The organism is Cupriavidus sp. SK-4 (assembly GCF_000611125.1).
GTDB classification, from domain to species: Bacteria; Pseudomonadota; Gammaproteobacteria; order Burkholderiales; family Burkholderiaceae; genus Cupriavidus; species Cupriavidus necator.
In genome coordinates, this window is sequence record NZ_JFJW01000055.1 from 1 (window position 1) to 96,996 (window position 96,996).

Genomic DNA, 96,996 nt, shown 5'->3' on the forward strand with positions numbered 1-96,996 from the left:
TAACCGACTGAACTACCACTCCTTAGTCGGCTGCCGTTTCAAGCTAATGCTTGAAACGACATGCTGGACGTCTGGTTACGTCCTGCTGTTATGGCGTCCCCTAGGGGATTCGAACCCCTGTACTCACCGTGAAAGGGTGATGTCCTAGGCCTCTAGACGAAGGGGACAGAACTTGTCTTCCAACACGTTCCGTCTGGCGCCACCCAAGACAACCTGGATGACACCTAAATCTTGGTGGAGCTAAGCGGGATCGAACCGCTGACCTCTTGCATGCCATGCAAGCGCTCTCCCAGCTGAGCTATAGCCCCATGGTACTGCCATTTACTGCAACTTGCTGCGTTTTCGCCTGATTTAACTACCGTTTCAAGCGAAGCCAAGATTATATATCAACTGCCAATCTTTGCAAGCTCCCGTTTCAGCTTTTTTCGTTTTCCCGTCACTTCAAAATCCAGTTCGGAGATCGCGAAGATCCTTGCGGATCCGCCAGCCCGCTTGGTCAGGGACCGCGCTGCAGGGAGAAAGAAATTATGCGCAAGTCCGGCCCGGAGCGCAAGCCCCCGGCGCGGACTTTTTCACGACTTTTTATGCAGCCGCCGCCAGGCGGCGCAGTACCGTGTCGCGGCCGAACAGTTCCAGCACCGCGTCGATGCCCGGCGTCTGCAGCTGGCCGGCCACCAGCAGGCGCACCGGCATGGCCAGCTTGGGCATCTTCAGGCCGAACTCGGCCAGCACTGCCTTGAAGGTGGCGCTGATGGCTTCGCGCTTCCATTCCGGCAGCGCGGCCAGCTGGGTGGCCAGCGCTGCCAGCGCGGGCTGGATCTCCGGGGTCAGGTGCTCGGCCTTGAGCGCGGCATCCGCCTGCGGCTCGCCACGATAGAACAGCAGCGCCGCCTGCGCGACCTCCTTCAACGTATTGGCGCGGTCCTTCACCAGCGCCACCACGCCGGCCAGGTCCGCCCCTTCCACCTTGCCGCCGAGTGCCTCGATGAACGGCTGCGTCAGCGTGGCCAGGCGCTGGTTGTCACCGACCTTGATGTAGTGGTTGTTCAGCCAGGCCAGCTTCTCGGGGTTGTACTGGGCGGGCGACTTGCCCAGGTGCTCCAGGTCGAACCATTCAACGAACTGCTCGCGCGAAAAGATCTCGGCGTCGCCGTGGGCCCAGCCCAGGCGCGCCAGGTAGTTCAGCACGGCTTCGGGCAGGTAGCCCTCGTCGCGGTAGCCGGTCACGGCCATGGCACCATGGCGCTTGCTCATCTTCTCGCCCTGCTCGTTGAGCACGGTCGGCAGGTGGGCGTAGACCGGCGGCGTGCCGCCCAGCGCGCGGATGATGTTGATCTGGCGCGGGGTGTTGTTGACGTGGTCGTCGCCGCGGATCACGTGCGTGATCTTCATGTCGAGGTCGTCCACCACCACGCAGAAGTTATAGGTGGGGGTGCCGTCCGGGCGCGCGATCACCAGGTCGTCGAGCTCGTCGTTGGAGATCTCGATGCGGCCCTTGACCGCGTCATCCCACACCACGCTGCTGCCGATCGGGTTCTTGAAGCGGATCACCGGATCGACGCCGGCCGGCGGCTCGGGCAGGACCTTGCCCGGCTCGGGACGCCAGAAGCCGTTGTAGCGCGGCTTCTCGCCGCGCTCGCGCTGGGCTTCGCGCAGGGCGTCCAGCTCTTCGGTGCTCATGTAGCAGCGGTAGGCCAGGCCGGACTCGACCATCTGCGCCACCACCTCGCGATAGCGGTCCATGCGCTGCATCTGGTAGAACGGGCCTTCGTCGATATCCATCTCCAGCCAGGCCATGCTTTCCAGGATCACGTCGACCGCTTCCTGCGACGAACGCTCGACGTCGGTGTCTTCGATGCGCAGGATGAAGTCGCCCTGCATGCGGCGGGCGAAGGCCCAGGGATAGAGCGCGGAGCGGATATTGCCGAGATGGATGAAACCGGTCGGGCTCGGCGCAAAGCGGGTGCGGACGCGTTGGGTCATGGTCAGGGGCAGAAACAAGAAAGCCCGCGCGCAGCGGCGCGCAGGCTGGTGTATGTGCAGGCCTTGCATTATACCAACGCGCATCCCTCGCCCCGCCCGGCGTGCCGGCGCCGCGCGGAATCATTTATGCTTGCGCCGGTCTGAGGTGATGCCGGTGATTCAGGCAATGCGATGCCAGCTCCCGTGGAGGAGCGCCCGCATCACATCCCTGTATCCGCCGGTCCCACCTGGTTACTGATCCGCTTCATGCAACGACGTCATTTCCTTGGCATCTCCGCGGCCGCCCTGCTGGCGGGCTGCTCGTTCGGCCCGCGTCCCGCGCCGCCGGTCGCAACCACCCCGCCCGCGCCGCGGCCCGTCAAGATCGGCCTGGCGCTGGGCGGCGGCGCGGCGCGCGGCTTTGCCCATATCGGCGTGATCAAGGCGCTCGAAGCGCAAGGCATCCATGCCGACCTGGTCACCGGCACCAGCGCCGGCGCGGTCGTGGCGGCGCTTTACGCCAGCGGACTGAACGGTTTCCAGCTGAACAAGCTGGCGCTGACCATGGACGAGGCTGCCATCGCCGACTGGGCCCTGCCCTTCGGCACCCGCTTCGGCGGCTGGCTCAAGGGCGAGGCGCTGCAGAACTATATCAACCGGCTGGTGCAGAACCGGACGATCGAGGCCATGAAGCTGCCGCTGGGCATCGTCGCCACCGACCTCAAGAGCGGCGAGAAAATCCTGTTCCGCCGCGGCAACACAGGCCAGGCCGTGCGCGCGTCGAGCAGCGTGCCCGGCGTGTTCCAGCCGGTGTCGATCCAGGGCCACGACTATGTCGACGGCGGCCTGGTCGAGCCGGTGCCGGTGGATTCCGCGCGCGGCATGGGCGCGGACTTTGTCATCGCGGTCAATATCTCGGCCGACCCGTCGGCGCAGAAGAACGCGGGCCAGAGCGGCGTGCTGCTGCAGACCACCGCGATCATGGGCCAGTCGATCAACAAGATGGCACTGGCGCGCGCCGACGTGGTGATCCGCCCCGAGCTGCCCGATATGGGCGGCAGCGACTTCAACGCCCGCAACCGGGCCATACTGGCCGGCGAACAGGCCACCATGGCGGTGATGGCAATGCTGCGGCAGCGGCTGGAACAGGCCCGCCTGGCACCGGCCGGAACGGTCGCAGCGCAATAGCCCGGGAGACCACGCCTCGCCAAAGCAAAAAGGACTGCCGCAGCAGTCCTTTTTGCTTGAAGCGTGCCGGAACCTCAGCCGCCGTACATCGATGCGCGGACGACCTTGGGGTCGTAGCGCTTGAGCGTCTCGACCATGTCGCCGAGGCCATCGGCGCCCCCGTCCTTGCCATCCTCGATGCGGCGGGCGCCGTTGTAGCGGGTCACCCAGTAAGACGCACGCATGTCGTCGACACGGATCTTGCTGCCCGTGGACGGGGCATGCACGAACTTGTTGTCGCCGATATAGATGCCGACGTGCGAGAAGGTCTGGCGCATGGTGTTGAAGAACACCAGGTCGCCCGGACGCAGGTCGCTGGCTGCCACGGTGGTGCCGACACGGCTGATTTCGACAGAGCGGCGCGGCAACATGAAGCCGAAGGTGTCCTGGAACACGTAGCGGACGAAGCCGCTGCAGTCCAGGCCGGATTCGGGGCTGTTGCCGCCGAAGCGGTAACGCACGCCAATCAGGCCCAGCGCATTCATGACCAGGTCGCCAGCCTTGCTGGCAACGTTGCTGGTGGAATTCACCACCGACGACAGCAAGCCGCGCTTGCCTTCCGCATGCGAGTCCGCGGCCTGGGCCGTGGCATCGATACGGGCGTCGGCATCCTTGAATACCGTATCCGCCAGCACTCCATTCGACACAGTCGCACCGCAGGCAATGGCAATTCCGACGGCGGCACGCGCCAGGGAATGAAGTACCGATCGCTGCATTGGTTCTCCCGTTGATCGTTCCAAAGCAAGCCCCGGCACAAGTCCGGGGCGGGCTGGGTATTTGTGAAATTCGCGTGAACTTCGCGAGAAATTCTTGTGAACCTGCGGGGTGAACCCTATGCAACATCCGCACCAGGCTTACCGGGCCTGTCTTGCACCGCAAACGTGCGGTGCACGATCCAATGCGTCGGACGGACCACCCCCGAAACTAGTTCTGGCGGGATGGTAAAGGGTTGTCATTCACATGTCAAAGTTCGTTACAAATTCGCCGGATTTGACTGGCGAATCAATGATATAGGCGGGATTTCGCATCTTGTTTATCGGATTAATCCGATCCACCGGATGCTAGCCAGGCGGGGCTGCGGCGTTGCTGCGCCGCACACTTTGGGTCAGGCAGCGCCGACCTGTGCCGCCGCCATCAGCTTGCGCGTATAGGGGTGCTGGGGTGCGCCCAGCACCGCTTCGGTGTCGCCGGCCTCGACCACCTCCCCCGCCTTCATCACGAAAACCCGATGCGCCATGGCGCGGATCACCGCCAGGTCATGGCTGATGAACAGGTAGGTGAGGTTGTACTTGTGCTGCAGCTGGGACAGCAGCGCCAGCACCTGCTGCTGGATCGACACGTCCAGCGCCGAGGTAGGCTCGTCCAGCACCAGGATCTGCGGCTTGAGGATCAGCACCCGGGCAATGGCGATGCGCTGCCGCTGGCCGCCCGAGAATTCATGCGGATAGCGGCCCAGCGCGGTGCGGTCCAGGCCGACCTCGCGCAGGGCTTCGATCACGCGCTGGCGCGTGCCCTCGTGCGACAACCCGGGCTGGTGCAGCGCCAGGCCTTCGCCAACGATCTGCTCGATGGTCATCCGCGGCGCCAGCGAGCCGAACGGGTCCTGGAACACCACCTGCATGCGCGCGCGCAACTGGCGGCGATCGTCGCGCGTCGCGGTGTCGAAGCTGCGGCCCAGGAAATGGATGGTGCCGCCGCTCTTGCGCTGCAGCGCCAGCACGGTATGCGCCAGCGTGGTCTTGCCCGAACCGGACTCGCCGACGATGCCGACGGTCTCGCCCTCGCGCAGCTGGAAGTCCACGTCCTTGACCGCCGCGAACTGGTCCTTGCCGAACCAGCCGGCCAGCCCGCGGCGCTTGCGCGCGTAGTTGACGCTCAGCTTGCGCGCTTCCAGCAGCACCGGCGCCAGCGGCACCAGCGGCAGCACCTCGCGCCTGGGGCGGCTGTCGATCAGCTTGCGGGTGTAGGGGTGCTGGGGGGCGGCAAACACCTGCGCGGTCTCGCCGGTCTCGACCAGCACGCCCTTCTCCATCACGCCCACGCGCTGGGCAAAGGAACGCACCAGGTTGAGGTCATGGGTGATCAGCATCACCGCCATGCCGAACTCGGCCTGCAGGTCGCGCAGCAGGTCCATGATCTGGGCGCGGATGGTCACGTCCAGCGCCGTGGTCGGCTCGTCGGCGAGCAGCAGCTTGGGGCGGCAGGCCAGCGCCATGGCAATCATGGCGCGCTGGCGCTGGCCGCCCGAGAGCTGGTGCGGAAAGCTGTCGAAGCGGTGCGCGGCGTCGCTGATGCCGGTGCGCTCCAGCAGCGCGATGGCGCGCTCGCGCGCGGCGCGGCGGTCCAGGCCCTCGTGCAGCGCCAGTGTCTCGACGATCTGGTTGCCGATGGTGTACAGCGGGTTGAGCGCCGTCATCGGCTCCTGGAAGATCATCGCGATCTCGGCGCCGCGGATGCCGCGCATCTCGCGGTCCGACACCTCCAGCAGGTTCTTGCCCTCGAAGCGGATCGCGCCGTCGTAGTAGGCGTCTTCCACCAGCCGCAGCATCGCCAGCGCGGTCACGGTCTTGCCCGAGCCCGACTCGCCCACCAGCGCGTAGCGCTCGCCCGCGCGCAGGTCGAAGCTGACTTCGCGCACGGCACGGGTGGCATGCTCGCCGTGGCCGAAGGTAACGGAAAGCTTGTCGACGCACATCAGCGTGGAACCGGGCGCCGGCACCGCGGCCGGCGCCACGGCCGGCTGGATCATGGGAGACACCGCGGTCATGGCGTGGCCTCCGGGGCTGCCCCGGTCGGCGCGCCGGCCGGGATCTTGGGCTCGACCCGGCCGCGCAGCGCCGCCAGGCCCAGGCGGGTATCGAAGGCATCGCGCAGCGCGTCGCCCATGAAGGTCAGCAGCAGCAGCGTGATCACCAGCACCGCGAAGGTCGACAGCGAAATCCACCACGCATCCAGGTTGGCCTTGCCCTGCGCCAGCAGTTCGCCCAGGCTGGGCGTGGTCGGCGGCACGCCCATGCCGAGGAAGTCCAGGCTGGTCAGCGCCAGGATGGCGGCGCTCATGCGGAACGGCAGGAAGGTGATCACCGGGGTCAGGCTGTTGGGCAGGATATGGCGCCACATGATCTGCACGTTGGACAGGCCCAGCGCGCGCGCGGCCTTGACGTAGTCGAGCGAGCGGTTGCGGTAGAACTCGGCGCGCACGTAGTCGGACAGGCCCATCCAGCCGAACAGCGACAGCAGGATGATCAGCAGCGCCAGGCTGGGCTCGAAGATCGAGGCAAAGATGATCAGCAGGTACAGCTCCGGCATCGAGCTCCAGATCTCGATGGCGCGCTGCGAGAACAGGTCGAAGCGCCCGCCGAAGAAGCCCATCAGCGCCCCGCTCAGCGTGCCCACCAGCACCCCGATCACGGTCAGCGCCATGCTGAACAGCACCGACACGCGGAAGCCGTACAGCAGCCGGGCCAGGATGTCGCGGCCGCGGTCGTCGGTGCCCAGCCAGTTCTCCGCCGACGGCGGCGCCGGGTTGGGCTCCTTGGCAAAGTAGTTGAGCGAGTCGTACGAATAATGGTTCAGCGGGAACACCGCGAAGTTGCCGTTGGTGGTGATGCGGTCGCGGATATACGGATCGAGGTAGTCCGCGGGCGTGGCGAAATCGCCGTCGAAGGTGGTTTCCGGGTAGACCTTGACGATGGGGAAATACCATTCGCCCTTGTAGTGCACCACCAGCGGCCGGTTGCTGGACAGCAGCTCGGCGCCCAGGCTCAGCACGAAGATGACCACGAAGATCACCAGGCTCCAGTAGCCGCGCCGGTTGCGGCGAAAGCGCTGCCAGGCGCGCTGGCGCGGCGAGGGCGAATGCGGCAGCCCGTTGGGGGCCGCGTGCGTGAACAGTTTCATCGGTGCAAGCCCTCGAAATGGATGCGCGGGTCCACCAGCACGTAGCAGACATCGGAGATCAGGCGCGTGACCAGCCCGATCAGCGTGAACAGGTAGAGCGTGCCCAGCACCACCGGATAGTCGCGCCGCAGCACCGCCTCATAGGACAGCAGGCCCAGCCCGTCGAGCGAGAACAGCGTCTCGATCAGCAGCGAGCCGGTGAAGAAGGCGCCGATGAACGCGGCCGGGAAACCCGTCACCAGCGGGATCAGCGCGTTGCGGAACACGTGCTTCCACAGCACGCGGCGCTCGCCCAGGCCCTTGGCCCGTGCGGTCAGCACGTATTGCTTGCGGATTTCCTCGAGGAAGGCATTCTTGGTCAGCATGGTGACCACCGCGAAGCTGCCCACCACCGATGCCGTGATCGGCAGCACCAGGTGCCACAGGTAGTCCATCACCTTGCCCATCAGCGAGAGCTGCTCCCAGTTGTCGGAGGTCAGCCCGCGCAGCGGGAACCACTGCACGAAGGTGCCGCCGCCGAACAGCACCAGCAGCAGCACGCCCAGCACGAAGCCGGGGATGGCATAGCCCACCAGCACGATGATGCTGGTCACCACGTCAAAGCGGCTGCCCGCGCGGATGGCCTTGGAGATGCCCAGCGGCACCGATATCAGGTAGGTCAGGAAGAAGGTCCACAAACCCAGGCTGACCGACACCGGCAGCTTGGACTTGACCAGCTCCCACACGCTGCGGTGCTGGAAATAGCTCTGGCCCAGGTCGAATTGCGCAAAGCGCTTGAGCATCAGGAAGTAGCGTTCCAGCGGCGGCTTGTCGAAGCCGTACAGGGCCTGGATCTCCTTGATCTTCTCGGGGTCGACGCCGCGCCGCCCGCGGTATTCGGCGCCGCCGCCGCTGGCTTCGCCGGCGCCGCCCCGCCCTTTCAGTTCCATCATCATCTGCTCGACCGGGCCACCCGGCACGAACTGGATCACCACGAAGGTCAGCGTGATGACCCCGATCAGCGTCGGGATCATCAGCAGGATGCGCTTGAGCAGGTAGGCAAGCATCGGCCGGTCCTCTTCCTTGTCTTGGTCGCGGCGGGCGCGTCAGCGCGCCTGCGGCTGCAGGTCCGTGCGCCACCAGTGGCTCAGGATCCAGCCTTCGGCCGTGTAGTAATAGGGAAGGCGCTCCGGGTAGGCCAGCGTCTTGCGGTATGACACGCGGTGCGATGCGCTGTACCAGTTAGGCACAATGTAGTAGCCATGCATCAGCACCCGGTCCAGCGCGCGCCCGGCGGTGACCAGCTCCTGCCGGGTATGGGCGTGCAGCACGTTGTCCACCAGCTTGTCGACCACGGGCGACTTCAGCCCGAACAGGTTGTCCGAGCCCGGCGTGCCGGCCGCCTCGCTGGAAAAGCGGTCGCGCAGCTCGTTGCCGGGGCTTTGCGAGTCCGGGAAGCGGATCGACACCATGTCGAAGTCGAAATCCTCCAGCCGTTTCTGGTACAGCGCAAAGTCCGTGGTGCGCTGGTTCACCTGGATGCCGAGCTTCTCCAGGTTGCGCACATAGGTGGTGATGACGCGGCTCATGGCGCCGCCGTCGTCGAGGAACTCGAACACCAGCGTGTCGCCCTTGGCGTTGCGCAGCGCGCCATCCGTGTAGGTCCAGCCGGCCTGGGCCAGCAGGCGCCGTGCCTCGCGCAGGTTGTCGCGCAGCGAACGCGGCGCCGCAGTGCTGGGCTGGACCACGTCCGGGCCGAACACCTCTGGCGGCAATTCCGCGCGCAGCGGCTCAAGCAGCGCCAGCTCGCCCGGGCCGGGCCGGCCGTCGAAGGTGGCGCTGGCGGCCAGCTCGCTGTTGGAAAACCAGCTGTCCAGGCGCTTGTAGGCGCCATAGAACAACTGCCGGTTCAGCCATTCGAAGTCCAGCGCAAGGATCAGGGCCTGGCGCACGCGCACGTCCTGGAACACCGGCTTGCGCATATTCATCACGAAGCCCTGCATGCCGGCACCGTTGCGGTGCGGGAACTCGGTCTTCAGCAGCTCGCCGTTGCGAAAGCGGGTGCCCTGGTAGCTCTTGGCCCAGTTCTTGGCCTTGTATTCGATGATGGCGTCGAACTCCCCTGCCTTGAAGGCCTCGAGCTTGGCGGTCTCGTCCTTGTACAGGCGGTAGGCCACGCGCGCGAAATTGAAGGTGCCGCGGCGCACCGCGAGGTCCTTGCCCCAGTACTTCGGGTCGCGCTGAAAGATGATGCCGCGGCCGGCGTCATAGCGCTCGATCAGGTAGGGGCCGCTGGTGACCGGCGGCTCGAAGGTCAGCTTCTCGAACGGGACCTTGGCCGTCCATTTCTTCGAGAACACCGGCAGCGAGCCGACGATCAGCGGCAGCTCGCGGTTGCGCTGCTTGAATTCGAAGCGCACCGTGCGCTCGCCGGCGACGATCACGGCCTTCACATCGGTACACATGCTGCGGTAGCCCGGGCTCGAGGCCTTGCTCATCAGCATGTCATAAGAATATTTGACATCCGACGCCAGCACCGGGTCGCCATTGGAGAAGCGCGCCTGAGGCCGGATGGTGAACGTGACCGACAGCTCGTCCGGCGCCACCGTGACGTCCTCGGCGAGCAAGCCATAGGCGCTGGCGCTCTCGTCGGCGCTGCTGATCAGCAGCGACTCGAACATCAGCGCGTTCAGGCCGGGCGCAGACGTGCCCTTCAGCGTGAACGGATTGAACTTGTCGAAACTGGTGCGCCGGTCCGGATTGGCGAGTGTCAGCGTGCCGCCGGCGGGTGCATTGGGATTGGCATAGTCGAATTGCCGGAAATCCGCCTGGTACTTCAGGTCCCCGTGCAGCGCGAAGCCATGCGCCGCCAGCGCCGGACTGGAAAAGAGAGAGACCCCCGCCGCCAGCGCCATCGCCAGCCCGCTTGCGACCCAACCGCGCAGTACCGCATCCCGCCGGAAGCACTGCCATGCCGCCTGAAGCGGCCAACGTGCTTGAATAGGCATCCCGTTGGATTCCTCCACTATGACCTGTGGGGCCCGGCATTCTGCGGCCGGGCCAAGTATGAGACAATTTTACATGCGTCGGGGGTGGCGCCAGCCATCCGGACATTCCCTCTGCGCGGCGCAATAAAAACGGCCGCAAGACAGCAAAGGCACGCGCACGTCCGCACGGCGGACGCACGAAGCGTGCCTGATACACCACCTTGGAGAACTTATGGGATTTCTGGCAGGTAAGCGGATCCTGATCACCGGCTTGCTCTCTAACCGGTCGATCGCCTATGGCATCGCATCGGCGTGCAAACGCGAAGGCGCCGAACTGGCCTTCACCTATGTCGGCGAACGGTTCAAGGACCGGATCAGCGACTTTGCCAAGGAATTCGGCACCGACCTGGTGTTCGAGTGCGACGTCGGCAGCGACGAGCAGATCGCCGCCACCTTCGCCGCGCTGGGCCAGCGCTGGGACAAGTTCGACGGCCTGGTGCACTCGATCGGCTTCGCGCCACGCGACGCCATCGCCGGCGACTTCCTGGAAGGCCTGTCGCGCGAAGGTTTCCGCATCGCCCATGACATCTCCGCCTACAGCTTCCCGGCGCTGGCCAAGGCCGCGCTGCCGCTGCTGTCGGACAAGGCCTCGCTGCTGACGCTGACCTACCTGGGCGCCGAGCGCGTGGTCCCCAACTACAACACCATGGGCCTGGCCAAGGCCTCGCTGGAAGCCAGCGTGCGCTACCTGGCCTCGTCGGTCGGCCCGCGCGGCATCCGCGCCAACGGCATCTCCGCCGGCCCGATCAAGACCCTGGCTGCTTCGGGCATCAAGGGCTTCGGCAAGCTGCTCGGCCACTTCGAAGACGTCGCGCCGCTGCGCCGCAACGTCACCATCGAAGAAGTCGGCAACGTGGCCGCCTTCCTGCTGTCCGACCTGGCCAGCGGCGTGACCGGTGAGATCACCTATGTCGACGGCGGCTTCAACGTGGTCGGCGCAAGCGTCGCGGACGCAGAGTAAGGCCGGCCCGCCAGCGGGCCGCAGATGAAAAAGGGGTGCCCGATGAGGCACCCCTTTTTTTGCTCTTGCGGGACCTATGCGCGCACCGGTCCGCCTGCGCCATGCCTACGCTGCTGCGGGCGCGCCCTGCCGGCCCATGCTCAGCATCGACCACGCATAGACCACCAGGCCGCCCAGCGCCAGCAGCAAGCCCACCCAGCCGGTGGACTCCCAGCCGTAGCCGGCGGCAATGGTCACCCCGCCCAGCCACGCGCCGAGCGCGTTGGCCATGTTGAAGGCCGAGTGGTTGAGGGCCGCGGCCAGCGTCTGCGCGTCGCCGGCGACATCCATCAGCCGGATCTGCAATGCCGGGCCCAGTGCCACGGTGGTGCCCACCAGCAGCACATTGATGGCAGCCAGCCAGGGATGCGACGCGGTAAAGGTGAAGGCGCCCAGCACCAGCGCCGCCCACACCAGCACGCCGCCGATGGTCGGCATCAATGCCTTGTCGGCCAGCTTCGCGCCGGCAAGGTTGCCCGCCACCGTGCCGATGCCGAACAAGGCCAGCACCACCGGGATGCCCGCCGCCGGCATATGCGCCAGTTCCAGCATGGTCGGCTTGATATAGCTGAACACCGAGAACATGCCGCCAAAGCCGATCGCGCCGATGCCCAGCGTCAGCCACACCTGCTTGTGCTTGAGTGCCGTCAGTTCGCGCAGCGGGCTGGCACGCCGGTCGGCCGGCACGAATGGCACCCAGCGCCATACCAGCAGCGCCGTCAGCGCGCCGAGGGCGCCGACGATCAGGAAGGCCGAGCGCCAGCCCAGCCAGGTGCCGACGGTGGCGGCGATCGGCACGCCCACCAGCGTGGCAGTGGTCAGGCCCAGCATCACCAGCCCCACCGCCTGCGCGCGCCGTTCGCGCGCGACCAGGCTGGCGGCCACCAGCGCCGCCACGCCGAAGTAGGTGCCATGCGGAAAGCCCGTAAGCAGGCGCGCCACCATCATCGACAGATACGAAGGTGCCAGCGCGCTGGCGATATTGCCGGCGGCAAACACCGCCATCAGCGCGATCAGCAGGTTGCGCCGCGGCCAGCGCGCGCCCAGCACCGCCAGCAGCGGCGCGCCGATGACCACGCCCAGCGCATAGGCGCTGATCAGGTGGCCGGCTTGCGGGATGGAGATGGCAAGGTCGCCGGCGGCATCGGGCAGCAAACCCATGATGACGAATTCGCCGGTGCCGATGCCGAAGCTGCCGACCCCGAGCGCCAGCAGCGGCAGGCGGCCGGATGGATTGCTATCGCGGGAAGAATGGGAAATGTCTGCGCCGCGGACAGGATCCGCGGCGGAATGTGCATGTGGGGCGGCCATGTACAGGATTGCAGGATGTTCAAGAAATGCCGCCCGCTGACGGGCGAGGTCAGTGCCCTCGCCTCTGGTCGATCCAGCGTGCTCCTGTGCGGCGCGCAGGCTGTATTGTGCGGCAAAACCGCAAATCTTGCCCGCACCGGCCTGACTGGCCGGCGTTGCGTTGGCTTACCTGGTCACGTGGACCAGCCGGTGCCACCAGTACCGAAGCGAATGCTTCGCCATGCCGAACACCGGCTTGTGGTGGATGCCCACCCGGATGATGTAGCCGTAGACCCCGACCAACACTGCCAGGAACACAAGGGACCAGATGATCCCTGCGCTGTCGGTCTCAGTCATTTCTTCTTCTTGGCGGCCTCATCGTGCCCGCGAACCTGGACCGTGCTGAAGGGTGAGGCCGGCACGGATGGCTTCTTCGGTTGCTTGGGTTTCTTGGCTTCGCGGCTGCTGCGTAGTTGACTCTTGGCCATGATGGGCTCCTGAATGGCTTGCCTGGAGATAATGGCAATCCCAGCATACGCGCTAAATCGCCGGCGAAAGAAATATCTTTCGCGAAGAACGCGGCCATGCGCTCCAGCAGGCCGCGGGGACACATGCCCAGCTTGCGGGAAACAGGCGCATACTAGGGGCGGCAGCACCGGCTGGCGCCAGCAAGCCCAACACGCACGGCGTACCGTGACCGGACAGGAGTCTGCAATGGCACTGAACTTTCCCAATCCCAGCCGCAGCTACGATGCGGCGCGGCACTGCGTTTGCTTCTGGGGCTACGATAACGCGCGCGAAGTGGCCTTCCAGGTCACTGACGAAATCCTTCTGCGCCTGAGCCACCAGGGTGCCGCGGAAGAATCCGCCCTTCTCGCCACCTTCGACGATCATCGGGACCAGATCCTGCAACTGGCCAGGGACCTCTACAACCCCGGGGAACGTACCACCTACACGATTTCCTGACCGGAAAAACGCAGCGCGGCGGGCCAGCTTTCGCAGAGATCGGAATGCATCGATTGCCCGACCCCGCCCGCGATTCTGCATCCGATATTAGAACCGTCCCAGTCCCGGCCCGGGCTGCGGCCGACGCCCCCATCCCTATGGCCCTTGGTCCCGCCGCAGCCTGGCCAGGTTGTGCTTGATCACGTCCAGCACCGCCGCGGTCATCACCGAAGTGGAGACGCCGAACATCAAGATGCCGTTGGCCGCCTCGAGCGGCCCCAGCAAGCGCCGGGCTTCGGACATGACGATATCGCCGTAGCCCAGCGTGGCGAAGTTCACGCCCGAGTGATAGAGCGCGGTAGCGAAATCGCCGAACTCGCCCAGCAGCATGAACAAGACGGCCCAGATCGCCATCTGCACGAAATTGCCGAGCAACGTCAGCATCATCACAACCGACAACAGCAGGACGTCCTGCCACAGCGATTCGCGGCCTTGCCGGGCGTGCTTGAAGCGCACGTAGTAGCGCAGGCAGATGGCCACGAAGAGCGCCTGCAGCAGCAGGCACAGCAGCATTACGGGAAGGCCGATCAGCAGGTTGCTCAGCACGACCGGCCTCTTCAGCGGGCGCGCCGTCGTGCGCCGCGCGGCTGGTCGAGCAGCTCGATCATCAGCCAGGCATACAGCGTGACGCCGACAAACAGGCCCATGCGCACGGCGAAGGCGGTATAGACATCCTTCCCGGCCGCGCTGTCCTGCACGGACTGGCCCAGCAGGATGATCAGCGTCACGAGGGTGTTCACCCAGAAGCCTGGCGGGTACCGCGACGGGCTGAGGCCATACAGCTTGCGCGCCACCAGCAGGCCGAACAGCAGCATCCACAGGAAGTACATCCACAAATGCACGAACAGGCTGAGTGCGCACCAGAACAGGATGGCCAGCACGCCACCGAACAAGGTCGAGCCAAGCAGTTCGCGCCCGGCGCCGCGTGCCGTGGTGGTGCAGCTTTGCCGGCCGAGGCTGACCGCTTTCATGATGATCGGGATGTACGCGGCCGGATCGTTCAGCGCCAGCAGGAAGGCCGGCATCACCACCAGCGCCGCGCGCAGCGCAATCCAGGCGGCCTGGTCATCCGGCAAGGCCTTGGCCGCAGGCGGCGCCTGCGCGCCGGCCGGTTCCGGAAACAGCCAGTGGCCAAGTGCCAGCACCACGACCGCGACGAGCAGTCCCTTCGCCAGGGCATCGATGACCATGACCGCCAGCCCGAAATCGATGGTGCCCGCCGCCGAGATCATGGTCAGGCCGACCACCAGGAAGGTGGAGACCAGGTTGTTGCCGCCGCGCAATCCATAGCGAAAGGCCAGGAACAGGCACAGGCCGATCATCAGCACGCCGCTGACGGGGTAGTGGCGCAGCAAGGGGATCAGCAGCAGGCCGGTGCCGGTGGTCAGCATCACGACCAGCACCAGGCCAAGCCCGGCCTTGGGCGACATGGGCTGGTTGACGCTGGCCAGCAGGAACACGCCGAGCACCGGCGCGAGCATGGGAATCGGCAGGCTCAGGCCGAAGCTGGCCGCCAGGCACAGCGCGGTGCCGCTGGCCAGGCGCAGCGAACGCTGGGCGCGTGGATCGCGTACGGGCAACGGCAGCGCCGGGCTGTCAGTAGACATAGGAAAGCCAGCTCATCAGGTACAGGAATACGCGGCCGAGCGGATTGAGCGGGTTGCCCTGGGTGGGAAACGCCATGACTTCGGCCTGCCCGCCCACGCGAATGCCGCGCATCGAGGCGAGTTCGCCCTGGGCAAACTCGACCACCACCGGGAAGCGTTGTGCCGGACGCAGCCAGTCCCGGCTGTTCTGCACCGTCGGCAAGCTGCCCGGCGGCGTGCTCGGGCCGACGTTGACGCCATAGCCGACGCTGCGCACACGGCCTTCGAAGATCCTGCCCGGCAGCGCATCCAGCACGATGGCAACCGGCGTGCCGGGCTCGACACGGCCCAGGTTGTTCTCGGTCATCTCCGCGCTGATCCACAGATCGTGGATCGCGATCAGCGTCATGACCGGGTTGCCGGCCGCGGCAAACTGGCCGGCATCGGTGCGCAGGTCGGTGACCAGCCCGGCGGCGCGCGCCCGCACCTGCGTATTGGCAAGATCCAGTTCGGCCTTTTCCAGGGCGGTGGCGGCGCTGCGCAGCTTGGCGTTCTCTTCCTCGCTGCCCCCCTGCTGTTCGCGCGCGCGCTGGACCTCGGCCTTGGCGGCGGCGACCTGGCTGACAGCCTGCTCGAGGCTGGCCCGCGCCACCTCCAGGCGGCGCAGGGAAATGGTGCCGGGGTCATCGCTGTACAGGCGCTCCAGGCGGTTGCTGTCCTGGCGCGCCTTGAGCTCGTTGGCGCGTGCTGCGCGCAGCGATGCCTGCGCCGATTCGATGCCCGCGGTGCTGGCGCCGATCTGCCGGCGCGTCGACTCCAGATCGGCGCGGGCGCGGTCCACGGCAATCTTGTAGTGCTGGGGATCCACCTCGAACAGGACAGTGCCTGCCGCGACGTCCTGGTTGTTGCGCACATGCACCTTGGTCACGCGCCCGGACACTTCCGCCGCGACCGGCACCACGAAAGCCTGTACCCGCGCCTGCTGCGTGTACGGGGTCAGCCGGTCGGCAAACAGGTACCAGGTCAGGCTGATGACGATCAGCAAGAGCACCCAGCGCACGCCCTTCCTTGCCGGGTCGGCAGCGGGCGGCGGTGCGCTGGGCGCTGGGGCTGCGGGGGGTTGCGGGGCGTCGCTCATCGGCACTCGTTCAGGGATATCTACCTCTGCCGCACAGGGAGGCTGGCACCGGCGGACGGCGGGACGGGTTCATCCAGCAGGTTTCCCCAGTCGGTGCGTTGCTGCATCTGCTGACGGGTGGCCGGGTCCACCAGTGGCTGCTCGCTGTGCCAGCCGCCGCCAAGCGCCTTGTACAAGGCGATCAGGTTGCTGACGGCATTGCTGCGGTTGACCAGATAGGTGTCCTGCTGGGTGGCCAGCGCACGCTGGGAATCCAGTACGCGCTGGAAGTCCGAGTAGCCTTCGCGGTAGAGCGCGTTGGCCAGCGTCAGCGAACGCCTGGCAGCCAGCGCCGTGTCACGCAGGATCTGCTCGCGCTCAAGCGACTTGATCAGCGCACTGGCGGCATCGTCGGCCTCGCGCGCCGCCTGGCGCACGGCATCCTGGTAGGCGACGATCAGCTGCTGCAGGCGGGCGTCCTGCACGCGCACGGTGTTCTTGATGCGGCCGTAGTCGAACACGTTCCAGCGCAGGCTGGGGCCCCCGATCAGGGCCAGACTGTTGGGCGTGCCGGCCAGCGTGCTGGCGGACCAGACAATGCTGCCCAGCAGCGTCAGCGACGGATAGAGATCGGCTTCGGCCACGCCGATCAGCGCCGATTGCGCGGCAATCTGCAGCTCGGCGGCGCGGATATCCGGACGGCGCAACAGCAGGCTGGCGGGCACATCCTGCAGTACCGCGCGATCGATCAGTGGAATCACCCCTTCCTTGCCCACCAGTTCCGGCAGCTCCGGCAACGGGCCTGGCGGGCGGCCCAGCAGCACCGCCAGGGCATTGCGGGTGCGCATGATCTGGCTTTCAAATTCAGGGATACTGCTCAGGGTGCCCAGGTACTGCGTCTTCGCTTGCTGCAGGTCGAGCTCGTCGGTCTCGCCGCTCTTGAACAGCCGCTCAGTGATTTCAAGGCTGCGCTTTTGCAGCGCTGCATTGTCGCGGGCGATGCGCAGCCGTGCCTCGGCCGTGCGCAGCGCAAAGTAGGTCTCAGCCACCTGGGCACGCAACAGCACCAGCACATCGTCGCGGTTGGCTCGGGCGGCAAAATAGACAGCATCGGCAGATTCGATGGCGCGGCTGAAGCGGCCCCAGAAATCGAGCTCCCAGCCGATGTCGAAGCCCGCGCTGTATTGCCAGAAGCGGCTATTCTGCGGGTTGAGGCCACCGGCCTGCCTGCGATCCGTGTACAGGACATCGGCACTGGCCTGCTGCAGTTGCGGGAAGCGCCCGCTCTGGGCAATGCCCAGTTGCGCGCGCGCTTCCATCACGCGCAGGCCGGCAATCCGCAGGCTGGCATTGTGCGCGTCGGCTTCGGCGATCAGGCGTTCGAGCGTCGGGTCGGCAAAGACCTGCCACCACTCGCGGATGTCGGGCTGGGCCCGCTGCTCGGTCGCCTGCTCAAGTGCCGGGCTGTGCCACTGCTGCGTCCAGGGCTCATGCTGCGGCTGGAAATCCGGCCCCAGGCGCGCGCAGCCGCCAAGGCAGCAGGCGCAGGCCAGCAATGCGGGCAACGGATGATTCGAGCGCGACATGCGCGACCCCGGACCACTTCAGGTCTGTTGCTGGTTGCCGGGATCCGCCTGCGGCGGCGGGTCTTCCACCCATTGCCAGAACAGCTGATACCCGACCGCAAGCACCACCGGACCGATGAACAAGCCGATCACGCCGCCGGTCACCATGCCGCCCAGGGCACCGATCAACACCACCGGCATCGGCACATCGACGCCACGCCCGAGCAGCAGTGGCTTGAGCACGTTGTCGGCCAGTCCCGCCACGAAGACATAGATGGCGAAGACGATAGTGGCAACGCTGGCACCTTCCGTGGCAAAGACATAGATGATCACTGGCACGGTGATCAGCGTGGCCGGCAACTGCGCGATGCCCAGCAGCAGCACGGCCATGGCCAGCACGCCCGCGGCAGGAACCCCCTTGAGCACAAAGCCTATGCCGATCAGCAGCATCTGGATGAAGGCGATGCCGACCACGCCCTGCGCCACCGCGCGGATGGTCGCCGTGCATAGCGTGGCGATGCGCTGGCCCCGCTCCAGGCCGAAAATGCGCGAGGCAATCTGCACGGCGCTACGGTTGCCGGCCTCGCCATAGGCCATGAAGATGCCCCCGATAATCAGCGCGAAGACGAAGATCAGCAGCCCCTTGCCGATGCCGGCGGCTGCGGCCAGCACGGCCAGGCTGATTTCCTTGATCTGAGGCGCCAGCGTCTGCACCACGCTGGCCAGGTCCGAGGCGGCTTGCAGCCAGAAGTCATACAGGCGCTGGCCAACCAGCGGCCAGCTGGCGACCGACTCGTGCGGTGGCGGAATATGAATGCCTTCGCTCTTGACGATGGCGATCGCATTCTCCATCGAGTCGACCATGGCGGCGCCCAGCAGGTAGGCTGGCAGCGCAATGATGGCAATGGCGGCCAGCACGATCAGGGTGGCGGCGCGGCCGTCCTTGTTGCCCAGCCTGCGCCTGAGCCTGACCTGCAGCGGGTAGATGGTCACCGCCAGGATCACGGACCAGACAATGAGATCGAGGAAGGGGCGGAATATCCGGAAGCAGAAGATTGCCAGCACCGCGATCAGCCCGGCACGGATCAGCACATCGAGTAGTCCGCGGGACAGCGCTCTCTCTGAAGTGGGCGTGGGCAACATCGCTGGTCTCCCTGCAGATCACCGCAAAGGTATCGGATCGGCAGCCTCACCGCCGCGCATTCGCCAAGCCAGGTTAAGTACCGGTCTCTTGGACAGGTGAAATCCAGTCTAGACGAGCGGCCGGGCCGGGACAACCTCAAAACGTATGCCAATCGCTACATTGGCCGTCTAGTATTGGGGGAGTTGCAGCACGCCGACCCGCCCGGTCCGGTTCGTCCTGCAGTCGCCGCGGAGGACCTATGGCCAGATCGCCGACCTCAGCCTTGGCCGTCATTTCGATGGTGCTTCTGCTTGCCGCCTGCGCCTCCCGGCCAGTCAATCCGCCGATCGCGCACGCGGACCAGGGTACCGGCTATCGGTTCTTCACGCGCCCCCAGTATGCGGCGGACAACGAAAACCTGGTCATCCTCGCCTTCTCAGGGGGCGGTACGCGCGCGGCGGCATTCTCGTATGGCGTGCTTGAGTTCCTGCGCGACACCGAAGTGGTCGGACCCAAGGGCAACCGGTCACGCCTGCTCGACCATGTCGGCGTCATCACCGGCGTGTCAGGTGGCAGCTTTACTGCCCTCGCCTACGGCCTGTATGGCGACAGGCTCTTTGATCACTACGAACAGAGCTTCCTCAAGCGCGACGTGCAGGGCGAGATCACATTCCGGACGCTGAATCCGGCGTATTGGCCGTCGTTGTGGTCGAGCGGCTGGGGCCGCTCTGAACTGGCCGCCGACCTGTATGACGAGATTCTTTTCCATGGCGCAACCTTTGGCGACCTCCATCGGGGCAAGGGTCCGTTCATCATTGCCTCGGCCACGGACATCTCGACGGGCGCACGCCTTCCGTTCACGCAGACCACCTTCGACGTACTCTGCTCAGACCTCAACGCGCTGCGCCTTTCCCGTGCGGCCGCGGCATCGTCGGCAGTTCCCGTGGTCCTGACGCCCATCACGCTCAATAACTACGGCGGCAATTGCGGCTACGTGCCCCCCGACTGGATCAAGCCGTTTATCGATGCCAGCGACCCGCCCCGTCCGGCAGCGCGCGCAACCCGGCACCTGAAGGAAGAAGCGGAATACGGGGACAGCATCAACCGGCCCTATATCCACGTCGTGGACGGCGGCGTCTCCGACAACCTGGGCATGCGCAGCGTGCTGGATTCCCTCGAGGTCCTGGAGGCCCTGCACCTGAACGGCCAGCCCTCGCCCCTGGACCATACCCGCAGGATCGTGGTCTTCGTCGTCAATTCGCTGTCCACGCCCCGGACGGCATGGGACAAGTCGGAGTCTGCGCCGGGTACGCTGGAGATTCTGGTGAAAGCCACCGGCGTGCCAATCGACCACTATTCCTATGAGGCGACCGAACTGTTGAAGGACAGCCAGTCCCGGTGGCAAGCCATGCGCCGGCTGCGGGAGTCCCGCGCCTTTGCCGCGAACAAGGATGCTGCCGTCACTGCGGCGTTGCGCACGCCGGACGCGACCATCTATGCCATCGATGTGTCGTTCGCCCGGCTGACGGACAAGGCGGAACTGGATTACCTGAACGAGCTGGCGACATCGTTCTCGCTGCCGGCCGAAGCCGTCGACCGCCTGCGCGCCGCCGCGGGAAAGATCATCCTGGAGTCGCCCGACTTCCAGCGCTTGCTGAAGGACGTCGGTGCCAGGATCGTGACAGACCAGGCGGCTGGGAAGCGCCCGGCGGGGACGAATCAGTAACCTGAATCGATGGGATGGCCCCGAGAGGCTGGCGCGTCCTAGAGGACTCGAACCTCTGACCGCTCGCTTAGAAGGCGAGTGCTCTATCCAACTGAGCTAAGGACGCGAAGGCGAGCATTCTACCGCAGCACCGCAGCGCAGTGACAAGCGGAGCAGGTCAGGACGCGGCACGCGGCTGTCCGCGCGTGATGTAGGGGCCATCGACAGCGCCGCCATCGGTGCCCGCCTCGCTGCCAGCCGGATGCAGGGACACGCAGTTGCGCCCTTTCAGCTTGGCGTCGTATAGCGCGCGGTCGGCGCGGCGCATCAGCGCATCGGCGCCTTCGCCCGGCTGCCGCGCCGCCAGGCCGATGCTGACGGTATAGGCAATTGGATCAGGCTCGGACGGGCATGGCGTGGTGCGCACCGCCGTGGCCAGCCGCAGGCAGGCCAGCCGGCCCTGCTCCAGCGCCGTATCCGGCATCAGGATGGCAAATTCCTCGCCGCCCAGGCGCCCCGCCACCTCGAGTTGGCCAAAATTCTTGCGCAGCTGCCCGGCGAAATGCCGCAGCACGCTGTCGCCCGCCAGGTGGCCGTAGACATCGTTGATTGCCTTGAAGTGATCGAGGTCGACAAAGGCTACCGTCAGGGGCTTGCGCTGCCGCTCGGCACGCAGGCAGGCTGCCTCCAGCTCCTCCCAGAACGCGCCGCGCAGCAGCACATCGGTCAGGTCGTCATGGCGCGCGCGCCGCTCCAGCATGCGGCGCAGCCGGTCGTGCGCCATCAGCGCAAAACTGACCGACACCCCCACCAGTGCAAAGATGTTGAGCATGGCGAGCTCGCCGTCCCACGGCATCGGCCGCGGCCAGGCGCCGCCCTGCATGACTTCGGCCAGCGGCAGCGCCACGGTCCATGCGTTGATGGCCGCCGCGGCGATGACGATCAATACCAGCGACAACGCCGCCAGCCGGCCGGTGCCGCGCGTGGCCGGCACCGACGGCAAGGCGCTGCGGGCCAGGTCCAGCAGCATTGCGATATGGCACATCGTCAGCAGCGGTGCCATCTCCGGCATCAGCGCCGGCACGGCAAGATACTGCGGTGCCAGGTCGTGCCAGGCCACCGCCGCTGCGGCCGCCAGGTTCAGCGCCAGCAACGGCGCGGCGCGGCCGGGCCGGCCCGCGAAATGCCGCGCGCCCACGGCCATGACCGAGAGCGCCGCCAGCAGCGCCAGGTCGCTCGATTCCAGCACCAGCCACAGCGGGCGCAGTTCCTGCACCGCCGCCAGGGCCGCTGCCATCGCGGCCAGCACGCTCCCCAGCGCCCACGACGTCAGGCCGCTGCGATCCATGCCCGCAGAGCGGCGCAACACCACGCAAACCACCGCCATCTGCAGGGCGAACAACCCCGCGATCAGCACAACTATGTGCGACTGAAACATCTTCATTCCCGTCCAAGGCGACAAGCGGTGCTCCGCATGGCGCCCGCTGTTACCTGCTCTTTACCGGTCCTGTGTCGGACCGTTGTTATCAATGCCGCATACCCGGTTTCAGGACGACTGCCGCGGCCAGCCGGCAGACGCAAGCACGCCGAGGCGCCCGCCGCGGGCGGGAGCGCCGTTCTTGTTGTGGTGATCAGGTCAGTCCGGAAGGAATAGGCAAACCGGGCGTTCCCAAAAGCACGCCGGTCGGACTGGTGCGGTGTGCGGATTATCCCAGCGCGCAAACCCAAGTCAAGCCAAAGCGTCCCCGCCAGAAGGGGGAGCAGGCCGGCAAGGTTGAGTGCGCCAGAGCGGGCATCATCACATTAGATTGACCGCAAGCCCTGAGCCCGGCTACAATCGCCGGCTTCGGAGCGTAGCGCAGCCTGGTAGCGCATCTGATTTGGGATCAGAGGGTCGTAGGTTCGAATCCTATCGCTCCGACCAGAAATATGTAATGGAAACAACGGCTTGGATCGAAAGATCCAGGCCGTTTTTCTTTTCTGCCAAGCGGCCTCCAAGGGCGGGACAGGATCTGTTCTCACCACCGCAGCAAGTCCGGCCAGATCAGCGCCCCCGCGAACAGCATCAGCATCACCGCGACGATGACCAGCCCCCGGCCTGGGCCAGCATGGCTGGTCTCAACCTTTGGCATCCATGACTGGCCGGCGTCGGCCGGGACCGCAGGAGACGGCGGCGGCGCCGGTGGCGCTGGCACGCTGATCGCAATACGCGGCACGAAGTCGGACTCGGCCAGCAGGAAGCCCATGGGCGTGGCCTGGTCGGCTGCACCCATGTGCTGGAACAGCAGCTTGGACAGCGCCAGGCAATCATCCAGCGCAACCTGCGGACGGGGCCGGAAGATGCGCAGGTGCTCGCACAGCGTATCGAGCTTGTGGTTAGGGGCGTGGAAGTACTGGGACCAGCGGACCTGGCGCACCGAGCAGCGCCAGCGCTTGTGCTGGATGTCGGGAAGCACTTTTCCCAGCATCCGCGCGTTGAATTCGGCGCCGTGGGCGACCAGCACATCCGCGTCGTCAACGATGGCGCGGATGGCATCAACGTCAAAGCGCCGCCCGCGCAGCATCTCCGCGGTCAACCCGTGCGTGCCGGTGGCAGCTTCGCTGATCGGCACGGTGGGCTCCTGCGAACCGTAATAGTCAGTGATCTCCCGCAACAGCGTGCCAGCCCGCGGCGCCACCTCGACAAGCAGCAGGCCGATGCTGACGGGCTCGTCCGCTGGCGTGAGCCCAGTGGTTTCGGTACTGACGATTGCGACCCGCATGGGCTCGGTACTCCGGTGTAGCTGTCCGCGGGCATGGTTGGCGGCGGCCGCTCTTTGCCTCTAGGTTAGTGCGAGCGCGTTAGACGTCATATCAACCAGATGGGCTAACCGAAAGCGCCAGCCGGGAGGAGGCCCCCTCCCTCATCCCCATCTCCTGGTTCAGGCAGGCTGCTGTTCCGCCCCGCCGCGCCGTCGCTCGAGATTGCAGTAGACGTCGGCCGCCACCAGCCCGAAGAGCGCGTGGGCGAACAGGCTTTCCCAGCCGCGGGCCTCGTCGAACCAGTTGAAGTAGGTCCCCAGCAGGTAGAAATTGACCAGGTAAACCACCACACCAAACACGATCCCGACCACCGAGGCCAGCCACAGGCTGGAATCGAAGCGGAATGACGACAGGATTATCGCCAGCACCGCCGCCAGGATGATCGACAGCGCGAAGTGCCCCGCCCCCGCCGAAAGCACGACTGTCCAGTTGAAGGCATCGGCAGACAGGGCTTCACGCCCGAGGATGATGGCCGCGACCATCTTCACCGTGCCCCAGGCGCCCTGGTACAGCAGAAAGCGCGCCGTCAGCAGTTCCAGCACCATGTAGACCGCGCCGGCAATCAGCCCCGCCACCACTGCGGCCCGCCAGTCCGGCCGGCAGCGAACGTAGCGGTGCGATTCCAGATGGAGTTCCATGGCAGTCTCCTTGCGAGATCCGGCCCGGCAAGGCCGTACGAGTTAGTTCTAGCTCATATGGGGCAAATACCAAGCCGGCCAGACCGCAAGGCGCGCTTTTTAAGGCACATGAATGCCGACTTTGGCGGCACGGTGCAACCGTCGCGGCCGGCCATCTGCCGCTACGTGCCGGCCATGCTGCAACTGCGTACGTGATACAATGTCAAAGTAGCCCCCGGGGTGTCCGTGCATCCCTGTAACCGGGCGTTCTCACCAGCGCGCTCTTCACGAGCGAACAGCAGCCGCCGGCGCGGGCCTCCCGCGACGACACCAAACTGGCGAACCACCGGGTACAACCTGCCCGCCTGCTCCGCAAAGCACACGGCCTCCCCGGCCGTCAGCGGCCAGGCCGTCGCCCAAGCCATCCGCACCGCTGACAGGACCGAGCATCAGGCGCCGCGCGCCGCAGTCCGCGTGAGCTTGCCCCGAACAACCCAAGGCGCGCTTCGCCGCAATCGGCGAAACATGCCGCGGTTCCGCGCCGTGCCGGGCGAACCGAACAGGATTTTTGAAATCGCAACCACGCAGCCTTCACGGGCTGCCGAAAAGGAAGACAGATTGGCTAAGGAAGAACTCATTGAATTTGGCGGCGTGGTGTCGGAAGCCCTGCCTGACAACCGCTATCGTGTCACGCTGGAAAACGGCGTCGAAATCTGGGCATACGCTTCGGGCAAGATGCAGAAGCACCGCATCCGCATCCTGGCCGGCGACCGTGTCACCCTGGAAATGTCGCCCTATGACCTGACCAAGGGACGCATCAACTTCCGCCACAAGTCCTGAGTTTCTGCACGGCCCCGGCGATACCGCATGCGCGGCTGTCGCCCGCGCCGCGGCCGTTGTGCGCCGACGCGCTGTCACGCCGCTGACACCGCGCCCGGACACACTTGCGGGCTGCCCGACAGGCAGCCTGCTTCCGTTTACGCGCCGCGTGCAGCCTGGCCTGCGCCACCGGCGCGGGCCAGCTGGCGCTTGCACCGGTCGGGCCGCTTCACCATACTCGAAGCACGCTCATTGCCCTGTCCGACATGAACCTGATCCTGTGGCGCCACGCCGAAGCCGAAGACCTCCCCGACGCGCTCAGCCTGAGCCGCCATGCCGACCTGCAGCGCCCGCTGACGCGCCGCGGCCACAAGCAGGCGGAGGTATCCGCCAAATGGCTGCGCGCGCATCTGCCGGCCGACACCCGCGTGCTGTGCAGCCCCGCGCTGCGCACCCGTGAAACGGCGGCCGCGCTGACTGCCGAGGCGGAAATGGTTGACGCCCTTGTGCCCGGCGCCGACGTCAGCGCGGTGCTTGCCGCCGTCGAGTGGCCGGAACGCCCCGAGCACGTGGTGGTGGTCGGGCACCAGCCATGGATCGGCCGCGTCGCCAGCCTGCTGCTGGCCGGCTCGGAAATGAACTGGAGCGTGCGCAAGAGCGGCATCTGGTGGCTGACCGGCCGCACCCGCGAAAGCGAGGCGCAGACCGTGCTGCGCGCCGTCATCAACCCCGAATTCCTCTGAGCCCCGCTTCCGGCATGCCAGGTGCCGCCTGACGGCACCTGGCCCCATTTTGTCCCGTCAAAATCAGAAATTGCTGATGGCGGGCGGAATCTCTCGTTATTAGAGTGGCCTTGGCGCCTCTTCTGGTGCCGATAGCAGGTGTCACGGAGATTCCCCATGAATGGCCCGGCCGATCGCCAAATTGCTGGCGAGGATCGCAACCCACACCCTGACCCGTCGCCCGAAAGCGCCCAACCGTCCGCCCTGGCAGGGGACGTCACGGAACCGTCATCCCCGGGTCACGGCACTGTCACCCGCCCTCACTACATTGCATCGCAACAGTTTCGTCACCAAAAGGACATACTGATGCGAGATCTGCCGACGCCCACCCAGCCGCTTTTCGACTCTCTGCCCAATGGCCTTGGTGGCCAGACGGCGCGGAGCCGTCTTCATCGCCAATCAGATACACCGGCACATGAATCGCCTGTTCTCAGCGTGGCGTGGGCGCGCCACCAGGACGAAGTAGTCGAAGCCCAGCGCCTGCGCTACAAGGTTTTTGCCGAGGAAATGGGCGCGCGCCTGACCTCTTCGGTGCCGGAGCTGGACATCGACATGTTCGATGCCTACTGCGACCACCTGATCGTGCGCGACATGGCCACGCTGCGCGTGGTGGGCACCTACCGCGTGCTGCCGCCGCACCAGGCCAAGCGCCTGGGCTGCCTGTACGCGGAATCTGAATTCGACCTGGTGCGCCTGGCTCACCTGCGCCCCAAGATGCTGGAACTGGGCCGCTCCTGCGTGCACCGCGACTACCGTTCGGGCAGCGTCATCATGGCGCTGTGGGGCGGCCTGGGCGAGTACCTGCAGCGCTGGGGCATCGAATCGATGCTGGGCTGCGCCAGCGTGCCGATGAACGACGGCGGCCACTACGCGGCCAGCCTGCACCGGCTGTTCAGCGAGCGCTCGCTGGCGCCGATCGAATACCATGCCTTCCCGCGCGTGCCGCTGCCAGTCGAGGACCTGAACCAGCAACTGGACGTCGAGCCGCCCGCGCTGATCAAGGGCTACCTGCGCCTGGGCGCGAAAATCTGCGGCCAGCCGGCCTGGGATCCAGACTTCAACGTGGCGGACTTCCTGACGCTGCTGCGCGTGAACGACATGAACCCGCGCTACGCCCGCCACTTCCTCGGCCTGAACAACGCCGCCTGAGCGGCGCCAGGCGTCCGTAAGCGGCCGCCGCCCTGGCGGCCGCCCTTCCGCAGTGCGCTCAGTCGTAGATGACCTTGTAGCGCTTGCCAATCCGCTGCCATTCATCGGCCTCCTGCGCCAGACTGTATTCGATCAGCGGATTGGCCTCGATCCACGCCTGCGGCAAACGCACGGTGAAGCCTTCGTCCAGCGCTTCGGCCAGCTGGCTCACGCGGATATCGGGCAAGGCCACGTCCGAGCGGCGGCGGCACAGCACAAAGGCCAGGCGCAGGCTGAACAGCATGCGCCAGTCGACGAACCTGCCGCTGCCCGACAGCTTGCCGAGCTTGCCCGCATGGCCCAGCAGCAGCGTCGCCAGCCGCGCCTGGTCGGTCTTGGAAAAGCCCGGCATGTCGGCATGGGTGGCGATATAGGCCGAATGCTTGTGGTAGCCGCTGTGCGAGATCGTCATGCCGATCTCATGCAGGCTGGCGGCCCAGCCCAGCAGCGCCAAGTTGTCCTCGCGCCGTTCGTTGGCCGGCTCCGGGAACTGTGACAACAGCGTCTGCGCGGCGCGGCGCACCCGGCCGGACTGGGCCCGGTCCACGCCGTAGCGGCGCATGAACTGGTCCACCGTGACGGTGCGCATGTCCTCATGGTGGCTGCGTCCGAGCAGGTCGTACAGCACGCCCAGCCGCAGCGCGCCGTCGGTGACATCCATGCGCTCGATATCGAGCTCGGCAAACACGCCCAGCATGATCGACAAGCCGCCCGGCAGCACCGGGATGCGGTCCGCCTTGAGGCCGGTCAGCTTGACGCGGTTGGTGTTCTCGGCCTTAATCAGCGCGCGCTTGAGGCGTTCCAGCCCTTCGCGTGTGATACCGTGCTCGGCGGTGCTGTCGTTCATGCCATTGAGTTCGATCAGCTCGGCCAGTGCGCGCGCCGTGCCCGACGAGCCGACCGCCTGCTCCCAGCCCGCGGCACGGTACTGGCGCACCAGCACCTGGATCTCGCGGCGCGCGGCCAGTTCGGCCTGCTTCATCGCGTATTCATCGACGTTGCCGCTGGGGAAGAACTGGCGGCTGTGCGATACGCAGCCGATATACAGGCTTTCCATCAGCTTGGACTGGTAGCCGTTGCCGATGATGAACTCAGTCGAGCCGCCGCCGATATCGACCACCAGGCGGTTGCCCTGGCAGGCCGGGGCATCGTGCGAGGCCCCGAGGTAGATCAGCCGCGCTTCCTCGCGCCCGGCGATCACTTCGATCGGGAAGCCCAGCGCGCTTTCGGCCTCGATCAGGAATTCGGACGCGTTCTTGGCCACGCGCAGTGTGTTGGTGGCGACGGCGCGCACCTGGCTGGGTGCGAACTCGCGCAGCCGGTCGCCGAAGCGCCGCAGCGCATCGATGCCGCGGCGCCGCGCGGGCTGGTCCAGGTATTTGTCGGGCGTCAGGCCGGCGGCCAGGCGGACCGGCTCGCGCAGTGCGTCGACCTGGAAGATCTGGCTGGCCGGGCCGTTGGCCGTGGGGGTCTCGTCCACCCGCCCGATCATCAGGCGGAAGCTGTTCGAACCCATGTCGACGGCAGCCAGCAGGCGTGGGGTGTTGTTCATCGTGTGCTAGGAGGGCTGGTTCGCGTTGGCGTTGCGTGGCGCGGCAGGTGCACTCTGGTGCCTGGGCCTGCCGGCGTTCGCGCCCGGGAAAAATATGTCCTGGTCATGTCTGCATCATGACAAAATCAAACTGTCATAAAAGTGACACGTTTTTATGAAAAAGTCGCCACATTACCAAAAGAAGGTCATGCTCATGTCGACGACTCCGTCCAGTACGCTGCTCAACCGCGAACTGGGCATCCTGGAATTCAATGCCCGCGTGCTGGCACAAGCAGCGGACCCGAAGGTCCCGCTGCTGGAGCGGCTGAAATTCATCTGCATCGTGTCCAGCAATCTGGACGAGTTCTTTGAAATCCGCATGGCGGGCCTGAAGGAACAGATGCGCGACAACGCTTCGGGACTGACTCCGGACGGCCTGTCATTCCAGCAGACCTACCAGCTTGTCACCGAGCGCACGCAACGGCTTGTGGCTTCGCAGTATGACATGCTGCAGAACACCATTTTTCCACTACTTGAAAAAGAGGGTGTCTTTTTCCACCTGACCACCACCTGGACCGACGCCCAGCGCGAATGGGCGCGCGAGTTCTTTCAGCGCGAGCTGGGGCCGGTGCTGACCCCGATTGCACTGGATCCCGCCCACCCCTTTCCCCGCGTGCTCAACAAGAGCCTGAACTTCGTGGTGGAATTGTCCGGCAAGGACGCCTTCGGCCGCGAGGCCGACCTGGCCATCGTGCAGGCGCCGCGCGCGCTGCCGCGCGTGGTGAAGATGCCGGAGAAGCTGTCGGGCTACCCGTATGGCTTCGTGATGCTGTCGTCCTTCATGCAGGGCTTCGTGCATGAGCTGTTTCCGGCGATTGCGGTGCATGGCTGCTACCAGTTCCGCGTCACGCGCAACTCCGACCTGTTCGTCTCGGAAGACGAGATCACCGACCTGCGCGAGGCGCTGCAAGGCGAGCTGCCCACGCGCCATTTCGGCGACACGGTGCGCCTGGAAATCTCGTCGGACACGCCGGCACCGCTGGCGCGCCGCCTGCTGCTGGAATCGGGCCTTGCCGAGCAGGACCTGTATCGCGTTTCCGGGCCGGTGAACCTGGTGCGGCTGATGCAGATTCCCGACATGGTGGACAGGCCCGCGCTGAAGTTTGCGCCATATGTGCCCGCCCCGGTCAGGGCCTTCTCCGCCGGCGCGTCGATGTTCGACGTGATGCGCCAGCAGGATGTGCTGCTGCACCACCCGTACGAGAGCTTCAGTTCCGTGCTCGACCTGCTGCAGCTGGCCGCGGCCGACCCCAACGTGGTCGCGATCAAGCAGACGGTCTATCGCACTGGCAATGAGTCGCTGGTGATGGAAGCGCTGATGACCGCCGCGCGCAACGGCAAGGAAGTGACGGTAGTGGTGGAGCTGCTGGCGCGCTTTGACGAGGAAACCAACATCAACTGGGCCGAGCGCCTGGAATCCGCGGGCGCACACGTGATCTACGGCGTGGTCGGGCACAAGTGCCACGCCAAGATGCTGCTGATCGTGCGGCGCGAGCCCACCGGCCCCAAGGCCAAGCAGGTCAAGCTGCGGCGCTACGCCCACCTCGGCACCGGCAACTACCATCCGCGCACCGCCCGGCTCTATACCGACTTCGGCCTGTTGACGGCCAACGAGGAGATCTGCGAAGACGTGCACCACGTGTTCCAGCTGCTGACCGGCACCGCCGGCACCATCCGGCTGAACCACCTGTGGCAGTCGCCCTTCACCATGCAGAGCAACCTGGTCGACCACATCCGCGCCGAGGCCCGCAACGCGCGCGCCGGCAAGCCCGCGCGCATCATCGCCAAGATGAACGCGCTGCTGGAGCCATCGATCATCGACGAGCTGTACAAGGCCTCGCGCGCGGGGGTGAAGATCGACCTGATCGTGCGCGGCGTGTGCGCGCTGATGCCGGGCGTGCCGGGCATGTCCGAGAAAATCTCGGTGCGCTCGATCATCGGCCGCTTCCTGGAACACCACCGCGTCTACTACTTCCACGCCGGCGGCGAAGAGGTGCTGTACCTGTCCAGCGCCGACTGGATGGACCGCAACCTGTTCCGCCGCGTGGAAGTTGCCTTCCCGGTGCTGGACAAGGCGCTGAAGGCACGCGTCATCAAGGAAAGCCTGCAGGTGCACCTGCGCGACAACGCCTCCGCATGGATCATGCAGCCGGACGGCAACTATGCGCGCAAGCAGACGCGCTCGAAGCGTCCGCATGTGAGCCAGAACGACATGCTGGTGATGTTTGGGGGGATGCCCTGAGGGACCTCGCAGCCCAAACAAAAACCCCGCCAAGGCGGGGTTTTGTTTGGGCTCAGGCGGCACGCCGTGACGTGTCCGGCGACTGCGGCGGTGCCGTGGGTCCCACGCCAGGCGCCGGGGTGTCGGCACCTTCGCCGCCTGCCGAACGCAGGCTGCGCTCAAGCGGAAAGATCACGCGGAACACGCTGCCCCGGCCTTCCTCGCTGGTCACGCGCAGGTCCGCATGGTGGCGTGACAGCACGTGCTTGACGATGGCCAGCCCCAGCCCGGTGCCGCCGGTGTCGCGCGAGCGGCTGCGGTCCACGCGGTAGAAGCGCTCGGTCAGCCGGGGGATATGCTCGGGCGCAATGCCCAGGCCGGTATCGGCCACCGAGAACACGGCATGGCCCTCTTCCCAGGCCAGGCGCATGGTGATGCGCCCGCCATCCGGCGTGTAGCGCACCGCGTTCGACACCAGGTTGCCCAGCGCCGACAGCAGTTCGGTTTCCACACCGCGCACCCCCACGGTCGGGTCGATATCGGCCGAGACCTGGTGCCGTCCCTGCGACAGCGCCTCGGCGTCGTGGCTCAGGTGCGCCACCATGGCACGGATCGGCACGATGTCATTGCCGGGCGGCTGCGCATCGCTTTCCAGCTTGGCCAGCGCCAGCAGGTCTTCGACGATGCTCTGCATGCGCACCGACTGCGCCAGCATCATGTCGATGTAGCGGCGCCGGTCGTCCTCCGACACCGGCAGGTCGCGCACGGTCTCCAGGAAGCCGGTCAGCACCGTCAGCGGCGTCTTCAGTTCGTGTGACACGTTGGCAACGAAGTCGCGCCGCATCGCCTCGGTGTTTTCGAGCTTGGTGATGTCCTGCGTGATCACCAGCTTGCGGTTGTCGCCATAGGGCAAGATCTGCACCGCGATCACGCTGTGCTTGTGTTCGCCCATATCGCGCATCACCAGCGGGTCATCGAAGCGCTGCCGGGTCAGGTATTGGACGAACTCGGGCCGGCGGATCAGGTGGGTGATGCGCTGGCGCACGTCGCGGCGCGCGTTCAGGCCGAAATGCTGCTCGGCCACGTCGTTGCACCACTCGATCTGGTCGGCGTCGTCCAGCATCAGCACGCCGTTGGGCGAAGCCTGGATGGCCTGGATAAAGCGCGTGTGCTGCTGCTCGACCTGCAGCACCTGGGTGCGCCAGCGCTTGACCAGCCGGTGCAGCCGGTAATACACCTCGCCCCAAAGTCCGAGTGCACTGGGGATCTCGCCGTAGACCGGCGCATCCAGCACCTTCCACAGGCGGTTGATCTGGTACAGGTAGTAGAACAGCAACCCGAGCAGTGATACGCATGCCAGCGCCAGCGCCGGCACCGGGCCCACGGCCAGGTAGACACCGGCGGACAGCACCAGCAGGCTGATCAGGATGGCCACGGAACGGGCCCAGATGACATTCATGCGCAGGGTTCAGGCTCGCAGCCACGGAAGGCTGCAGGGTTGCGACGGAGTGTGCCACGAATTCGCCGCGCCCTGCCAGCAGCGTAGGCAATGCTGGCCGGGCGGCACGTCAAGCCACCCTGCCATGTCCGGCGCGTCAGGCGCCGGGCGTACGCGCCAGGCGGTAGCCGCTGCCGCGCACGGTTTCGATCATATTGCTGTAGCCGCCGGGGGTGAGCGCGGCGCGCAGGCGCTTGATATGGACGTCGACGGTGCGCTCCTCGACGAAGACATGGTCGCCCCAGACCTGGTCGAGCAGTTGCGAGCGGCTGTGCACGCGTTCCGGATGCGTCATCAGGAAGTGCAGCAGGCGGAACTCGGTCGGACCCAGGTCCAGCTTGATCGCGCCGCTGTCGTCCTGGCCGGTGACGCGGTGCGTGGCCGGGTCCAGGCGCAGGCCGTTGATGGCCACCACGTCGTCGGTCAGTTGCGGCGCGCGGCGGCGCAGCACCGCCTTGATCCGCGCCAGCAGTTCCTTGGGCGAGAACGGCTTGGTGACGTAGTCGTCGGCGCCGGCCTCAAGCCCCATCACCTTGTCCTGCTCCTCGCCGCGGGCGGTCAGCATGATGATCGGGATCTGGCGGGTGCGGTCGTTGGCCCGCAACTCCTTGGCGAAGTTCGCGCCCGACTTGCCCGGGAGCATCCAGTCGAGCAGCACCAAGTCGGGCAGCACGTCGCTCATCAGCGACAGCGCCTGCTCGGCGTTGTAGGCCCGGATCGGATAGTGTCCCGCGTGCTGCAGGTTCACGGCGATCAGTTCGGCGATCGCCGGTTCGTCTTCGACAACGAGAATACTGCTTGGCATGTGTATTGTTCTCCGTGGGCGGCTGAGTTCAGCTCAGCGCTTCGCGCTCCATGTCCTCGCGCGAGACATGGCGGACGTCCGTCCCCTTGACAATGTAAATGATAAATTCCGCGATATTCTTGGCGTGATCGCCAATGCGCTCCACCGCCTTGGCAATAAACAGGAAATCCAGCGCGACCGAGATCGTACGAGGGTCTTCCATCATGTACGTGATCAGCTTGCGCACGAAGCCGCGGAATTCCTCGTCGATGGCCTTGTCGTCCTTGACGATGCGCGCCGCCGCCACGGTGTCCAGGCGCGCAAAGGCGTCCAGTGCCTGGCGCAGCAGCGAGATCGCCATCTCGCCCGAGAGCTTGACCTCGGCGTAGTTGATGCTGTGCGCCGACGCGTCTTCCATGATGTGCTTGGTGCGCTTGGCGATCTTCTCGGCCTCGTCGCCGGCTCGCTCCAGGTTGGTGATGGTCTTGGAGATGGCCATCACCAGGCGCAGGTCGCGCGCGGTCGGCTGGCGCCGGGCAATGATGTTGCCGCAGTCGGCATCGATCTCGACTTCCAGCGCGTTGAGCTGGATCTCCCGGGCGATGACCTGGTCGGCGGTCTCGCCGTCGAAGTCGGCCAGCGCGCGCATGGCGAGCTCGATCTGCGACTCGACCAGGCCGCCCATCTGCAGCAGCTTGGTGTTGATCGCGTTGAGGTCAGCGTCGAACTGGGTCGACAGGTGCTTGTCTGGCATGGGATTCTCCTGGCCGCTTATGGATATGCTACGCCCTGCGGTGACGATCAGCCGAACCGGCCGGTAATGTAGTCTTCCGTTTCCTTGCGGTGCGGCTTGATGAAGATCTTCTCGGTCTCGCCGAACTCGATAAGCTCGCCCAGGTACATGTAGGCGGTGTAGTCCGAGCAGCGCGCGGCCTGCTGCATGTTGTGGGTGACGATCACCACGGTGTACTCATCCTTCAGTTCCGCGATCAGTTCTTCGATGCGGCCGGTGGAGATCGGGTCCAGCGCCGAGCACGGTTCGTCCAGCAGCAGCACTTCGGGGCGGATGGCAATGCCACGCGCGATGCACAAGCGCTGCTGCTGGCCGCCGGACAGGCCGTAGCCCGACTGGTGCAGCTTGTCCTTGGCTTCGTTCCACAGCGCCGCCTTGGTCAGCGCCCATTCCACGCGGTCGTCCATTTCCGAGCGCGACAGCTTCTCGAACAGACGCACGCCGAAGGCGATGTTGTCGTAGATCGACATCGGGAACGGCGTCGGCTTCTGGAACACCATGCCGACCTTGGCGCGCAGCAGCGCGATGTCCTGGCGGGCGGTCAGCAGGTTTTCGCCGTCCATGTTGATCTCACCCTCGGCGCGCTGCTCGGGATACAGCGCATACATCTTGTTGAAGGTGCGCAGCAACGTCGACTTGCCGCAGCCCGACGGCCCGATAAAGGCCGTGACCTTGCGGTCCGGGATCGACATGTTGATGTCTTTCAGCGCATGGAACTGGCTGTAGTAGAAGTTCAGGTTGCGCACGTCGATCTTGGCGCGTACCGAATCGGGAATGTCGATGACGGTGGAGGTCATTGCGTTTCTCGCTTGCAGTCTTTGGGGCGGGACGGATTACCGGCCGCGCCGCTTATTTCTTGAACAGGATGCGCGCCAGGATATTCAGGGCCAGCACGCCGAGCGTAATCAGGAACACACCCGCCCAGGCCAGCTGCTGCCATTCGGTGAACGGACTCATGGCAAAGCGGAAGATCGTCACCGGCAGGTTGGCCATCGGCTTGTTCAGGTCGCTGGTCCAGAACTGGTTGGACAGCGCGGTGAACAGCAGCGGCGCGGTCTCGCCGGCGATACGGGCGACGGCCAGCAACACCCCGGTCACAATCCCGGCATAGGATGACTTCACCGTGATCGACAGCACCATCTTCCACTTGGGCGTGCCGAGTGCGAAGGCGGCCTCGCGCAGCGCGTTGGGCACCAGGTTGAGCATGTTCTCGGTGGTGCGCACCACGATCGGCACCTGCAGCAGCGCCAGCGCGCAGATCCCGGCCCAGCCCGAGAAGTGGCCCATGCGGGTCACCACCAGCGCGTAGACAAAGAGGCCGATCACGATCGACGGCGCCGACAGCAGGATGTCGTTGATAAAGCGGATAAAGCTGGCCAGCGGCGAGCTCTTGCCGTACTCGGCCAGGTAGATGCCGGCCAGGATGCCCAGCGGCGTGCCAAACAGCGTGGCCATGCCGACCATCACGAAGCTGCCGAAGATGGCATTGGCCAGGCCGCCGCCGGCGGTATTCGGCGCCGGCGTCATCTGCGTGAACAAGTCCAGCGACAGGCCGCCCACGCCCAGCGTGATGGTGGTCCACAGGATCCACGCCAGCCAGAACAGGCCGAAGACCATCGCCGCCAGCGAGGCGGTCAGTGCGTACAGGTTGGTGCGGCGGCGGCGCGCCTGCAGCCGGGTGCGGATGGCATCCGCGTCGGGGCGGACCGCCGGGATCGATACGGTAGACACGGTCTGACTCGCGCTCATTTGGTTCCCTCATTCTTTGCCAGTCGCAGCAGCAGCAGCTTGGACAGCGCCAGCACCACGAAGGTAATGAAGAACAGGATCAGGCCCAGCTCCATCAGCGCGGCGGTGTGCAGGCCGGCGCCGGCTTCGGCGAACTCGTTGGCCAGCGCCGAGGTGATGCTGTTGCCCGGCGAGAACAGCGAGGCGCTGTCCAGCAGGTTGGTGTTGCCGATCACGAAGGTGACGGCCATGGTCTCGCCCAGTGCGCGGCCCAGGCCCAGCATCACGCCGCCGATGACGCCGGCTCGGGTGTAGGGCAGCACCACGTTCCACATCACTTCCCAGGTGGTGCAGCCCACGCCGTAGGCGGATTCCTTGAGCAGCACCGGGGTGACTTCAAACACGTCGCGCATCACCGAAGCGATGTAGGGGATGATCATGATCGCCAGGATCACGCCCGCGCACAGCAGGCCGATGCCCAGCGGCGCGCCCTGGAACAGCTTGCCGACCACCGGCAGCTGGCCCACCGTGGCGGCCAGGGGCTTCTGGAAATACTCGCCGAAGATCGGCGCGAACACGAGCAGGCCCCACATGCCGTAGACGATCGACGGCACTGCAGCGAGCAGCTCGATGGCCGTGCCCAGCGGGCGGCGCAGCCAGGCCGGCGACAGCTCGGTCAGGAACAGCGCGATGCCGAAGCTCACCGGCACCGCAATGATCAGCGCGATCAGCGAGGTCACGACGGTGCCATAGATGGGCACCAGCGCGCCATAGACATCGGCGGGAGGATCCCACTCCGCGGTCCACAGGAAGCGCGCGCCGAAAGTCTGGATCGACGGCCAGGCGCTGATCGCGAGTGAGACGATGATGCCGCCCAGCAGCAGCAGCGTCACGATCGCGGCGCCCCGCGTCAGGCCGCCGAACAGGATGTCGCCCATGCGGCTCGGGGGCTGGACGTTGCGGATCTCGGAGGGGGTAGTCGCCATGTCGGGAATTCAGGGTGGATCGCCGCTCCCGCCTGGGCGGGAGCCCGGTGTCCGGGCCAGTTTCGGGCAGCCCGGCCACCGGCCCCGCACTCATGCGGGGCCGGCGATGCCGTCAGGATCAGTACAGCGCCTTGCCCGAGGCGTCCTTGACGCTGGTCTTCCAGGTCGAACGGATCTGGTTCACAACGTTTTCCGGCAGCGGCACGTAGTCGAGGTCGGCGGCCATGTTGGCGCCGCTCTTGTAGGCCCAGTCGAAGAACTTCAGCACTTCGGCACCCTGCGCGGACTTTTCCTGGTTCTTGTGGACCAGGATGAAGGTGGCGCCGGCGATCGGCCAGGCGTCCTTGCCCGACTGGTTGGTCAGGATCTGGTAGTAGGTCTTGCTCCAGTCCGCACCGGCGGCGGCGGCCTTGAAGGCGTCGTCACCCGGCTTGACCACGGCACCCGACGCGTTCTTCATGTTCAGGTGGGTCATCTTGTTCTGCTTGGCGTAGGCGTACTCGACATAGCCGATCGCGCCGTTCAGGCGCTGCACGAAGGCGGCCACGCCCTCGTTGCCCTTGCCGCCGGTGCCGCCGCCCGGCCAGTTGACCGTGGTGCCTTCGCCCACCGCGCTCTTCCAGTCCGGGCTGACCTTGGACAGGTAGTTGGTGAAGATGAAGGTCGTGCCCGAACCGTCGGCGCGGCGCACCGGCAGGATGTCCTGGCTCGGCAGCTTGGCTTGCGGGTTCAGCGCCTTGATCGCGGGGTCATCCCACTTCTTGATCTTGCCCAGGTAGATGTTGGCCAGCACTTCGCCCGTGATGGTCAGTTCGCCCGGCTTCACGCCCTGCAGGTTGATCACCGGCACCACGCCGCCGATCACGGTGGGGAACTGGACCAGGCCCTGCTTGTTCAGGTCCTCGTCCTTCAGCGGCGCGTCCGAGGCACCGAAATCGACCGTCTTGGCGCCGATCTGCTTGATCCCGCCCGACGAGCCGATGGATTGATAGTTGACCTTGTTACCCGTTGCTTTTTGGTATGCGTCGGCCCACTTGGAATACACGGGCGCCGGGAAAGAAGCGCCTGCACCGGTAATTTCCGCCGCGAACGCAGTACCCGCCACCACCATCGAAACGATGCCTGCCACGGCAGTCTTGACCAGCTTCATATGTCCTCCAGAGAACATTGGTTGGGAATGACAAATTTTTGACAAGACGAACTCTATGCTCCCTGTATGACAATTCCGTGACATCTTCAAATCTTCTTGGAACCGGCCTCCAGCAAGGGATCGCCGCTGCCATCCGGCTGTCATGGCAGCGCAATATGACGGCGGTTAATTGCGTTATCAGACAAAAAAACGCCGGGACTAGCCCGGCGTTCCTGGTCAGGGTGCGGCGTATCAGGCCCCCAGGGCATCCGCCAGCCGCCTGGCCGCGCGCTCGGCCATTTCGGCCTGCTCGGCCTCGACCATCACGCGCACTACAGGTTCGGTGCCGGAGGCACGGATCAGCACCCGGCCGCGGCCCTCCAGCTCAGGCTCGACCGCCGCGCGTGCGGCCTGCAGGCCGGCATGCGACTGCCAGTCGAAGCCCTTCTGCACGCGCACATTGATCAGCGTCTGCGGGAACAGCCTTACGCCCTCGAGCAACTGCGCCAGGGTCTTGCCGCTGCGGCGCAGCGCGGCCAGCACCTGCAGCGCCGACACGATGCCGTCGCCGGTGCTGTGGCGGTCCAGGCACAGCAGGTGGCCGGAGCCCTCGCCGCCCAGGGTCCAGCGGCGCTTGTTCAATTCTTCCAGCACATAGCGGTCGCCCACCTTGGCGCGCACGAATTCCACGCCCTGGCGCTTGAGCGCCAGCTCCACCGCCATATTGGTCATCAGCGTGCCCACGGCACCCGGCACCGCCTGGCCGGCGGCCTGGCGGTCGCGCACGATCAGATACAGCAGTTCGTCGCCGTTGTAGAGACGGCCATCGGCATCCACCACCTGCAAGCGGTCGGCGTCGCCGTCAAAGGCCAGGCCCAGGTCAGCGCCATGTGCCTTGACTGCCTCAATCAGCTTGCCCGGCGCGGTGGCGCCGTAGCCGTCGTTGATATTGCGGCCGTCCGGCTGGTTGCCGATCGAAACCACGTCGGCGCCCAGCTCATGGAACACGTGCGGCGCGATGTGGTAGGCCGCGCCATGGGCGCAGTCGACCACCAGCTTCAGGCCGTACAGGTCCTGTTCGTGCGGGAAGGTGCTCTTGCAGAACTCGATATAGCGGCCGGGGGCATCGTTGATGCGGCGCGCGCGGCCCAGGTCATCGGATGGCGCGCACACCATCGGCTCTTCGATGGCAGCCTCGATCTCTGCCTCGACCTCATCGGGCAGCTTGTCGCCGTCGGCCGAAAAGAACTTGATGCCATTGTCGTAGTAGGGATTGTGGCTGGCCGAGATCACCACGCCTGCGGACAGCCGCAGCGCCCGCGTCAGGTAGGCGATGCCCGGCGTCGGCAGCGGGCCGGTCAGCAGCACGTGCACGCCGGCCGAGGTGAAGCCGGCTTCCAGCGCCGCTTCCAGCATATAGCCGGAAATGCGCGTGTCCTTGCCGATCAGCACGGTCGGCTTGCCTTGCCCGGTCTTGGCGCCGTGGGCCAGCACCTTGCCGGCCGCATGGCCCAGGCGCATCACGAAGTCCGGCGTGATCGGCGCCTCGCCGACCCTGCCCCGCACGCCGTCTGTCCCGAAATACTTGCGTGTCATTCGCTGATTCCCTTTCTTTACTCTGGTCGTTGTTCTGTCTGCAGTGGCCGCGGCTGGTTCAGGCTGCGCCAACGGACTCGTTGCGCACCGCCCACCAGGTCTTCACGGCATCCACCGTCTGCTCCACATCATGCACGCGCACGATAAATGCTCCGCGCTCCAGCGCACACACCGCGGCGGCAATGCTGGCCGCAACACGCTGCTGCGGCGGCCGGCCACCGAGGACCGCGCCCAGCGTTGACTTGCGCGAGATGCCCGCCAGCACCGGCAGGCCCTCCAGCGCCAGCCGCGGCAGCTGGCCGAGCAGGCGCAGATTATGATCGGGTGTCTTGCCGAAGCCAAACCCCGGATCGAGGGAGATGCGCGCATCGTCGATGCCGGCAGCGCGCAGCACGGCAATGCGCTCGGCAAGGAACCCGGCGACCTCGGCGACCACGTCATCGTAGTGCGGGTCTTCCTGCATGGTCTGCGGATCGCGCTGCATATGCATCACGCACAGGCCTGCCTGCCCCGCCGCCACGACCTCGACCGCGCCCGGCATGCGGAAACCCCAGATATCGTTGATGAGATCGGCTCCGGCCGCAAGTGCGGCGCGCATGACCTCGGGCTTGTAGGTGTCGACCGACAGCGGCTTGCCGCAGTCGCGCAGCGCTTCCACCACCGGGATCACGCGCGCCAGTTCGTGTTCCAGCGGCAGCGCCGCCGAACCGGGCCGGCTCGATTCCCCGCCGATATCGATGATGTCCACGCCCTCGGCGATCATCTGTCCGGCATGGCGCAGCGCCGCGTCCCGGCTGGCATGCTGGCCGCCATCCGAGAAGGAATCGGGCGTGACGTTGAGGATGCCCATCACCAGCGGGCGCTGGTCTAGGGCAAAGCGAAAACGGCCGCACTGGAAATACCGGGTCTGAGAAGTCTGCTGCAAGGTAGGAATGCTGGATTCAATCCGGGCGCGGCGGATGCCGCGCCAAAGGAAAAGCCGGTGCACCAGGCACCGGCTTCAGGGACAGGCACTACACAGCCATCACTACGGCGTCGTCAGTGGACGAGCCAGGATCAGGCCGTGGCGGGCGCGTTGGTCGGCGCCACCGGCGAGCCGCCCGGAGGCGTGCTGCCGCCGCCGTTCTGGCCCGACGCACCGCGCGGCGGGCGCGGCGGCTTGCCGGCCATGATGTCGTTGACCTGGTCGGCATCGATGGTTTCCCATTCCATCAGCGCGTTGGTCATGGCTTCGACCTTGTCGCGGTTCTCTTCGAGCAGGCGCTTGGCCAGCGCGTATTGCTCGTCGATGATGCGGCGGATCTCGGCATCGACCTTCTGCTGCGTGGCTTCCGACACGGTCTTCGACGACAGCTTGCCGAACATGCCGTCCTGCTCGGTATCCACGTAGACCATGGCCCCCAGCGAATCGCTCATGCCGAAGCGGGTCACCATGTCGCGGGCAAGCTTGGTGGCGCGTTCGAAGTCGTTGGAAGCACCGGTGCTCATGGCGTTGAGGAAGACCTCTTCCGCCGCGCGGCCGCCGAAGAGGATGGCAACCTCTTCCAGCATGCTGTCCTTGTACTTCGAATACTTGTCATGCTCCGGCAGCTGCCAGGTCACGCCCAGCGCCCAGCCACGCGGCATGATGGTGACCTTGTGCACCGGGTCGGCCTTGGGCAGCAGCTTGGCCACCACCGCATGGCCCGACTCGTGGTAAGCCGTGGCCCGGCGCTCTTCCTCGCGCATGACCGTCGACTTGCGCTCCGGACCCATGTAGATCTTGTCCTTGGCGTCCTCGAAGTCCTGCATGTCGACCACGCGCTTGCTCCGGCGGGCGGCAAACAGTGCAGCTTCGTTGACCAGGTTGGCCAGGTCCGCGCCCGAGAAGCCCGGGGTGCCGCGCGCGATGATCGAGGCGTCGACATCGTTGCCGATCGGCACCTTGCGCATATGGACCTTCAGGATCTGCTCGCGGCCGCGGATGTCCGGCAGGCCCACGTAGACCTGGCGGTCGAAACGGCCCGGACGCAGCAGCGCCTTGTCCAGCACGTCGGCACGGTTGGTCGCGGCGATCACGATCACGCCCGAGTTGGCCTCGAAGCCATCCATCTCGACCAGCATCTGGTTCAGGGTCTGCTCGCGCTCGTCGTTGCCGCCGCCCATGCCGGCGCCACGATGGCGGCCGACCGCGTCGATTTCATCGATGAACACGATGCAGGGTGCCTGCTTCTTGGCGTTCTCGAACATGTCGCGGACACGGGCCGCGCCCACGCCAACGAACATTTCCACGAAGTCGGAACCCGAGATGCTGAAGAACGGCACCTTGGCCTCGCCGGCGATGGCACGTGCCAGCAGCGTCTTGCCGGTACCCGGAGGGCCGACCAGCAGCACGCCGCGCGGGATGCGCCCGCCCAGCTTCTGGAACTTTTGCGGGTCCTTCAGGAAGTCGACCAGCTCGACCACTTCTTCCTTGGACTCGTCGCAGCCGGCCACGTCCTGGAACGTGACGGCGTTCTGGTTCTCGTCGATCAGGCGCGCACGCGACTTGCCGAATGAGAAAGCGCCGCCTTTGCCGCCACCCTGCATCTGACGCATCATGTAGAACCAGAACACGATGATCAGCAGGGTCGGCCCGAGGTAATACAGGGCCTGGACCAGCACGTTGGGTTCGTCGTCCGCCTTGCCGGTCACCTGGACGCCGTACTTCATCAGGTCGCCGACCATCCAGATGTCGCCCGGCGAGATGATGGTGTACTTGGCGCCTTCCTTAGGCGAGACCACCAGGTTGCGGCCCTGCACGTCGACACGCGACACCTTGCCGTTCTTGGCGTCATCCATGAACTGCGAATAGGTGACGCTGTCCTGCGCACGGGGCTTGTCGAACTGCTTGAAGACGGTAAACAACACCAGCGCGATCACGAGCCAGATTGCCGCCTTTTGAAACAGGTTGTTATTCAAGGCCGAACTCCTTTGCAATTGCCTTGCCAACGGATAGCTGCATTGTAATGCAGCGCCCGCCCTCGGGGGGAAACAGAGAAACTATGATGCCGATAGCACCGGGTGGGGCACTTTCCACGCTTCTTTTTTCGCCCTGGCTTGTATCGAGACCGGTCAATCCACTGCCTTGAGGTAGCGCCCAAGGATAAAGGTTTCGGAAGACTTGTCGCGAGACGCCTTGGGCTTGCGTTTCGCAACCACTTTGAAATGCCGTTTGAACTTCTCCACGATCTGGCTGTAGCCACTCCCGTGGAAGCACTTTACCAGCAATGCCCCCTCCGGCTTAAGGTGGGCCTGCGCAAATTCCAGCGCCAGGTCGCACAGGTATTCGATCCGTGCTGCATCGGCGAAGGCTACACCGGACAAATTGGGGGCCATGTCCGACAAAACAAGGTCAATCTTGTTACCGCCGGAGGCGTCCAGCACCACGCTTTCCAGTTCGCGGAAGACCGATTCCTCGCGGAAGTCACCCTGGATGAAAGTGACGTCGGCGACCGGTTCCATCGGCAGCAGGTCGATCGCGACCACGGCGCCATCGATCCTGCCGTCCTTGGCCCGGGGCGAGTCCGCCAGCTTGTTGCGGGCGTACTGGCTCCAGCTGCCCGGCGCCGCGCCCAGGTCGACGATCACCTGCCCCGGGCGGATCAGCTTGTCCTGCTCGTCGATCTCCTTGAGCTTGTAGGCCGCGCGGGCACGATAGCCCTCGCGCTGGGCCATTTTCACGTACGGATCGTTGATGTGGTCGTGCAGCCACGAATGATTGAACTTGTTTTTTGCCATGCCAGTTACCAGCCTGTTCCCTGCCCCCGCCCGCCGGTCAATGCCATCCGCGAAGGTTTTCCTACTGTTTTGATGATTTTGCTGCCCGACAGTGCCGGATTGACGGATAATACGCGCCAATCCGCATCCCGACCGCCGGCTCGCCTTATCAGCTGCCGGCTTGCCGCCCCCGGGCGGCCGTCGGCAGCCTGTCCTTGCCCGACCCGCCGTGTCACGACCGGCGCGGGCTGCAGCGCCCGATTTCCAGCGCCCAGCGCTCTATCACTATTTCAAGCGCCTAATAATCAGCGCCAACCTATGCCCGCTCTACAACTAGTCCCTGCCCAGCGCTCTGACCTGCGCTCCCGTGCCCATGCCCTGAACCCGGTCGTGATGGTCGGCGCCGAAGGCCTGACCCGTGCCGTACTGGCCGAGATCGACCGCAGCCTGGCCGCCCACGACCTGATCAAGATCCGCGTGTTCGGCGACGATCGCGATGCGCGCATCGCCATCTACGAGGAAATCTGCGACCAGCTCAGCGCCGCGCCGATCCAGCATATCGGCAAGCTGCTGGTGGTCTGGCGCCCGGGCGAAGCGCGCCTGAAGGAAAACCAGGCCGAAGATCTGGGCCGCCACACCCCTGCCCGCCGCGGCGGCGCGGCCCCGCGCACGGTGACGGTCAAGAAGCCCAGCGCCGCGCCGAACCGCCGTCCGACCCGCAAGGAAGTCACGGTGCTTGGCAACGAGCGCGTCACCGCCGGCGGCAATGTGAAGCGTTCGCGCGCGCGCCCGACCAGCCAGAAGAAGAAGGCGCTGGGCTAAGCACGATCAGCTGAAGCATGACGGGGTCGCCGCCAGGCGCCCCCGATGCCGGCACGCCACGCCTGTGGCGGTGCCGGCGGCCGGCCTCACTCCCCGGCCGAACGCGGCGCCGAAGCGCGCCACACCAGCACCAGCGCCAGCAGGCTTTGCAGCAGGTAGAAGGCGCTCGACACGCCGTGCAGCATGCCGAACTGCGCCTTGTAAGGCGATCCCGAAACGCCGACGCCCAGCGCCAGCGCCTTTTCCTTCAGGCCGGCCATGAACGGCTGGGTGCCGAAGTAGCCCGCCAGCACGCAGCACAGCATGCCCAGCACCAGCCAGCGCAGGCCGCGATAGCGGTGGGCGCCGCGCCGGATCATCACGTTGCACAGCACCAGCTGCAGCACGCCGATGGTGACCCCGACGATGGCCTCAGTATGGAACAGGTGCCCGGCGATCATGCCCGCCATCTCGCGACTGGGCAGCACCGAAAACAACGTCGGCGCCACCATGTAGCCGACGGTCCAGAGGCTGCCCGCCCACACCACTGTCAGCAGCAGGAAGATGCGGTGCGGCAGCGGCGGCAGATTGCTATAGGAATTGGAGAACACGTGCCGGTCTTTCCGGGGGCCGGGCCAGGTGCAAGCCTGCCGGCCGGGCCGGCGTCAGATATAGCGTACGGTAATGACTTCGTACTCGCGCTCGCCGCCAGGGGCCAGCACGATTGCGACGTCGCCTTCGAACTTGCCGATCAGCGCACGCGCGATGGGCGAGCTGACCGAGATCTTGCCGACGTCGATGTCGGCCTCATCATCGCCCACGATCTGGTAGCTGACGGGACTGCCGGACTCCAGGTCCTCCAGGTCAACGGTCGCGCCAAAGACGATGCGGCCGTCGGTGTCCAGCTGGGTCGGGTCGATGACCTGCGCGGTCGACAGCTTGGCCTCCACTTCCAGGATGCGGCCTTCGATAAAGGCCTGCTTTTCCTTGGCGGCGTCGTATTCGGCGTTTTCAGACAGGTCGCCCTGTGCGCGGGCTTCCGAGATCGCATTGATCACCGCCGGACGCTCGACAGCCTTCAGGCGCTGCAGCTCCTCCTTCAGGAGCTCTGCGCCACGCTTGGTAATCGGAATGGTGCTCATGTCTTCGTTCAACAAAAAAATGAGCCGCAGCGGAGCTGGAGCCATCCCTGGCGAATGCTGCCAGGGCACTTCCGCTCAACCGCGGCTTTCAGACAGGACCGAATGCGGGCACGCCGCATCGATCGACGAATTTGACGTAGTTTAGGCCAGGAAGCCCGCCGGCAGCAACTCCGGCGGGCTTCCTGGGTTTGACCGGGCGCAACCCGCCCGGCCAGTGGCGATGTGCCGCTTGCCTTACCTACGGGGCTTCAGGCCAGCGAGGCGTGCAGGCTCTGCAGGTCGTAGACCTCCAGGCTCTGCATGTGCTTCAGGCCCTCCACCGCGGCGCGGGCGCCGGCGATGGTGGTGTAGTAAGGAATGCGGTGGGCCAGCGCCGAGGTCCGGATCGAGCGCGAATCGGCAATCGCGGTGCGGGTTTCGTCCACGGTGGTGAACACCAGCGCCAGTTCGCCGTTCTTGATCATGTCCACGATATGCGGACGGCCGTCCTTGACCTTGTTGACCACCTTCACCGGGATGCCGGCGGCCTCGATGGCCGACGCGGTGCCGCGGGTGGCAACGATCGGGTAGCCCATGTCGTGCAGCATGCGGGCCACGCCGACGGCGCGCGGCTTGTCGCTGTCCTTCACGGTGATCAGCACGGTGCCCTTTTCCGGCAGGCGCGAACCCGCGGCCAGCTGGCTCTTGAACAGCGCTTCGCCGAAGGCCTTGCCCACGCCCATCACTTCGCCGGTCGAGCGCATTTCAGGTCCGAGGACCGGATCGACGCCGGGGAACTTGTTGAACGGGAACACCGCTTCCTTGACGCTGTAGTACGGCGGGATGACCTCTTCGCCGATGCCCTGCTCGTCCAGCGACTGGCCGGCCATGCAGCGCGCAGCGATCTTGGCCAGCTGCAGGCCGGTGGCCTTGGACACGTACGGCACGGTGCGCGAGGCGCGCGGGTTCACTTCCAGCACGTAGACGGTGTCGACGCCGTCGTTCTGCTGGATCGCGAACTGCACGTTCATCAGGCCGATCACATTCAGGGCGCGGGCCATGGCGGCGGTCTGGCGCTTCAGTTCAGCCACGGTCTCGGCCGACAGCGAGTACGGCGGCAGCGAGCAGGCGGAGTCGCCCGAGTGCACGCCAGCCTGCTCGATGTGCTCCATCACGCCGCCGATGAAGACGCGCTTGCCGTCGGAGATGGCATCGACGTCGCACTCGATGGCGTCGTTCAGGAAGCGGTCCAGCAGCACCGGGGAATCGTTCGAGACCTTGACGGCCTCGCGCATATAGCGCTCGAGGTCGCGCGGCTCGTGCACGATTTCCATCGCGCGGCCGCCCAGCACGTACGACGGGCGCACCACCAGCGGGTAGCCGATCTCTTCGGCCAGGCGCAGCGCTTCGTCCTCGGCACGAGCGGTGCGGTTGGGCGGCTGGCGCAGGCCCAGCTCCTGCAGCAGCTTCTGGAAGCGCTCGCGGTCTTCGGCCGCGTCGATCATGTCTGGGCTGGTGCCGATGATGGGCACGCCGTTGGCTTCCAGGTCCAGCGCCAGCTTCAGCGGGGTCTGGCCGCCGTACTGCACGATCACGCCGACCGGCTTTTCCTTGTCGACGATTTCCAGCACGTCTTCCAGCGTCAGCGGCTCGAAATACAGGCGGTCCGAGGTGTCATAGTCGGTCGACACGGTTTCCGGGTTGCAGTTGACCATGATGGTCTCGTACCCGTCTTCGCGCAGCGCCAGCGCGGCGTGCACGCAGCAATAGTCGAACTCGATGCCCTGGCCGATCCGGTTCGGGCCGCCGCCCAGCACCATGATCTTCTTCTTGTCGGTCGGGTTAGCCTCGCACTCGCCATGCTCGGCCTCGTAGGTCGAGTACATGTAGGCGGTGTTGGTGGCGAACTCGGCCGCGCAGGTGTCCACGCGCTTGTAGACCGGACGCACGTTCTGGGCGATGCGCGCTTCGCGCACGGCCTTGGCGTCGGTCTTCAGCAGCCTGGCCAGGCGGCGGTCGGAGAAGCCCTTCTGCTTCAGGAAGCGCAGCTCGGCGGCCGACAGGCTGTCCAGCGTGCGCGCCTTGACCAGGCCTTCGGTCTTGATGATGTCTTCGATCTGGGCCAGGAACCACGGGTCGATGTCGGTCTCGGCATAGACCTCTTCCAGCGACATGCCCAGGCGGAACGCGTCGCCCACGTACCAGATGCGGTCGGGGCCGGCTTCGCCGATTTCCTCGACGACCTCGTCACGGTCCGACGACTTCTCGTCCAGGCCGTCCACGCCCACTTCCAGGCCGCGCAGGGCCTTCTGGAACGATTCCTGGAAGGTGCGGCCCATCGCCATCACCTCGCCCACGGACTTCATCTGGGTGGTCAGGTGGCTGTCGGCCTGCGGGAATTTCTCAAACGCGAAACGCGGCACCTTGGTGACCACGTAGTCGATCGACGGCTCGAACGAAGCCGGGGTCGCGCCGCCGGTGATCTCGTTCTTCAGCTCGTCCAGCGTGTAGCCCACGGCCAGCTTGGCCGCGACCTTGGCGATCGGGAAGCCGGTGGCCTTGGAGGCCAGCGCCGACGAACGCGACACGCGCGGGTTCATCTCGATGACGATCATGCGACCGTCCTTCGGGTTGATCGAGAACTGCACGTTGGAGCCGCCGGTGTCGACGCCGATCTCGCGCAGCACGGCCAGCGAGGCGTTGCGCAGGATCTGGTATTCCTTGTCGGTCAGGGTCTGGGCCGGAGCGACGGTGATCGAGTCGCCGGTGTGGATGCCCATCGGGTCCAGGTTCTCGATCGAGCAGATGATGATGCAGTTGTCCTTTTTGTCGCGGACCACTTCCATCTCATACTCTTTCCAGCCCAGCAGCGATTCTTCGATCAGCAGCTCGCGCGTCGGCGACAGGTCCAGGCCGCGCTTGCAGATCTCTTCGAATTCTTCGCGGTTGTAGGCGATGCCGCCGCCGCTGCCGCCCAGCGTGAACGACGGGCGGATCACGATCGGGTAGCCGCCGCTGCCGGTTTCCTGGGCGATGCGCGACTGCACGGCCATGGCTTCGTCCATCGAGTGGGCGATGCCCGACTTGGCCGAACCCAGACCGATCTTGGTCATGGCGTCCTTGAACTTCTGGCGGTCCTCGGCCTTGTCGATGGCTTCCGGCGACGCGCCGATCAGCTCGACCTTGTACTTGTCCAGCACGCCGTGGCGGTGCAGGTCCAGCGCGCAGTTCAGCGCGGTCTGGCCGCCCATGGTCGGCAGGATCGCGTCCGGGCGTTCCTTCTCGATGATGCGCTCGACCACTTCCCAGGTGATCGGCTCGATGTAGGTCACATCGGCCGTGTTGGGGTCGGTCATGATGGTCGCCGGGTTCGAATTGACCAGGATGACCTTGAAGCCTTCCTCGCGCAGCGCCTTGCAGGCCTGGGCGCCGGAGTAGTCGAACTCGCACGCCTGGCCGATGATGATGGGGCCCGCCCCGATGATCAGGATGCTCTTGATGTCTGTGCGTTTTGGCATTGCACGCTCTCTTTATGGGCCGGCCCGCCTTGCCTGCGGACCGCGCCGGTAATCAGGGAATCCGTCAGGATTCAAAAATATCGTCTTGCTCAGTTCATCGTGGCCGTCGCCAGCTTGGCGCCGAAGCCGATGAACATCGCGCCCACCCCGCTCGACATGCCCGCCGACAGGCGCCGGCGGCGCCGGAATGCGTCGGCCAGCTTCGCGCCCACGAAGATGATCGTGGTCAGGTAGGCAAAGCTGCAGAACTGGGCGACCAGGCCCAGCACGGAGAACGACAGCACCGGGTAAGCAAAGGCCGGGTCAACGAACTGGATGAAGAACGAGATGAAGAACAGGATCGCCTTCGGGTTCAGCAGGCTGATCAGCAACGCCTTGCGGAACGGGTCGGACTGGTCGGCCTTGCTAACCGGCGCGGCGGCGGCGGCATCGCCGCGTGCAGCCCAGTTGCGCAGCGCGCCGCGCAGCATGCTGAAACCAATCCACGCCAGGTAGGCCGCGCCGATGTACTTCACCACGTAGAACAGCGCCGGGCTGGCCTTGAGCAGCGAGGCCACGCCCGCCGCCGACAGCACCATCAGCACGAAGTCGCCCAGGAACACCCCGCACGCGCCCTTGTAGCCGGCGCGCACGCCGCGCTGCGCCGCCACCGACAGCACGTACATCGAGTTCGGCCCCGGCAGCAGCACGATAAAGATCGTGCCCAGCACATAGGTCCAGAAATCGGTGATGCCGAAAGCGGTATGCATGAAGGCGTTCATTGGATGTCCCTGAGGTCTGCGCTGTTCTGCTCGCGTCCGCTTATTTGCGCGCGTCCGTCATCAGCTTGATGAAGCGGTCGAACAGGTAAGCCACGTCGTTCGGGCCGGGCGACGCTTCCGGGTGGCCCTGGAAGCAGAAGGCCGGCTTGTCGGTCAGCGTGAAACCCTGCAGCGAACCGTCGAACAGCGACTTGTGCGTCACGCGCACGTTCGACGGCAGCGTGTCCGCGTCGACCGCGAAGCCATGGTTCTGCGACGTGATCACCACGCGGCCATCGTCCAGGTCCTTGACCGGGTGGTTGGCGCCATGGTGGCCGAACTTCATCTTCAGGGTCTTGGCACCAACGGCCAGGGCCATGATCTGGTGGCCCAGGCAGATGCCGAAGGTCGGGATGCCGCGCTCGATGAATTCGCGCGTGGCGGCGATGGCGTAGTCGCACGGCTCGGGGTCGCCGGGGCCGTTGGACAGGAACACGCCGTCCGGATTCAGCGCCAGCGCGTCGGCGGCGCTCGCCTGCGCGGGCAGCACCGTGACCTTGCAGCCGCGCTCGGCCAGCATGCGCAGGATGTTGTACTTGACGCCGTAGTCATAGGCGACCACGTGGAACTGCGGCTGGTCTTGCTTGCCGTAGCCTTCGCCCAGCTTCCACTCGGACTGGGTCCACTCGTACGGTTCCTTGACCGAGACCACCTTGGCCAGGTCCATGCCGGCCAGGCCGGGGAACGAGCGGGCCAGGTCGATGGCCTTCTGGACATTGTCTTCGCCGGCCAGGATGCAGCCGTTCTGGGCACCCTTCTCGCGCAGGATACGCGTCAGCTTGCGCGTATCGATGCCGGCGATGGCCACCACCTTTTCCTGCTTCAGGTAGTGGGCAAGGGTGTGCTCCTTGCGGAAGTTCGAGGCCAGGATCGGCAGATCCTTGATGATCAGGCCGGCGGCATGGACTTTCGTGGCTTCGACATCCTCAGGATTGACCCCGTAGTTACCGATATGCGGATACGTCAGCGTGACGATCTGCCGGGAGTAACTCGGGTCGGTGAGGATTTCCTGGTAACCGGTGATGGCGGTGTTGAACACCACTTCACCGATGGTATGGCCGGAAGCGCCAATGGAATAGCCACGAAAGACCGTGCCGTCTGCAAGCGCGAGAATGGCGGACGGAAAAGACGGTAACACGGGTAGGCTCCTGCTGGACTCACCCCGTGACCGACCAATCGACGCCTCGTGCCCCCCAGGCTGGATCCGTGACGGCGGCAGCGGCATTGCGCCGATGCGGTCGGATCCGGTTGCGACATGCTCCTTGCGTCACATTGAGTGCGGACAGCAAAGGCGGCGCGGCTGGGGGCGGCGGAAGGTGGAAAGCGGTAGGCGCTAGGGTGAAGGGTTCTGAAAGCGAAACTTTTGAATTATATCCCGCGCCACCCAATTTCTCAAGTTTTCAAGGACTTGCACGCGGCAGGCGGCGGTGCCACCATGCCGCCGGCCACCGTCCCGCCCTGTGCCTGCTACGTTACGCCTGCGGCGGCACGACCGCCGTGACCTCGATTTCAACCTTGGCGCGCGGCTCCACCAGGTCCGCGACTTCGACCGCCGTCATCGCCGGGAAGTGGCGGCCGATGATGGCCCGGTAATGCTGGCCGATCGCCCCGTAGGCGTCGACATATTCCGCCTTGTCCTTCACATACCAGGTCATGCGCACGATATGCTCAGGCAGCGCGTCTCCGGCCGCCAGCACGGCAACCACGTTGCGCAGCGCCTGCGCCACCTGCAGGCCGAAGTCGTCGGTCTCGAATTCACATTTGCCGGTCCAGCCGATCTGGCCGCTGACAAAGAGGAGGCGGCTGCCGACCTGCATTTCGGTCATGGTGCCGTTGGCGTAGCCACGCGGAGGCGCCCAGTCGGGCGGCTGCAGGATGTTCATAATGCGTTTTCCTGTTGATTATCTGTATGAGTGAATGGAATTCGGGGATTCAGGCCGTCGCGACCAGGTAGGCCGACATGGCCTCGCGCACGGCCTCGGGCAATGGCTGCGGAGCAATCGAGCCGGTATCGACGCAGACCAGCCGCTGCGTCACTTCCATGCGGGTATCGTCATGCGGGCCGGCGAAGCGGATCGCGAGGGTAAAGCTGGACTGGCCCAGCTTCAGCACGCGCAGCTCGCGCGTCAGCACCTCGCCCAGCCGGCTCGGAGCCAGGAAGCGGCACTCCAGCTCGGCGGTCGGCACGCCGGCGCGGCCCTCGCCATGCATGGCATCGAAGGGCCAGCCCAGCGCCTCGCTAAACCAGTCTTCGATCAGGTCGTTGAGCATCTCGAAATAGCGCGGATAGAACACGATGCCCGCGGCGTCGCAGTGCTTGAAGCGCACCAGCACGGTGCTGCGGAACACGGGGCTCATGGCTTCCCCGCCTGGTTGATGCCGCCATTGCCACCGCCATTGCCCTGCTCCGCCATCTGCCGCAGCCGGAAGCGCTGCAGCTTGCCGGTCTCGGTGCGCGGCAGGGCCGGCACGAACACAATGCGGCGCGGATACTTGTAGGGCGCGATCTGGCGCTTCACGTAGTCCTGCAGCGCGGTGCGGGTAGCGTCGTCCGCTGCCACGCCCTCGCGCAGCACCACATAGGCCATCACCACCTGGCCGCGCCCGTCGTCAGGCGCGCCGACCACACCGCATTCGGCCACTGCCTCATGCTGCATCAGTGCGCTTTCCACCTCCGGCCCGGCGATGTTGTAGCCGGCCGAGATGATCATGTCGTCCGAACGCGCCTGGTAGAAGTAGTAGCCGTCCTCGTCGACGAAAAAGGTATCGCCCGGCAGGTTCCAGCCCGCCTTCACATAGTTGGACTGGCGCGGATCGTCCAGGTAGCGGCAGCCGGTCGGCCCCTGCACCGCGAGCTTGCCGACCTGCCCCGGCGGCAGGGGCTGCATGTTCTCGTCGACGATCTGGGCGACATAGCCCGGCACCACCCGCCCGATCGCGCCCGGCCTGACCTCGGCGCCGGCGCTGGAGATAAAGATATGCATCATCTCCGTACCGCCGATGCCGTCGGTCATCTCGATGCCGGTGGCCGCCTTCCAGCTCTGGCGCGTGGCGTCCGGCAGGGCTTCGCCGGCCGACACGCTCTTTTTCAGGCTGGACAGGTCGTAGCGCGGCGCCAGCGCTGCCATCTGCCGGTAGAAGGTCGGGGCGGTAAAGACAATGGTGGCGCGGAAATCCTGGATCAGCCCGAGCAGAGCCTCTGGCGTCAGCTTCTCGGCCAGCACGGCGCTGGCGCCGATGCGCAGCGGGAAACAAAGCATGCCGCCCAGCCCGAAGGTGAACGCGATCGGCGGCGTGCCGCAGAACACGTCGTCGGGCTGCGGGCGCAGCACGTGGCGCGGGAACAGGTCGCACATCGCCAGCACGTCGCGATGGAAGTGCATGGTGCCCTTGGGCTGGCCGGTGGTGCCGCTGGTAAAAGCGATCAGGCAGACATCGTCGCTGGCGGTGTCGCAGGCCTCGAAGGCATCTGCCTTGGCCGCCATTGCCGCCTCCAGCGAACCCTCGCCTTCACCGTTGAAGTACAGCGTGCGCGCCAGGCTCGGGCAGTGGAATTCGCCGCCCGCCTGCTGGTTGGCGTCGAGCTCCTCGCGCAGCCGCGCATCGCACAGCGCGGCGCCAACCTGGGCCTTGTCGATGATCTGCTTCAGTTCCTTGGCGCGCAGCAGCGGCATGGTCGGCACCGCGACCAGGCCCGCCTTGAGCGTGGCCAGCCAGCTGGCGGCCATCATCAGGTTGTTGGGCCCGCGCAGCAGCACGCGGCTGCCGGGCACCAGCTGCATGTCCTCGACCAGCACATGGGCGATGCGGTTCACCAGCGCCGCCAGCTGCGCATACGTGACCGTCTCGATCTGTCCGTCGCGGCGATGGCGGATGGCGATGCGCTCGCCGCGGCCTTCGCGCACGTGGCGGTCTACCAGCTCGACCGCGGCATTCATCCGCTCCGGGTAGTCGGTATCGGCATTGAAGCGGAACACCGGCCACATATCGGGCGGCGGCAGGCGGTCGCGCGCGAAGGTATCGAGGTGGGCTGTGGTCGCCATGGCTTGTCTCCTGTCTGCTCTGTATCGGTACGGCAGTTCGTGGGTAGCTCGCGGGCGCGTCAGGCTTTGCGCCCGGCCAGCGTCTCGCGCGCAATGATCAGCTTCTGCACTTCGGTGGCGCCTTCATAGATGCGCAGCGAGCGGATCTCGCGGTACAGGCTTTCCACCCGCGTGCCGACCTTGACGCCTAGTCCACCGAACATCTGCACCGCACGGTCGATCACCTGCTGCGCGTTCTCGGTTGCCACCATCTTGGCCATGGCCGCCTCGCGCGTGGTGCGCTGGCCCTTGACATCGCGCAGCCAGGCCGCGCGGTAGGTCAGCAGTGCCGCGGCGTCGATCGCGGTGGCCATGTCGCCAATGGCGGCCTGGGTCAGCTGCAGGTCGGCCAGCACGCCGCCGAACATCGGGCGCGCGCAGGCGCGCGCCAGTGCATCGTCCAGCGCGGCGCGGCCAAAGCCCAGCGCCGCCGCCGCGACCGAGGCACGGAAAATGTCGAGCGTCATCATCGCCACCTTGAAGCCCTGCCCTGCTTCGCCCAGCCGGTTGCCCACGGGCACACGGCAGTTGTCGAAACGCAGCGTGGCAAGCGGGTGCGGCGCCATCACGTCGATGCGCTCGGCAATGGTCAGGCCCGGCGTATCGGCATCCACCACGAAGGCGGAGATGCCGCGTGCGCCCGGCGCCTCGCCGGTGCGCACGAACACGCAGTAGAAGTCGGCTATGCCGCCGTTGGAAATCCAGGTCTTGGCGCCGTCGATCACATAGTGGCTGCCGTCGTCCGACAGCCGTGCGCTGCACTGCATCGCGGCCACATCGGAACCGGCCTCCGGCTCGGACAGCGCAAACGCGGCAATCGCCTCGCCACGGGCCACGCGCGGCAGGTAATGCGCGCGCAGCGCATCGCTGCCGGCCAGCGAGATCGCGCCCGAGCCCAGCCCCTGCATGGCAAAGGCAAAATCGGCCAGGCCGTCATGGCGCGCCAGGGTCTCGCGCAGCAGGCACAGCGAGCGCGAATCCAGCGCCGGCAGCGCGCCGCCGTGCGCGGCCGGCACGCAGTAGCGCAGCCAGCCGGCCGCGCCCAGCTGGCGCACCAGGGCGCGGCAGGCGGCGTCGGTATCGCTGTGGTCGACATGGAGGTGTTGCGCGCACCAGGCGTCCAGTTCGCGCTCCAGTGTGCGGTGCGCGTCGTCGAACAGTGGCAGGTCGAGATAGGTCTTGTCGGACATGGCGCTTCAGTCCCCTTCGAACACCGGCTTGGTCTTGGCGACGAAGGCCTCGTAGGCGCGGCGGAAGTCGCGCGTCTGCATGCAGATGGCCTGGGCTTCGGCCTCGGCCTCGATGGCCTCGTCCAGCCCCATGTTCCATTCCTGGTGCAGCAGCTTCTTGGTCACGCCGTGCGCAAAGGTCGGGCCGGCGGCCAGTTGCGCAGCCAGCGCCTGCGCCTGGGCCAGCACCGCATCGGACGGATGCAGCGCATTGAAGAAGCCCCACTGCAGGCCCTCTTCCGCGCTCATCGAGCGGCCGGTGTAGAGCAGCTCGCTGGCACGTCCCTGCCCGATCACGCGCGGCAGCAGCGTGCACGCGCCCATGTCGGCGCCGGCCAGGCCGACGCGCGTGAACAGGAACGCGGTCTTGGCCTGCGCCGTGCCCAGGCGCATGTCGGAAGCCAGCGCCATCATCGCGCCGGCGCCGGCGCAGATGCCGTCGACCGCGCTCACCACCGGCTGCGGGCAGGTGCGCATGGCCTTGACCAGGTCGCCGGTCATGCGCGTGAAGTCGAGCAGCTCCGGCATGGTCATGCGCGTGAGAGGCCCGATGATCTCGTGCACGTCGCCGCCCGAGCAATAGTTGCCGCCGGCGCCCGTCACCACCACCGCCTTGATGTCGCTGGCATAGCACAGGCCGCGGAACAGGTCGCGCAGCTCGGCATAGGAATCGAAAGTCAGCGGGTTCTTGCGCTCCGGCCGGTTCAGCGTCACGGTGCCGACCTTGCCGTCGCCGGACACCGACCACAGGAAGTGCTTCGGCTGGTAGCCGGCAAAGCTGCGCTTGTGGTGGCGCATGTCGAGTGCGATCTCTGTCATGGGTTCTCTCGTTGTCTGTTGCAGTCGGTGAGGTTCAGCCCGCCATCACTTCGCCGCCGGCGACGGGGATCGCCTGGCCGGTGATCGCGGCCGCGGATGGCTGGCACAGCCAGGCCACCGCGTCGGCCACTTCCTCGGGCTGCACCAGCCGCCGTTGCGGATTGCGTGCGGCCAGCTCGGCGCGCGCCTGTTCCTCGGTGCGGCCGGTCTTGCCGACGATATTGGCCACCGCGTCGCGCACGATGTCGGTTTCGGTATAGCCCGGGCAGACCGCGTTGACGGTCACGCCCTTGGCCGCGGTTTCCAGCGCAAGCGCGCGCGTCAGGCCAATCACCCCATGCTTGGCCGCGCAATAGGCACTGACATAGCCGTAGCCGATCAGGCCGGCCGTGCTCGCCACATTGACGATGCGGCCCCAGCCCGCGTCGAGCATCGCCGGCAGCGCCGCCTGCGTGCACAGGAAGGTGCCGGTCAGGTTCACGTCCAGCATGCGTTGCCACAGCGCGGCATCGGTCTTCAGGAACGGTGCGCTGTGTGCCTGGCCGGCGTTGTTGACCAGCATCGACACCGGGCCGGCCTGGTCAGCCGCGGCGGCAAAGGCGCGCGCCACGCTGTCGGCATCGGCAATATCGGCCGTGACAAAGGAGACTACGGCGCCTGCGGGGGCAAGCTCACGCAGCGCTTGCACGGTCGCCTGCAACGCGCCGGCATCGCGGCCCAGCAGCGTCACGCTGGCGCCGTCGGCCAGCAGCCGGCGCGCGATGGCCGCGCCGATGCCGCGCCCGCCGCCGGTGACCAGCGCGTGGCGCCCTGACAGTGAGCCCGTGCTGCCCGTCATCCCTGCTTCTCCTGCGCCGCGGCGCGTTCCAGGTTGGTTTCCAGTTGCCGCTTACCGGCCTGGTACTGCTTGGGCCAGGCGATATCGCGGTAGCCGATGCGCGCTGCTTCCTGCAGCGTCCAGGCCGGGTTGGCCAGGTGCGGCCGCGCGATCGCGCACAGGTCGGCACGGCCCGCGGCGATGATCGAGTCGACATGGTCGGCCTCGAAGATCGCGCCCACGGCAATGGTGGCGATACCGGCCTCGTTGCGGATGCGGTCGGCAAACGGGGTCTGGTACATGCGGCCGTAGACCGGAGCCTGGTCCGGGCTGACCTGGCCCGACGAGCAGTCGATCATGTCGGCGCCGGCGGCCTTGAAGGCGCGTGCGATCTCGATCGCGTCGTCGGGGGTGATGCCGCCTTCGACCCAGTCGTGCGCGGATATGCGCACCGACATCGGCTTGTGTTCCGGCCACACCGCGCGCACCGCGGCAAACACCTCCAGCGGATAGCGCAGCCGCGCGGCCAGCGAACCGCCGTATTCGTCTTCCCGGGTATTGCTCAGCGGCGAGATAAAGCTCGACAGCAGGTAGCCGTGCGCGCAGTGCAGCTCCAGCCAGTCGAAGCCGGCCTCCGCGGCGCGGCGCGCGCTGGCGACGAAGTCATCGCGAACGCGCTCCATGTCTGCGCGCGTCATCTCGCGCGGGGTCTGCGATTCGCCCGGCAGGTAAGGCAGCGGCGAGGCCGAGATCACCGGCCAGTTGCCTTCCGGCAGAGGATGGTCCATCGCCTCCCAGCCAAGCTGGGTCGAGCCCTTGCGGCCCGAGTGGCCGATCTGCATGGCGATGCGCGCATCGCTGTTGGCATGCACGAAGTCGACGATGCGGCGCCAGGCGTCGCGCTGTGCGTCGTTCCACAAACCCGGGCATCCCGGCGTGATGCGCGCATCGGGCGACACGCAGGTCATCTCCGCCACCACCATGCCGGCGCCGCCCAGCGCGCGCGAGCCCAGGTGGACCAGGTGGAAGTCGCCGGGCACGCCGTCGGTGCACGAGTACATCGCCATCGGCGACACCACCACGCGGTTCTTCAGCGTGACGCCGCGCATGCGGAACGGCGTGAACATCGGCGGCAGCGGCTGGTGCTCGCGCAGCTGCAGGCTTTCCGGTTGCACGCCGGCCTGCCGCGCCAGCCAGTGCTCGAACTGCGCCACATAGTCCGCATCGCGCACGCGCAGGTTCTCATGCGAGATGCGCTGCGAGCGGGTCAGCAGGGAATAGGCGAACTGCTCCGGCGGCAGGCTGCCCGCGTAGCGCTCGACGTTCTCGAACCATTCGGTCGAGTTGCGCGCCGCGTTCTGGATCTTCAGCACTTCCACGCCGCGCGTGGCTTCGTAGCGCGACAGTGCATCGGGCAGGCCGTCATGACCCCTGCCACGGATTTCTTCGGCGAGGTCAATGGCATCTTCCAACGCCAGCTTGGTGCCCGAACCGATCGAGAAATGCGCGGTGTGCGCGGCATCGCCCATCAGCACCACCGGCACGCGGCGGCCGTCGGGCAAGGTGTTCCAATGCACCCATTGGCGGCAGATCACGCGCGGGAAGCGGATCCAGATCGCCGAGCCGCGCAGGTGCGCCGCATTGGTGATCAGCTTGTTGCCATCGAGGTAGCGCGCGAACAGGCGCTCGCAGTAGGCCACGCCCTCTTCCTGGCTCATCTGCTCGATGCCCGCGGCGCGCCAGACCGACTCCGGCGCCTCGACGATAAAGGTCGAGGTGGTGTCGTCAAAGCGGTAGGCGTGCGCCTGGAACCAGCCGTGCTCGGTCTTCTCGAAGGCAAAGGTGAAGGCGTCGAACAGCTTGTGCGTGCCCATCCAGACAAAGCGGCACTGGCGCGTGTCGATGTCAGGCTGGAAGGTGTCGGCGTAGCGGGTGCGGATGCGGCTGTTCAGGCCGTCCGAGGCGATCACCAGGTCGGCCTGGTATTGCATCGCCAGCGCCTGGTCGTCGGACACATCGGTCTCGAACACCAGCTTCACGCCCAGCGCCTCGCAGCGTGCCTGCAGGATATTGAGCAGGCGCTTGCGGCCGATGCCGATAAAGCCATGGCCGCCGGAGCGGATGGTGCGCCCGCCGATATGGATGTCGATATCGTCCCAGTGGTTGAAGGCCGCGTTGATCTCGGCGGCGCTGACCGGGTCGGCTTGCTTCAGGTTGTCCATGGTGGCGTCGGAGAACACCACGCCCCAGCCGAAGGTGTCGTAGGGCCGGTTGCGCTCGACCACGATGACCTCGTTGGCCGGATCCTGCAGCTTCATCAGCAGTCCGAAGTACAGGCCTGCCGGGCCACCACCAATACAAAGCACTCGCATCTGTCGCCTCCTGCCGGCTGCGCCGGGCACCTTTGCCCAGGATCACACCGCCATCTAGATGATGTCTAAATATTTTATGCTTCAAATATTAGACTGCATCACGGCCGATGGCAAGGGTGGAATGCGGAGTGCGCCGCAAGGCACCCGCATCGCCACCCCTCAGCCCGCCATCTAGCCTTTCAGCGCTGCCTGCAACTGTTCCAGTGCACCCGGATCCTCGATCGTAGTCAGGTCGCCCGGGTCGCGCCCTTCGGCCACTGCCTGCATGGCGCGCCGCAGCAACTTGCCGGAGCGGGTCTTGGGCAACGCATTGACAAAGAATACGCGCGCCGGCCGCGCCACGGCACCCAGTTGCTGCTCCACCGTCTTCATCAGTTCGCCCTCCAAGGCCAGCCGCGCTTCGGCCGTGGCCGTGCGCGCCGGATCGCGGGCGATGCAGAAGGCCATCGCCACCTGCCCCTTGAGCGCGTCCTGCACGCCCACCACCGCCACCTCGGCCACGGCGGCGCTGGACGACAGGCTTTCCTCGATCTCGCGGGTGCCCAGCCGGTGGCCGGCCACGTTGATCACGTCGTCGGTGCGGCCCAGGATAAAGACATAGCCGTCGGCGTCGCGCACGCCCCAGTCGAAGGTCGAATAGCACAGCCGGTTCGGCACCGCCTGCCAGTAGGTGCGCACGAAGCGGTCGTCGTCGCCCCAGACCGTGCTCATGCATCCCGGCGGCAGCGGGCCGTCGATGGCGACCACGCCCTTCTGCCCCGGCGGGCATTCCGCGCCGGTGTTCTCGTCGACGATCTTCAGGTCATAGCCATAGGCGGGCACGCCGGGCGAGCCCAGCTTGGGCGGCAGCGCCTCGATGCCGCGCTGGATCGCGAGGATCGGCCAGCCGGATTCGGTCTGCCAGTAGTTGTCGACCACCGGCTTGCCCAGGCCGTCCTGGATCCAGCGCGCGGTGGGCTCGTCCAGCGGCTCGCCGGCCAGGAACAGCAGGCGCAGGCTGGACAGGTCGTAGCGGGTCAGCCAGGCTGGGTCCTGCTTCTTCAGCACGCGGATCGCGGTCGGCGCGCTGAACATCAGGTTGACCTGGTATTGCTCCACCAGCCGCCACAGGATGCCGCCGTCGGGGCGNGATGCCGCCGTCGGGGCGGATCGGCGTGCCTTCATACATCAGCGTGGCCATGCCGGCCAGCAGCGGGCCATAGACGATATAGCTATGCCCCACCACCCAGCCAATGTCCGACGCGGTGAACATGGTGTCGGCAGGCTTGCCGCAGAAGATGTACTCCATCGAGGTGGCCAGCGCCACCGCATAGCCGCCGGTATCGCGCTGCACGCCCTTGGGCTTGCCGGTGGTGCCGGAGGTGTAGAGCACGTACGACGGCTCGCTCGATTCCAGCCACACGCACGGCACCTGCACGCCGGCCACGCGCTCGCGCCAGGCGGCATAGTCCTCATCGCGGCCCTCGGTACGGGGCATTTGCGCCAGTTGCCGGTCCACCAGCAGCACCTTCTCAGGCTGGTGCGAGGAGAGCCGGATGGCCTCGTCCAGCAGCGGCTTGTAGGGCACCACCTTGCCGGCGCGCGAGCCGGCGTCGGCGCTGACCACCACGCGCGGCCGGGCATCCTCGATGCGCGCGGCCAGGCTGACCGAGGCAAAGCCGCCGAACACCACCGAATGGATCGCGCCGATGCGCGCGCAGGCCAGCATGGCAAAGGCGGCTTCCGGGATCATCGGCATGTAGATCAGCACGCGGTCGCCCTTCTGCACGCCCAGGCCCTGCAGGATCGCGGCCATGCGGCTGACTTCGTCGTGCAGCTCGGCGTAGGTGAAGGTGCGGGCCTGGTCGGTCTCGGTCGAGACCCAGTGCAGCGCTGGCTGGCTGGCGCGGGCCGCCAGGTGGCGGTCGACCGCGTTATGGCACAGGTTGGTGCGCCCGCCGACGAACCAGCGCGTAAAGGGCGCACGGCTGTTGTCGAGCACCTGGCCGAACGGGGTTTCCCAGTCGATGCGCGCCGCCTGTTCGGCCCAGAACCCCTCGGGGTCGGCCAGCGAACGGGCATGCACGGCATGGCTTGCCGTCATGTCTGTCTCCTCCGCGTCTGTGGTCATTGTGATGATGACCGTAGTTTGCCACCGGCGCGGGTGCGCGTGGACACAGATTCGGAGAGGGGCGTGCGGACCCCGGGGCCCGGCACATGAAAAAAGGGGCGTGCCGACGGCATCGCCCCTTCTTGCGCAGTGCGCCGGACCAGCCGGCGCCAGCATTCGTCAGCGGGCCTTGGCCCCCTTGGTGCCGGCCTTGGCCGACGCCTTGACGGTCGGCCCCGGCTTGGACTCGCGCACCACGCGCGCCGGCGCCGCCTTGACTGCCGTGCGCCGCGACGAGGCCTCGACGGTGACGCGCTTGCGCGGCTCCGTCTTGCCCTTGGCCGAGGCCCGCACGACGCCGCCCTTGCTGCTTCGCTCGGAACGGTCCGCACGGTCGGCGCGCTCGGCGCGGTCAGCCTGTTCGGCCCGCGCCGCCCGCACCGCGCCGGCGCCGCGCACCGGCACCATCAGCACCAGACTCTGCCCGGCGACCAGCTTGGTGCCGGAGAGCTTGTTCCACGATTGCACCTGCCCCGCCGAGACGCCATAGCGCCGCGCCACCGAGGCCACGGTGTCCCGCCGGCTGGCACGCACCACCACGCGGCGCGCATCCGGCAAGTCGGGCTCCATCGCCAGCATGGCGCTGTCGGCCAGGGTCGCGCTGATATCCTGGTCGTGACGGCCCGAGCGCGGGATCATCACGGTCGAGCCGGCCTTCAGGCGCATGCCCTTCGGGATGCTGTTGATCTCGCGCAGCGTATCGGCGTCGACGTTCAGCCGTGCCGCCAGCGCCTCGATACGCTCGCGGCTGTCCACCGTCACCGCCGACCAGCTCGACAACCCGCCGCGGTAGGTGTTCAGGTTGTACTGGAAACGCTCGGCGTTATCGAACGGCAGCAGGATCTGCGGGTTGGACGCGCCCAGGATCACCGGCCGGTTGAACGACGGGTTGAGCGCCTTGAACTCCTCCACCGACATGTCCGCCAGCTTGGCCGCCAGGTTCACGTCGATATCGCGCGAGGTGGTCACCGTGACAAAGTACGGGTGGTCCGGGATCTCGGGCAGCCTGACGCCATACGCCGCGGGGTTGGCGATGATGTTCTTGACCGCCTGCAGCTTCGGCACGTAGTAGCGTGTCTCGTTGGGCATGGGCAGGCTGGCATAGTCGGTCGGCAGCCCGCGCGCCTGGTTGCGTGCGATCGCGCGCGACACCGCGCCCTCGCCCCAGTTGTATGCCGCCAGCGCCAGGTGCCAGTCGCCGAACATGTCGTAGAGCCGTGCCAGGTAGTCCAGCGCGGCGTCGGTCGAGGCCAGCACGTCGCGGCGCTCGTCGCGGAACATGTTCTGCTTCAGGTTGTACGACTTGCCGGTGCTCGGGATGAACTGCCACATGCCGGCCGCCTTGGCGGTGGACTGCGCCTGCGGGTTGAATGCGCTCTCGACGAACGGCAGCAGTGCCAGCTCGGTCGGCATCTTGCGCCGTTCCAGCTCTTCTACGATGTGGTACAGGTAGCGGCTTGAGCGCCCGACCATCCGTTCCATGTATTCCGGCCGCTGCGCATACCACTGGGTGCGGTCATCGACCAGCGTGCCCTCCAGGTCCTGCATGGCAAAGCCGCGCCGGATGCGGTCCCAGATGTCGTTGGAGGGGCCGCGCAGCCAGTCCAGGCCACCCTGGTCGACATTGATTGTGGAAGCGGAAGAAAGCGCCGATTTGTCGCTGAGCGAGTTGAGCGGGTCCTGGCGCTTGGCGGTCTGGGCGGTCGCGGCGCCGTTGGCGCCATCAGGCGGCGTGGGGGTGCTGGCGCACGCTGCAAGCAGCGTGGCGCACGCGACCACCGCCAGTAATCGACCAATTTTCATTAAGTTCTCGAATCGTGACGCCAAAAGGATGCGTGATGCTAAAAAAAACCGCGTATCGCGTCAATCAGATTTTCCATATAGCCAATATCCGGTAGGCAGCCGGAAAGCCTTGCGGCGCAAGGCCCGGCAGGCCAGGCAGGGCTCAGCGGAAATTGTCCTTCCAGCCGCGCAGCGCACCGAAGGCCTGCGCATCGCCCGTGGCGGCCCCGCCCTGCGCCGCCACCGCCGCGCGCACCGCGGGCTCGCGCGAGCGCAGGAAGGGATTGACCTCGCGCTCATGGGCGATGGTGGTCGGCAGCGTCGGCTGGTCCGCCGCGCGCAGCGCGTCGACCCGCTGCTCCCACGCCGCCAGCGCGGCATTGGCCGGCTCCACCGCCCGCGCAAAGCGCACATTGCTGCGCGTATATTCGTGCGCGCAATAGACGCGGGTATCGCCCGGCAGCGCGGCCAGCTTGTCGAGCGAGTCCAGCATCTGCGCCGGCGTGCCTTCGAACAGGCGCCCGCAGCCACTGGCGAACAGGGTATCGCCGCAGAAGACCGCCGGGCCGGCTTCGCCCAGGTCGCCCACATAGGCGATATGGCCGGCGGTGTGCCCGGGCACGTCCAGCACGCGCAGCGTCAGCGCCGGCGTCTCCAGCGTCACGACATCGCCTTCGCGCAGGGCCTGGGTGCGCCCGCCAATGCGCTCGCCAGCCGGCCCCAGCACCGGCATCGGCGCGCCCGACAGCGTGCGCGGGTGCGCCGCCAGCAACTCGGCGACCCCGCCCTGGTGATCGCCGTGGTGATGGGTGATTACAATAGCGCCCAGAGCCAGACCGCTTTGCGCCAGGAAGCGCTCCACCGGCGCGGCCTCGCCGGGATCGACCACGGCGGCGCTATGCCCGTCGTGGATGGCCCAGATATAGTTATCCTGGAACGCCGGGATCGCCTCAACCTTCAACATGCGCATGCTCCTATGTCCAATCGTCCCAATCATCCGATTGTAAGCTGGGAAGACTGGCTGGCCTCGCCGCCCGGCGAGTACATGCTGCGCTGGGAGTCGCAGCAGTACGACCGGATCGTGACCGACATCTTCGGCTATCACGCCGTCCAGATGGGCCTGCCCTACATCGACACCCTGCGCGAGAACCGGATGCCGTTCTCGGCGCTGGCGCTGGACCCGTCCAGCGGCCCGCACGGGCCGCGCGCGGCACATCCGGATGCGCGCCAGCTGCTGTGCCGATTCGACGAGCTGCCTTTCGACGAGCAAAGCATCGACCTGGTCACCCTGCCCCACATCCTGGAATTCGCCGAAGACCCGCACGAAGTGCTGCGCGAGGTCTCGCGGGTGCTGATGCCCGAGGGGCGCGTGGTGGTCACCTGCTTCAACCCGATGAGCCTGTGGGGGGCGCGCCAGGGCATGAACCGGCTCGGCGCCACGCCCTTCCTGCCGACGGACGCGCAGCAGATCGGCTTTGTGCGCATCAAGGACTGGCTCAAGCTGCTGGGCTTCGATATCATCCGCGGCCGCTTTGGCTGCTACTGCCCGCCCTACCGCACCGACCGCTGGCTGCAGCGCGCCGCCTTCATGGAAAAAGCCGGCGACCGCTGGTGGCCGATCTTCGGCGCGGTCTATATGATCTCGGCGATCAAGCGCGTGCGCAATATCCGCCTGGTCGGCCCGGCCTGGAAGAGCAAGCCGGCGCTGGCTCCGGTGTCATCGCCCGTGGCCACGCCTACCGGCACCCACGGCAAGACCCCTGGCGAAGAGCGCTGACGCCGGCGCGCGCCCGCGCTCTCACCCAATTCGCCCTCAAAGCGCCACCTGCCCGGCGGGTGGCCATCATGGAATCACATGCAAGAAGTCACGATCTACTCCGACGGCGCCTGCAAGGGCAATCCCGGCCGCGGCGGCTGGGGCGCGGTGCTTGTCGCCGGCACCAGCGAGAAGGAAATGTTCGGCGGCGAGCCCAACACCACCAACAACCGCATGGAAATGACCGCCGTGATCGAAGCGCTGCGCGCGCTCAAGCGGCCCTGCGTCGTGCGTGTCTATACCGACTCGCAGTATGTCCAGAAGGGCATCAGCGAATGGCTGCCCGGCTGGAAGGCCCGCGGCTGGAAGACCGCCGACAAGAAGCCTGTCAAGAACGCCGACCTGTGGCAGGAGCTGGACACCCTGGCGCAGCCGCACCAGATCTCCTGGCACTGGGTGCGCGGCCACAACGGCCACCCCGGCAATGAGCGCGCCGACGCGCTGGCCAACCGCGGCGTCGAATCGATCGGCCGCTGATCCCTTTCGCTAACAAGAAACCGCGGAGCGCCCGCGCCGCTCCGCTAGAATGCCCGCCATGCGACAAATCGTTCTCGACACCGAAACCACCGGCCTGAGTGCCGCCACCGGCGACCGCCTGATCGAAATCGGCTGCGTCGAGCTGATGAACCGCCGCCTGACGGGGCGCCACCTGCACTTCTACGTCAACCCGGAACGCGATATCGACGAGGGCGCGATCGCCGTGCACGGCATCACGGTCGAGTTCCTGGCCGACAAGCCCCGCTTTGCCGAAGTCGTCAACGACATCCGCGAGTTCCTCCAGGATGCCGAGCTGATCATCCACAACGCGCCGTTCGACCTGGGCTTCCTCGACATGGAATTCCAGCTGCTGGGCCTGCCGCCGTTCCGCCAGCATGCCGGCAATGTGATCGACACCCTGCGCGAAGCCCGCCAGATGTTCCCCGGCAAGCGCAACTCGCTCGACGCCCTGTGCGACCGCCTGGGCATCAGCAACGCCCACCGCACGCTGCACGGCGCCCTGCTAGATGCCGAGCTGCTGGCCGAGGTCTATCTGGCCATGACGCGCGGCCAGGATTCGCTGGTGATCGACATGCACGACAGCACGGCGGGCGCAGACGGCGCCGTCGCCAGCGCCGACCTGTCGCGCCTTGCCCTGCCGGTGCTGCGCGCCACCGATGAAGAACAACAGGCCCACCTCGCCCTGCTCAAGGGGTTGGACAAGGCCAGCGGCGGCAAGACCGTGTGGCAGGAGGCCCCGGCGGAAGCACCCGGAAGCCTGGCTGCCTGACAAAAAATTCAAAAAGGGCTTTACAAGATACAGAGACCTCTGCATAATCTCATTTCTCTGCTGCACGACGGCAACGACGACGCAGTCAGGGGTGGTTAGCTCAGCGGTAGAGCACTGCCTTCACACGGCAGGGGTCACAGGTTCAATCCCTGTACCACCCACCAGACAAAGGGCCAGCAACTGCCTAAGTTGCCAGGAAACCCAGACAGCGCAAGCTCTCTGGGTTTTTTGTTGCCCGGCGTTTGCCCAGGTTTTCTACCCTCCCCGGAAAACTGTGGTTCACGACGCCAATCAAGGAAAGCTGGCCTGGCATATTTGCGCCTGGCGCGCATACTTGTCCACAGGACGACGGGCCAGGCAGGCACAGTCGCCCTCGCTCCCACGGGGCCAGCCCCTATCGCCCATCCGATCATCGACGCAGCTTTCGGGAGTCCGCCATGCCCGATTCACCCAGGACGACGATCCATGCCGGCGCGACCGTGCCGCCGGAGGATGCGCAGACACGGGAGCCGGTGCTGGACGTAGTGGACCGCGTCTCCGAGATGTGCTTCGGCCTGTTCATGGCGCTCACTTTTGTCGGTGCGGTGTCGAGCGGCACGGGCGGCCCGGATGCCAGCCGCACCATGCTGCATGCCGCACTGGGCTGCAACCTGGCCTGGGGCATGGTGGACGCGGTCATGTTCCTGGTCCGTACGCTGGCGAGCCGCGGCCAGCGGATCTCCCTGGCACTTGCCGTCAGGAATGCAGGCGACCAGGCCACTGCGATCGGCCTGATTCGCGATGCGCTGCCCCGCGCAACGAAGTCGCTGGTCACCGACAAGGAACTGGAAGCCATGCGGGCACGGCTCACCGCCGCCCCGGCGCTGCCGCCCCGCCCCCGCCTGAACATGGCCGACCTGCTGGGTGCCGTGCACATCTTCTTTATCATTGTGCTGACCACGTTTCCGGTCGCACTGCCGTTCGTACTGCTGGACGACGTCAAACTGGCGCTACTGATCTCGCGCGGGCTGACCCTGGCCATGCTGTTCGCCGCCGGGTGGGCGCTGGGCCACTATGCCGGCTTTGGCGGCTGGGTCACTGGCGCAGCCATGACGGCGCTGGGCGTGGTCATGACCATCGCCATCATCGCGCTGGGGGGCTGAGATGCGAGGCGCGATCCTGCTGCTTGCCGCCGCCCTTGGCACGGGCGCGGTCCAGGCACAGGAGCCGCCCCAGCCCGCGCCGGATGCCGCCGGGCAGGCGGCCGGCTCGCCCTGGACCTTCTCGGCAACAGGCTACTGGAACATGCCGCGCCAGAGCGGCGACTACCTCTCCGGCATCTTCATCGCGGAAAGGAAGCAGCTTCACCTCGAGGCAAGAAGCAACTACGAGGCAGTCCACTCGCAGTCAGCCTTCATCGGCTGGACCTTCTCGGGCGGCGAAACCATCCAGTTCAAGGCGACACCCATCGTTGGCTTCGTGGGAGGCTCCACCCACGGCCTGATCGGCGGGCTTGAAGCCAGCGTGGCAGTGAGCAAGTTCGACTACTACATCGAAGCCGAATACCTGGACGCGCGCGGCGAGGAACCGGGCTATCTCTACGCCTGGAGCGAACTTGGCTTCCGCCCGGTCGAATGGCTGAGGCTGGGCCTGGTCGCGCAACGTACCCGGATCTACGGGGGAGACCGCGAACTCCAGCGAGGCGGCTTTTTCCAGGTCACGGTGCGTAGGTTCACGGCGGGCTTCTACTGGTTCAACCCGGGCTCGACGGACCAGGTCGCGATCCTTTCTCTGGGCGTGAGCTTCTAGGCCGCAGCCACATCGCGACGCAACCTTTCCGTTGCCGGCGACAAGGCTTATCTCATTTCCGGCCACTGACCTGCCGGCTACCTTGACTGCTCCGACCTGCACCGGAGCACGACTTGCCATCCGCCTGCCTCCCTACCGCGACCGAAACCGAACCCGCCCTGCCCTGGACCGGCCGCAACCCGGTCTGTGCCGGCTGGTTCGAGATGCGCTCCGCGCGCGTGCCGCGCGATGCGCGGCCGGTCTATGACGAAGACATGGATTGCATCATCGGCTACCACCGCAGCTTTGCCTCAGTGGCGTCCACCTATGACCTGACGGGCCAGGTCGTGGCACTCGATGCATGCGTGGATGCAGATGGCGCGGGACGCGCACGGTTGCTGGTTGCCGGCACGCTGTGGCAGCCGCGCGTGCGCGGCATGACGCGCAGCGGCGCCGCGGGGGAAGGACTGGCAGCGCCCGCGACAACGCTGGCGCGGCTGCGCGGGCGCTTCATCGCACTGGCCCGGCAGCCGCTGCATTTCACGCTGGCCGCGCTGGCGGACATGCACGAGCCAGACCGGTTCGTGCCGCTGCACATCCTGCGGCTGGTGATCCGCTGCGGCACGCGGCTCGCTGCGGCAGCGGACATGGCGCGCTTTGCCGCGCCGATCACGCGGCGGGGCGTGCCGACCGCACTGGAATTGACGCTGCGCCCGCGCGACCATACCGTGCTGCGCGTGCGCACCTGGCCCGTCGCTGGTTAGCCGTGCCAGGCCCCTGCGTCCGCGACGACCGTGGCGAAGCGGTCATTCAACGCGGCCAGCGTGCTGCGGTGGAGATCGGCCGCAGGTACGGCGGGGCCGCCCAGCGGGTCAGGCAGGTCGCGCGTGGCGCAGGCAGCGGCCACCACGGTGCTGCGATAGCCGTGGTCGAGCGCGGAGCGCACCGTGGCGCTTACGCACATATGCGTCTGGAAGCCGGCCACAATCAGCTCCTTGCGGCCGAGCCTGGCCAGTTCGTCGGCCAGGGTGGTGCCGGCGAAGCTGTTGGGCAAGCCCTTGGTGACGGTAATCTCACCAGCCTGCGGCCCCACCCCCTCGATAAAGGCGGCATACGGCCCGGTCGGGTCGAACGCCATGCTGCCCGGACGTCCGTGGTGCGCGACATGGATCACCGGCGTGCCGTGGCGGCGCGCCAGCGCCAGCAGTTCCGCGCAGGCAGCCACGGCCGCGGGCATGCCGGCCAGCGGCAGGGGGGCGGCGGCGGATTNGGCAGGCGGCCGTCGACGTATTCGCGTTGATGGTCGATCAGGATCAGGACGGCGGCATCCCAGGCGGAAGGGGTGCGGCTGGCGCCGGCCAGGTCGAGCAGCGTAGTCGGTGTAGTCATTGGCGTTTGGGCTGGAAGGAATCAGGAACGGCAAATTCAGGGACCGCGAGACGGGCCCGCCACATCGCGGGCCATCCCGCATGCTAATGCCAAGGCGGAATCGGTGCATGAGTGCGCGTGGCGATCTCGCCACCGGCCACACCCTTCCCTGTAGCACGGCAGGCACGTTGCGCTTGCAACCTGGCACGCGGTTGCAAACAGTTGCGAATTTCATCTTGACATCTGCTAATCTTGATTTCACGTCCCGGACAGGATCTCGGGTCGGCAACATGATGCGCCGGGACGAGAATACGGGTCAGTGCGCACAAGAAACAAGTCAATCATGCAGCACTCTTTGAAGTACCGGATGGCGTTCGCCACGGCGGGTGTGGTGACGCTGATCATCGTGCTGCGCGCGCTCTACGCGCAGTACTACGCCTACGACGGCCTGAAGAACCTGCAGCAGACGCAGCAGGACACGCTGGTCAAGATGGTGGCCGAGCAGCTCGATGAAAAGCTGCAGGGCCGCGCCACCGTCTTGCGGCGCGTGGCACGCCAGCTCTCCCCCATGCTTTCGGCAAGGCCGGCCGAGCTGCGCCGGGCCGTGGAGGGCCTGGTGGAAGTGCCCGAGACCTTCAACGCCGTCTTCCTGGCCGCGCCCGACGGGCACGTGGTGTTCAGCACCGCCGTGCCGGATGGCGTGCGCCTGCGCGTGGACGACCGCGACTATTTCCGCGATATCCAGCAAGGCCAGCCATTTGCGGTGTCGGACCTGGTCCAGGGCAAGCAGACCAATGCCCCCGGCGTGGTGCTGGCAGTGCCGCTGCACGGGCCGGGTGGCGAGCTGCGCGGCGTGGTCGGGGGCGTCCTGAACCTCGCGGACAGCAACTTCCTGCGCGAGCTTGCGCACAGCCGCGTGGGCACCACCGGCAGCTTCTGCCTGGTTTCCGCCGGCACCAATCCCCGCTATGCAATGCACCCGGATGTTGCCCGCGTGCTGAGCCCCGCACGCGCGATCGGCGAAACCTGCGGCGCCGATCACGCCCCCGCCTTCCTGGAAGTCCTGACGCCGACGCAGCCGATCGTGGCGCGCTATCTGCTGGCATCCAACGGCTGGGAGTTGGTGGCGGTCCTGCCGGCAGCCGAAGCCTACGCGCCGCTGCTCGCGGTGCGCCAACGGACCCTGGTCATCGGCGCCATCACCATGCTGCTTGCCGCCGCGATGATGTGGCTGGTCATGCGCCGGCTGCTTGAACCGCTGCAGCGGCTGCACCGTGCCGTGCGCCAGATCGGCACCAACCCGGCTGCGGTGGCGGACCTGCCCGTCGGCCGTGCCGACGAGATCGGCGAACTGGCCGCGACCTTCGCCGAGGTGGTGGCGCAGCTGTCGGAGCGCGAAGCCGCGCTGAAAGCGGCCAAGGACCGCGCCGCCGAAAGCGAGAAGCGCATCGAGGCGATCGCCAACCATGTGCCGGACTTTGTCTCGTTCATCGACATGCAGCAGCGCTATGTCTTCGTCAACCAGGCCTATGCGCAGCGGTATGGCGTGCCGGCGCAGCAGATCGTGGGGCTGTCGCTGCGCGAACTGTGGGGCACCCAGGAATACCTGGCCTGCCAGCCGTACCTGGAACAAGCCCGGGCTGGGCAGTCAGTCACCTTTACGCGGGAAAGCGCCGACGGCACCGAATGCATGGAGATCACCTGCCAGCCGGCCTGGAACGATGCCCAGGACACCGTCATTGGCCTGCACATGTTCGGGCGCAACGTCACCCATGAGCGCGAAAAACTGCGCAGCCTGGAAGCGCAGACCATCTCCGACTACCTCACCGGCCTGCTCAACCGCAAGGGTTTCGACCGGCGTCTGGCCGAATGCATGGCCCGCGCCAGCGCCGACGGGCGCTCGCTGGCGCTGCTGCTGGTGGACCTGGACGACTTCAAGGGCGTCAACGACAGTTTTGGCCATCCGGTGGGCGACCAGTTGCTGGTCGCCTTTGCGCAGCGGCTGCGCGCGTGCGTGCGCAAGGGCGACGCGGTCGCGCGCATCGGCGGCGATGAGTTTGCGGTGATCCTGGACGGCGTTGCCGACCGCCAGGCCATGGCGTCCATCGCCAACGCCATCGTGCAGGCCGCGCGCATGCCCTTCGTGATCGACGGTCACACGCTGGCGGCCTCGGCCAGCGTCGGCTCGGCGATCCATGACGTGCGCCACACCATGACCGCGAGCGAGTTGTTCATGCACGCCGACATGGCGCTGTACGAGGCCAAGCGGCATGGCAAGGCGCGTTATGCGATGCAGGCGGCGGCAGTGGCCCAACCGGAAACATCGGACTTGACCACGTAAGGCATTCAACCGTCGCCGGCAGCATCAACGCCTCGGCGCCTCAGCGCACCTTCCCTTCCTTCCACGCCTGCAGCAGCTTGTCGTAAGGAATGGTCTCGCCCTTCGGCTTTTCGTTGGCCAGCTTCTGCCACGGCGCATGGTCGTTCGAAAGCCACTTGCCCGGATCTCCCTTCGGGTTGAGCTTGGGCGCGCAGTTGCTCATGCCGGCGCGTTGCAGCCGCGCCATGACCTGGTCCATCTCTTCGGCCAGCGTGTCCATGGCGGCTTGCGGCGTCTTCTCACCGGTCACCGCGGTGGCCACGTTCTTCCACCACAGCTGGGCCAGCTTCGGATAGTCGGGGACGTTGGTGCCAGTCGGCGTCCAGGCCACGCGCGCGGGGCTGCGGTAGAACTCGACCAGCCCACCGTACTTGGCAGCGTTCTTGGTCAGGTACTCGTGGTGGATGTCGCTGTCGCGGATAAAGGTCAGCCCGGTCAGCGACTTCTTCAGCGAGACCGTCTTGGACGTCACGAACTGCGCATACAGCCAGGCGCCCGCCAGCTTGTTGGGATCGGTGTTCTTGAAGAAGGTCCACGAGCCCACGTCCTGGTAGCCGTTCTGCATGCCCTGCTTCCAGTACGGGCCGTACGGGGACGGCGCCATGCGCCACTTGGGCGAGCCGTCGGCGTTGACCACCGGCAGGCCCTTCTTGGTCATGTCCGCGGTGAAGGCGGTGTACCAGAAGATCTGCTGCGCCACCTGGCCTTGCGCGGGGACCGGGCCGGCCTCGGAGAAGGTCATGCCCATCGCCTGCGGCGGCGCGTACTTCTTCATCCAGTCGATGTACTTGGTCAGCGCATAGACCGCCGCCGGGCTGTTGGTGGCACCGCCGCGCGACACCGAGGCACCGACCGGCGTGCACTTGTCCTCGGCCACGCGGATGCCCCACTCGTCCACCGGCATGCCGTTGGGCAGGCCCTTGTCGGCGGTGCCGGCCATCGACAGCCAGGCGTCGGTGAAGCGCCAGCCCAGCGACGGGTCCTTCTTGCCGTAGTCCATGTGCCCATAGACCTTCTTGCCGTCGAGCTCCTTCACGTCGTTGGTGAAGAAGTTGGCGATGTCCTCATAGGCCGACCAGTTGGTCGGCACGCCCAGGTCATAGCCGTACTTGGCCTTGAACTTGTCCTGCAGATCCTTGCGCGCGAACCAGTCGGCGCGGAACCAGTACAGGTTGGCAAACTGCTGGTCGGGCAGCTGGTACAGCTTGCCGTCCGGCGCGGTGGTGAACTTGGTGCCGATAAAGTCTTTCACGTCCAGCCCGGGGTTGGTCCACTCCTTGCCGGCGCCGTTCATATAGTCGGTAAGCGGCAGGATCGAGCCATAGCGGTAGTGCGTGCCGATCAGGTCAGAGTCAGAGATCCAGCCGTCGTAGATGGACTTGCCGGACTGCATCGAGGTCTGCAGCTTCTCGACCACGTCGCCTTCCTGGATCAGGTCGTGCTTGACCTTGATGCCGGTGATCTCCTCGAATGCCTTGGCCAGCGTCTTGGATTCGTACTCGTGCGTGGTGATGGTCTCGGACACGACGCTGATCTGCGTGACGCCCTTGGCCTTGAGCTTGGCGGCGGCGTCGATGAACCACTTCATTTCTGCCTGCTGCTTGTCCTTGGCCAGCGACGAGGGCTGGAACTCATTGTCGATCCACTTCTTGGCCTCAGCCTCGCCCGCCCAGGCGGACCCGCAAGCCAGCGCAGCCGCGCAGGCAAGGGCTGACATCCCCAACTTCACGTGCACTTTCATCGGTGTCTCCTCAAGAATTCCCCTTCCCCGGCTTGTCGTCTGGGTGGCGGCCCCGGGGCAGGGACAAGCCGCGTTTCCCATTCATGCTTGTTGTTCAGGTACCGCTAGCCTTTGCGCATGATCAGCGCCAGCACCAGCATGGACACCACAAAGCTGATCCACACTGATGGCTCCTCAGCCAGCGACAGCCAGGCCGTGACCTTCTCGCCCAGCCCCACCCAAGCCAGGTTGACCCAGGCCGCGCACATCAGCCCGATAAACAGCCGGTCGCCACGCGTGGTCGCGATCGGCAGGAAGCCCTTGCGCAGCACCGAAGGCGCGCGTATTTCCCAGATAGTCATGCTGATCAGCATGACCACGATGCAGCCGAAGAACACCGCTACCGGCGTCGTCCAGACCATCCAGCTCAGCATTGCGCCGTCTCCTTGTGTTGGCTTCAGGGACTACACGCGACCCATCGCGAAGCCCTTCGCGATGTAATGCCGCACGAACCAGATCACGATGCCGCCGGGAACGATGGTCAGCACGCCGGCCGCGGCCAGCACGCCCCAGTCCATGCCCGATGCCGACACCGTGCGCGTCATGGTGGCGACGATGGGCTTGGCGTTGACCGAGGTCAGCGTGCGCGCCAGCAGCAGCTCGACCCAGCTGAACATGAAGCAGAAGAACGCCGCCACGCCCACGCCGGCCTTGATCAGCGGCAGGAAGATGGTCAGGAAGAAGCGCGGGAACGAGTAGCCATCGACATACGCGGTCTCGTCGATCTCGCGCGGCACGCCCGACATGAAGCCTTCCAGGATCCACACCGCCAGCGGCACGTTGAAGACCAGGTGCGCCAGTGCCACGCCCAGGTGGGTATCCATCAGCCCGATGGTGCTGTAGAGCTGGAAGAACGGCAGCAGGAACACCGCGGGCGGCGTCATGCGGTTGGTCAGCAGCCAGAAGAACACATGCTTGTCGCCGATGAACTGGTAGCGCGAAAACGCATACGCCGCAGGCAGCGCCACCGAGATCGAGATCACTGTGTTCATCGCCACGTAGATCATCGAGTTGACATAGCCCGAATACCAGGACGGGTCGGTGAAGATGGTCTTGTAATGCTGCAGCGTGAATTCCGCGGGCCACAGCGACAGCGTGGAGACGATCTCTTCGTTGGTCTTGAACGACATGTTCACCATCCAGTAGATCGGCACGATGGCGAACAGCAGGTAGACCAGCAGGAAGCCCGCGCGCCACCAGGTGGCGCGGTTGGCGGGGGTGCGCATATCAGCCATGGGGCATGTCCTCGCTGCCGGCGGTGCCCGCGCGCTGCATCCAGTTATAGAGGATGAAGCACATGAGCAGGATGATCAGGAAATAGACAATGGAAAACGCCGCCGCCGGGCCCAGGTCGAACTGGCCAACCGCCTTCTGCGTCAGGTACTGCGACAGGAAGGTGGTGGCGTTGCCCGGGCCGCCGCCGGTCAGCACGAAGGGCTCGGTGTAGATCATGAAGCTGTCCATGAAGCGCAGCAGCACCGCGATCATCAGCACGCCGCGCAGCTTGGGCAGCTGGATATAGCGGAACACCGCCAGGCGCGAGGCGCCGTCGATCTGCGCGGCCTGGTAGTAGGCGTCGGGAATGGCGCGCAGGCCGGCGTAGCACAGCAGCGCCACCAGCGGCGTCCAGTGCCAGACGTCCATTACCAGCACCGTGACCCAGGCATCGAAGGCGCTGCCGGTGTAGTTGTAGTCGAAGCCCATCGCTGCCAGTGCGGCGCCCAGCAGGCCGATATCGGTGCGCCCGAAGATCTGCCAGATGGTGCCGACCACGTTCCACGGGATCAGCAGCGACAGCGCGATGATCACCAGCACCGCCGATGCCTTCCAGCCCCTGGCCGGCATCGACAGCGCCAGCAGGATGCCGAGCGGGATCTCCACCAGCAGCACCGCCAGCGAGAAGCCCAGCTGGCGCAGCAGCGCGTCGTGCAGCTCGCCGTCGCGCAGCACGGTGCGGAACCATTCGGTGCCGACAAACACGCGCCGCTCGGGCGAGATGATGTCCTGCACCGAGTAGTTGACGATGGTCATCAGCGGCAGGATGGCGGAGAACGCCACGCATGCCACCACCGGCAACACCAGCAGCCAGGCCTTCTGGTTGACGGGCTTCATGGCACCAGTTCCTCGTTGACGTAGTAGCAGGTGTGGCGGTTGAACACCGACAGCCAGGCCGTGTCGCCCGGGCGCAGATCGGCTGCCTCGATACCCAGCCGCGCGCGCAGCGTGCCGGCCAGTGCGCCCGCCTCCTGCACGCCGCCGGTCAGCAGCCAGTAAGTGCCGATGTCCTGCGCGCGCTCGACCCGCACCGGCACCGCCTGCGCGTCGCTCTCCGGCGCCAGGTGCAGGTACTCGGGCCGCACGCCGATGCGGAAGCTGCCGGCCTCGCGCAACGCCGCTTCGACTGACGGCGACAACTCCGGCATGTAGCGGCGCCCGGCCAGCTCGATCGCACCGTCGCGCCACCGCCCGGGCAGGAAATTCATGCCCGGCGAGCCGATGAAATGCCCGACGAAGGTATGCGCGGGCCGCTCGAACAGCGCATCGGCCGGCCCCACTTGCACCGCCTTGCCGCGCGACATCACCACCACCTGGTCGGCAAAGGTCAGCGCCTCGGTCTGGTCGTGCGTCACGTAGATCAGCGTCAGGCGGAACTCGTGGTGGATTTCCTTGAGCTTGCGCCGCAGCTGCCATTTGAGCTGCGGGTCGATCACCGTCAGCGGCTCGTCGAAGAGAATGGCCGACACGTCCTGGCGCACCAGTCCGCGCCCCAGCGAGATCTTCTGCTTGGCGTCCGCGGCCAGGCCGCTGGCGCGGCGATCGAGCGTGCCCGACAGGTCCAGCATCTCGGCCACGCGCCCTACCCGCTCGCGCACCTGGGCTTCCGGCACGCCGCGGTTGCGCAGCGGGAAGGCCAGGTTCGCGCCGACGGTCATGGTGTCGTAGATCACCGGGAACTGGAACACCTGGGCGATATTGCGCGCCTGCGGCGTGGCAACGGTCACGTCGCGGCCATCGAAGGCGATGGTGCCGTGCGAGGGCCGCAGCAACCCGGAAATGCAGTTCAGCAGCGTGGTCTTGCCGCAGCCGGACGGACCCAGCAGCGCATAGGCGCCGCCGTCTTCGAACGTGAATTGCAGCGGCAGCAGCGCATAGTCCTCGTCGGTACGCGGATTTGGCACATAGGAGTGCGCCAGGTCCAGGTCGATGCGCGCCATCTCAGGCCCCTGCCGCGGCAGCCGCGGCCGCGCCGCCGGGCACGTCCGCGGCCAGCCCGCCCGGCCGGCGCGGCGCGTGGATGCGGCGCCCGTCGGCGTCGAACAGGTAGATCTGCTCGGGCAGCAGGTGCAGTGACACCGGCTCGCCCAGCGCCAGGGCGAGCACGCCGGCGAACTGCGCCACCAGGTTGCCCACCGGGGTATCGGCGTGGACAAAGGTGTCTGAGCCTGACAGCTCGGCCAGCGCCACGCGCCCGGGTACCGCCACCGCGCCCGGCTCACCGGCCAGGCGCAATGCCGATGCGCGCACCCCCATCGTGACCGGGCCGTCGTGCCCGCCCGCGCCGGGCACCGGCACTGAGATATCGCCGGCCAGCGTGACCCAGCCACCCTGCAGCCGGCCCTCGACCAGGTTCATCGGCGGATCGTTGAACGTACGCGCCACGCGCAGCGAATCGGGATAGTGGAAGACCTGTGGCGTCGGGCCGTACTGCAGCAATTCGCCGGCGTCCAGCACCGCGGTATGCCCGCCCAGCAGCAGCGCTTCGCCGGGCTCGGTGGTGGCATAGACCACGGTGGCGTCGCCATGCGCGAACAGCTGCGCCAGTTCCTCGCGCAGTTCTTCGCGCAGCTTGTAGTCAAGGTTGACCAGCGGCTCGTCCAGCAGCATCAGCGGCGCCTCCTTGGCCAGCGCGCGCGCCAGTGCCACGCGCTGCTGCTGCCCGCCGGAAAGCTCGGACGGATAGCGGTCCAGCAGATGGTCGATATGCAGCCGCCCGGCCAGCTCGCGCACGCGCGCGGCAATCTCTGCGGCCGGCGCCTTGCGCCGCAGCCGCAGCGGCGAGGCGATGTTGTCGAACACCTTGAGCGATGGGTAGTTGATGAACTGCTGGTAGACCATCGACACATTGCGCTCGCGCACCGGCATGCCGGTCACGTCGTGGCCGTCGACCAGCACGCGGCCGGCGCTGGGCCGGTCCAGCCCGGCCATCAGCCGCATCAGCGACGTCTTGCCCGCTTGCGTGGCGCCCAGCAGGATGGTCACCGCGCCCGCAACCGGCGCGAGCGTCATCGGATAGAGATACGCCTGCGAACCTGCCTGCTGCGCGACGCCTTCCAAACGTAGCTGCATCCGGTCTCCATGTTCGATATGCTTCCCGCATCACAGCTTTGGCGCGCGATGCAGGCGCACAAGTCTTGTCTTGACGTTCGTTTTAGCAATAAAACGAACGTAAAACAATAGTGCGCTGCATCATTTGTTTTCGTTTCTGTTTGAACTAGAATCCCGGCATGACCCTGAATCCCCGCCAGACGGCCCTGCTCGAAGAAGTCCGCACCCAGGGCTTTGCCTCCATCGACGAACTTGCGCGCAAGTTTGGCGTCACGCTCCAGACGGTGCGCCGCGACGTCAACCTGCTGGCCGGGAACGGCATGCTGGCGCGCTTCCATGGCGGGGTGCGGGTGGAGGGCTCCACCACCGAGAACATCGCCTACCGGCAGCGGCAGGTGCTCAACGCCGAGGGCAAGGCGCGCATCGCGCGCGCGGTGGCCGCCGCGGTGCCCGAGGGCTGCTCGCTGATCCTGAACATCGGCACCACGGTGGAAGAGATAGCGCGCGAGCTGATGCACCACCGCGGGCTGCGCGTGATCACCAACAACCTGAACGTGGCCAATATCCTTGCCGACAACCCCGATTGCGAGGTCATCGTCGCCGGCGGCGTGCTGCGCTCACGCGACCGCGGCATCGTGGGCGAGGCCACGGTGGAGTTCATCCGCCAGTTCAAGGTGGATATCGGGCTGATCGGCATCTCGGGCATCGAGATCGACGGCACGCTGCGCGACTACGACTTCCGCGAGGTCAAGGTGGCGCGGACCATCATCGAGCATTCACGCGAGGTGTGGCTGGCGGCGGACGCCAGCAAGTTCAACCGCCAGGCGATGGTGGAGCTGGCGCATGTGTCGCAGGTCGACCGGCTCTTTACCGATGAGCCGCTGGCAGCGCCGTTCGACCAGATCGTGGCCGACAGTGGGGTGAAGTGTGTGGTGGCGGAGCGAGATTGAACGCGCCGGGGACCGGCTTGAGGCTGCCTTGCTGGCGGGGGCGGAGCTGGCGGTGATGCCCGGCGCCTCGCTCTTGCGACAGGCCTGCCCTCTCCCCCGGCCCCTCTCCCGCAAGCGGGAGAGGGGAGAAAACCGAGGGTCGGGCAGAGAATTACTTGAACACCACGGTCTTGTGGCCGTTCAGCAGGATACGGTGTTCGGCATGCCACTTGACCGCGCGCGCCAGTGCCACGCATTCCACGTCGCGGCCGACGGCGGTCAGTTGCTCCGGGTCCATGCTGTGGTCCACGCGCTCGATCTCCTGCTCGATGATCGGGCCTTCGTCCAGGGCGGCGGTGACGTAGTGCGCGGTCGCCCCGATCAGCTTCACGCCGCGCTCATGCGCCTGGTAGTACGGCTTGGCGCCCTTGAAGCTGGGCAGGAACGAGTGGTGGATATTGATCGCGCGGCCGGCCAGCTTGCGGCACAGGTCGTCCGACAGCACCTGCATGTAGCGCGCCAGCACCACCAGGTCGATCTTCTGCTCCTGCACCACGTCGAACACGCGCGCTTCCTGCGCGGCCTTCTGCTCGGCCGAGGCGTTCATCAGCGGCAGGTGGAAGAACGGCACGTCATACGACGCCGCCAGCTGGTAGAAGTCGCGGTGGTTCGAGACGATGGCCGCGATCTCGACCGGCAGGCCGCCTACCTTGGCGCGGAACAGCAGGTCGTTCAGGCAGTGGCCGATCTTGGACACCATGATCATCACGCGCGGCTTGACCGCGGCGTCGTTCAGCTCCCACTGCATGCCGAACTGGTCTCCCACCGGCGCGAACGCGGCCTTCAGCGTGTCCAGGTCCGGGCCGCCGGCGGCGGGCGTGAAATGCACGCGCATGAAGAAGCGGCCGGCGTACTCGTCACCGTACTGGTCGGAATCGACGATATTGCAGCCGTGCTGGAACAGCAGGCCCGAGACGGCATGGACGATGCCCGGCTGGTCGGGGCACGAGAGGGTCAGGATGAATCCGGTGTTGCTCATGGTGTGTTGTTCTGTCGGAATGGCGCGGCGCAAGGCCGGGAAAATCAGGTCAGCGAGGTCGGCAAGACCGGCACAGGCGGAACCCGCGGCGACGGCTCAGGGGCGCTGGCCAGGACCGAGCCAGCCGCGTCGCCCAAGGGCATCCAGCGTCACCAGTGTCGCATCGACCGTCATGGCGCCGGCCGACATGATAGCAAGCAATGCGGCCACATCGATGCGCCGGTGCTCGCTGACCTCGCCATCCTGGTTGCGCGGCGTGAAGCCCGGCGGCAGCAGCAGGTCGTAGACGTAAACCTGCTCCCACTGTACGCCTTCGGGCAGGTCGCGCAGCACCTCGATCATGCCGTGGGCCTGCGCGCCCTGCGCCAGTGCGGGCGGGATGCCGGATTCTTCCTCGCATTCGCGCACCAGCGTCGCCAGCGGATCGCTGCCGTGCGGCATGCCGCCGGCAACCAGGTTGTCCCACATGCCGGGGTCGACCGACTTGGCCGGGCTGCGCCGCGAGATCCACAGGGCGGGACCACCGTCCACATCGCCATCGACAATGCCGTTCATGTGCGAGGCAAAGGTCAGCAGCCCGAGAAAGCGCGCCGCCGCGCGCTCCACCACGCCGAGTGCGGGCGCGTCCAGCGCGGGCGTGACCGCGAACAGTTCATCGCGCCAGCCGCGCACGTGGCCGGCATCGGCCAGCTGGCGGGCCAGCGCCTGCAGCGCGGCGCTGCGCGCGTCGAAGTCATTGCGCCCGGGCAGCAGTTCAATCGCCGTGGTGCCATCGGCCAGGCGCTCGTCTGGGCCGAGGATGGCGCCCATGCCACGCAGGATTGCCGCATGGGCACGCGGCAGCCAGCCAACCTGCTGGCCGGCTACCATCAGGCGCAGCTTGGCGGCGGCATCGAAGCCGCTGCGCGCCGCCAGCGAGGCGGCGATCTGCGCGGCGAGGTTGCCCGCGGGGTCGGCGGGCGGCAAGGAAGACGTTTCAGCCATCAGGAATCCATGCGCCGGCCGGGCCGGCGTGTTTTGTCATTGTCAGGATTGAACGCATGAACCAGCCAGCCGCGCAGGCCCAGCGCCCTGCATCGTCCCAGCTTCCCACCGAGCCGCAGTATGTGCTGGCGCTCGACCAGGGCACCAGCAGCTCGCGGGCCATCCTGTTCGACCATGCCGGCAATGTGGTGCGGCTCGCGCAGCGCGAGTTCCGCCAATATTACCCACATCCCGGCCATGTCGAGCACGACCCTTACGAGATCTGGCAATCGCAGCTGGCGGTGGCGCACGCGGTGCTGGCCGATGCCGGCATCTCGGCCTCGCAGGTGCGCGCCATCGGCATCACCAACCAGCGCGAGACCACCGTGCTGTGGGACCGCAAGACCGGCGAGCCGGTCGGGCGCGCGCTGGTCTGGCAGGACCGCCGCACCGCGCCCATGTGCGAGGCTCTGCAGGCCGCCGGCCACGGCGAGCTGTTCCGCGACAAGACCGGCCTGGTCATCGACGCCTATTTCTCCGGCACCAAGCTGCGCTGGATGCTCGACAACATCGAAGGCGCGCGCGAACGCGCCCAGCGCGGCGAGCTGGCCTTCGGCACCGTCGACAGCTGGCTGATCTGGCAACTGACCGACGGCGCGCGCCATGTCACCGACGTGTCAAATGCCTCGCGCACCATGCTGTTCAACATCCACAGCTTCGAGTGGGACGACGCGCTGCTGGCGCTGCTCGACATCCCGCACGCGCTGCTGCCCGAGGTGGTGGCGTCCAGCGGCGAGGTCGCGCGCACCTCGGCGCGGCTCTTCGGCATGCAGATCCCCATTGCCGGCATCGCCGGCGACCAGCAGGCCGCCACCTTCGGCCAGGCCTGCCTGTCGCCAGGCATGGCCAAGAACACCTATGGCACCGGCTGCTTCCTGCTGATGAATACCGGCTCGCAGCCGGTCACGTCGCACAACCGGCTGCTGACCACGATCGGCTGGCAGATCCGCGGCCAGACGCAATATTGCCTGGAAGGCGGCGTGTTCATGGGCGGCGCCACCATCCAGTGGCTGCGCGACGGCCTCAAGATCATCAACAGCGCGCCCGAGGTCGAGCCGCTGGCGCGCCAGTGCGACGACACCGGCGGCGTGGTGCTGGTGCCCGCCTTTGCCGGCCTGGGCGCGCCGCACTGGGACCCCTTTGCACGCGGCACGCTGGTCGGCATGACGCGCGGCACGGGCCGGCCGCAGATCGCGCGCGCGGCGCTGGAATCGATCGCGCTGCAGAGCGTCGATGTGCTGGAAGCCATGCAGAAGGACGCCGGCATCTCGCTGGCCGAGTTGCGCGTGGACGGCGGCGCCTCGCGCAGCGACCTGCTGATGCAAATGCAGGCCGACCTGCTCGGCACCCCGGTGGTCCGTCCGCGCGTGACCGAAACCACCGCGCTGGGCGCCGCCTACCTGGCGGGACTGGCCACTGGTTACTGGAGCGATCCGGCAGAGATCGCGCAGCAATGGCAGGTGGAGCGGCGCTTTGAGCCGAACCTGTCGGCTGACGCGCGCAGCCACCGGCTGGCGCGCTGGCATCGCGCCGTCGACCGCGCGCGCGACTGGGCGCGCGGGGACGAAGCCAACGGCAGCCACGCCTGAGCGCCGGCCCACCCCGAACACACTCCCCAAAAAAAGCGTCATGCAGAGAGTCTCCACCCCGATCCAGCCCCCCGACCGCGCCGCCCTGCTCGCCACCCTGGAGCGCGAGCCGCGCTGGGACGTGATCGTCATCGGCGGCGGCGCCACCGGCCTGGGCACCGCCGTCGACGCCGCCTCGCGCGGCTACCGCACGCTGCTGGTCGAAGCCGCGGATTTTGCCAAGGGCACCTCCAGCAAGGCCACCAAGCTGGTGCATGGCGGCGTGCGCTACCTGGCCCAGGGCAATATCAGCCTGGTGCGCGAGGCCCTGCACGAGCGCGGCCTGCTGGCGCGCAACGCGCCGCACCTGGTGTGGCCGCTGGGCTTCGTGGTGCCGGCCTACCAGCTGTTCGACCAGCCCTTCTACGGCATCGGCCTGAAGGTCTACGACATGCTGGCCGGCGACCTCAACCTGGCCGGCAGCCGCTGGCTGAACCACCGCGAGGTGCTGGCCGCGGCGCCCAACCTGGCCGAGCACGTCGGCGGGCGACCGCTGCGCGGCGGCAACCTGTATTTCGACGGCCAGTTCGACGATGCGCGGCTGGCGGTGGCGCTGATGCGCACGCTGTTCGACGTGGGCGGCACCGCGGTCAACTACATGCGCGTGACCGGGCTGAGCCAGCAAGGCGGCGTGATCAGCGGCGTGACCGTGCAGGATGCGCTGGGCGACGCCACCTTCCACCTGCGCGCCGACTGCGTGATCAACGCCACCGGCGTGTGGGTCGATGCGATCCGGAAGATGGAGGACGGCCACGCGCGCGCCATGGTAGCGCCCAGCCAGGGCGTGCACCTGACGCTGCCGCACAGCTTCCTGCCGGGCGAGCGCGCCATCCTGATTCCCAAGACCGACGACGGCCGGGTGCTGTTCGTGGTGCCATGGAACGGCCACACCATCGTCGGCACCACCGACACGCCGCGCCGCGACCTGCCGCTGGAGCCCGACGCCGGTGCCGACGACGTCGACTTCATCCTGGAAACCGCGTCGCGCTACCTGGCCAGGGACCCGACCCGTGCCGACGTCACCAGCGTCTGGGCCGGCCTGCGGCCGCTGGTGCGGGCCACCGGCGAGGCCTCTACCGCGTCGCTGTCGCGCGAGCATACGATCCTGGTATCCAAGGCCGGGCTGATCACCGTCACCGGCGGCAAGTGGACCACTTACCGCAAGATGGCCGAAGACGTGATCGAGACCGCGATCCAGCGCCAGATGGTGCGCGCGGCGCCGTGCGTGACCGCCGAGCTGCCCCTGCACGGCGCGGCGGGGCTGCCGGCCGGGCTGCCGCCGCCGGATTCAGGCTCGCCGGACCGCTATTACGGCAATGAGCTGGACATGCTGCGCGCGCTGCCCGGATATGACCGGATGCTGGCACCGGCGTCGGGCCTGACCGAAGCGCACGTGCGCTTTGCGGCCCGGCACGAACTGGCGCGCCGGGTCGAGGACGTGCTGGCCCGCCGCAACCGCGCGCTGTTCCTGGACGCGCGCGCTGCCGTGGACGCGGCGCCGGCCGTGGCCGCGATCCTGGCCGAGGAGCTCGGCGAGAACGAGGCCTGGCAGGCGCGCGAAATCGAGAGCTTCCGCACGCTCGCCGCCGGCTACATGCTCGGCTGACCCGGACGCCGGCGCAACCGCCGCCGGCGCCGCCCCTCTCAACTGGCTGGCACACCACCCATCGACCAAGGCAAACCCATGACCACTCGCCCGATCCTGTCCTGCGCCCGCGCCGTGGCCCTGCTCGCAACCCTCGGCGCCTGCGCCGCGGCGCACGCGGCCCGCGCGCCCGGCATCGACGGCGTGCGCTTCCCGGACGTGCGCACCGTGCGCTACCAGTGCGACGGCGGCAAGACGCTTTCCGTGCGCTATTTCAATAGCCCGGACAACCAGGCGGCGGTGTTCCGCATCGAAGGCAAGCCGGTGCTGGCGGTCAGCACCGTGTCGGCCTCCGGCGCGCGCTATGTCGGCGGCCGCTACGAATGGTGGACCAAGGGCGAGGAAGGCACGCTGCGCGACCTGATGCAGGCCGAAAACGCGGCGCCGGCGCTGGCCAACTGCCAGGCAAAGCCCTAAGCGCCACGTCACCGTTTGAGGTGGCGGCGTTCCGGGCGATAATGCGGGGATTGAATCAGGGAGAACACCATGGACGAGATTGAAGATCTGTCCGATCTGCCGATGCCCCGCTTTATCTGGGGCTTCGCCGTTATCGCAGGCAAAGGCGGCGAGGTCATGCACGACGAGTTCGAGTATCTGACCCACACCCGCAGCCCGCGCTTCACCTGCCGCGTGGTCGAGCTAGAGGACATGCCGGCGGAAAGCGAGGAAGACGCCATCGATGGCCGTATCGTCCATGAAGACGATCCGAGCCGGATGTTCTATATCACCGATGCCGGCATGGCGCTGGTCAATTTCCAGCTGTTCGACAAGATGCCGGACAAGCAGAAATTCAAGCGCATCTGCGACGAAGCCATCGCCAACTGGATGCTGCGCCGCGAATTCCTTGACGAAGAAGAAGAGGACTGACCCGCTCGTGACCTGATGGGGTCAGGCAGGTGGCCGCGGGGCGCGGCCACCATATTTCAGCTCTCGCCCTGTTCCGGCGGCAACGCGCCCGCCAGCAGTTCATTGAGCAGGCCGGTCATGCCACCCGGGTGATCCACGGCAAGCGCCTGCAGGCGCTTGACCAGCGTGCCGTCCAGCTTGCACGCAAAAGGCACCAGACCTTGCTCCTGGTCCAGCCGGCGCTGTTCGCGCCGGTCCGGGCGCGCAGCGCCGCCGGGAATACCCCGCCCCGCCGTAGCCTGCTTCAGGCTGTTGGCGATCTTCAGGCCCTTGTTTTTTTCCAGGTCCGTTTTCTTCACGGCATTTTCCGAAAGTCTGTAGAGGCCGGTATTGTACGCACCCGCGGCATCCACCGGCCGCAAGGCGACCGGCGCCGCTATTCGTTGCCGACTTCGATCAGTTCGGCAGCCACCCGCTGGATTTCCGCATAGACAGGAATGGCCTCCATCGGCCCGGTGCAGCCCACGGCCGTGGCCTGGCTGGCATCGGCGCCAGGCGGAAGGAACACGAAGGCCATGCCGGGCTGCCAGCCGGGATGCTTGCGCAGGCTGTCATTGAGGATGTCGAGATACTGCGCGCGCGTGAAAACGTGCTTTGCCATTGCTACCTCCGGTATCCGCCGCCGATGTGCCGCGCGGGCGCGGTTGTCATGGCGGCGATCGTAGCATGGCAAGGCCACCCGGCGTCACCGTGCGGCGCCGGGTGGCTGGCACCTCAGCATTCGCCCTTCTTGGCGTGGCCGGGCGGGCAGTGATAGCCCTTGTCCTTGCCCTTATCCTTGTGCCCCTTGTCCTTGTACCCGCCCTGGTCCCAGCGACCGGGCACCAGCACCCACCCGTCGCGCGACTGGATCCAGCGCGGCGACTCATAGATATAGCCGGGGCGTTCACGTTCCCAGCGCCCCTTCTTCCAGGCGTGCTTGTGGTGGTGATCATCCCAGTCCCAGTAGCCCGGCATCCAGACATAGCCGGAGCGCGGCGCGGGCACGACCTCGTAGATCGGGGCCGGCGGTGGTACGCCGATGGCAATATTGACCGACACCTGGGCCATCGACGCCGCACTGAACGTCAGGCCGGAACCCAGCAGAGCCGCCAGCAGGAGGGCCTTGGCCGGCCGGAGCGCGCGATGTGTCATGGGAGTCCTTTCTTGTGGAGGAACATGCCCACAGTCTAGCGCGCACCGATCCCGGCGCAATGTAAGAAACGGTATCCGCTGGTCACAAAGATGCCGGCGCGCAACACTCGCTAGTGGTCTTCGGCCATCGCCTTGAGCTGGGCCTCGCCCGCTACCCGCGCGGCATCCGAGGTGGTGAAGGTGTCGTCCGAAACGATGGCGCGCCGGATCTGCTGCGCGCCAAAGTCCACCAGCGCGATGACCCACACATAGCGCCCCGCCTGGGGCGCGGTTTGCACAAAAGCCTTCAGGTTGTTCCGCGATTCACTTGCCATGATCCATCTCCTGGTGAGACGTGCCGCAGCACAGGTGTCTGGGAACTCTAGCACATGGCCCGCCCGCTCACCGGGCGGCGGCCTCGGTGGCGAAGTCACGCAATTCGCGCGCCCGCGCGGCCGTCATCCGGGCCATGCAGGTCGCCCCGGCCACGCGCGCGGCCGTGCCGCCGGCCGGATTGGCCACGTAGGCGCAATTGGCCTGGCGGAACTCCAGCCAGACCCGCTGCGCCACCCGCAGCTGGCCGGTGCGCGGCGCTTCCAGCCGCCGCAGCAAGGTTTGATAGGCGCTGTTCAGCGCCACGTCCTGGACCCGTGCTTCGGCCGAGGCGCAGCCGAGCATGTCGGCAGTCGACATGGCCTTGGCCATGCAGCGTTCATATTCAGCGCTCAGGCCATTGCTTTGCTCGGCGCGCGCCGGTGCGCTCGCCACGGCAAGGCCAAGGGCGGCAAGACATGCGATGACGCGCATAACGGCTCTCCTTTTGCCTGGTGGTGACACCACGATGCAGGACCATGCCGGGGCATCGGGCCGCTCAGGCCAGCCAGCGCCCCAGCGTGGCCACGGCGATATTGACCAGCCCGAGCACCAGGTTGGTCCCCACCGCCTGCCGGATGCGGTTCAGCGCGGCACCGGCGGCCGGCCAGTCCTGGGCATCCACGGCCCGGCCCAGCACGCGATACGGCCCAAACCACACGTAGCAGAAAATCACCGTCATGACGAGGCCGATGCCCATCATCAGGTGCCAGCTGCGTGGGGCAGCGGACATGCCCACTGCGGCCAGCATCGCCGCGCCGCTCAGCAGGATCGCGATCACCGCCGCCCACACCCACGGGAAAAAGCGGGCAAACACGCCGCGCCAGAGCCGCAGCCGCGGCGGCGGTTCCAGCACGGTGCCGGCCACGGGCCGCAGGCACAGGTAGGCGAAGAACATGCCGCCCACCCAGACGGCAACGCCGGCAACGTGCAGGAAGCGGAAAAGCGGGTCGGCAATCATGGCGGCATGCGGCGGCGAGGCGCGCGTTGGGGACGATGGCCCCATTCTAAGTGTTGTGCCCGCCACGGCGAAGCGCTGCGCGCGTTCCCGCCTGACTTCAGGAAAACGACTCAAAACCGTTAAACATTCCGTATCACGCCGCATCGCAACGGGCCCCACGGAAGCATGCCCGCACAAGCGCATTCCGGGGCTGGGCCCGCCCGTGCCGGACGCTTGACCGCCCGGAACCCGCCCCCGGACAATAACCGCGGCTGCGGCCAGCCCACCACCCATACAGGCCGTACCGAACCTCCTTCCCCAGACCATGGCTCCTGTCCCAGCCAGCGCCCTTCCCGGTGCCGATTCCGCCCGACGGCCCCCGCTGCTGCGCCGCGCCCTGCCGGCCCTGCTCGCCGTGACACTGGCGGTGCTGCCGGCCATGCTGCCGCCGGCGGTGACGGCGCAGCCCGCACCGCAGCGCACCGACCTGGTCGCGCGCGTGGTCTTCAGCCTGCTGGGATATGCACGCTGGCCGGTTGAGCGCAACCCCGTGCGGCTGTGCGTGGACAGCACCAGCCGCTACTCCGCACGGCTGATGGAAGGCGGCACGCTCGCCAACGGCCGCTCGGTGCGCGCGCGCCAGGTCGACGTGCTGGCCGACATGCTGCATCCGGCCTGCGATGCCCTCTACATCGGCGCCATGAACGAAGCCCGCCGCAAGCGCCTGTCGGGCGAGCTGACCGGCCGCCCGGTGCTGGTGATCGCAGAGGAAGACTTCGAGTGCGAGGTCGGCAGCATGTTCTGCCTGAACATCCGCGACCAGCAGGTCTCGTTCCGCGTCAACCTCGATACGCTCGCCCGCAGCGGCGTGCACGTGCACCCCGGCGTGCTGCAGCTGGGCCGCCGCAAGGGAGCGCCGTCATGAGCGCGCATCAGCCGGCGCGCGGCAACGGCGCCCGCCCCACCCTCTACAGCGTGCTGCGCCGGATCCACCTGGGCGTGGCGCTGATCGCGGTATTCACTGCCGGGGTGTCGCTGACCGCCCTCGGCCTGACCGCACTGCGCGTCTATGCCGACCACAACGTGCGGCTGGTGGCCCGCTCGATCGCCTACACGCTGGAAGCGCCGGTCGTATTCCGCGACCAGGCGGCCACCGGCGAGACGCTGGCGGCCATCGCCGCGTCCGAGGACATCGCGCGCGCCACCGTCTACGACCTCGACAACCACGTGCTGGCCGAATGGCAGCGCCCCGGCCAGGCGCCACTGACCGGCTTGCGCCACGTGCTGAGCGAGTGGCTGAGCATGGGTGTCGTGGAACAACCGATCCTGCACCAGACGCAACCGGTCGGCATGCTGCGCGTCAGTGGCGATCCCCGCAATCTGCTGCATTTCCTGCTGCGCGGCGCGCTCGGCCTGCTTGGCTGCCTGCTGCTGACCGCCGTCGGCGCCCACTACCTGGCCAGCCGGCTGCTGGTGCAGATCGTCGAGCCGCTGCGCAACCTGATGCGCGTTGCGCACGCGGTGCGCTCCAAGCGCGATTTCGCGCAGCGCACGCCGCCGGCCAGCATCGCGGAACTCAATGCCCTCAGCGAGGACTTCAACGGCCTGCTGGACGAACTGCAGACCTGGCAGAACCAGATGCAGCACGAGAACCGCTCGCTCGCCCACCGCGCCAACCACGATGCGCTGACCGGCCTGCTCAACCGCGCCGCCTTCGTCGAAGCGCTGGAGCACGCCGTGCGCCATGCCGCGGCCAACGACGAATACGCAGCCGTGCTGTACCTGGACAGTGACGATTTCAAGAACATCAACGACCGCCACGGTCATGCCGCCGGCGATGCCGTGCTGGTGGCCGTGGCCCAGCGCATCCGCGCCAGCCTGCGCGCCGGCGACACCGTGGCACGCATCGGCGGCGACGAATTCGCCGTGCTGGCCGCAGCGCTGCGCGCGCCGCGCGACGCCATCCATATCGCCGAGCATATCCTGCAGGCGATGTCCGCCCCGATCGACCTGCCCGACGGCAGCACGGTGCAGGCGTCGCTCAGCATCGGCCTGGCCGTCTTCCCCATCCACGCGCAAGGCAGCCAGGCGCTGCTGCACGCGGCCGACGCCGCCATGTACGGCGCCAAGCGGCGCTCCGGCGGCACCTGGCAAAGCGCCGAGCCACGCCTGGACGTCACGCAATGAGAACCCGCATGCCCGAACCCCTGCCCCCGCCCTGCTGGAAGTCCCTGTGGAAACTCTGGCTCGCCGCCGTCGTGCTGACGGGGCTGTCGCTGGCCGGCTGCCAGACCGCGCCGCCAGCCACCGGGCTGTCTCCGGCCCAGGTCGCGGTGCTGAAGCAGGAAGGCTTCGCGCTGACCGATGAAGGCTGGGAACTCGGCTTGTCAGACAAGCTGCTGTTCGGATTCAATGAGGACCTGATCGACGCAGAGCGCGCCGTCAATGTGCAGCGCCTCGGGCGGGCGCTGAAGGGCGCGGGCATCGAGCGCCTGCGCGTGGATGGCCACACCGACGACGCGGGCTCGGCCGAATACAACCAGTCGCTGTCAGTGCGGCGCGCCGAAGCGGTGGCAAAGCTGCTGACAGGCGCCGGCTTTGCTCCGGAAAACATCGAAGTTCGCGGCCGAGGCAAGACCCGCCCGGTGGCCGACAACCGCACCGCCGCCGGACGCAGCGAGAACCGGCGCGTCGCCATCGTCGTATCGGTCGACTAGGACGGGCGGCGCTTCAGTCACCGAATGGATTGGGCGCGCGGTTCTCCGGCGCGTCGCTCAGGTCGAACTCGTCGCGCACCTTGTCGACCACCGCGCGGATGCTGGCCTCATAGCCGGACGCATTGCCGAAGCCCGTCATGTTCCAGTTGCGCCCGCGGGCATCGCGCGCATGCGGCACAGGCGCCGGCACCCGGACCTTGGCGCCGTCCTCGCCGATTTCATAGATTTGCTGGATGCGCCGGCTCACCTCGTCCTGCAGGGCACGCCGGCCACGCTCACGCTTGGCCATGGCTGACTCCTCGATGATTCCCGAGGCATCCTAGCACGCACGCAAATCAGCTCAAAGCGCAGCCTTGGCAGCCTGGTACGCAGCGTAAAGCCGGGCAAAGACCGGCCCCGGCACGCCCTTGCCGATGGCGCGCCCATCGATGGTCACCACCGGCAGCAGCTCCTTGCTGGCCGACGACAGCAGCACCTCATCGGCGGCGAACACCTCTTCCTTTGCGATGCGGCGCGCCTCCAGCGCAATCCCCATCGCGGCACAGACCTCTTCCATGAACCCGTAGCGGATGCCTTCCAGGATCAGGTTGTCCTTGGGCGGCGCCATCACGCGGCCATCGCGCACCACCCACACATTGGACGCCGACGCCTCGGTCAGCCAGCCATCCCGGAACTGGATCGCCTCGATCACGCCGTGCTCCACCGCATGCTGCGCCGCCAGCACGTTGCCCAGCAGCGACGTCGACTTGATCTGGCAGTTCAGCCAGCGCCGGTCCTCCATCGTCACGCACGCCACGCCCTGCTCAAGCATCTGCGCCGACGGCAACGCCATCGGGTTGGTCATGATCAGCACCGTCGGCACGACCTCCTTCGGAAACGCATGCGTGCGCTTGGCGACGCCGCGCGACACCTGGATGTAGACCAGCTGGTCCGACAGGCCGTTGGCCTGGACCACCTCGCCGACCAGCTCCAGCCACTGCCCGGCGCTGTACGGGTCAGGAATCCCGATGCCCTCCAGGCTGCGGTGCAGGCGGGCCAGATGCTGGTCCCCGCGGAATGGCTTGCCGTTGTAGTAAGGGATGACTTCGTAGATGCCATCGCCAAAGATGAAGCCGCGGTCGAGGACGGGGATGCGGGCTTCGGAGAGGGGGGTCAGGGTGCCGTTGAGGTGGACGATGGGGTCGGACATGGGGGGCGAATGCCAGAGATTCAAAAGAGATGCCTGATTCTTTCACGGGCACGCAGGCAGGTTCATGCAATTTGCGCATGAGGTTGGCTACCCGTGCCAAGCCAGCGCCGGCGTGCAGGCTCAGGCTGGCGGCAGCGCTTTCGACAGCAGTACAGTGGTAAAGCCGCTGTCCCAGCTTTCGTCGGGATAGAAATCGATCTCGGCATAACCATGGCGCCGGTAGAACGCGCGGCTTTGCACGTTGAACGTGTCCGTCTCCAGCCTCGCCTCGCAGTGCCCGGCGCGGGCAATCTCGCCTTCGGCATGTGCCAGCAGCGCCCCGCCCAGCCCCATGCGTTGCCATGTTCGCCCGACATGCAGGGCCCAGATAAAGTTGTTCTCCCAGTCCACCATGGCCGCGGGCACGCCATCCACGCAGGCTACGCGGAATGCTTGCAGGCGGGCTTCGACGTAGCTTCGGGTCTTGCCTTGCCGTTCAAAGGCAGCTGCCGCGGCGGCTGTCAGTTGCGGCTTCCAGGTGCCGCGGTAGGTGTCGGTGAGGATGGCTTCCACCGCTTGCGCGTCTGCGGGCAAGGCGGGGCGGATTTCGAGTTGGAAGGTGAGCTTGGTCATGGCCGGGAGGATACCGGGCACCGGGTACATGGCGGAAGCCCTCTCACGGACACTGAAATTTGGCGGACAGAACAACTAGATCGGCGCGCTCAGCCAATCCGGCGCGCCGAGATGGAAGCCATGCCTTCGCCGCGATGACTGGCATAGCCATGTCGCCTTGCGGCAACACCTCTATTTAGAGGGATGCGCGATACAAGGTCCTATACGACCATCGCTCACGGGCGATCCCGCGACTCGCCCACTACTACTTCAGCCCTCGCCTACCCTGGCCGAGGGCTTTTCTTTGAGCCCATCAGGCATACGAAGCCACCAGGGACTGGAAACAAAAAAAGCCGCCCAGACGGGCGGCTTTGCTTTGCACAGTGTTCTGGCGGAGAGAGGGGGATTCGAACCCCCGATAGGCTATTAACCTATACACGCTTTCCAGGCGTGCGACTTAAACCACTCATCCATCTCTCCGGGAAGTCTGAGATTATAGCAGAGTTGCCTGGCGAATCCAGTGCTTCGTCGCCGTATCCCGCCTTACTTCACAACCCACCCGCCCTACCCCTTGCGCAGGTAGCTCACCAGCCGGTCGATCACCGGCGCATTGCGTGGCGTCAGCAGGCTGACGATGATGGCCACGGCGAAGCCGGCAGGCACGCCGAAGGCGCCGGAGGCGATCGGGTCGACGCCGAACCAGCGGTTGCCGAAGATGCCGGTCATGCGGGTGAAAAACGGGTAGTTGACGATGATGTAGTAGACCGCCACGCCCAGCCCGGCGGCCATGCCGGCGACGGCGCCGGCGGCGGTGGTGCGGCGCCAGAAGATGCCGAGGACCAGTACCGGGAAGAAGCTGGAGGCGGCCAGCGAGAACGCGGCACCGACCAGGAACAGGATATTGCCTGGGCGCAGCGATGTGACGTAAGAGGCAAAAAGCGCCACGCCCAGCAACACGATCTTGGCAGTGGTGACGCGCCGCTGGTGGCTCGCCTGGCGGTCGACCATGTGATAGAAGACGTCGTGCGAGAGCGCATTGGCGATGGTCAGCAGCAGGCCGTCGGCAGTGGACAGCGCCGCGGCCAGGGCACCGGCGGCGATCAGGCCGGAGATCACGTATGGCAGGCCGGCGATTTCCGGGGCGGCCAGCACGATCATGTCGGGCTGCAGCAGGATCTCGGCCCATTGCACGATGCCGTCGCCGTTGACATCGCGGATGCCGAACACCGGTGGATCGACCTTGCGCCATTGCACCACCCACTGCGGCAATTCGGCGTAGGGGGTTCCCACCAGGTGCTGGAAGAATTCGTATTTCACCAGCGCAGCCAGCGTGGGCGCGGACACGTACAGCAAGGCGATGAAGAACACGGCCCAGGCCACGGAGTTGCGCGTTTCCTTGACCGACGGGGTGGTGTAGAGCCGCGTCAGGATGTGCGGCAGGCTGGCTGTGCCGACCATCAGGCAGAACACCAGCAGGACAAAATTCAGCCGCTTGGTCTTGCGCTCCTGCTCCGATGCCGCGGGATAGGGTTCGGTCGATGACAGCGAATGGCGGCTGCGGGCCAGTGCGTCGGCTCGCTGCTGGTTCCACTGCTGCTGTGCCGCCGCGGGGTCGCGAGGGAATTCCAGCCGTTCGCGCTCCAGCGACTTGATGTCGCGCAGCGGCGCATTGCGCGTGCGCAGGTCCTGCAGCCGCGCGTCGAGCGCGTCGCGCTCCTGCGCGAAGGAATCGGGCAGCCGGGCGATGCGCTCCTGCAGCAGGATGGCCTGCTGCCGGTAGTACTCGCGCACGGCCTGCTCGGACGGCTCGCGCTCCAGCTGCTGTTCGCGCGCGTCGAGTTGCGACAACAGCGTGCCGTAGCTGAGCTGCGGCAGCGCTTCGTGGTGATGTTTCCAGGCGATCATCGATACAGTGACCAGGAAGGCCACGATCATCATGATGTACTGCGCCACCTGCGTCCATGTGACCGCGCGCATGCCGCCCAGGAACGAGCACACCAGGATGCCGGCCAGCCCGAAGAAGATGCCGACGGCAAACTCCACGCCGATAAAGCGCGTCACCACCAGCCCCACGCCCTGGATCTGCGCCACCAGGTAGACGAAGGAGCAGAGCGAAGCCGCCAGCACCGCGATCGCGCGCACTGGCAGGTTGCCGCCCGGCTTGCCGTTGCCGTAGCGCGCTGCGAGGAAATCGGGAATGGTGTAGCCGCCGTACTTGCGCAGGTATGGCGCCAGCAGGAAGGCCACCAGGCAGTAGCCGCCGGTCCAGCCCATCACATAGGCCAGCCCTTCGTAGCCCGAGGAAAACAGGATGCCGGCCAGGCCGATGAAGGACGCCGCGCTCATCCAGTCGGCGGCAATCGCCATGCCGTTGAACAGCGCCGGCACGCGCCGCGAGGCAACGTAATACTCGTTCAGGTCAGAGGTGCGGCAGATCAGCCCGATGCAGGCATAGATCGCGATGGTGATGAAGAGGAAGACGTAGCCGAGCCACAGCGCATCGGCGTTGGACTTTTCAAGCAGCCCCATCATGCCGACGAAGCCGAACAACCCTAGCGTGAACAGGCCGTAGTACAGCAGCAACCGTCGGCGAAAGCGCGACTGGGCTTCAGGCATGGGGGACGGTCCGTGGTCGGTGGGGGGCTATCGTAACAAACCCGCCGGCGCGCGAGAACGCGGCGGCGGGTTCAAGGGCTCGATCGGGCCGAAGCTACAGGATCACTGCGCCTGCTTGAGTTGCTCCAGGATGGCCGGGTTCTCCAGCGTCGAGGTGTCCTGCGTGATCTCCTCTCCCTTGGCCAGCGACCGCAACAGGCGCCGCATGATCTTGCCCGAACGCGTCTTGGGCAGGTTGTCGCCAAAGCGGATGTCCTTGGGCTTGGCGATCGGGCCGATCTCCTTGCCGACCCAGTTGCGCAGCTCCGTCGCGATCTTGACGGCCTCTTCGCCAGTCGGACGCGAACGCTTGAGCACGACGAAGGCGCAGATGGCCTCGCCGGTCATGTCGTCGGGGCGGCCCACCACGGCGGCTTCGGCCACCAGCGGGTTGGACACCAGCGCCGACTCGATCTCCATCGTCCCCATGCGGTGGCCCGACACGTTCAGCACGTCGTCGATGCGGCCCATGATGGTGAAGTAGCCGGTGTCCTTGTCGCGGATCGAGCCGTCGCCGGCCAGGTAGAGCTTGCCGCCGAGCTCTTCGGGGAAGTAGCTCTTCTTGAAGCGCTCCGGATCGCCCCAGATGGTGCGGATCATGGCCGGCCAGGGGCGCTTGACCACCAGGATGCCGCCGTTGCCGTTGGGCACGTCATGGCCGGTCTCATCGACGATGGCAGCCATGATGCCCGGCAGCGGCAGCGTGCACGAACCCGGCACCAGCGGCGTCGCGCCCGGCAGCGGCGTGATCATGTGGCCGCCGGTCTCGGTCTGCCAGAAGGTGTCGACGATCGGGCAGCGCTCGTTGCCGATGTTCTTGTAGTACCACATCCAGGCTTCCGGATTGATCGGCTCGCCCACGGTGCCGAGCAGGCGCAGGCTGGACAGGTCGTACTGCTTCGGGTGGATCTTCTCGTCGGCCTCGGCGGCCTTGATCAGCGAGCGGATCGCGGTCGGCGCGGTGTAGAAGATGCTGACCTTGTGGCGCGCGATCATGTCCCAGAAGCGGCCGGCGTTGGGGTAGGTCGGCACGCCTTCGAACACCACCTGGGTCGCGCCTGCGGCCAGCGGGCCGTAGGCGATATAGGTGTGGCCAGTGACCCAGCCGATGTCGGCGGTACACCAGAACAGGTCGTCGGGCTTGATGTCGAAGCTCCACTTCATCGTCATCAGCGCCCACAGCAGGTAGCCGCCGGTGCTGTGCTGCACGCCCTTGGGCTTGCCGGTGGAGCCGGAGGTGTAGAGCACGAACAGCGGATGCTCGGCGCTGACCGGCTCGGCCTCACAGGTATCCGGCTGGCCGGCGCAGACATCTTCCATCCAGCGGTCGCGGCCTTCGGTCCAGGCAACCTTGCCACCGGTGCGGCGGTAGACGATCACGTTCTTGACGGCCTCGCAGCCGCCCAGCGCCAGCGCATCGTCGGCAATCGCCTTCAGCGGCAGGGCCTTGCCACCGCGCATCTGCTCGTCGGCGGTGATCAGCGCCACCGCGCCCACGTCCCCCAGCCGCTCCTGCAGCGACTTGGCCGAGAAGCCCCCGAACACCACCGAGTGCGTGGCGCCCAGGCGTGCGCAGGCTTGCATCGCGACCACGCCTTCGACCGACATCGGCATGTAGATCACCACGCGGTCGCCCTTCTTGACGCCGAGCGCCTTCAGGCCGTTGGCAAAGCGGCACACCTTGCCGTGCAGCTCGCGGTAGGTGACGCGGGTCACGGAGCCATCGTCGGCCTCGAACACGATCGCGACCTTGTCCGCGTTGCCGTTCTGCAGGTTGCGGTCCAGGCAGTTGTAAGAAGCGTTGAGTTCGCCGTCTTCGAACCACTTGTAGAACGGTGCGTTGCTTTCGTCCAGCACCTTGGTGAAGGGCTTGTTCCAGTGCAGCAGCTCGCGCGCGTGGCGGGCCCAGAAGCCTTCATAGTCGCGCTCGGCTTCGTCGCACAGGGCGCGGTAGGCCTCCATGCTGGGGATCGCGGCCTGGCTGGCGAAGCCTTCAGGCGGGTTGAACACGCGATGCTCTTGCATCACCGATTCGATGGCGGACATAGGTTTGTCTCCTGATTTTGGACTGGCTTTGGCTGCCACGTTACGCCCGACGGCTTACTTAAACCTGACGGTAAGACCTGACGGTGGGCCTGGGGTGTGCATGCAACTTGTTGCAATGCAGCGGGAAAAGTCCACGCACGCGCAGCGAAAGTGCAGCCTTCTCCATTAGGCTAGCACAGCTATAATGCCGCGAGTTCCATACCTGAATGCGGCGCTTACCCTTGCCGCTCCCGCCGGCCCAGCACCTGCCGCGCCAAAGCGCCGCGGCGCCCTGCCGGACGACCAAGGCCGTACCCGTGCCCGCCAATCCTTCAGCATTCTCCCCGGTCTACGCCCTCTTCCTGGTTGCCTCGATGGCGTTGGTCGGCAGCAATGTCGGACTCGGCAAATCGATCATCGCGCATGTGCCGGTGCTGCTGTTCGCGCTGCTGCGCTTTGTCATTGCCATTGTCTGCCTGGCGCCCTGGTACCGGCCCGCGCGCATGCGCCGGGTCTCGCGCGTGGAATGGCTGAACCTGTTCCTGCAGGCGTTCTTCGGCACCTTCCTGTTTACGCTGCTGATGCTCAATGGCGTGCGGCTGACCAGCGCCATGGCGGCCGGCGTGATCACCAGCACCATCCCGGCCACGGTGGCGATCCTGTCGTGGCTGCTGCTGCGCGAGCGGCTGTCGCGGCGCACGGTGGCGTCGGTGCTGCTGGCGATGACCGGCATTGCCGTGCTGAACATCGCCCGGGGCGACGCGCACGGTGCCGGCAGCGGCAGCCAGGCATGGCTGGGCAACCTGATGATCATGGGCGCGGTGGTATGCGAATCGATTTACGTGATCCTGTCGCGCCGGCTCACGCAGACGCTGGCCGCGATCGAGATCTGCGCCTACACGCACCTGATCGGCGGGCTGCTGATGCTGCCGCTGGGGCTGGTGCCGCTGCTGAACTTCGATGCGTCGACGGTGCCCGCGCAGACCTGGCTGATGCTGCTGTGGTATGCGCTGTCGGCCAGCGTGTTCTCGTTCTGGCTGTGGATGAAGGGCATCCGCCATGTGCCGGCGCAGCTGGCGGGGGTGTTCACCTCGGTGCTGCCGGTGGCGGCTTCCACCTACGGCATCGTCTTCCTGGGCGAGCAGCCGGGCTGGCCGCACGGCGTGGCGCTGGCGTGCGTGCTGGCCGGGATCGTGCTGGCCAGCTGGCCGGGGCGGATCGCGCGCGGCGCGTGGCGCGGCAAGGCGGCCGG

Annotated in this window: 87 protein-coding genes, 6 tRNA genes and 2 pseudogenes; 27 read left to right on the top strand and 68 right to left on the bottom strand. The window is 66.6% G+C overall.

The genetic code is table 11. The features are described from left to right. Window positions 1-91 precede the first annotated feature (91 nt). From CF68_RS10275 to gltX, 3 genes are all read right to left on the bottom strand, one after another. Window positions 92-167, bottom strand: a tRNA-Glu gene (locus CF68_RS10275). A 65-nt stretch (window positions 168-232) separates the two neighbouring features. After that, window positions 233-308 (bottom strand) — tRNA-Ala (locus CF68_RS10280). Between the two features lie 274 nt (window positions 309-582). Next, window positions 583-1,983, bottom strand: a complete 1,401-nt coding sequence (gene gltX / locus CF68_RS10285; RefSeq protein ID WP_035818484.1) for a glutamate--tRNA ligase — start codon at window positions 1,981-1,983, stop codon at window positions 583-585. 246 nt (window positions 1,984-2,229) lie between these two features. Between gltX and CF68_RS10290 the strand changes: the two genes are divergently transcribed. Next, the gene (locus CF68_RS10290; protein ID WP_035818486.1) at window positions 2,230-3,150 is read left to right on the top strand and encodes a patatin-like phospholipase family protein; all 921 of its coding nucleotides are present in this window, start codon (window positions 2,230-2,232) and stop codon (window positions 3,148-3,150) included. 74 nt (window positions 3,151-3,224) lie between these two features. On the opposite strand, the gene CF68_RS10295 is transcribed toward CF68_RS10290, so the two are convergent. The 5 genes from CF68_RS10295 to CF68_RS10315 all read right to left on the bottom strand — a co-directional run bounded on the left by CF68_RS10295 (window position 3,225) and on the right by CF68_RS10315 (window position 10,076). Further along, window positions 3,225-3,905, bottom strand: a complete 681-nt coding sequence (locus tag CF68_RS10295; RefSeq protein WP_035818167.1) for a C40 family peptidase — start codon at window positions 3,903-3,905, stop codon at window positions 3,225-3,227. 389 nt (window positions 3,906-4,294) lie between these two features. Continuing rightward, complete coding sequence (locus CF68_RS10300) at window positions 4,295-5,956, bottom strand: ABC transporter ATP-binding protein (protein WP_035818169.1); 1,662 nt, start codon at window positions 5,954-5,956, stop codon at window positions 4,295-4,297. Further along, window positions 5,953-7,089: an ABC transporter permease gene (locus CF68_RS10305; RefSeq protein WP_035818171.1), complete on the bottom strand. Its 1,137-nt coding sequence runs from the start codon at window positions 7,087-7,089 to the stop codon at window positions 5,953-5,955. Before CF68_RS10305 ends, CF68_RS10300 begins: the two co-directional genes overlap by 4 nt. Then, window positions 7,086-8,135 (bottom strand): microcin C ABC transporter permease YejB, encoded by a 1,050-nt coding sequence (locus CF68_RS10310; protein WP_010814276.1) that lies wholly within the window; start codon window positions 8,133-8,135, stop codon window positions 7,086-7,088. The genes CF68_RS10305 and CF68_RS10310 overlap by 4 nt, the downstream gene beginning before the upstream one ends. 39 nt (window positions 8,136-8,174) lie before the next feature. Further along, window positions 8,175-10,076 (bottom strand): extracellular solute-binding protein, encoded by a 1,902-nt coding sequence (locus CF68_RS10315; RefSeq protein ID WP_035818173.1) that lies wholly within the window; start codon window positions 10,074-10,076, stop codon window positions 8,175-8,177. Between the two features lie 211 nt (window positions 10,077-10,287). Between CF68_RS10315 and fabI the strand changes: the two genes are divergently transcribed. Beyond that, window positions 10,288-11,076 (top strand): enoyl-ACP reductase FabI, encoded by a 789-nt coding sequence (fabI, locus tag CF68_RS10320; protein WP_035818176.1) that lies wholly within the window; start codon window positions 10,288-10,290, stop codon window positions 11,074-11,076. A 105-nt stretch (window positions 11,077-11,181) separates the two neighbouring features. On the opposite strand, the gene CF68_RS10325 is transcribed toward fabI, so the two are convergent. The 3 genes from CF68_RS10325 to CF68_RS38960 all read right to left on the bottom strand — a co-directional run bounded on the left by CF68_RS10325 (window position 11,182) and on the right by CF68_RS38960 (window position 12,893). Further along, complete coding sequence (locus CF68_RS10325) at window positions 11,182-12,426, bottom strand: MFS transporter (protein ID WP_035818179.1); 1,245 nt, start codon at window positions 12,424-12,426, stop codon at window positions 11,182-11,184. A 165-nt stretch (window positions 12,427-12,591) separates the two neighbouring features. Then, a complete protein-coding gene (locus tag CF68_RS37700) occupies window positions 12,592-12,762 on the bottom strand; it encodes a hypothetical protein (protein WP_200872551.1) in 171 nt (56 codons plus the stop codon). Continuing rightward, a complete protein-coding gene (locus CF68_RS38960) occupies window positions 12,759-12,893 on the bottom strand; it encodes a hypothetical protein (RefSeq protein ID WP_255351100.1) in 135 nt (44 codons plus the stop codon). The genes CF68_RS37700 and CF68_RS38960 overlap by 4 nt, the downstream gene beginning before the upstream one ends. Window positions 12,894-13,119: 226 nt before the next feature. Here CF68_RS38960 and CF68_RS10330 point away from each other — a divergent pair, with 226 nt between their 5' ends. Next, window positions 13,120-13,371: a DUF1488 domain-containing protein gene (locus CF68_RS10330; protein ID WP_035818182.1), complete on the top strand. Its 252-nt coding sequence runs from the start codon at window positions 13,120-13,122 to the stop codon at window positions 13,369-13,371. A gap of 135 nt (window positions 13,372-13,506) precedes the next feature. Here CF68_RS10330 and CF68_RS10335 read toward each other — a convergent pair whose 3' ends face one another. Genes CF68_RS10335 through CF68_RS10355 form a run of 5 tightly spaced genes read right to left on the bottom strand, consistent with a single transcriptional unit; the run spans window position 13,507 to window position 18,821 of the window. Then, the gene (locus CF68_RS10335; RefSeq protein ID WP_035818185.1) at window positions 13,507-13,956 is read right to left on the bottom strand and encodes a potassium channel family protein; all 450 of its coding nucleotides are present in this window, start codon (window positions 13,954-13,956) and stop codon (window positions 13,507-13,509) included. A gap of 11 nt (window positions 13,957-13,967) precedes the next feature. Then, a complete protein-coding gene (locus tag CF68_RS10340) occupies window positions 13,968-15,017 on the bottom strand; it encodes a DUF2955 domain-containing protein (protein WP_035818187.1) in 1,050 nt (349 codons plus the stop codon). Continuing rightward, window positions 15,007-16,134, bottom strand: a complete 1,128-nt coding sequence (locus tag CF68_RS10345) for an HlyD family secretion protein (protein ID WP_035818189.1) — start codon at window positions 16,132-16,134, stop codon at window positions 15,007-15,009. The genes CF68_RS10340 and CF68_RS10345 overlap by 11 nt, the downstream gene beginning before the upstream one ends. Window positions 16,135-16,154: 20 nt before the next feature. Further along, a complete protein-coding gene (locus CF68_RS10350) occupies window positions 16,155-17,699 on the bottom strand; it encodes an efflux transporter outer membrane subunit (protein WP_035818191.1) in 1,545 nt (514 codons plus the stop codon). An 18-nt stretch (window positions 17,700-17,717) separates the two neighbouring features. Further along, a complete protein-coding gene (locus CF68_RS10355) occupies window positions 17,718-18,821 on the bottom strand; it encodes an AI-2E family transporter (RefSeq protein WP_035818193.1) in 1,104 nt (367 codons plus the stop codon). Window positions 18,822-19,060: 239 nt separating this feature from the next. On the opposite strand from CF68_RS10355, the gene CF68_RS10360 reads away from it, so the two are divergent. Beyond that, complete coding sequence (locus CF68_RS10360; RefSeq protein ID WP_035818196.1) at window positions 19,061-20,527, top strand: patatin-like phospholipase family protein; 1,467 nt, start codon at window positions 19,061-19,063, stop codon at window positions 20,525-20,527. A 29-nt stretch (window positions 20,528-20,556) separates the two neighbouring features. On the opposite strand, the gene CF68_RS10365 is transcribed toward CF68_RS10360, so the two are convergent. Then, window positions 20,557-20,633 (bottom strand) — tRNA-Arg (locus tag CF68_RS10365). A gap of 51 nt (window positions 20,634-20,684) precedes the next feature. After that, window positions 20,685-21,944 carry a GGDEF domain-containing protein gene (locus CF68_RS10370; protein WP_035818488.1) on the bottom strand — a complete coding sequence of 420 codons (1,260 nt, stop codon included), beginning with the start codon at window positions 21,942-21,944 and terminating at the stop codon, window positions 20,685-20,687. Between the two features lie 409 nt (window positions 21,945-22,353). Between CF68_RS10370 and CF68_RS10375 the strand changes: the two genes are divergently transcribed. Continuing rightward, window positions 22,354-22,430 (top strand) — tRNA-Pro (locus CF68_RS10375). A gap of 94 nt (window positions 22,431-22,524) precedes the next feature. On the opposite strand, the gene CF68_RS10380 is transcribed toward CF68_RS10375, so the two are convergent. Together CF68_RS10380 and CF68_RS10385 are read right to left on the bottom strand one after the other, a co-directional pair. Continuing rightward, window positions 22,525-23,268 (bottom strand): exonuclease domain-containing protein, encoded by a 744-nt coding sequence (locus CF68_RS10380; RefSeq protein ID WP_035818199.1) that lies wholly within the window; start codon window positions 23,266-23,268, stop codon window positions 22,525-22,527. 159 nt (window positions 23,269-23,427) lie between these two features. Further along, window positions 23,428-23,946, bottom strand: a complete 519-nt coding sequence (locus CF68_RS10385; RefSeq protein ID WP_035818202.1) for a hypothetical protein — start codon at window positions 23,944-23,946, stop codon at window positions 23,428-23,430. Between the two features lie 597 nt (window positions 23,947-24,543). On the opposite strand from CF68_RS10385, the gene infA reads away from it, so the two are divergent. The 3 genes from infA to CF68_RS10400 all read left to right on the top strand — a co-directional run bounded on the left by infA (window position 24,544) and on the right by CF68_RS10400 (window position 26,675). After that, complete coding sequence (gene infA, locus CF68_RS10390; RefSeq protein ID WP_008641674.1) at window positions 24,544-24,765, top strand: translation initiation factor IF-1; 222 nt, start codon at window positions 24,544-24,546, stop codon at window positions 24,763-24,765. Between the two features lie 245 nt (window positions 24,766-25,010). Beyond that, entirely contained in the window at window positions 25,011-25,487 is a 477-nt protein-coding gene (locus CF68_RS10395; protein WP_035818204.1) for a histidine phosphatase family protein, read from the top strand. Between the two features lie 345 nt (window positions 25,488-25,832). After that, window positions 25,833-26,675, top strand: a complete 843-nt coding sequence (locus CF68_RS10400; protein WP_013957276.1) for a GNAT family N-acetyltransferase — start codon at window positions 25,833-25,835, stop codon at window positions 26,673-26,675. 58 nt (window positions 26,676-26,733) lie between these two features. On the opposite strand, the gene ppx is transcribed toward CF68_RS10400, so the two are convergent. Beyond that, window positions 26,734-28,266: an exopolyphosphatase gene (gene ppx / locus CF68_RS10405; protein WP_035818206.1), complete on the bottom strand. Its 1,533-nt coding sequence runs from the start codon at window positions 28,264-28,266 to the stop codon at window positions 26,734-26,736. Window positions 28,267-28,420: 154 nt separating this feature from the next. Here ppx and ppk1 point away from each other — a divergent pair, with 154 nt between their 5' ends. Beyond that, window positions 28,421-30,547 carry a polyphosphate kinase 1 gene (gene ppk1, locus CF68_RS10410; protein ID WP_084187176.1) on the top strand — a complete coding sequence of 709 codons (2,127 nt, stop codon included), beginning with the start codon at window positions 28,421-28,423 and terminating at the stop codon, window positions 30,545-30,547. Window positions 30,548-30,599: 52 nt separating this feature from the next. On the opposite strand, the gene phoR is transcribed toward ppk1, so the two are convergent. The 11 genes from phoR to CF68_RS10465 form a co-directional block, all read right to left on the bottom strand. After that, the gene (gene phoR / locus CF68_RS10415) at window positions 30,600-31,985 is read right to left on the bottom strand and encodes a phosphate regulon sensor histidine kinase PhoR (protein ID WP_035818208.1); all 1,386 of its coding nucleotides are present in this window, start codon (window positions 31,983-31,985) and stop codon (window positions 30,600-30,602) included. Window positions 31,986-32,121: 136 nt separating this feature from the next. Next, window positions 32,122-32,829 (bottom strand): phosphate regulon transcriptional regulator PhoB, encoded by a 708-nt coding sequence (phoB, locus tag CF68_RS10420; RefSeq protein ID WP_018309300.1) that lies wholly within the window; start codon window positions 32,827-32,829, stop codon window positions 32,122-32,124. A 28-nt stretch (window positions 32,830-32,857) separates the two neighbouring features. Continuing rightward, window positions 32,858-33,562: a phosphate signaling complex protein PhoU gene (gene phoU, locus CF68_RS10425; protein WP_018309301.1), complete on the bottom strand. Its 705-nt coding sequence runs from the start codon at window positions 33,560-33,562 to the stop codon at window positions 32,858-32,860. Window positions 33,563-33,609: 47 nt separating this feature from the next. Then, window positions 33,610-34,398, bottom strand: coding sequence for a phosphate ABC transporter ATP-binding protein PstB (pstB, locus tag CF68_RS10430; RefSeq protein ID WP_013957282.1), 789 nt, complete (start codon window positions 34,396-34,398; stop codon window positions 33,610-33,612). Window positions 34,399-34,450: 52 nt separating this feature from the next. Beyond that, a complete protein-coding gene (gene pstA, locus CF68_RS10435; protein ID WP_035818210.1) occupies window positions 34,451-35,350 on the bottom strand; it encodes a phosphate ABC transporter permease PstA in 900 nt (299 codons plus the stop codon). Beyond that, window positions 35,347-36,315 carry a phosphate ABC transporter permease PstC gene (gene pstC, locus CF68_RS10440; RefSeq protein WP_035818212.1) on the bottom strand — a complete coding sequence of 323 codons (969 nt, stop codon included), beginning with the start codon at window positions 36,313-36,315 and terminating at the stop codon, window positions 35,347-35,349. The genes pstA and pstC overlap by 4 nt, the downstream gene beginning before the upstream one ends. 118 nt (window positions 36,316-36,433) lie before the next feature. Continuing rightward, entirely contained in the window at window positions 36,434-37,465 is a 1,032-nt protein-coding gene (gene pstS / locus CF68_RS10445) for a phosphate ABC transporter substrate-binding protein PstS (protein ID WP_035818214.1), read from the bottom strand. Window positions 37,466-37,696: 231 nt separating this feature from the next. Continuing rightward, window positions 37,697-39,040 carry a phosphoglucosamine mutase gene (gene glmM / locus CF68_RS10450; protein WP_035818217.1) on the bottom strand — a complete coding sequence of 448 codons (1,344 nt, stop codon included), beginning with the start codon at window positions 39,038-39,040 and terminating at the stop codon, window positions 37,697-37,699. Between the two features lie 58 nt (window positions 39,041-39,098). Further along, a complete protein-coding gene (gene folP, locus CF68_RS10455; protein WP_035818220.1) occupies window positions 39,099-39,965 on the bottom strand; it encodes a dihydropteroate synthase in 867 nt (288 codons plus the stop codon). A gap of 131 nt (window positions 39,966-40,096) precedes the next feature. Further along, entirely contained in the window at window positions 40,097-41,980 is a 1,884-nt protein-coding gene (gene ftsH, locus CF68_RS10460; RefSeq protein WP_018309307.1) for an ATP-dependent zinc metalloprotease FtsH, read from the bottom strand. 153 nt (window positions 41,981-42,133) lie between these two features. Beyond that, window positions 42,134-42,799: an RlmE family RNA methyltransferase gene (locus tag CF68_RS10465; protein WP_010814316.1), complete on the bottom strand. Its 666-nt coding sequence runs from the start codon at window positions 42,797-42,799 to the stop codon at window positions 42,134-42,136. Between the two features lie 297 nt (window positions 42,800-43,096). Here CF68_RS10465 and CF68_RS10470 point away from each other — a divergent pair, with 297 nt between their 5' ends. Continuing rightward, window positions 43,097-43,600: a YhbY family RNA-binding protein gene (locus CF68_RS10470; protein ID WP_010814317.1), complete on the top strand. Its 504-nt coding sequence runs from the start codon at window positions 43,097-43,099 to the stop codon at window positions 43,598-43,600. Between the two features lie 86 nt (window positions 43,601-43,686). Here the strand turns inward: CF68_RS10470 and CF68_RS10475 are convergent, their stop codons facing one another. The 15 genes and pseudogenes from CF68_RS10475 to gloB form a co-directional block, all read right to left on the bottom strand. Beyond that, a complete protein-coding gene (locus CF68_RS10475; protein ID WP_035818221.1) occupies window positions 43,687-44,190 on the bottom strand; it encodes a DUF4149 domain-containing protein in 504 nt (167 codons plus the stop codon). Window positions 44,191-44,244: 54 nt separating this feature from the next. Continuing rightward, entirely contained in the window at window positions 44,245-44,721 is a 477-nt protein-coding gene (gene greA, locus CF68_RS10480) for a transcription elongation factor GreA (RefSeq protein WP_035818223.1), read from the bottom strand. A gap of 248 nt (window positions 44,722-44,969) precedes the next feature. After that, the gene (gene carB, locus CF68_RS10485; RefSeq protein ID WP_035818226.1) at window positions 44,970-48,218 is read right to left on the bottom strand and encodes a carbamoyl-phosphate synthase large subunit; all 3,249 of its coding nucleotides are present in this window, start codon (window positions 48,216-48,218) and stop codon (window positions 44,970-44,972) included. A gap of 89 nt (window positions 48,219-48,307) precedes the next feature. Then, window positions 48,308-48,979, bottom strand: coding sequence for a leucine efflux protein LeuE (leuE, locus tag CF68_RS10490; RefSeq protein WP_035818229.1), 672 nt, complete (start codon window positions 48,977-48,979; stop codon window positions 48,308-48,310). A gap of 40 nt (window positions 48,980-49,019) precedes the next feature. Then, complete coding sequence (gene carA, locus CF68_RS10495; protein ID WP_035818232.1) at window positions 49,020-50,156, bottom strand: glutamine-hydrolyzing carbamoyl-phosphate synthase small subunit; 1,137 nt, start codon at window positions 50,154-50,156, stop codon at window positions 49,020-49,022. A 334-nt stretch (window positions 50,157-50,490) separates the two neighbouring features. Further along, window positions 50,491-50,901, bottom strand: coding sequence for a RidA family protein (locus CF68_RS10500; protein ID WP_035818234.1), 411 nt, complete (start codon window positions 50,899-50,901; stop codon window positions 50,491-50,493). A 49-nt stretch (window positions 50,902-50,950) separates the two neighbouring features. Further along, complete coding sequence (locus CF68_RS10505) at window positions 50,951-51,376, bottom strand: thioesterase family protein (protein ID WP_035818236.1); 426 nt, start codon at window positions 51,374-51,376, stop codon at window positions 50,951-50,953. Continuing rightward, window positions 51,373-53,061 (bottom strand): AMP-binding protein, encoded by a 1,689-nt coding sequence (locus tag CF68_RS10510; RefSeq protein WP_035818238.1) that lies wholly within the window; start codon window positions 53,059-53,061, stop codon window positions 51,373-51,375. Before CF68_RS10510 ends, CF68_RS10505 begins: the two co-directional genes overlap by 4 nt. A 59-nt stretch (window positions 53,062-53,120) precedes the next feature. Beyond that, a complete protein-coding gene (locus tag CF68_RS10515) occupies window positions 53,121-54,290 on the bottom strand; it encodes an acyl-CoA dehydrogenase family protein (protein ID WP_035818240.1) in 1,170 nt (389 codons plus the stop codon). Between the two features lie 6 nt (window positions 54,291-54,296). Beyond that, window positions 54,297-55,148 (bottom strand): enoyl-CoA hydratase family protein, encoded by an 852-nt coding sequence (locus CF68_RS10520; protein ID WP_035818242.1) that lies wholly within the window; start codon window positions 55,146-55,148, stop codon window positions 54,297-54,299. Window positions 55,149-55,182: 34 nt separating this feature from the next. Then, a complete protein-coding gene (locus CF68_RS10525) occupies window positions 55,183-55,986 on the bottom strand; it encodes an SDR family NAD(P)-dependent oxidoreductase (RefSeq protein ID WP_035818246.1) in 804 nt (267 codons plus the stop codon). Further along, window positions 55,983-58,337, bottom strand: coding sequence for a bifunctional salicylyl-CoA 5-hydroxylase/oxidoreductase (locus CF68_RS10530; RefSeq protein WP_035818249.1), 2,355 nt, complete (start codon window positions 58,335-58,337; stop codon window positions 55,983-55,985). Before CF68_RS10530 ends, CF68_RS10525 begins: the two co-directional genes overlap by 4 nt. Before the next feature lie 171 nt (window positions 58,338-58,508). Further along, window positions 58,509-60,420 (bottom strand): annotated as a pseudogene (locus CF68_RS39155) (propionate--CoA ligase). Between the two features lie 186 nt (window positions 60,421-60,606). Continuing rightward, entirely contained in the window at window positions 60,607-62,289 is a 1,683-nt protein-coding gene (locus tag CF68_RS10540) for a transglycosylase SLT domain-containing protein (protein WP_035818252.1), read from the bottom strand. A 142-nt stretch (window positions 62,290-62,431) separates the two neighbouring features. Then, window positions 62,432-63,232, bottom strand: a complete 801-nt coding sequence (gloB, locus tag CF68_RS10545) for a hydroxyacylglutathione hydrolase (protein WP_035818255.1) — start codon at window positions 63,230-63,232, stop codon at window positions 62,432-62,434. 12 nt (window positions 63,233-63,244) lie between these two features. On the opposite strand from gloB, the gene CF68_RS10550 reads away from it, so the two are divergent. From CF68_RS10550 to CF68_RS10580, 7 genes are all read left to right on the top strand, one after another. Beyond that, window positions 63,245-64,045: a class I SAM-dependent methyltransferase gene (locus CF68_RS10550; RefSeq protein ID WP_035818257.1), complete on the top strand. Its 801-nt coding sequence runs from the start codon at window positions 63,245-63,247 to the stop codon at window positions 64,043-64,045. A 78-nt stretch (window positions 64,046-64,123) separates the two neighbouring features. After that, complete coding sequence (rnhA, locus tag CF68_RS10555; RefSeq protein WP_010814334.1) at window positions 64,124-64,561, top strand: ribonuclease HI; 438 nt, start codon at window positions 64,124-64,126, stop codon at window positions 64,559-64,561. A gap of 49 nt (window positions 64,562-64,610) precedes the next feature. Further along, window positions 64,611-65,351 carry a DNA polymerase III subunit epsilon gene (gene dnaQ, locus CF68_RS10560; protein ID WP_084187178.1) on the top strand — a complete coding sequence of 247 codons (741 nt, stop codon included), beginning with the start codon at window positions 64,611-64,613 and terminating at the stop codon, window positions 65,349-65,351. 89 nt (window positions 65,352-65,440) lie between these two features. Continuing rightward, a tRNA-Val gene (locus CF68_RS10565) sits at window positions 65,441-65,515 on the top strand. Window positions 65,516-65,788: 273 nt separating this feature from the next. After that, the gene (locus CF68_RS10570; protein ID WP_035818262.1) at window positions 65,789-66,493 is read left to right on the top strand and encodes a membrane protein; all 705 of its coding nucleotides are present in this window, start codon (window positions 65,789-65,791) and stop codon (window positions 66,491-66,493) included. A gap of 1 nt (window position 66,494) precedes the next feature. Next, window positions 66,495-67,139: a hypothetical protein gene (locus CF68_RS10575; protein ID WP_035818264.1), complete on the top strand. Its 645-nt coding sequence runs from the start codon at window positions 66,495-66,497 to the stop codon at window positions 67,137-67,139. Window positions 67,140-67,252: 113 nt separating this feature from the next. Further along, window positions 67,253-67,882: a hypothetical protein gene (locus tag CF68_RS10580; RefSeq protein WP_035818266.1), complete on the top strand. Its 630-nt coding sequence runs from the start codon at window positions 67,253-67,255 to the stop codon at window positions 67,880-67,882. On the opposite strand, the pseudogene CF68_RS10585 reads toward CF68_RS10580, so the two are convergent. Then, window positions 67,879-68,507, bottom strand: a pseudogene (locus CF68_RS10585) (cysteine hydrolase family protein). The gene CF68_RS10580 and the pseudogene CF68_RS10585 sit on opposite strands and share 4 nt — an antisense overlap. 322 nt (window positions 68,508-68,829) lie before the next feature. On the opposite strand from CF68_RS10585, the gene CF68_RS10590 reads away from it, so the two are divergent. Continuing rightward, window positions 68,830-70,827, top strand: coding sequence for a diguanylate cyclase domain-containing protein (locus CF68_RS10590; RefSeq protein ID WP_235205731.1), 1,998 nt, complete (start codon window positions 68,830-68,832; stop codon window positions 70,825-70,827). A gap of 40 nt (window positions 70,828-70,867) precedes the next feature. On the opposite strand, the gene CF68_RS10595 is transcribed toward CF68_RS10590, so the two are convergent. The 6 genes from CF68_RS10595 to CF68_RS10620 form a co-directional block, all read right to left on the bottom strand. Next, the gene (locus CF68_RS10595; RefSeq protein ID WP_035818491.1) at window positions 70,868-72,595 is read right to left on the bottom strand and encodes an ABC transporter substrate-binding protein; all 1,728 of its coding nucleotides are present in this window, start codon (window positions 72,593-72,595) and stop codon (window positions 70,868-70,870) included. Between the two features lie 116 nt (window positions 72,596-72,711). Next, window positions 72,712-73,020: a DUF2160 domain-containing protein gene (locus tag CF68_RS10600; protein ID WP_035818272.1), complete on the bottom strand. Its 309-nt coding sequence runs from the start codon at window positions 73,018-73,020 to the stop codon at window positions 72,712-72,714. Window positions 73,021-73,050: 30 nt separating this feature from the next. Next, complete coding sequence (locus CF68_RS10605) at window positions 73,051-73,881, bottom strand: carbohydrate ABC transporter permease (RefSeq protein ID WP_035818275.1); 831 nt, start codon at window positions 73,879-73,881, stop codon at window positions 73,051-73,053. Further along, a complete protein-coding gene (locus tag CF68_RS10610; protein WP_035818277.1) occupies window positions 73,874-74,758 on the bottom strand; it encodes a carbohydrate ABC transporter permease in 885 nt (294 codons plus the stop codon). Before CF68_RS10610 ends, CF68_RS10605 begins: the two co-directional genes overlap by 8 nt. Continuing rightward, window positions 74,755-75,861: an ABC transporter ATP-binding protein gene (locus CF68_RS10615; protein ID WP_035818279.1), complete on the bottom strand. Its 1,107-nt coding sequence runs from the start codon at window positions 75,859-75,861 to the stop codon at window positions 74,755-74,757. Before CF68_RS10615 ends, CF68_RS10610 begins: the two co-directional genes overlap by 4 nt. A 1-nt stretch (window position 75,862) precedes the next feature. Further along, window positions 75,863-76,993 (bottom strand): ABC transporter ATP-binding protein, encoded by a 1,131-nt coding sequence (locus CF68_RS10620; RefSeq protein WP_035818281.1) that lies wholly within the window; start codon window positions 76,991-76,993, stop codon window positions 75,863-75,865. 158 nt (window positions 76,994-77,151) lie between these two features. Between CF68_RS10620 and CF68_RS10625 the strand changes: the two genes are divergently transcribed. Continuing rightward, entirely contained in the window at window positions 77,152-77,922 is a 771-nt protein-coding gene (locus CF68_RS10625) for a DeoR/GlpR family DNA-binding transcription regulator (protein WP_035818283.1), read from the top strand. 151 nt (window positions 77,923-78,073) lie between these two features. Here CF68_RS10625 and purU read toward each other — a convergent pair whose 3' ends face one another. Then, the gene (gene purU / locus CF68_RS10630; RefSeq protein WP_035818285.1) at window positions 78,074-78,940 is read right to left on the bottom strand and encodes a formyltetrahydrofolate deformylase; all 867 of its coding nucleotides are present in this window, start codon (window positions 78,938-78,940) and stop codon (window positions 78,074-78,076) included. Between the two features lie 96 nt (window positions 78,941-79,036). Then, window positions 79,037-79,924, bottom strand: a complete 888-nt coding sequence (locus tag CF68_RS10635; RefSeq protein ID WP_035818287.1) for an NUDIX hydrolase family protein — start codon at window positions 79,922-79,924, stop codon at window positions 79,037-79,039. A gap of 56 nt (window positions 79,925-79,980) precedes the next feature. Here CF68_RS10635 and glpK point away from each other — a divergent pair, with 56 nt between their 5' ends. The 4 genes from glpK to CF68_RS10655 all read left to right on the top strand — a co-directional run bounded on the left by glpK (window position 79,981) and on the right by CF68_RS10655 (window position 84,103). Continuing rightward, a complete protein-coding gene (gene glpK, locus CF68_RS10640) occupies window positions 79,981-81,552 on the top strand; it encodes a glycerol kinase GlpK (protein ID WP_035818290.1) in 1,572 nt (523 codons plus the stop codon). A 40-nt stretch (window positions 81,553-81,592) separates the two neighbouring features. Then, window positions 81,593-83,197, top strand: a complete 1,605-nt coding sequence (locus CF68_RS10645; RefSeq protein ID WP_035818293.1) for a glycerol-3-phosphate dehydrogenase/oxidase — start codon at window positions 81,593-81,595, stop codon at window positions 83,195-83,197. Window positions 83,198-83,275: 78 nt separating this feature from the next. Then, window positions 83,276-83,653 carry an MliC family protein gene (locus CF68_RS10650; RefSeq protein WP_035818295.1) on the top strand — a complete coding sequence of 126 codons (378 nt, stop codon included), beginning with the start codon at window positions 83,276-83,278 and terminating at the stop codon, window positions 83,651-83,653. Between the two features lie 69 nt (window positions 83,654-83,722). After that, window positions 83,723-84,103 (top strand): hypothetical protein, encoded by a 381-nt coding sequence (locus CF68_RS10655; protein WP_035818297.1) that lies wholly within the window; start codon window positions 83,723-83,725, stop codon window positions 84,101-84,103. 56 nt (window positions 84,104-84,159) lie between these two features. Here CF68_RS10655 and CF68_RS10660 read toward each other — a convergent pair whose 3' ends face one another. From CF68_RS10660 to CF68_RS10685, 6 genes are all read right to left on the bottom strand, one after another. Further along, entirely contained in the window at window positions 84,160-84,441 is a 282-nt protein-coding gene (locus tag CF68_RS10660; protein WP_035818494.1) for a hypothetical protein, read from the bottom strand. A gap of 77 nt (window positions 84,442-84,518) precedes the next feature. Continuing rightward, the gene (locus CF68_RS10665) at window positions 84,519-84,743 is read right to left on the bottom strand and encodes a hypothetical protein (RefSeq protein WP_010814355.1); all 225 of its coding nucleotides are present in this window, start codon (window positions 84,741-84,743) and stop codon (window positions 84,519-84,521) included. Between the two features lie 113 nt (window positions 84,744-84,856). Further along, window positions 84,857-85,276: a YXWGXW repeat-containing protein gene (locus CF68_RS10670; protein ID WP_035818299.1), complete on the bottom strand. Its 420-nt coding sequence runs from the start codon at window positions 85,274-85,276 to the stop codon at window positions 84,857-84,859. A 110-nt stretch (window positions 85,277-85,386) separates the two neighbouring features. Further along, window positions 85,387-85,590, bottom strand: a complete 204-nt coding sequence (locus CF68_RS10675) for a hypothetical protein (protein ID WP_010814357.1) — start codon at window positions 85,588-85,590, stop codon at window positions 85,387-85,389. A gap of 67 nt (window positions 85,591-85,657) precedes the next feature. Beyond that, complete coding sequence (locus tag CF68_RS10680) at window positions 85,658-86,062, bottom strand: lysozyme inhibitor LprI family protein (protein ID WP_035818301.1); 405 nt, start codon at window positions 86,060-86,062, stop codon at window positions 85,658-85,660. 64 nt (window positions 86,063-86,126) lie between these two features. Further along, a complete protein-coding gene (locus CF68_RS10685) occupies window positions 86,127-86,588 on the bottom strand; it encodes a CopD family protein (RefSeq protein WP_035818303.1) in 462 nt (153 codons plus the stop codon). A 304-nt stretch (window positions 86,589-86,892) separates the two neighbouring features. Here CF68_RS10685 and CF68_RS10690 point away from each other — a divergent pair, with 304 nt between their 5' ends. Genes CF68_RS10690 through CF68_RS10700 form a run of 3 tightly spaced genes read left to right on the top strand, consistent with a single transcriptional unit; the run spans window position 86,893 to window position 89,284 of the window. Continuing rightward, window positions 86,893-87,492, top strand: coding sequence for a YfiR family protein (locus tag CF68_RS10690; protein WP_035818306.1), 600 nt, complete (start codon window positions 86,893-86,895; stop codon window positions 87,490-87,492). Next, window positions 87,489-88,754 carry a diguanylate cyclase domain-containing protein gene (locus tag CF68_RS10695; protein WP_035818307.1) on the top strand — a complete coding sequence of 422 codons (1,266 nt, stop codon included), beginning with the start codon at window positions 87,489-87,491 and terminating at the stop codon, window positions 88,752-88,754. Before CF68_RS10690 ends, CF68_RS10695 begins: the two co-directional genes overlap by 4 nt. A gap of 8 nt (window positions 88,755-88,762) precedes the next feature. After that, on the top strand, window positions 88,763-89,284 hold the full coding sequence (locus tag CF68_RS10700; protein WP_051591487.1) for an OmpA family protein: 522 nt from the start codon (window positions 88,763-88,765) through the stop codon (window positions 89,282-89,284). Between the two features lie 13 nt (window positions 89,285-89,297). On the opposite strand, the gene CF68_RS10705 is transcribed toward CF68_RS10700, so the two are convergent. The 6 genes from CF68_RS10705 to acs form a co-directional block, all read right to left on the bottom strand. Further along, the gene (locus CF68_RS10705) at window positions 89,298-89,573 is read right to left on the bottom strand and encodes a hypothetical protein (RefSeq protein WP_010814363.1); all 276 of its coding nucleotides are present in this window, start codon (window positions 89,571-89,573) and stop codon (window positions 89,298-89,300) included. Between the two features lie 51 nt (window positions 89,574-89,624). After that, window positions 89,625-90,473 (bottom strand): D-amino acid aminotransferase, encoded by an 849-nt coding sequence (locus CF68_RS10710; RefSeq protein WP_035818312.1) that lies wholly within the window; start codon window positions 90,471-90,473, stop codon window positions 89,625-89,627. 120 nt (window positions 90,474-90,593) lie between these two features. Beyond that, window positions 90,594-91,085 carry a GNAT family N-acetyltransferase gene (locus CF68_RS10715; RefSeq protein WP_035818498.1) on the bottom strand — a complete coding sequence of 164 codons (492 nt, stop codon included), beginning with the start codon at window positions 91,083-91,085 and terminating at the stop codon, window positions 90,594-90,596. Between the two features lie 368 nt (window positions 91,086-91,453). Continuing rightward, window positions 91,454-91,544 (bottom strand) — tRNA-Ser (locus CF68_RS10720). Window positions 91,545-91,628: 84 nt separating this feature from the next. Next, window positions 91,629-93,680, bottom strand: coding sequence for a VC_2705 family sodium/solute symporter (locus CF68_RS10725; protein ID WP_035818315.1), 2,052 nt, complete (start codon window positions 93,678-93,680; stop codon window positions 91,629-91,631). 102 nt (window positions 93,681-93,782) lie between these two features. Further along, the gene (acs, locus tag CF68_RS10730) at window positions 93,783-95,765 is read right to left on the bottom strand and encodes an acetate--CoA ligase (protein ID WP_035818318.1); all 1,983 of its coding nucleotides are present in this window, start codon (window positions 95,763-95,765) and stop codon (window positions 93,783-93,785) included. Window positions 95,766-96,061: 296 nt separating this feature from the next. Between acs and CF68_RS10735 the strand changes: the two genes are divergently transcribed. Next, window positions 96,062-96,996: DMT family transporter (locus tag CF68_RS10735; RefSeq protein ID WP_035818502.1), on the top strand; the 935-nt coding region annotated here is incomplete at its 3' end.

Excerpts from the sequence above, each read along its gene's own strand:
- CF68_RS10575 (WP_035818264.1), top strand. The coding sequence starts at position 66,495 with ATGCGAGGCGCGATCCTGCTGCTTGCCGCCGCCCTTGGCACGGGCGCG.
- CF68_RS10695 (WP_035818307.1), top strand. The coding sequence starts at position 87,489 with ATGAGCGCGCATCAGCCGGCGCGCGGCAACGGCGCCCGCCCCACCCTC.
- rnhA (WP_010814334.1), top strand. The coding sequence starts at position 64,124 with ATGCAAGAAGTCACGATCTACTCCGACGGCGCCTGCAAGGGCAATCCC.
- CF68_RS38960 (WP_255351100.1), bottom strand. The coding sequence starts at position 12,893 with ATGGCCAAGAGTCAACTACGCAGCAGCCGCGAAGCCAAGAAACCCAAG.
- CF68_RS10355 (WP_035818193.1), bottom strand. The coding sequence starts at position 18,821 with ATGTTGCCCACGCCCACTTCAGAGAGAGCGCTGTCCCGCGGACTACTC.
- CF68_RS10715 (WP_035818498.1), bottom strand. The coding sequence starts at position 91,085 with ATGACCAAGCTCACCTTCCAACTCGAAATCCGCCCCGCCTTGCCCGCA.
- CF68_RS10620 (WP_035818281.1), bottom strand. The coding sequence starts at position 76,993 with ATGCAGCTACGTTTGGAAGGCGTCGCGCAGCAGGCAGGTTCGCAGGCG.
- CF68_RS10705 (WP_010814363.1), bottom strand. The coding sequence starts at position 89,573 with ATGGCCAAGCGTGAGCGTGGCCGGCGTGCCCTGCAGGACGAGGTGAGC.
- CF68_RS10550 (WP_035818257.1), top strand. The coding sequence starts at position 63,245 with ATGTCCAATCGTCCCAATCATCCGATTGTAAGCTGGGAAGACTGGCTG.
- CF68_RS10395 (WP_035818204.1), top strand. The coding sequence starts at position 25,011 with ATGAACCTGATCCTGTGGCGCCACGCCGAAGCCGAAGACCTCCCCGAC.
- ppx (WP_035818206.1), bottom strand. The coding sequence starts at position 28,266 with ATGAACAACACCCCACGCCTGCTGGCTGCCGTCGACATGGGTTCGAAC.
- glpK (WP_035818290.1), top strand. The coding sequence starts at position 79,981 with ATGAACCAGCCAGCCGCGCAGGCCCAGCGCCCTGCATCGTCCCAGCTT.
- CF68_RS10465 (WP_010814316.1), bottom strand. The coding sequence starts at position 42,799 with ATGGCAAAAAACAAGTTCAATCATTCGTGGCTGCACGACCACATCAAC.
- CF68_RS10310 (WP_010814276.1), bottom strand. The coding sequence starts at position 8,135 with ATGCTTGCCTACCTGCTCAAGCGCATCCTGCTGATGATCCCGACGCTG.
- CF68_RS10305 (WP_035818171.1), bottom strand. The coding sequence starts at position 7,089 with ATGAAACTGTTCACGCACGCGGCCCCCAACGGGCTGCCGCATTCGCCC.
- CF68_RS10690 (WP_035818306.1), top strand. The coding sequence starts at position 86,893 with ATGGCTCCTGTCCCAGCCAGCGCCCTTCCCGGTGCCGATTCCGCCCGA.
- CF68_RS10300 (WP_035818169.1), bottom strand. The coding sequence starts at position 5,956 with ATGACCGCGGTGTCTCCCATGATCCAGCCGGCCGTGGCGCCGGCCGCG.
- CF68_RS10360 (WP_035818196.1), top strand. The coding sequence starts at position 19,061 with ATGGCCAGATCGCCGACCTCAGCCTTGGCCGTCATTTCGATGGTGCTT.
- CF68_RS10340 (WP_035818187.1), bottom strand. The coding sequence starts at position 15,017 with ATGTCTACTGACAGCCCGGCGCTGCCGTTGCCCGTACGCGATCCACGC.
- CF68_RS10345 (WP_035818189.1), bottom strand. The coding sequence starts at position 16,134 with ATGAGCGACGCCCCGCAACCCCCCGCAGCCCCAGCGCCCAGCGCACCG.
- CF68_RS10650 (WP_035818295.1), top strand. The coding sequence starts at position 83,276 with ATGACCACTCGCCCGATCCTGTCCTGCGCCCGCGCCGTGGCCCTGCTC.
- CF68_RS10685 (WP_035818303.1), bottom strand. The coding sequence starts at position 86,588 with ATGATTGCCGACCCGCTTTTCCGCTTCCTGCACGTTGCCGGCGTTGCC.
- CF68_RS10380 (WP_035818199.1), bottom strand. The coding sequence starts at position 23,268 with ATGCGGGTCGCAATCGTCAGTACCGAAACCACTGGGCTCACGCCAGCG.
- CF68_RS10505 (WP_035818236.1), bottom strand. The coding sequence starts at position 51,376 with ATGAGCCCCGTGTTCCGCAGCACCGTGCTGGTGCGCTTCAAGCACTGC.
- pstC (WP_035818212.1), bottom strand. The coding sequence starts at position 36,315 with ATGGCGACTACCCCCTCCGAGATCCGCAACGTCCAGCCCCCGAGCCGC.
- CF68_RS10610 (WP_035818277.1), bottom strand. The coding sequence starts at position 74,758 with ATGAAGCCCGTCAACCAGAAGGCCTGGCTGCTGGTGTTGCCGGTGGTG.
- CF68_RS10540 (WP_035818252.1), bottom strand. The coding sequence starts at position 62,289 with ATGAAAATTGGTCGATTACTGGCGGTGGTCGCGTGCGCCACGCTGCTT.
- CF68_RS10645 (WP_035818293.1), top strand. The coding sequence starts at position 81,593 with ATGCAGAGAGTCTCCACCCCGATCCAGCCCCCCGACCGCGCCGCCCTG.
- CF68_RS10635 (WP_035818287.1), bottom strand. The coding sequence starts at position 79,924 with ATGGCTGAAACGTCTTCCTTGCCGCCCGCCGACCCCGCGGGCAACCTC.
- CF68_RS10570 (WP_035818262.1), top strand. The coding sequence starts at position 65,789 with ATGCCCGATTCACCCAGGACGACGATCCATGCCGGCGCGACCGTGCCG.
- phoU (WP_018309301.1), bottom strand. The coding sequence starts at position 33,562 with ATGCCAGACAAGCACCTGTCGACCCAGTTCGACGCTGACCTCAACGCG.
- CF68_RS10625 (WP_035818283.1), top strand. The coding sequence starts at position 77,152 with ATGACCCTGAATCCCCGCCAGACGGCCCTGCTCGAAGAAGTCCGCACC.
- fabI (WP_035818176.1), top strand. The coding sequence starts at position 10,288 with ATGGGATTTCTGGCAGGTAAGCGGATCCTGATCACCGGCTTGCTCTCT.
- CF68_RS10370 (WP_035818488.1), bottom strand. The coding sequence starts at position 21,944 with ATGTTTCAGTCGCACATAGTTGTGCTGATCGCGGGGTTGTTCGCCCTG.
- ppk1 (WP_084187176.1), top strand. The coding sequence starts at position 28,421 with ATGAAAAAGTCGCCACATTACCAAAAGAAGGTCATGCTCATGTCGACG.
- greA (WP_035818223.1), bottom strand. The coding sequence starts at position 44,721 with ATGAGCACCATTCCGATTACCAAGCGTGGCGCAGAGCTCCTGAAGGAG.
- phoR (WP_035818208.1), bottom strand. The coding sequence starts at position 31,985 with ATGAATGTCATCTGGGCCCGTTCCGTGGCCATCCTGATCAGCCTGCTG.
- CF68_RS10330 (WP_035818182.1), top strand. The coding sequence starts at position 13,120 with ATGGCACTGAACTTTCCCAATCCCAGCCGCAGCTACGATGCGGCGCGG.
- pstB (WP_013957282.1), bottom strand. The coding sequence starts at position 34,398 with ATGACCTCCACCGTCATCGACATTCCCGATTCGGTACGCGCCAAGATC.
- CF68_RS10520 (WP_035818242.1), bottom strand. The coding sequence starts at position 55,148 with ATGACAGAGATCGCACTCGACATGCGCCACCACAAGCGCAGCTTTGCC.
- CF68_RS10710 (WP_035818312.1), bottom strand. The coding sequence starts at position 90,473 with ATGTCCGACCCCATCGTCCACCTCAACGGCACCCTGACCCCCCTCTCC.
- CF68_RS10725 (WP_035818315.1), bottom strand. The coding sequence starts at position 93,680 with ATGCCTGAAGCCCAGTCGCGCTTTCGCCGACGGTTGCTGCTGTACTAC.
- carB (WP_035818226.1), bottom strand. The coding sequence starts at position 48,218 with ATGCCAAAACGCACAGACATCAAGAGCATCCTGATCATCGGGGCGGGC.
- CF68_RS10600 (WP_035818272.1), bottom strand. The coding sequence starts at position 73,020 with ATGCTGAGCTGGATGGTCTGGACGACGCCGGTAGCGGTGTTCTTCGGC.
- CF68_RS10530 (WP_035818249.1), bottom strand. The coding sequence starts at position 58,337 with ATGCGAGTGCTTTGTATTGGTGGTGGCCCGGCAGGCCTGTACTTCGGA.
- CF68_RS10470 (WP_010814317.1), top strand. The coding sequence starts at position 43,097 with ATGCCCGCTCTACAACTAGTCCCTGCCCAGCGCTCTGACCTGCGCTCC.
- CF68_RS10665 (WP_010814355.1), bottom strand. The coding sequence starts at position 84,743 with ATGGCAAAGCACGTTTTCACGCGCGCGCAGTATCTCGACATCCTCAAT.
- CF68_RS10295 (WP_035818167.1), bottom strand. The coding sequence starts at position 3,905 with ATGCAGCGATCGGTACTTCATTCCCTGGCGCGTGCCGCCGTCGGAATT.
- CF68_RS10615 (WP_035818279.1), bottom strand. The coding sequence starts at position 75,861 with ATGGCGCGCATCGACCTGGACCTGGCGCACTCCTATGTGCCAAATCCG.
- CF68_RS10350 (WP_035818191.1), bottom strand. The coding sequence starts at position 17,699 with ATGTCGCGCTCGAATCATCCGTTGCCCGCATTGCTGGCCTGCGCCTGC.
- CF68_RS10525 (WP_035818246.1), bottom strand. The coding sequence starts at position 55,986 with ATGACGGGCAGCACGGGCTCACTGTCAGGGCGCCACGCGCTGGTCACC.
- CF68_RS10290 (WP_035818486.1), top strand. The coding sequence starts at position 2,230 with ATGCAACGACGTCATTTCCTTGGCATCTCCGCGGCCGCCCTGCTGGCG.
- pstA (WP_035818210.1), bottom strand. The coding sequence starts at position 35,350 with ATGAGCGCGAGTCAGACCGTGTCTACCGTATCGATCCCGGCGGTCCGC.
- purU (WP_035818285.1), bottom strand. The coding sequence starts at position 78,940 with ATGAGCAACACCGGATTCATCCTGACCCTCTCGTGCCCCGACCAGCCG.
- dnaQ (WP_084187178.1), top strand. The coding sequence starts at position 64,611 with ATGCCCGCCATGCGACAAATCGTTCTCGACACCGAAACCACCGGCCTG.
- CF68_RS10385 (WP_035818202.1), bottom strand. The coding sequence starts at position 23,946 with ATGGAACTCCATCTGGAATCGCACCGCTACGTTCGCTGCCGGCCGGAC.
- gltX (WP_035818484.1), bottom strand. The coding sequence starts at position 1,983 with ATGACCCAACGCGTCCGCACCCGCTTTGCGCCGAGCCCGACCGGTTTC.
- CF68_RS10590 (WP_235205731.1), top strand. The coding sequence starts at position 68,830 with ATGCAGCACTCTTTGAAGTACCGGATGGCGTTCGCCACGGCGGGTGTG.
- CF68_RS10675 (WP_010814357.1), bottom strand. The coding sequence starts at position 85,590 with ATGGCAAGTGAATCGCGGAACAACCTGAAGGCTTTTGTGCAAACCGCG.
- CF68_RS10515 (WP_035818240.1), bottom strand. The coding sequence starts at position 54,290 with ATGTCCGACAAGACCTATCTCGACCTGCCACTGTTCGACGACGCGCAC.
- CF68_RS10670 (WP_035818299.1), bottom strand. The coding sequence starts at position 85,276 with ATGACACATCGCGCGCTCCGGCCGGCCAAGGCCCTCCTGCTGGCGGCT.
- CF68_RS10655 (WP_035818297.1), top strand. The coding sequence starts at position 83,723 with ATGGACGAGATTGAAGATCTGTCCGATCTGCCGATGCCCCGCTTTATC.
- CF68_RS37700 (WP_200872551.1), bottom strand. The coding sequence starts at position 12,762 with ATGACTGAGACCGACAGCGCAGGGATCATCTGGTCCCTTGTGTTCCTG.
- glmM (WP_035818217.1), bottom strand. The coding sequence starts at position 39,040 with ATGACACGCAAGTATTTCGGGACAGACGGCGTGCGGGGCAGGGTCGGC.
- CF68_RS10315 (WP_035818173.1), bottom strand. The coding sequence starts at position 10,076 with ATGCCTATTCAAGCACGTTGGCCGCTTCAGGCGGCATGGCAGTGCTTC.
- gloB (WP_035818255.1), bottom strand. The coding sequence starts at position 63,232 with ATGTTGAAGGTTGAGGCGATCCCGGCGTTCCAGGATAACTATATCTGG.
- leuE (WP_035818229.1), bottom strand. The coding sequence starts at position 48,979 with ATGAACGCCTTCATGCATACCGCTTTCGGCATCACCGATTTCTGGACC.
- CF68_RS10325 (WP_035818179.1), bottom strand. The coding sequence starts at position 12,426 with ATGGCCGCCCCACATGCACATTCCGCCGCGGATCCTGTCCGCGGCGCA.
- acs (WP_035818318.1), bottom strand. The coding sequence starts at position 95,765 with ATGTCCGCCATCGAATCGGTGATGCAAGAGCATCGCGTGTTCAACCCG.
- CF68_RS10605 (WP_035818275.1), bottom strand. The coding sequence starts at position 73,881 with ATGGCTGATATGCGCACCCCCGCCAACCGCGCCACCTGGTGGCGCGCG.
- phoB (WP_018309300.1), bottom strand. The coding sequence starts at position 32,829 with ATGCCAAGCAGTATTCTCGTTGTCGAAGACGAACCGGCGATCGCCGAA.
- CF68_RS10500 (WP_035818234.1), bottom strand. The coding sequence starts at position 50,901 with ATGAACATCCTGCAGCCGCCCGACTGGGCGCCTCCGCGTGGCTACGCC.
- CF68_RS10700 (WP_051591487.1), top strand. The coding sequence starts at position 88,763 with ATGCCCGAACCCCTGCCCCCGCCCTGCTGGAAGTCCCTGTGGAAACTC.
- CF68_RS10400 (WP_013957276.1), top strand. The coding sequence starts at position 25,833 with ATGCGAGATCTGCCGACGCCCACCCAGCCGCTTTTCGACTCTCTGCCC.
- pstS (WP_035818214.1), bottom strand. The coding sequence starts at position 37,465 with ATGAAGCTGGTCAAGACTGCCGTGGCAGGCATCGTTTCGATGGTGGTG.
- CF68_RS10680 (WP_035818301.1), bottom strand. The coding sequence starts at position 86,062 with ATGCGCGTCATCGCATGTCTTGCCGCCCTTGGCCTTGCCGTGGCGAGC.
- CF68_RS10510 (WP_035818238.1), bottom strand. The coding sequence starts at position 53,061 with ATGGCGACCACAGCCCACCTCGATACCTTCGCGCGCGACCGCCTGCCG.